The organism is Pseudomonas sp. ASL7 (genome assembly GCF_056680375.1).
Window position 1 is genome coordinate 2,517,746 of sequence record NZ_CM155279.1, and the last position, 115,343, is coordinate 2,633,088.

General features: G+C 59.1%; 100 protein-coding genes and 3 pseudogenes (2 of these 103 running past the window's edge). 68 read left to right on the plus strand and 35 right to left on the minus strand.

The genetic code is table 11. The features are described 5' to 3' along the window. Window positions 1–50, plus strand: partial view of a translation initiation factor IF-1 gene (gene infA / locus AC1MDT_RS11445; protein ID WP_002553999.1) — the 3' end only. The gene continues 169 nt to the left of window position 1, outside the view; only the last 50 of its 219 coding nucleotides appear in the window; its start codon lies off the left edge, out of view; it ends in the stop codon at window positions 48–50. A 384-nt stretch (window positions 51–434) separates the two neighbouring features. On the opposite strand, the gene clpA is transcribed toward infA, so the two are convergent. Together clpA and clpS are read right to left on the minus strand one after the other, a co-directional pair. After that, window positions 435–2,705, minus strand: a complete 2,271-nt coding sequence (clpA, locus tag AC1MDT_RS11450; protein WP_480422126.1) for an ATP-dependent Clp protease ATP-binding subunit ClpA — start codon at window positions 2,703–2,705, stop codon at window positions 435–437. A 30-nt stretch (window positions 2,706–2,735) separates the two neighbouring features. Next, window positions 2,736–3,098, minus strand: a complete 363-nt coding sequence (gene clpS / locus AC1MDT_RS11455; RefSeq protein ID WP_046032480.1) for an ATP-dependent Clp protease adapter ClpS — start codon at window positions 3,096–3,098, stop codon at window positions 2,736–2,738. A gap of 225 nt (window positions 3,099–3,323) precedes the next feature. Here clpS and cspD point away from each other — a divergent pair, with 225 nt between their 5' ends. Beyond that, window positions 3,324–3,590, plus strand: coding sequence for a cold shock domain-containing protein CspD (gene cspD, locus AC1MDT_RS11460; RefSeq protein WP_480422127.1), 267 nt, complete (start codon window positions 3,324–3,326; stop codon window positions 3,588–3,590). An 81-nt stretch (window positions 3,591–3,671) separates the two neighbouring features. On the opposite strand, the gene icd is transcribed toward cspD, so the two are convergent. After that, window positions 3,672–4,928 (minus strand): NADP-dependent isocitrate dehydrogenase, encoded by a 1,257-nt coding sequence (icd, locus tag AC1MDT_RS11465; protein ID WP_480422128.1) that lies wholly within the window; start codon window positions 4,926–4,928, stop codon window positions 3,672–3,674. 497 nt (window positions 4,929–5,425) lie between these two features. On the opposite strand from icd, the gene AC1MDT_RS11470 reads away from it, so the two are divergent. The 25 genes and pseudogenes from AC1MDT_RS11470 to AC1MDT_RS11590 all read left to right on the plus strand — a co-directional run bounded on the left by AC1MDT_RS11470 (window position 5,426) and on the right by AC1MDT_RS11590 (window position 33,561). After that, the gene (locus AC1MDT_RS11470; protein WP_480422129.1) at window positions 5,426–7,651 is read left to right on the plus strand and encodes an NADP-dependent isocitrate dehydrogenase; all 2,226 of its coding nucleotides are present in this window, start codon (window positions 5,426–5,428) and stop codon (window positions 7,649–7,651) included. 225 nt (window positions 7,652–7,876) lie between these two features. Beyond that, window positions 7,877–8,323 (plus strand): NUDIX hydrolase, encoded by a 447-nt coding sequence (locus tag AC1MDT_RS11475; protein ID WP_480422130.1) that lies wholly within the window; start codon window positions 7,877–7,879, stop codon window positions 8,321–8,323. A gap of 59 nt (window positions 8,324–8,382) precedes the next feature. Further along, the gene (mnmA, locus tag AC1MDT_RS11480; protein ID WP_480422131.1) at window positions 8,383–9,516 is read left to right on the plus strand and encodes a tRNA 2-thiouridine(34) synthase MnmA; all 1,134 of its coding nucleotides are present in this window, start codon (window positions 8,383–8,385) and stop codon (window positions 9,514–9,516) included. After that, window positions 9,513–10,136: a high frequency lysogenization protein HflD gene (hflD, locus tag AC1MDT_RS11485; protein WP_480422132.1), complete on the plus strand. Its 624-nt coding sequence runs from the start codon at window positions 9,513–9,515 to the stop codon at window positions 10,134–10,136. The genes mnmA and hflD overlap by 4 nt, the downstream gene beginning before the upstream one ends. 126 nt (window positions 10,137–10,262) lie before the next feature. Beyond that, on the plus strand, window positions 10,263–11,633 hold the full coding sequence (purB, locus tag AC1MDT_RS11490) for an adenylosuccinate lyase (protein WP_201111682.1): 1,371 nt from the start codon (window positions 10,263–10,265) through the stop codon (window positions 11,631–11,633). 86 nt (window positions 11,634–11,719) lie between these two features. Next, entirely contained in the window at window positions 11,720–12,889 is a 1,170-nt protein-coding gene (locus AC1MDT_RS11495) for a ribosomal protein uL16 3-hydroxylase (RefSeq protein ID WP_480422133.1), read from the plus strand. Next, entirely contained in the window at window positions 12,882–13,307 is a 426-nt protein-coding gene (locus AC1MDT_RS11500) for a GNAT family N-acetyltransferase (protein ID WP_480422134.1), read from the plus strand. Before AC1MDT_RS11495 ends, AC1MDT_RS11500 begins: the two co-directional genes overlap by 8 nt. A gap of 350 nt (window positions 13,308–13,657) precedes the next feature. Then, window positions 13,658–14,419: a secretin N-terminal domain-containing protein gene (locus AC1MDT_RS11505; RefSeq protein ID WP_480422135.1), complete on the plus strand. Its 762-nt coding sequence runs from the start codon at window positions 13,658–13,660 to the stop codon at window positions 14,417–14,419. A gap of 498 nt (window positions 14,420–14,917) precedes the next feature. Beyond that, window positions 14,918–16,243, plus strand: coding sequence for an isocitrate lyase (gene aceA, locus AC1MDT_RS11510; protein ID WP_008032724.1), 1,326 nt, complete (start codon window positions 14,918–14,920; stop codon window positions 16,241–16,243). Window positions 16,244–16,888: 645 nt separating this feature from the next. After that, a complete protein-coding gene (locus tag AC1MDT_RS11515; protein ID WP_003223812.1) occupies window positions 16,889–17,302 on the plus strand; it encodes an NADH-quinone oxidoreductase subunit A in 414 nt (137 codons plus the stop codon). 10 nt (window positions 17,303–17,312) lie between these two features. Further along, window positions 17,313–17,987: a NuoB/complex I 20 kDa subunit family protein gene (locus AC1MDT_RS11520; RefSeq protein ID WP_007946424.1), complete on the plus strand. Its 675-nt coding sequence runs from the start codon at window positions 17,313–17,315 to the stop codon at window positions 17,985–17,987. 72 nt (window positions 17,988–18,059) lie between these two features. After that, on the plus strand, window positions 18,060–19,844 hold the full coding sequence (gene nuoC / locus AC1MDT_RS11525) for an NADH-quinone oxidoreductase subunit C/D (protein WP_201111671.1): 1,785 nt from the start codon (window positions 18,060–18,062) through the stop codon (window positions 19,842–19,844). A 2-nt stretch (window positions 19,845–19,846) separates the two neighbouring features. Next, window positions 19,847–20,344, plus strand: coding sequence for an NADH-quinone oxidoreductase subunit NuoE (gene nuoE, locus AC1MDT_RS11530; RefSeq protein ID WP_007970445.1), 498 nt, complete (start codon window positions 19,847–19,849; stop codon window positions 20,342–20,344). Then, window positions 20,341–21,696 (plus strand): NADH-quinone oxidoreductase subunit NuoF, encoded by a 1,356-nt coding sequence (gene nuoF / locus AC1MDT_RS11535; protein ID WP_201111669.1) that lies wholly within the window; start codon window positions 20,341–20,343, stop codon window positions 21,694–21,696. Before nuoE ends, nuoF begins: the two co-directional genes overlap by 4 nt. A gap of 138 nt (window positions 21,697–21,834) precedes the next feature. Then, a complete protein-coding gene (nuoG, locus tag AC1MDT_RS11540) occupies window positions 21,835–24,549 on the plus strand; it encodes an NADH-quinone oxidoreductase subunit NuoG (RefSeq protein ID WP_480422136.1) in 2,715 nt (904 codons plus the stop codon). Beyond that, on the plus strand, window positions 24,546–25,553 hold the full coding sequence (gene nuoH, locus AC1MDT_RS11545) for an NADH-quinone oxidoreductase subunit NuoH (protein WP_247256181.1): 1,008 nt from the start codon (window positions 24,546–24,548) through the stop codon (window positions 25,551–25,553). Before nuoG ends, nuoH begins: the two co-directional genes overlap by 4 nt. Window positions 25,554–25,565: 12 nt before the next feature. After that, a complete protein-coding gene (nuoI, locus tag AC1MDT_RS11550; protein WP_480422137.1) occupies window positions 25,566–26,111 on the plus strand; it encodes an NADH-quinone oxidoreductase subunit NuoI in 546 nt (181 codons plus the stop codon). Window positions 26,112–26,120: 9 nt separating this feature from the next. Beyond that, window positions 26,121–26,624, plus strand: a complete 504-nt coding sequence (nuoJ, locus tag AC1MDT_RS11555) for an NADH-quinone oxidoreductase subunit J (RefSeq protein WP_480422138.1) — start codon at window positions 26,121–26,123, stop codon at window positions 26,622–26,624. 2 nt (window positions 26,625–26,626) lie between these two features. Beyond that, window positions 26,627–26,935, plus strand: coding sequence for an NADH-quinone oxidoreductase subunit NuoK (gene nuoK / locus AC1MDT_RS11560; protein WP_007946416.1), 309 nt, complete (start codon window positions 26,627–26,629; stop codon window positions 26,933–26,935). After that, complete coding sequence (gene nuoL / locus AC1MDT_RS11565) at window positions 26,932–28,785, plus strand: NADH-quinone oxidoreductase subunit L (RefSeq protein ID WP_480422139.1); 1,854 nt, start codon at window positions 26,932–26,934, stop codon at window positions 28,783–28,785. Before nuoK ends, nuoL begins: the two co-directional genes overlap by 4 nt. 40 nt (window positions 28,786–28,825) lie before the next feature. Further along, entirely contained in the window at window positions 28,826–30,358 is a 1,533-nt protein-coding gene (nuoM, locus tag AC1MDT_RS11570; RefSeq protein ID WP_480422140.1) for an NADH-quinone oxidoreductase subunit M, read from the plus strand. A 7-nt stretch (window positions 30,359–30,365) separates the two neighbouring features. Further along, complete coding sequence (gene nuoN, locus AC1MDT_RS11575; RefSeq protein WP_480422141.1) at window positions 30,366–31,829, plus strand: NADH-quinone oxidoreductase subunit NuoN; 1,464 nt, start codon at window positions 30,366–30,368, stop codon at window positions 31,827–31,829. Between the two features lie 207 nt (window positions 31,830–32,036). Continuing rightward, window positions 32,037–32,267: a type II toxin-antitoxin system prevent-host-death family antitoxin gene (locus AC1MDT_RS11580; protein ID WP_480422142.1), complete on the plus strand. Its 231-nt coding sequence runs from the start codon at window positions 32,037–32,039 to the stop codon at window positions 32,265–32,267. Beyond that, window positions 32,264–32,386 (plus strand): annotated as a pseudogene (locus tag AC1MDT_RS11585) (PIN domain-containing protein); the annotation flags it as partial. The gene AC1MDT_RS11580 and the pseudogene AC1MDT_RS11585, both read left to right, overlap by 4 nt. Before the next feature lie 302 nt (window positions 32,387–32,688). Beyond that, on the plus strand, window positions 32,689–33,561 hold the full coding sequence (locus AC1MDT_RS11590) for an undecaprenyl-diphosphate phosphatase (protein WP_480422143.1): 873 nt from the start codon (window positions 32,689–32,691) through the stop codon (window positions 33,559–33,561). Between the two features lie 81 nt (window positions 33,562–33,642). Here the strand turns inward: AC1MDT_RS11590 and cysS are convergent, their stop codons facing one another. Both cysS and AC1MDT_RS11600 read right to left on the minus strand, forming a co-directional pair. Next, entirely contained in the window at window positions 33,643–35,025 is a 1,383-nt protein-coding gene (gene cysS, locus AC1MDT_RS11595) for a cysteine--tRNA ligase (RefSeq protein WP_480422144.1), read from the minus strand. 15 nt (window positions 35,026–35,040) lie between these two features. Beyond that, window positions 35,041–36,738 (minus strand): glutamine--tRNA ligase/YqeY domain fusion protein, encoded by a 1,698-nt coding sequence (locus AC1MDT_RS11600; RefSeq protein WP_480422145.1) that lies wholly within the window; start codon window positions 36,736–36,738, stop codon window positions 35,041–35,043. Between the two features lie 247 nt (window positions 36,739–36,985). On the opposite strand from AC1MDT_RS11600, the gene AC1MDT_RS11605 reads away from it, so the two are divergent. Together AC1MDT_RS11605 and lpxH are read left to right on the plus strand one after the other, a co-directional pair. After that, a complete protein-coding gene (locus tag AC1MDT_RS11605) occupies window positions 36,986–37,489 on the plus strand; it encodes a peptidylprolyl isomerase (protein WP_480422146.1) in 504 nt (167 codons plus the stop codon). Continuing rightward, window positions 37,486–38,238: a UDP-2,3-diacylglucosamine diphosphatase gene (gene lpxH / locus AC1MDT_RS11610; RefSeq protein WP_480422147.1), complete on the plus strand. Its 753-nt coding sequence runs from the start codon at window positions 37,486–37,488 to the stop codon at window positions 38,236–38,238. Before AC1MDT_RS11605 ends, lpxH begins: the two co-directional genes overlap by 4 nt. A gap of 116 nt (window positions 38,239–38,354) precedes the next feature. Here lpxH and AC1MDT_RS11615 read toward each other — a convergent pair whose 3' ends face one another. The 7 genes from AC1MDT_RS11615 to AC1MDT_RS11645 all read right to left on the minus strand — a co-directional run bounded on the left by AC1MDT_RS11615 (window position 38,355) and on the right by AC1MDT_RS11645 (window position 49,585). Continuing rightward, on the minus strand, window positions 38,355–39,884 hold the full coding sequence (locus AC1MDT_RS11615; RefSeq protein WP_480422148.1) for a DHA2 family efflux MFS transporter permease subunit: 1,530 nt from the start codon (window positions 39,882–39,884) through the stop codon (window positions 38,355–38,357). A gap of 164 nt (window positions 39,885–40,048) precedes the next feature. Further along, window positions 40,049–41,266 (minus strand): EmrA/EmrK family multidrug efflux transporter periplasmic adaptor subunit, encoded by a 1,218-nt coding sequence (locus AC1MDT_RS11620; protein ID WP_480422149.1) that lies wholly within the window; start codon window positions 41,264–41,266, stop codon window positions 40,049–40,051. Between the two features lie 15 nt (window positions 41,267–41,281). Then, entirely contained in the window at window positions 41,282–42,751 is a 1,470-nt protein-coding gene (locus tag AC1MDT_RS11625; RefSeq protein WP_480422150.1) for an efflux transporter outer membrane subunit, read from the minus strand. Then, a complete protein-coding gene (locus AC1MDT_RS11630) occupies window positions 42,748–43,221 on the minus strand; it encodes a MarR family winged helix-turn-helix transcriptional regulator (protein WP_480422151.1) in 474 nt (157 codons plus the stop codon). The genes AC1MDT_RS11625 and AC1MDT_RS11630 overlap by 4 nt, the downstream gene beginning before the upstream one ends. 249 nt (window positions 43,222–43,470) lie before the next feature. Next, the gene (locus AC1MDT_RS11635; RefSeq protein WP_480422152.1) at window positions 43,471–47,145 is read right to left on the minus strand and encodes a translocation/assembly module TamB domain-containing protein; all 3,675 of its coding nucleotides are present in this window, start codon (window positions 47,143–47,145) and stop codon (window positions 43,471–43,473) included. Further along, window positions 47,142–48,869, minus strand: a complete 1,728-nt coding sequence (locus tag AC1MDT_RS11640; RefSeq protein ID WP_480422153.1) for an autotransporter assembly complex protein TamA — start codon at window positions 48,867–48,869, stop codon at window positions 47,142–47,144. The genes AC1MDT_RS11635 and AC1MDT_RS11640 overlap by 4 nt, the downstream gene beginning before the upstream one ends. Window positions 48,870–48,934: 65 nt before the next feature. Further along, the gene (locus tag AC1MDT_RS11645; RefSeq protein ID WP_480422154.1) at window positions 48,935–49,585 is read right to left on the minus strand and encodes a GNAT family N-acetyltransferase; all 651 of its coding nucleotides are present in this window, start codon (window positions 49,583–49,585) and stop codon (window positions 48,935–48,937) included. 313 nt (window positions 49,586–49,898) lie between these two features. On the opposite strand from AC1MDT_RS11645, the gene xthA reads away from it, so the two are divergent. Together xthA and AC1MDT_RS11655 are read left to right on the plus strand one after the other, a co-directional pair. Continuing rightward, entirely contained in the window at window positions 49,899–50,711 is an 813-nt protein-coding gene (xthA, locus tag AC1MDT_RS11650) for an exodeoxyribonuclease III (RefSeq protein ID WP_480422155.1), read from the plus strand. Window positions 50,712–50,889: 178 nt separating this feature from the next. After that, the gene (locus AC1MDT_RS11655) at window positions 50,890–52,230 is read left to right on the plus strand and encodes a substrate-binding domain-containing protein (RefSeq protein WP_480422156.1); all 1,341 of its coding nucleotides are present in this window, start codon (window positions 50,890–50,892) and stop codon (window positions 52,228–52,230) included. A gap of 169 nt (window positions 52,231–52,399) precedes the next feature. Here the strand turns inward: AC1MDT_RS11655 and AC1MDT_RS11660 are convergent, their stop codons facing one another. After that, complete coding sequence (locus tag AC1MDT_RS11660; RefSeq protein ID WP_480422157.1) at window positions 52,400–52,918, minus strand: ankyrin repeat domain-containing protein; 519 nt, start codon at window positions 52,916–52,918, stop codon at window positions 52,400–52,402. 97 nt (window positions 52,919–53,015) lie between these two features. Continuing rightward, a complete protein-coding gene (locus AC1MDT_RS11665) occupies window positions 53,016–54,842 on the minus strand; it encodes a long-chain-acyl-CoA synthetase (RefSeq protein WP_480422158.1) in 1,827 nt (608 codons plus the stop codon). Between the two features lie 343 nt (window positions 54,843–55,185). Between AC1MDT_RS11665 and AC1MDT_RS11670 the strand changes: the two genes are divergently transcribed. Continuing rightward, window positions 55,186–55,464 carry a DUF3509 domain-containing protein gene (locus AC1MDT_RS11670; RefSeq protein ID WP_480422765.1) on the plus strand — a complete coding sequence of 93 codons (279 nt, stop codon included), beginning with the start codon at window positions 55,186–55,188 and terminating at the stop codon, window positions 55,462–55,464. A 107-nt stretch (window positions 55,465–55,571) separates the two neighbouring features. On the opposite strand, the gene mtnC is transcribed toward AC1MDT_RS11670, so the two are convergent. The 5 genes from mtnC to aroC form a co-directional block, all read right to left on the minus strand. Then, window positions 55,572–56,255 carry an acireductone synthase gene (gene mtnC, locus AC1MDT_RS11675; protein WP_480422159.1) on the minus strand — a complete coding sequence of 228 codons (684 nt, stop codon included), beginning with the start codon at window positions 56,253–56,255 and terminating at the stop codon, window positions 55,572–55,574. A 4-nt stretch (window positions 56,256–56,259) separates the two neighbouring features. Beyond that, the gene (locus AC1MDT_RS11680; RefSeq protein ID WP_480422160.1) at window positions 56,260–56,805 is read right to left on the minus strand and encodes a 1,2-dihydroxy-3-keto-5-methylthiopentene dioxygenase; all 546 of its coding nucleotides are present in this window, start codon (window positions 56,803–56,805) and stop codon (window positions 56,260–56,262) included. A gap of 20 nt (window positions 56,806–56,825) precedes the next feature. Continuing rightward, a complete protein-coding gene (locus tag AC1MDT_RS11685; protein ID WP_480422161.1) occupies window positions 56,826–57,452 on the minus strand; it encodes a methylthioribulose 1-phosphate dehydratase in 627 nt (208 codons plus the stop codon). Continuing rightward, entirely contained in the window at window positions 57,449–58,594 is a 1,146-nt protein-coding gene (locus tag AC1MDT_RS11690; protein WP_480422767.1) for an MFS transporter, read from the minus strand. The genes AC1MDT_RS11685 and AC1MDT_RS11690 overlap by 4 nt, the downstream gene beginning before the upstream one ends. Window positions 58,595–58,771: 177 nt before the next feature. Continuing rightward, window positions 58,772–59,863 (minus strand): chorismate synthase, encoded by a 1,092-nt coding sequence (aroC, locus tag AC1MDT_RS11695; RefSeq protein WP_131062445.1) that lies wholly within the window; start codon window positions 59,861–59,863, stop codon window positions 58,772–58,774. 83 nt (window positions 59,864–59,946) lie between these two features. On the opposite strand from aroC, the gene AC1MDT_RS11700 reads away from it, so the two are divergent. Next, window positions 59,947–60,945 (plus strand): alpha/beta hydrolase, encoded by a 999-nt coding sequence (locus tag AC1MDT_RS11700; protein ID WP_480422162.1) that lies wholly within the window; start codon window positions 59,947–59,949, stop codon window positions 60,943–60,945. Window positions 60,946–61,043: 98 nt separating this feature from the next. Next, a complete protein-coding gene (locus AC1MDT_RS11705; RefSeq protein WP_480422163.1) occupies window positions 61,044–61,835 on the plus strand; it encodes a hypothetical protein in 792 nt (263 codons plus the stop codon). A gap of 119 nt (window positions 61,836–61,954) precedes the next feature. Here AC1MDT_RS11705 and prmB read toward each other — a convergent pair whose 3' ends face one another. Next, window positions 61,955–62,863, minus strand: a complete 909-nt coding sequence (prmB, locus tag AC1MDT_RS11710; RefSeq protein WP_480422164.1) for a 50S ribosomal protein L3 N(5)-glutamine methyltransferase — start codon at window positions 62,861–62,863, stop codon at window positions 61,955–61,957. Between the two features lie 239 nt (window positions 62,864–63,102). On the opposite strand from prmB, the gene AC1MDT_RS11715 reads away from it, so the two are divergent. The 11 genes from AC1MDT_RS11715 to AC1MDT_RS11765 all read left to right on the plus strand — a co-directional run bounded on the left by AC1MDT_RS11715 (window position 63,103) and on the right by AC1MDT_RS11765 (window position 77,297). Beyond that, window positions 63,103–63,693 (plus strand): cysteine hydrolase family protein, encoded by a 591-nt coding sequence (locus AC1MDT_RS11715; protein WP_480422166.1) that lies wholly within the window; start codon window positions 63,103–63,105, stop codon window positions 63,691–63,693. Window positions 63,694–63,824: 131 nt separating this feature from the next. Next, on the plus strand, window positions 63,825–64,145 hold the full coding sequence (locus tag AC1MDT_RS11720) for a hypothetical protein (RefSeq protein ID WP_480422167.1): 321 nt from the start codon (window positions 63,825–63,827) through the stop codon (window positions 64,143–64,145). A gap of 86 nt (window positions 64,146–64,231) precedes the next feature. Then, entirely contained in the window at window positions 64,232–64,789 is a 558-nt protein-coding gene (locus AC1MDT_RS11725; protein ID WP_480422168.1) for a Smr/MutS family protein, read from the plus strand. Between the two features lie 886 nt (window positions 64,790–65,675). Then, on the plus strand, window positions 65,676–66,221 hold the full coding sequence (gene folE, locus AC1MDT_RS11730; RefSeq protein ID WP_480422769.1) for a GTP cyclohydrolase I FolE: 546 nt from the start codon (window positions 65,676–65,678) through the stop codon (window positions 66,219–66,221). Between the two features lie 99 nt (window positions 66,222–66,320). After that, complete coding sequence (locus AC1MDT_RS11735) at window positions 66,321–66,692, plus strand: glutathione S-transferase N-terminal domain-containing protein (protein ID WP_480422169.1); 372 nt, start codon at window positions 66,321–66,323, stop codon at window positions 66,690–66,692. Between the two features lie 370 nt (window positions 66,693–67,062). Beyond that, window positions 67,063–68,412, plus strand: coding sequence for an NCS2 family permease (locus AC1MDT_RS11740; protein WP_480422170.1), 1,350 nt, complete (start codon window positions 67,063–67,065; stop codon window positions 68,410–68,412). Between the two features lie 64 nt (window positions 68,413–68,476). Beyond that, a complete protein-coding gene (locus AC1MDT_RS11745) occupies window positions 68,477–69,106 on the plus strand; it encodes a LysE family translocator (RefSeq protein ID WP_480422171.1) in 630 nt (209 codons plus the stop codon). 63 nt (window positions 69,107–69,169) lie between these two features. Continuing rightward, complete coding sequence (locus AC1MDT_RS11750) at window positions 69,170–70,162, plus strand: AraC family transcriptional regulator (RefSeq protein WP_480422172.1); 993 nt, start codon at window positions 69,170–69,172, stop codon at window positions 70,160–70,162. Between the two features lie 290 nt (window positions 70,163–70,452). Further along, the gene (locus tag AC1MDT_RS11755) at window positions 70,453–71,484 is read left to right on the plus strand and encodes a histone deacetylase family protein (RefSeq protein WP_480422173.1); all 1,032 of its coding nucleotides are present in this window, start codon (window positions 70,453–70,455) and stop codon (window positions 71,482–71,484) included. 12 nt (window positions 71,485–71,496) lie between these two features. Continuing rightward, window positions 71,497–72,597: a polyamine ABC transporter substrate-binding protein gene (locus tag AC1MDT_RS11760; RefSeq protein ID WP_480422174.1), complete on the plus strand. Its 1,101-nt coding sequence runs from the start codon at window positions 71,497–71,499 to the stop codon at window positions 72,595–72,597. A gap of 146 nt (window positions 72,598–72,743) precedes the next feature. Next, window positions 72,744–77,297, plus strand: coding sequence for a hypothetical protein (locus AC1MDT_RS11765; RefSeq protein WP_480422175.1), 4,554 nt, complete (start codon window positions 72,744–72,746; stop codon window positions 77,295–77,297). Between the two features lie 22 nt (window positions 77,298–77,319). Here the strand turns inward: AC1MDT_RS11765 and pdxR are convergent, their stop codons facing one another. After that, window positions 77,320–78,846 (minus strand): MocR-like pyridoxine biosynthesis transcription factor PdxR, encoded by a 1,527-nt coding sequence (gene pdxR, locus AC1MDT_RS11770; RefSeq protein ID WP_480422176.1) that lies wholly within the window; start codon window positions 78,844–78,846, stop codon window positions 77,320–77,322. A gap of 90 nt (window positions 78,847–78,936) precedes the next feature. Between pdxR and AC1MDT_RS11775 the strand changes: the two genes are divergently transcribed. Genes AC1MDT_RS11775 through AC1MDT_RS11785 form a run of 3 tightly spaced genes read left to right on the plus strand, consistent with a single transcriptional unit; the run spans window position 78,937 to window position 80,705 of the window. Next, entirely contained in the window at window positions 78,937–79,560 is a 624-nt protein-coding gene (locus AC1MDT_RS11775) for an FMN-binding negative transcriptional regulator (RefSeq protein ID WP_480422177.1), read from the plus strand. A 9-nt stretch (window positions 79,561–79,569) separates the two neighbouring features. Next, the gene (locus tag AC1MDT_RS11780; RefSeq protein ID WP_480422178.1) at window positions 79,570–80,016 is read left to right on the plus strand and encodes an N-acetyltransferase family protein; all 447 of its coding nucleotides are present in this window, start codon (window positions 79,570–79,572) and stop codon (window positions 80,014–80,016) included. A 17-nt stretch (window positions 80,017–80,033) separates the two neighbouring features. Continuing rightward, window positions 80,034–80,705, plus strand: a complete 672-nt coding sequence (locus AC1MDT_RS11785) for a GNAT family N-acetyltransferase (protein WP_480422179.1) — start codon at window positions 80,034–80,036, stop codon at window positions 80,703–80,705. A 52-nt stretch (window positions 80,706–80,757) separates the two neighbouring features. Here the strand turns inward: AC1MDT_RS11785 and AC1MDT_RS11790 are convergent, their stop codons facing one another. From AC1MDT_RS11790 to AC1MDT_RS11805, 4 genes are all read right to left on the minus strand, one after another. After that, entirely contained in the window at window positions 80,758–81,036 is a 279-nt protein-coding gene (locus AC1MDT_RS11790) for a helix-turn-helix domain-containing protein (protein ID WP_480422180.1), read from the minus strand. Beyond that, window positions 81,033–82,385, minus strand: a complete 1,353-nt coding sequence (locus AC1MDT_RS11795) for a HipA domain-containing protein (RefSeq protein WP_480422181.1) — start codon at window positions 82,383–82,385, stop codon at window positions 81,033–81,035. The genes AC1MDT_RS11790 and AC1MDT_RS11795 overlap by 4 nt, the downstream gene beginning before the upstream one ends. A gap of 305 nt (window positions 82,386–82,690) precedes the next feature. Further along, on the minus strand, window positions 82,691–84,499 hold the full coding sequence (gene oadA, locus AC1MDT_RS11800) for a sodium-extruding oxaloacetate decarboxylase subunit alpha (protein ID WP_480422182.1): 1,809 nt from the start codon (window positions 84,497–84,499) through the stop codon (window positions 82,691–82,693). 11 nt (window positions 84,500–84,510) lie between these two features. After that, window positions 84,511–85,926 (minus strand): acetyl-CoA carboxylase biotin carboxylase subunit, encoded by a 1,416-nt coding sequence (locus tag AC1MDT_RS11805; protein ID WP_020294870.1) that lies wholly within the window; start codon window positions 85,924–85,926, stop codon window positions 84,511–84,513. Window positions 85,927–86,115: 189 nt separating this feature from the next. On the opposite strand from AC1MDT_RS11805, the gene AC1MDT_RS11810 reads away from it, so the two are divergent. Continuing rightward, window positions 86,116–87,078, plus strand: coding sequence for a LysR family transcriptional regulator (locus tag AC1MDT_RS11810; RefSeq protein ID WP_480422183.1), 963 nt, complete (start codon window positions 86,116–86,118; stop codon window positions 87,076–87,078). Here AC1MDT_RS11810 and AC1MDT_RS11815 read toward each other — a convergent pair. From AC1MDT_RS11815 to uraH, 3 genes are all read right to left on the minus strand, one after another. Beyond that, a complete protein-coding gene (locus AC1MDT_RS11815; RefSeq protein ID WP_480422184.1) occupies window positions 87,020–87,232 on the minus strand; it encodes a PA3496 family putative envelope integrity protein in 213 nt (70 codons plus the stop codon). The two genes, AC1MDT_RS11810 and AC1MDT_RS11815, sit on opposite strands and share 59 nt — an antisense overlap. Window positions 87,233–87,453: 221 nt before the next feature. After that, a complete protein-coding gene (hexR, locus tag AC1MDT_RS11820; RefSeq protein ID WP_008027445.1) occupies window positions 87,454–88,320 on the minus strand; it encodes a transcriptional regulator HexR in 867 nt (288 codons plus the stop codon). Between the two features lie 251 nt (window positions 88,321–88,571). Then, window positions 88,572–88,925 (minus strand): hydroxyisourate hydrolase, encoded by a 354-nt coding sequence (uraH, locus tag AC1MDT_RS11825; RefSeq protein WP_480422185.1) that lies wholly within the window; start codon window positions 88,923–88,925, stop codon window positions 88,572–88,574. Window positions 88,926–89,355: 430 nt separating this feature from the next. On the opposite strand from uraH, the gene puuE reads away from it, so the two are divergent. The 8 genes and pseudogenes from puuE (at window position 89,356) to AC1MDT_RS11865 (ending at window position 96,821) form a co-directional block, all read left to right on the plus strand. Further along, on the plus strand, window positions 89,356–90,282 hold the full coding sequence (gene puuE, locus AC1MDT_RS11830; RefSeq protein ID WP_480422186.1) for an allantoinase PuuE: 927 nt from the start codon (window positions 89,356–89,358) through the stop codon (window positions 90,280–90,282). Continuing rightward, window positions 90,279–90,794 carry a 2-oxo-4-hydroxy-4-carboxy-5-ureidoimidazoline decarboxylase gene (gene uraD / locus AC1MDT_RS11835; RefSeq protein ID WP_480422187.1) on the plus strand — a complete coding sequence of 172 codons (516 nt, stop codon included), beginning with the start codon at window positions 90,279–90,281 and terminating at the stop codon, window positions 90,792–90,794. Before puuE ends, uraD begins: the two co-directional genes overlap by 4 nt. A gap of 88 nt (window positions 90,795–90,882) precedes the next feature. Then, window positions 90,883–91,878 carry an allantoicase gene (alc, locus tag AC1MDT_RS11840; RefSeq protein ID WP_201112765.1) on the plus strand — a complete coding sequence of 332 codons (996 nt, stop codon included), beginning with the start codon at window positions 90,883–90,885 and terminating at the stop codon, window positions 91,876–91,878. 120 nt (window positions 91,879–91,998) lie between these two features. Continuing rightward, window positions 91,999–92,502, plus strand: a complete 504-nt coding sequence (locus tag AC1MDT_RS11845; RefSeq protein WP_007898831.1) for an ureidoglycolate lyase — start codon at window positions 91,999–92,001, stop codon at window positions 92,500–92,502. Between the two features lie 50 nt (window positions 92,503–92,552). Beyond that, the gene (locus tag AC1MDT_RS11850; protein ID WP_480422188.1) at window positions 92,553–93,854 is read left to right on the plus strand and encodes a urate hydroxylase PuuD; all 1,302 of its coding nucleotides are present in this window, start codon (window positions 92,553–92,555) and stop codon (window positions 93,852–93,854) included. 139 nt (window positions 93,855–93,993) lie between these two features. Beyond that, on the plus strand, window positions 93,994–95,352 hold the full coding sequence (locus tag AC1MDT_RS11855; protein ID WP_480422189.1) for a nucleobase:cation symporter-2 family protein: 1,359 nt from the start codon (window positions 93,994–93,996) through the stop codon (window positions 95,350–95,352). Between the two features lie 172 nt (window positions 95,353–95,524). Then, window positions 95,525–95,626: pseudogene (locus AC1MDT_RS11860) on the plus strand (outer membrane protein OmpK); the annotation flags it as partial. Window positions 95,627–96,035: 409 nt separating this feature from the next. Further along, window positions 96,036–96,821 (plus strand): outer membrane protein OmpK, encoded by a 786-nt coding sequence (locus AC1MDT_RS11865; protein ID WP_480422190.1) that lies wholly within the window; start codon window positions 96,036–96,038, stop codon window positions 96,819–96,821. Between the two features lie 125 nt (window positions 96,822–96,946). Here AC1MDT_RS11865 and AC1MDT_RS11870 read toward each other — a convergent pair whose 3' ends face one another. Both AC1MDT_RS11870 and AC1MDT_RS11875 read right to left on the minus strand, forming a co-directional pair. After that, window positions 96,947–98,119, minus strand: coding sequence for a patatin-like phospholipase family protein (locus AC1MDT_RS11870; protein WP_480422191.1), 1,173 nt, complete (start codon window positions 98,117–98,119; stop codon window positions 96,947–96,949). A gap of 35 nt (window positions 98,120–98,154) precedes the next feature. Beyond that, window positions 98,155–99,087 carry a lipid A biosynthesis lauroyl acyltransferase gene (locus AC1MDT_RS11875; RefSeq protein WP_480422192.1) on the minus strand — a complete coding sequence of 311 codons (933 nt, stop codon included), beginning with the start codon at window positions 99,085–99,087 and terminating at the stop codon, window positions 98,155–98,157. 118 nt (window positions 99,088–99,205) lie between these two features. On the opposite strand from AC1MDT_RS11875, the gene minC reads away from it, so the two are divergent. From minC to AC1MDT_RS11910, 7 genes are all read left to right on the plus strand, one after another. Then, window positions 99,206–99,943, plus strand: coding sequence for a septum site-determining protein MinC (gene minC / locus AC1MDT_RS11880; RefSeq protein ID WP_480422193.1), 738 nt, complete (start codon window positions 99,206–99,208; stop codon window positions 99,941–99,943). A gap of 201 nt (window positions 99,944–100,144) precedes the next feature. After that, window positions 100,145–100,957 (plus strand): septum site-determining protein MinD, encoded by an 813-nt coding sequence (gene minD, locus AC1MDT_RS11885; RefSeq protein ID WP_150631077.1) that lies wholly within the window; start codon window positions 100,145–100,147, stop codon window positions 100,955–100,957. Then, window positions 100,957–101,211 (plus strand): cell division topological specificity factor MinE, encoded by a 255-nt coding sequence (gene minE / locus AC1MDT_RS11890; RefSeq protein ID WP_007944431.1) that lies wholly within the window; start codon window positions 100,957–100,959, stop codon window positions 101,209–101,211. The genes minD and minE overlap by 1 nt, the downstream gene beginning before the upstream one ends. 180 nt (window positions 101,212–101,391) lie before the next feature. Further along, entirely contained in the window at window positions 101,392–102,027 is a 636-nt protein-coding gene (locus AC1MDT_RS11895; RefSeq protein ID WP_008146175.1) for an RluA family pseudouridine synthase, read from the plus strand. Window positions 102,028–102,229: 202 nt separating this feature from the next. After that, window positions 102,230–103,519: a M18 family aminopeptidase gene (locus AC1MDT_RS11900; RefSeq protein WP_480422194.1), complete on the plus strand. Its 1,290-nt coding sequence runs from the start codon at window positions 102,230–102,232 to the stop codon at window positions 103,517–103,519. 172 nt (window positions 103,520–103,691) lie between these two features. Then, a complete protein-coding gene (locus tag AC1MDT_RS11905) occupies window positions 103,692–103,868 on the plus strand; it encodes a hypothetical protein (protein ID WP_414905889.1) in 177 nt (58 codons plus the stop codon). 77 nt (window positions 103,869–103,945) lie between these two features. Then, window positions 103,946–106,102 carry a mechanosensitive ion channel domain-containing protein gene (locus tag AC1MDT_RS11910; protein WP_480422195.1) on the plus strand — a complete coding sequence of 719 codons (2,157 nt, stop codon included), beginning with the start codon at window positions 103,946–103,948 and terminating at the stop codon, window positions 106,100–106,102. A gap of 240 nt (window positions 106,103–106,342) precedes the next feature. Here the strand turns inward: AC1MDT_RS11910 and AC1MDT_RS11915 are convergent. Together AC1MDT_RS11915 and AC1MDT_RS11920 are read right to left on the minus strand one after the other, a co-directional pair. Then, window positions 106,343–106,453: pseudogene (locus AC1MDT_RS11915) on the minus strand (DbpA RNA binding domain-containing protein); the annotation flags it as partial. Between the two features lie 288 nt (window positions 106,454–106,741). Continuing rightward, window positions 106,742–108,415: a DEAD/DEAH box helicase gene (locus AC1MDT_RS11920; RefSeq protein ID WP_480422196.1), complete on the minus strand. Its 1,674-nt coding sequence runs from the start codon at window positions 108,413–108,415 to the stop codon at window positions 106,742–106,744. Between the two features lie 432 nt (window positions 108,416–108,847). Between AC1MDT_RS11920 and AC1MDT_RS11925 the strand changes: the two genes are divergently transcribed. Further along, complete coding sequence (locus tag AC1MDT_RS11925) at window positions 108,848–109,639, plus strand: crotonase/enoyl-CoA hydratase family protein (protein WP_480422197.1); 792 nt, start codon at window positions 108,848–108,850, stop codon at window positions 109,637–109,639. Window positions 109,640–109,740: 101 nt separating this feature from the next. Here AC1MDT_RS11925 and AC1MDT_RS11930 read toward each other — a convergent pair whose 3' ends face one another. Next, window positions 109,741–110,496, minus strand: coding sequence for a spermidine synthase (locus AC1MDT_RS11930; protein ID WP_201112791.1), 756 nt, complete (start codon window positions 110,494–110,496; stop codon window positions 109,741–109,743). Window positions 110,497–110,659: 163 nt separating this feature from the next. Here AC1MDT_RS11930 and AC1MDT_RS11935 point away from each other — a divergent pair, with 163 nt between their 5' ends. Next, on the plus strand, window positions 110,660–112,006 hold the full coding sequence (locus AC1MDT_RS11935) for a class II 3-deoxy-7-phosphoheptulonate synthase (RefSeq protein ID WP_480422198.1): 1,347 nt from the start codon (window positions 110,660–110,662) through the stop codon (window positions 112,004–112,006). Between the two features lie 22 nt (window positions 112,007–112,028). Here the strand turns inward: AC1MDT_RS11935 and AC1MDT_RS11940 are convergent, their stop codons facing one another. After that, on the minus strand, window positions 112,029–112,619 hold the full coding sequence (locus tag AC1MDT_RS11940; RefSeq protein ID WP_480422199.1) for an antibiotic biosynthesis monooxygenase: 591 nt from the start codon (window positions 112,617–112,619) through the stop codon (window positions 112,029–112,031). A gap of 257 nt (window positions 112,620–112,876) precedes the next feature. On the opposite strand from AC1MDT_RS11940, the gene AC1MDT_RS11945 reads away from it, so the two are divergent. Both AC1MDT_RS11945 and AC1MDT_RS11950 read left to right on the plus strand, forming a co-directional pair. Beyond that, a complete protein-coding gene (locus tag AC1MDT_RS11945; RefSeq protein WP_480422200.1) occupies window positions 112,877–113,875 on the plus strand; it encodes an NAD(P)H-quinone oxidoreductase in 999 nt (332 codons plus the stop codon). Between the two features lie 201 nt (window positions 113,876–114,076). Then, window positions 114,077–115,030 (plus strand): alpha/beta hydrolase, encoded by a 954-nt coding sequence (locus AC1MDT_RS11950; RefSeq protein ID WP_480422201.1) that lies wholly within the window; start codon window positions 114,077–114,079, stop codon window positions 115,028–115,030. Here the strand turns inward: AC1MDT_RS11950 and AC1MDT_RS11955 are convergent. Further along, window positions 115,002–115,343 carry the end of an ABC transporter ATP-binding protein gene (locus AC1MDT_RS11955; RefSeq protein ID WP_480422202.1) on the minus strand. 1,473 nt of this gene lie beyond the right edge of the window, so 342 of the gene's 1,815 nt are visible here — the last part of the coding sequence; its start codon lies beyond the right edge, outside the window; it ends in the stop codon at window positions 115,002–115,004. The two genes, AC1MDT_RS11950 and AC1MDT_RS11955, sit on opposite strands and share 29 nt — an antisense overlap.

A 115,343-nucleotide genomic window follows, 5' to 3' on the forward strand; every position in this document is an offset into this window, starting at 1 on the left:
TGACGCCCTATGACTTGAGCAAAGGGCGCATTACTTACCGCGCTCGCTAAGGTAGGAGCGAGCTTGCTCGCGAAAAACCTGAGGGCACCGCGTCAAGTCAGACTCTCCGCATCAACGTTGACGACCATCGCGAGCAAGCTTGCTCCTACAGACATAGGGCCTGCTCGCTGATCAAGTCAATACAAAACGCCCGGCTTTTTGCCGGGCGTTTTTGTGTGTGCGATTCAGCTCCAAACCACTGTAGGAGCGAGCTTGCTCGCGAAAAATTCGGGGACGCCGCGTCAAGTCAGACTCCCTCGCATCATCGTTAACGACCATCGTCGGAGCGCCGCCCGGAGCAAGCTCGCTCCTACAGGTTTATACGCAAGGCAATCAAAATTCGGTAGACAGCAAAAAGGCGCCTTTCGGCGCCTTTCGCTTTACAGCAACAACCCTCAGGCCATTTCAGCCGTGGTCTCGAACTCAAAGGTCAACTCACCATCCTTGAGATCGATATGCACCACACCACCATGGTCAGCCAGTTCGCCAAAGAGAATCTCCTCCGCCAGCGGACGCTTGATCTTGTCCTGAATCAAACGCGCCATCGGCCGAGCCCCCATTGCCGTGTCATAGCCAGTCGCGGCCAGCCAGCTGCGCGCAGCGTCTGTCACTTCCAGCTGCACGCGCTTGTCTTCCAGCTGCGCCTGAAGCTCGGTAAGGAACTTGTCCACCACGCTTTTGATGACCTCATGACTGAGGCGACCAAACTGGATAATGGTGTCCAGACGGTTGCGGAACTCCGGCGTGAAGCTCTTCTTGATCACTTCCATCGCATCGGACGAGTGGTCCTGATGGGTGAAACCGATCGAAGCACGCGCGGCCGTTTCGGCACCGGCGTTGGTCGTCATGATGACGATCACGTTTCGGAAATCCGCCTTGCGCCCGTTGTTATCGGTCAGCGTACCGTGGTCCATGACCTGCAGCAGCAGGTTGAAGACTTCCGGATGCGCCTTCTCGATCTCATCGAGCAGCAGCACGCAATGAGGCTGCTTGGTGATGGCTTCCGTCAGCAGACCGCCCTGATCGAACCCGACATAGCCTGGAGGCGCACCAATCAGACGCGATACGGTGTGGCGCTCCATGTACTCGGACATGTCGAAGCGAACCAGCTCGATCCCCAACGCCTTGGCCAACTGACGCGCCGCTTCGGTTTTACCGACACCGGTCGGCCCTGCGAACAGGAACGAACCGACAGGCTTGTCAGGGGACTTGAGGCCGGCACGGGACAGTTTGATCGCGGTCGACAACGAGTCGATCGCCGCATCCTGACCGAATACCGTCAGCTTCAGGTCACGCTCAAGGTTACGCAGCAGTTCTTTGTCGGAACTGGTGACGTGCTTTGGCGGAATCCGCGCGATTTTCGCAACGATGTCCTCGACCTGAGGCACTTCGATGCGTTTCACACGCTTCTCGATCGGTTGCAGGCGCTGGTAGGCACCGGCCTCGTCAATCACGTCGATAGCTTTGTCCGGCATATGCCGGTCATTGATATAACGCGAGGCCAGTTCGGCAGCGGCACGCAACGCTTCATCGCTGTATTCGATGTTGTGGTGCGCTTCGAAACGACCCTTCAGGCCGCGCAGGATGCCGATCGTGTCTTCCACCGACGGCTCCGACACATCGACCTTCTGGAAGCGCCGAGCCAAAGCACGGTCTTTCTCGAAGATCCCGCGGAATTCCTGGAACGTGGTGGAACCGATGCACCGGATATCACCCGACGACAGCAGCGGTTTCAGCAGGTTCGAGGCATCCATGACGCCACCCGACGCAGCACCCGCACCGATAATGGTGTGGATTTCGTCGATGAACAGGATGGCCTGCGGACGTTTTTTCAGTTCATTGAGTAACGCCTTGAAGCGTTTCTCGAAATCGCCACGGTATTTGGTCCCAGCCAGCAAGGCGCCCAGATCGAGGGAATACACCACGCTGTTGGCCAGCAGGTCTGGCACCTGGTTGTCGACAATTCGTTTGGCCAGGCCTTCGGCAATTGCGGTTTTACCCACGCCTGCCTCGCCCACTAGCAGCGGATTGTTTTTGCGACGACGTGCGAGGATCTGCGCGACACGTTCAACTTCGAGTTCACGGCCTACTAACGGATCGATTCGACCCTGGCGCGCGAGTTCGTTAAGGTTGCTGGCATAAGCATCCAGTGGATTGCCTGAGGAAGAAGACTCACCGCCCTCGTCGTCCTGCATGTCTTGCTCACCTTCAGAGTGATCGCCATGCCCCGGCACTTTGGAAATACCGTGAGCGATGTAGTTGACGACATCGATGCGCGCAACGCTCTGCTGTTTCAGCAGGAACACCGCCTGACTCTCTTGCTCACTGAAGATCGCAACCAGCACGTTGGCGCCAGTCACTTCGCGTTTACCCGAGCTCTGTACGTGAAAGACAGCACGCTGCAGAACACGCTGGAAGCCCAGGGTTGGTTGGGTCTCGCGATCCTCATCATGGATGGGGATCAACGGCGTGGTGGAGTCGATGAACTCCTGCAGATCATGCTTGAGTTTGTCGAGGTTTGCGCCGCAGGCACGCAATACGGTGGCGGCAGCCTCATTGTCCAATAGGGCCAGCAAAAGGTGTTCGACGGTCATGAACTCATGACGCTTCGAACGAGCCTCCTTGAAGGCAAGATTGAGGGTGACTTCGAGCTCGCGGTTTAACATAGCTTCACCTCATACCCAAGTGGTCGGCGATTAACCGTCCTTCTCGATTTCACAGAGTAGCGGATGCTGGCTTTCCCTGGCGTACTGGTTGACCTGCATGGCCTTGGTCTCGGCGATGTCGCGGGTAAACACTCCACATACTGCCCGTCCTTCTGTGTGGACGGCCAGCATGACCTTGGTCGCCAGCTCGCGATTCAGGTTAAAAAACACCTCGAGCACTTCGACGACGAAATCCATCGGTGTGTAGTCATCATTGAACAAAACCACCTTGTACATCGGCGGCGCCTGTAACGCAGGCTTAGCCTCTTGAACAGCAATGCCTGCGGAATCGTCGTCGTGTGAATCAGGGCGATCCTGATTGAATGTTAGTCGAATCTGGCTGATTGCATGCATGGAAAGAAAGGTTCGTCAGTTGTGCGAATACAGTAGTGGGGACGTCTATGAACGATTTCAACTCCGACTGCCTGGTCACCTTGACTATCGGCAAAACGGTGTTACAACCAATAGAGCCCACAGTGGGTAAAAAAGGTCCGCGGAGTCAACCTTATTTATGATAAGTGACTGCGGATAAACTGGATGATACTCCAGTGATGGAGTCTGTTGCAGAGGGATATGGGTATGTCAGGTGTCAAGGTGAGCGGCAAGGTCAAATGGTTTAACAACGCCAAGGGTTATGGATTCATCAACGAGGATGGCAAGAGCGAAGACTTGTTCGCCCACTACTCGGCCATCCAGATGGACGGTTATAAAACCCTGAAGGCCGGGCAGGCCGTCGTCTTTGAGATCATTCAAGGACCAAAAGGCTTGCACGCCGTCAACATCGACTCACCTCAGGACACTCCAAAGGCGCCCGTACCCGCCGGGCAACAAACCGTTACAGCTTAAGCTCGCTGCAATCTCCCGGTCATAAAAAAACCGCCTGACTCATTGATGAGCCAGGCGGTTTTTTTTACGACTGCATTGCGCTTACATGTGCGAAATCAGCGCATCACCAAACGCCGAAGACGACAGCAGTTTCGCCCCATCCATCAGACGTTCGAAGTCATAGGTCACGGTTTTGGCCGAAATCGCGCCGTTGGTGCCCTTGATGATCAGATCGGCCGCTTCGGTCCAGCCCATGTGACGCAGCATCATCTCTGCGGACAGGATCAGCGAGCCCGGGTTGACCTGGTCCTTGCCGGCATATTTCGGCGCGGTACCGTGGGTCGCCTCGAACATGGCAATGGTGTCGGACAGGTTGGCACCCGGCGCGATACCGATACCGCCCACTTCGGCCGCAAGGGCGTCGGAGAGGTAGTCGCCATTCAGGTTCAGGGTCGCAATGACATCGTATTCGGCCGGACGCAGCAGGATCTGCTGCAGCATGGCGTCGGCGATAGCGTCCTTGACGATGACGTTCTTGCCGGTTTTCGGATTCTTGAACTGCATCCACGGACCGCCATCGAGCAGGGTCGCGCCGAATTCCTCAGCGGCCACTTCGTAGGCCCATTCCTTGAAGGCACCTTCGGTGAACTTCATGATGTTGCCTTTGTGCACGATGGTCAGCGAGTCGCGGTCGTTGTCGACCACATACTGCAGTGCCTTGCGTGCCAGACGCTTGGTGCCTTGCAGCGAAACCGGCTTGATGCCGATACCGCAATTTTCGTCGAAACGGATCTTGGTGACGCCCATTTCATCTTTAAGGAACTTGATGACCTTGGTCGCTTCCGGCGAACCGGCCTTCCATTCGATACCGGCATAAATGTCTTCCGAGTTTTCGCGGAAGATCGTCATGTCGACGTCGCCTGGCTTCTTGACCGGGCTTGGCACGCCTTCGAACCAGCGCACCGGGCGCAGGCAGACATAAAGGTCGAGTTGCTGACGCAGGGCCACGTTGAGGGAACGGATGCCGCCACCGACCGGCGTGGTCAGAGGGCCCTTGATGGAAACCACGTAATCCTTGACTGCGTCCAGGGTTTCCTGAGGTAGCCAGGTGTCCTGATCGTAAACCTGAGTCGCTTTCTCCCCGGCGTAGACTTCCATCCAGGAAATTTTGCGCTCGCCGCCGTAAGCCTTCTTAACAGCAGCATCGACAACCTTGATCATGACCGGGCTGATATCAACGCCAATACCATCGCCTTCGATGAAGGGAATGATCGGGTTGTTAGGAACATTGAGAGAATGGTCCGCGTTGACGGTGATTTTTTCGCCGACGGCTGGAACCTGAATCTTCTTGTATCCCATGCTGAACTCCATTGTTTGGATTGAACATCTGGCTTCGTTCGAGCGTACCCCAGTTAAATCGACACGCAAACCCTCTGTTCCATCCATCTGCCGCGAAGCTGCGCAGTTCGCGACGTACAAGCCTGAAAGCAAAGGGAAAAGCGCCAAACTCAAGCACGGTGCAAGACTCTACGCCCCACGCTCTCCTGCGACCTTTAGACCAATGGACGATATTCGTTGCGTATGAACCATCGGCAGATTGCCAGCTACCTATGTATAATGCGGCCCGCTGACCGCAGAGTCACGACGGCCGCCTTCTCTATGACGAGATTCCTAGCCCGAAAAAGCAGGACTGTTACCGCAGTCCACCCGCTTGACGCTCGACTGATGCACCCAACATCACCGCGCACAAATCTCGACATTCGGCTCATGGATGACTTTGAACGAACGCGCGCTTACCCGGCGCCCCCTCGAGTTTCTGCGCACTCTTTAGCAAAGAAGAGAGAGTTAATCCGAATATGCCCACCCGCTCGAAGATCATCTATACCTTCACCGACGAAGCCCCAGCCCTCGCCACCTATTCACTGTTGCCTATCGTAGAGGCATTCACCGCCTCGGCTGATATCGCCGTGGAAACCCGCGATATCTCCCTTGCAGGGCGCATCCTGGCCAGCTTCCCCGAGCAATTGGGCGACAAAGCCGTAGCCGACCACCTCGCCGAACTGGGCGCCCTGGCCGTTACGCCTGAAGCCAACATCATCAAGCTGCCGAACATCAGCGCCTCGGTTCCACAACTGCAGGCCGCGATCAAAGAACTGCAGGCCCAGGGTTTCGCCATTCCGGACTACCCGGAAACCGTTACCAGCGATGCCGACAAGCTCGCCAAGTCGCGTTACGACAAAATCAAGGGCAGCGCCGTAAACCCGGTTCTGCGCGAAGGCAACTCTGATCGTCGCGCACCGCTGTCGGTCAAGAACTACGCGCGCAAGCACCCGCACAAAATGGGCGCCTGGGCTGCGGACTCCAAGTCCCACGTCGCGCACATGAGCACCGGCGATTTCTACGGCAGCGAGAAAGCCGCCCTGATCGACGCCGCTGACGCGGTCAAAATCGAGCTGATCGCTCAAGACGGCACCACCACCGTCCTGAAAGAAAAAACCACCGTGCAAGCTGGTGAGATCCTCGATTGCGCGGTCATGAGCAAAAACGCTCTGCGCAGCTTCATCGCAGCCGAGATCGAAGACGCCAAAGCCAAAGGCGTGCTGCTGTCGGTTCACCTGAAAGCCACCATGATGAAGGTCTCCGACCCGATCATGTTCGGCCAGATCGTCGCCGAGTTCTATAAAGACGCACTGACCAAACACGCTGACGTGCTGGCACAGATCGGCTTCAACCTGAACAACGGCATCGGCGACCTGTACGCTCGCATCAAAGCCCTGCCGGCTGAGCAGCAAGCGCAGATCGAAGCGGACATCCAGGCGGTCTACGCCGTTCGTCCGTCGTTGGCCATGGTCAACTCCGACAAAGGCATCACCAACCTGCACGTGCCGAGCGACGTCATCGTCGACGCCTCGATGCCCGCCATGATCCGTGACTCCGGCAAGATGTGGGGCACCGACGGCCAGCTGCACGACACCAAGGCGGTGATCCCGGATCGCTGCTACGCGACCATCTACCAGGCGGTGATTGAAGACTGCAAGCTGCACGGTGCTTTCAATCCGACCACCATGGGCAGCGTGCCAAACGTTGGCCTGATGGCGAAAAAAGCCGAAGAGTACGGCTCGCACGACAAGACCTTCCAGATCAAGGCCAATGGCGTCGTTCGGGTTTCCGACAGCGCTGGTCGTACCTTGCTGGAGCAATCGGTTGAAGCCGGCGACATCTTCCGCATGTGCCAGACCAAAGACGCGCCGATCCAGGATTGGGTCAAACTGGCCGTCAACCGTGCTCGCGCCAGCAGCACGCCAGCGATTTTCTGGCTGGACCCAATGCGCGCCCACGACGGCGTCGTGATCGAGAAAGTTCAGGCTTACCTGAAGGATCACGACACGTCGGGCCTGGACATCCGCATCATGTCGCCCGTCGACGCGATGGCTTTCACCCTGGGCCGTACCCGCTCCGGCCTCGACACCATTTCGGTGACCGGCAACGTACTGCGCGACTACCTGACCGACCTGTTCCCGATCATGGAACTGGGCACCAGCGCCAAGATGCTGTCGATTGTTCCGCTGATGAATGGCGGTGGCCTGTTCGAAACCGGTGCTGGCGGTTCGGCTCCGAAGCACGTTCAGCAGCTGCTGGAAGAGAACTTCCTGCGCTGGGATTCCCTGGGTGAGTTCCTGGCCCTGGCCGCTTCCCTTGAGCACTTGGGTGTGACTTACAACAACCCCAAGGCGCTGGTGCTGGCCAAGACCCTGGATCAGGCCACCGGCCAGTTCCTGGACAACAACAAGTCGCCATCGCGCAAAGTCGGCAACATCGACAACCGCGGCAGCCACTTCTACCTGGCGCTGTACTGGGCTCAAGCCCTGGCCGCCCAGACTGAAGACGCTGCACTGCAGGCGCAGTTCGGCCAGCTGGCCAAAACCCTGACCGAGAACGAAGCGACCATCGTTGCCGAGCTCAATGCCGTTCAGGGCAAGCCGGTGGACATCGGCGGTTACTACCACGCCAATGCCGATCTGATCAGCAAGGCCATGCGCCCAAGCAACACTTTCAACGCCGCGATCGCTGCGCTGGTTTAAGGTTGTAAGGATGCAAAGAAGCCCCGGCCCAGTGCCGGGGTTTCTGTTTCTGGCACACATTTCAATGTCAACACCGGACGAATGTGGGAGCGAGCTCGCTCGCGATATCGGTTTATCATCCAACATTGATATTGGCTGACCCACCGCTATCGCGAGCAAGCTCGCTCCCACAGGGGTCGGCGCCCCACTTTAGATTTTCCGCAAACCTGAAACCGAGGAAGCTTCATGGATTGGCTACCCCACATCACCGTCGCCACTATCGTCGAAGACAATGGCCGTTTCCTGATGGTCGAAGAACTCAAGGGCGGACGAGCGGTACTCAACCAGCCGGCCGGCCACCTCGACCCGAACGAAACCCTGATTGACGCCGCCGTGCGCGAAACCCTTGAAGAAACCGGCTGGGACGTCGAGCCGACAGGTGTCGTGGGCATTTACCTTTACACCGCCCCGAGCAACGGCGTGACTTACCAACGCGTCTGCTTTATCGCAAAACCGTTGAAACACCACCCCGACTATCAGCTGGACGACGGCATCGTCGGCGCAAAATGGCTGACGCGTGACGAACTGCTGGCACAGCGCGCAAACTGGCGCAGTGAGCTGATCATCCGCTGTATCGATGATTATCTGGACGGCCAACACTTCGGTCTCGAACTGATCCGCCCTTCTCTTTAGCCTTGCGGGCTTCGGCCTGTTAGAATCGCGTCCTTTTTCAAGACACTCATTGAATCCCTATGCGTGATCCAGCCCCTTCTGACACACAAAAGAAGCGCGTCATTGTCGGTATGTCCGGCGGCGTGGACTCTTCCGTTTCCGCTCTCCTGCTGATCGAGCAGGGTTATGAGGTGGAAGGCCTGTTCATGAAGAACTGGGAAGAAGACGATGGAACGGAATACTGCACCGCCATGGATGACCTGGCGGATGCCCAGGCCGTGTGCGACAAGATTGGCATCAAGCTGCACACCGCCAACTTCGCTGCCGAGTACTGGGATAACGTGTTCGAGCATTTCCTGGCCGAATACAAGGCCGGTCGCACACCGAACCCGGACATCCTCTGCAACCGCGAGATCAAGTTCAAGGCGTTCCTCGACTACGCCATGATGCTCGGTGCCGACCTGATCGCTACCGGCCACTACGTGCGCCGCCGCGACATCGACGGGCGCACCGAACTGCTCAAGGGCCTGGACCCGAACAAGGACCAGAGCTACTTCCTTCACGCCGTCGGCGGCGAACAGATCGCCAAGACCCTGTTCCCGGTTGGCGAACTGGAAAAGCCCGAAGTGCGCGCGATTGCCGAGAAGCACGACCTGGCCACCGCGAAGAAAAAGGATTCCACCGGGATCTGCTTTATTGGCGAACGCCGTTTCAGCGATTTCCTCAAACAGTACCTGCCGGCTCAACCCGGCGAGATCAAGACCACCGAAGGTGACGTCATTGGCCGCCACCACGGCTTGATGTACCACACCATCGGCCAGCGCCAGGGCCTGGGTATCGGCGGCCTCAAAGACGCCAGCGACGAGCCGTGGTACGTGCTGATCAAAGACCTGGAACACAACGAGCTGATCGTTGGCCAGGGCAACGACCATCCTTATTTGTTCTCCCGTGCCCTGCTCGCCTCGGACATCTATTGGGTTAACCCGATCGACCTTGCCGAGCCACGCAAGCTGACGGCCAAAGTCCGCTACCGCCAAAGCGACCAACCTTGCACGCTGGAAAAAACCGCCACCGGTTACCGCGCGACCTTCGATGACCCGCAACGCGCGGTGACCCCAGGCCAATCCGTGGTGTTCTACGACGGTGAAATCTGCCTTGGCGGCGGCGTCATCGAAATTGCCGAACCGTGGACCAGTAAAGGCCAGCCACAATGAGCCCGACCCAGGAGCAATTGACGGCGCTGGGCGGCGTTTTTCTCGCCGCCGTACTCGTCGACAAGATTGCCAAGACCGGCCAGATCGCCGAAGCCGGTTTGAGCTGCATGCTCGGCAGCCTGCTGATTCGCGACCCCAAGGACACGCTGGAAGTGTACGGCGGCGACGATATCAATCTGCGTGAAGGCTACCGCGCATTGATTGGTGCCCTGGAACGCGACCCCAGCACCCTGCAACGCGAACCGTTGCGTTACGCCCTGGCGATGCTCGGCCTTGAACGACAACTGGCCAAACGCAACGACATGCTCGACGTGATCGGCAAGCGATTGCCGCAAATCCAGTCTCAGGTCGAGCACTTCGGCCCGGTGCACGAGAACGTGATCGCCGCCTGCGGTGCGCTGTATCAGGACACCTTGAGCACCTTGCGCCAACGGATTCAGGTCCACGGCGACATGCGCAACCTGCAGCAACCGAGCAACGCCTCGAAAATCCGCGCGCTGTTACTGGCCGGGATTCGTTCGGCACGCTTGTGGCGGCAGTTGGGCGGCCATCGCTGGCAGTTGGTGGTCAGTCGTCGCAAATTGCTGAAAGAGCTTTACCCGCTGATGCGCAGCAGCTGAACCGCGCCCGCAACATCGTTTTTAATCTGTAACGCGTAGTACGCCGGTCAGTTGGCAACGGACCGGCGGATTTTTTCATGTATGATACGCGCCCCATTTCGTTGCCCGACTGTCCGAGAACACCCCATGCAGCTTTCTTCGCTCACTGCGGTTTCCCCTGTTGACGGCCGCTACGCCGGCAAAACCCAGGCCCTGCGCCCAATTTTCAGCGAATACGGCTTGATCCGTGCTCGCGTTCTGGTTGAAGTGCGCTGGCTCCAGCGCCTGGCCGCTCACCCAGGCATCAGCGAAGTGCCGGCGTTCTCCGCCGAAGCCAACGCTGTGCTCAACACCCTGGCGGAAAACTTCGCTCTGGAGCACGCCGAGCGTGTAAAAGAGATCGAGCGCACCACCAACCACGACGTCAAGGCCATTGAATACTTGCTCAAAGAGCAAGCAGCCAAGCTGCCGGAACTGGCCAAGGTCAGCGAATTCATCCACTTTGCCTGCACCAGCGAGGACATCAACAACCTGTCCCACGCCCTGATGCTGCGTGAAGGCCGTGATGACGTCATGCTGCCGCTGATGCGCCAGACTGCCGACGCCATCCGCGAACTGGCCATCCGGTTCGCCGACGTCCCGATGCTGTCGCGCACCCACGGTCAACCGGCCTCGCCGACCACCCTGGGCAAAGAACTGGCGAACGTGGTTTACCGTCTGGAGCGTCAAATCGCTCAAGTCGCGGCCGTCCCACTGCTGGGCAAAATCAACGGCGCGGTCGGCAACTACAACGCCCACCTGTCGGCCTACCCTGAGATCGACTGGGAAGAAAACGCCCGCGCCTTCATCGAAGACGAACTGGGCCTGGGCTTCAACCCGTACACCACGCAGATCGAACCGCACGACTACATCGCGGAGCTGTTCGACGCGATCGCACGCTTCAACACCATCCTGATCGATTTCGACCGTGATATCTGGGGCTACATCTCCCTGGGTTATTTCAAACAGCGCACCATCGCTGGTGAAATCGGTTCGTCGACCATGCCGCACAAGGTCAACCCGATCGACTTCGAAAACTCGGAAGGCAACCTGGGTATCGCCAACGCACTGTTCCAGCATTTGGCGAGCAAGCTGCCAATCTCCCGCTGGCAGCGCGACCTGACCGACTCCACCGTCCTGCGCAACCTCGGTGTCGGCTTTGCCCACAGCGTGATCGCGTACGAAGCCAGCCTCAAAGGCATCAGCAAGCTTGAGCTGAATGCCCAGAAGATCGCTGCCGACCTGGACGCGTGCTGGGAAGTTCTGGCCGAACCGATCCAGACCGTGATGCGTCGCTACAACATCGAAAACCCGTACGAAAAACTGAAAGAATTGACGCGCGGCAAAGGCATCAGCCCTGAAGCGCTGCAAACTTTCATCGACGGCCTGGACATGCCAGCCGCCGCCAAGGCCGAGCTGAAATTGCTCACCCCGGCGAACTACATCGGCAATGCTGTAGAGCAAGCCAAGCGCATCTGATCGACCGTTTTACCCGTTTGAGACGCCCGGCAGCGCCGGGCGTTTTTATTCCCGTCTGAAAAGTGCTTTTTTTCAATAGGTTACACATGAATCCTGACATTCCTCTTCAACTTCTGGGCGGCATCACGGCGCGCGAATTCCTGCGCGACTACTGGCAGAAAAAACCTCTGCTGATCCGTCAGGCGATTCCTGATTTCGAAAGCCCGATCGACGCCGACGAATTGGCGGGCCTGGCGCTGGAAGAAGAAGTTGAATCGCGTCTGGTGATCGAGCACGGCGAGCGTCCTTGGGAATTGCGCCGTGGCCCGTTCGCTGAAGACGAATTCAGCAAATTGCCGGAGCGCGAGTGGACCCTGCTGGTCCAGGCGGTTGACCAATTCGTGCCGGAAGTCAGCGAGTTGCTGGAGCATTTCCGCTTCCTGCCGAGCTGGCGCGTCGATGACGTGATGATCAGCTTCGCCGCCCCAGGCGGAAGCGTTGGCCCGCACTTCGACAACTACGATGTATTCCTGCTGCAAGGTCACGGCAAGCGCAACTGGAAAATAGGCCAGATGTGCGATTCCGAAAGCCCGCTGCTGCAACATGCAGACTTGCGCATCCTGGCTGAGTTCGAAGCCACCGATGAGTGGGTCCTGGAACCGGGCGACATGCTCTACCTGCCGCCGCGACTGGCCCACTGCGGCGTGGCCGTCGATGATTGCATGACCTACTCCGTGGGTTTCCGTGCACCGAGCGCTGCGGAAGTGCTGACCCACTTCACCGACTTCCTCAGCCAGTTCCTGCCGGACGAAGAGCGCTACACCGACGCCGACGCCCAGCCTGCGGTCGATCCTCATCAGATCCAGCATGACGCCCTCGACCGCTTGAAAAGCCTGCTGGCCGAGCACATGAGCGACGAACGCCTGCTGCTGACCTGGTTCGGCCAGTTCATGACCGAACCGCGCTACCCGGAACTGGTGGTGGGCCCGGAAGAAATCGAAGAAGACGACCTGCTCGCCAGCCTCGAGCAAGGCGCTGTATTGATTCGTAACCCGAGCGCACGCCTGGCCTGGTCCGAAGTCGATGACGACCTGCTGTTGTTCGCCAGCGGCCAGAGCCGTTACCTGCCGGGCAAGCTGCGCGATCTGCTGAAAATGATCTGCGCCGCCGACGCGCTGCACGTCGACAATCTGGGCGACTGGCTGAGCGACGAAGACAGTCGCGGCCTGCTGTGCGAGCTGATCAAGCAAGGAAGCCTGGGGTTTGCTGATGAATAAAATTCACGTACGTGCCGCAGACTGGCAAAAGGACAACGCCGAGATCCGGCGCATTCGTGAGACGGTGTTCATCGCCGGGCAATCCGTTCCGCCCGAGCTGGAATGGGATGCTGATGACGCATCGGCGGTGCATTTTCTAGCCTTCGAAGGCGACTTCCCGATTGGTACCGCCCGCCTGCTGCCCGACGGGCAAGTCGGCCGGGTATCGGTACTGAAAGACTGGCGCGGATTGAAGGTCGGCGACGCGCTGATGCAAGCGGTGATCTTCGAAGCCGAGAAGCGCGGGTTGAAGCAACAGATGCTAAGCGCGCAAGTGCAGGCCACAGCGTTCTATGAGCGTTTGGGCTTCAGCCTGGTCAGTGAGGAGTTCCTGGAAGCAGGCATCCCGCATGTGGACATGGTGCGCCACTCGGCTTGAGACCGAGGTGCTGCCATCGCGAGCAGGCTCGCTCCCACAGGGTTTTAGGTGTTGCCACAGATTGCAGCAACACCATTGATCCACTGTAGGAGCGAGCCTGCTCGCGAAGAGGCCCTGAAGAACACCACAAAACGCCCCGCCATTTTCGGATGCCGGGGCGTTTTGCTGTCTACGATTCAACTTGCCCCACGCCGGGCCGACAAACTGGCAATATCAAGACCTGTAGGAGCGAGCTTGCTCGCGATGGACGTCAACGATAATGCTGTAAGCCTGACACTCCGCGGCGCTCGCACATCCATCGCGAGCAAGCTCGCTCCTACAGACACACCACACAGTCGGAGATAACGGACATGTCCCTACGCACCCTGCTCACCACGCTGCTGTTGACCTGTAGTTTTTCGGTCATGGCCGCCACCGAGATCGTGCCACTGAACTACCGCACCAGCGCTGACATGCTGCCGACGGCACAGGGTTTCATCGGCAAGGACGGCGAGGTCAGCGCCTACGAAAATCAACTGATCGTTACTGCCGATCAGCGCAAGATCGACGAACTTAAAGCACTTATCGCGCAACTCGACACGCGACCCAAGCGCCTGCTGATTACCGTCGACACCAATGAAAACAACTTCCAGGGCGACCAGGGTTACTCGGTGAATGGCGCCAAACCGAGCCAGACCCGGATCATCATTCGCAGCACCGACAGTCGTGATGGCGGCATCCAGCAGGTTCAAACCAGCGAAGGTGCACCCGCGCTGATCCAGGTCGGCCAGAGTGTTCCGCTGACCAGCACTCAGGCCGACTCCTCCGGCGATCTGCGCAGCCAGACCGAATACCGCAACGTCACCCAGGGTTTCTACGTCACAGCCAGTATTACGGGCGAGATCGTTCACCTGTCGATCAGCACCAACCGTGACCGCATGAGCCAGGAACGTCCCGATGTAGTGAACGTGCAAAGTACCGACACAACTGTCACGGGCCATCTCGGCGAATGGATCACTCTGGCTGGCGTTAACAGCCAGACTCAGGCCGACAAACAGGGCCAGACCCGCAACTATGCGACTCAGGGCCGGAATGACATGACGCTGCGGGTGAAAGTCGATACTTTGGACTAAACCACCGAAAACTGACTGATTAGTCGTATTAGACCAAAGATGTAGTGCCGTAAAAAAAGCACTACAAAACGTTTGACGATCGAAAAAAGCAAAGGCATGATGGCCTCGCTCCCGCTAATCAGGGGCCCTGGCAAGGGCCTTCGAAGCGATGCTCGCACCCACCCCGCGAGCCGCTTCGTGTCTGTACCGCCTACAAGGTGTGTTTGACGAGGTTGCCGACTGGAACGAAGTTGTCCCGAGGGACGGAAGCGTATTTAGGTAAACCCGGCATCACACTGAAGTTCGTATAAAGGCCCACGACGCCCAAATGCGCTCGCCAGTTCGCCCTTACCTGCTCACTTCCCCTCGAGCCATCGTTCATCCCGTCGCCACCCCGCCGAATCCGACTTGACCGCCTAAGCTTCTGGTCAGCGAGCAGCCATCTACGCCACTTTCAGAATGCGTATCTGGCAGGAGCAGGAATTTTCCACCAAGACCTATGCGACGAGGTTTATCTCCATGGCACTGACACGCGAACAGCAAATTGCAGCCCTCGAAAAAGATTGGGCTGAAAACCCACGCTGGAAAGGCGTGACACGCGCTTACTCCGCTGCTGACGTCGTCCGCCTGCGTGGCTCGGTTCAACCTGAGCACACCTTTGCAAAACTGGGCGCCGAGAAGCTGTGGAACCTGGTAACCCAGGGCGCCAAGCCGTCCTTCCGCCCTGAGAAAGATTTCGTCAACTGCATGGGCGCCCTGACCGGCGGCCAGGCTGTACAACAAGTTAAAGCCGGCATCCAGGCGATCTACCTGTCGGGCTGGCAAGTAGCGGCGGACAACAACTCCGCAGAATCGATGTACCCGGACCAGTCGCTGTACCCGGTGGATTCGGTTCCAACCGTGGTCAAGCGCATCAACAACTCGTTCCGTCGTGCTGACCAGATCCAGTGGAAAGCCGGCAAAGGCCCGGGCGACGAAGGCTACATCGACTACTTCGCACCGATCGTGGCTGACGCTGAAGCCGGTTTCGGCGGTGTGCTGAACGCTTACGAGCTGATGAAAAGCATGATCGAAGCAGGCGCTGCCGGCGTTCACTTCGAAGACCAACTGGCTTCCGTGAAAAAATGCGGCCACATGGGCGGCAAGGTACTGGTTCCTACCCAGGAAGCGGTACAGAAGCTGACCGCTGCTCGTCTGGCGGCTGACGTTGCCGGCACTCCGACCATCATCCTGGCGCGTACCGACGCTAACGCGGCTGACCTGCTGACTTCCGATTGCGACCCGTACGACCAGCCGTTCGTAACTGGCGAACGTACCCAGGAAGGCTTCTACAAAGTGCGCGCCGGTCTGGACCAGGCCATCGCTCGCGGCCTGGCTTACGCTCCGTACGCCGACCTGATCTGGTGCGAAACCGCCAAGCCGGATCTGGACGAGGCTCGTCGCTTCGCTGAAGCGATCAAAAAGGAATACCCGGACCAACTGCTGTCGTACAACTGCTCGCCTTCCTTCAACTGGAAGAAAAACCTGGACGACGCGACCATCGCCAAGTTCCAGCGCGAACTGTCCGCCATGGGTTACAAGCACCAGTTCATCACCCTGGCCGGCATTCACAACATGTGGCACAGCATGTTCAACCTGGCGCACGACTACGCCCGCAACGACATGACTGCCTACGTGAAACTGCAAGAGCAAGAGTTCGCTGACGCTGCCAAGGGTTACACCTTCGTGGCTCACCAGCAGGAAGTGGGCACCGGCTACTTCGACGACATGACCACCGTGATTCAAGGTGGCTCGTCTTCGGTGACCGCGCTGACCGGTTCGACTGAAGAAGAACAGTTCCACTGATCGCCTTCGCCTGAGCAAACGGCCGTTGCGGACCGGATAGAAAGCTAACCGCAACGTCGCACATCTGACACCCCGACTGGTTCGGGGTGTTTTTTTGCCCGCGTTTTCACCAACACCACAAAATCCTGTAGGAGCGAGCTTGCTCCGGGCGGCGTTCCGACGATGGACGTGAACGATGACGCGTACCGCCTGGAAAAATGCGCCGCCTTCGAATTCATCGCGAGCAAGCTCGCTCCTACAGAAAAACATTGACCCTGGGCCGTACCCACGGCAAAAAATCAGCTAAAACAGACGCCGTCGCTACTTGCAGTAAGACGCATATAAGACAACTTCATGAACACTTGCCCGTTAAACAGATCAAAAACCAAGCCAAACAATATTGATTATCATTTAGCGCCAAGTATGTTCGTTACATTCCCTACAAAACATAATTGACGAAATGCCGCCTAATGCCCGCATCGCAAGGGCTACGGCGCTTTTGCCGTTCGCTATGTCCTTATTCCTATAAATAAATTCGCTATCTGAATTTTACTTGCACGGTGTTTAGCCATAAAATCAGCGGGATTGATTGCTGCGACATATCGTCACTGCGTTGTTTCTTTTTTCAAGCTCAGAGACCTTTGCTCTCTGTTAAGGATTACCAGCATGCCCGAAGCGACAGGACTCATGGCCCACAACTGGGGCTTTGCCATTTTCCTTCTGGGCGTTGTCGGCCTCTGCGCCTTCATGCTTGGCGTTTCCAGCCTCCTTGGGTCAAAAGCCTGGGGCCGCAGCAAAAACGAACCGTTCGAGTCCGGCATGCTACCTACAGGTGGCGCCCGCTTGCGGCTCTCAGCCAAATTCTATCTGGTCGCGATGCTCTTCGTGATCTTCGATATCGAAGCCCTCTTTCTCTTTGCCTGGTCTGTGTCCGTCCGCGAAAGCGGCTGGACCGGATTTGTCGAAGCTCTCGTTTTCATAGCAATTCTGTTGGCAGGTCTTGTCTACCTGTTCCGAGTGGGCGCCCTTGACTGGGCTCCGGAAGCTCGTCGCAAGCGGCAGGCGAAGCTGAAACAATGAGGCTTTGGCAATGCAATACAATCTCACCAGGATCGACCCCGATGCTCCTAACGAGCAGTATCCGATTGGCGAACGGGAAACCGTTTCCGATCCGTTAGAAGATCAAGTCCACAAAAACATCTTCATGGGCAAGCTCGAAGACGTGCTTAACGGCACGATCAACTGGGGGCGCAAGAACTCCCTGTGGCCGTATAACTTCGGTCTTTCGTGCTGCTACGTGGAAATGACCACCGCCTTCACGGCGCCCCACGACATCGCGCGCTTTGGCGCCGAGGTTATCCGGGCATCGCCGCGTCAGGCGGATTTCATGGTTATCGCCGGTACCTGCTTCATCAAGATGGCGCCGATCATTCAGCGTCTCTACGAGCAAATGCTCGAACCTAAATGGGTCATTTCCATGGGTTCGTGCGCCAACTCCGGTGGCATGTACGACATCTACTCTGTCGTTCAAGGGGTGGACAAGTTCCTGCCCGTGGACGTCTACGTGCCTGGCTGCCCGCCCCGCCCTGAAGCTTTTCTGCAAGGTTTGATGCTGTTGCAGGAGTCGATTGGACAGGAGCGTCGCCCACTTTCCTGGGTCGTTGGTGATCAAGGCGTCTATCGCGCCGAGATGCCTTCCGAAAAGGAAAAGCGCCGCGAACAGCGAATCGCAGTCACCAACCTGCGCAGCCCCGACGAAGTCTGATCCAGCCCTGCTTCTTTAATAGAACAAGAAACTGGCTTCATTCTTTACGTTGACCGAAAGCGATAAATAACCATGACTACAGGCAGTGCTCTGTACATCCCGCCTTATAAGGCAGACGACCAGGATGTGGTCGTCGAACTGAATAACCGTTTTGGCCCCGAGGCGTTTACCGCCCAGCCTACCCGCACCGGCATGCCGGTGCTTTGGGTTGCCCGTGCCAAACTCGTCGAAGTGATGACCTTCCTGCGCAACCTGCCCAAGCCGTACGTCATGCTCTATGACCTGCACGGCGTGGACGAGCGTCTGCGCACCAAGCGTCAAGGGTTGCCAAGCGGCGCCGATTTCACTGTGTTCTATCACTTGATGTCGATCGAACGTAATAGTGACGTGATGATCAAGGTTGCCTTGTCCGAGAGCGACCTCAGCGTGCCAACCGTTACCGGCATCTGGCCGAACGCCAACTGGTACGAGCGTGAAGTGTGGGACATGTACGGCATCAACTTTGCCGGTCACCCGCACCTGACCCGCATCATGATGCCGCCGACCTGGGAAGGTCACCCGTTGCGCAAGGACTTCCCGGCCCGTGCCACCGAATTCGACCCGTTCACCCTGAACCTGGCCAAGCAACAGCTTGAGGAAGAAGCCGCGCGCTTCAAGCCTGAAGACTGGGGCATGAAGCGTTCCGGTGCGAACGAGGACTACATGTTCCTCAACCTCGGCCCGAACCACCCTTCCGCGCACGGTGCGTTCCGCATCATCCTGCAGCTGGACGGTGAAGAGATCGTCGATTGCGTGCCTGACGTCGGTTACCACCACCGTGGTGCCGAGAAGATGGCCGAGCGTCAGTCCTGGCACAGCTTCATTCCGTACACCGACCGGATCGACTACCTCGGCGGCGTGATGAACAACCTGCCGTACGTGCTCTCGGTCGAGAAGCTGGCCGGCATCAAGGTGCCCGAGAAGGTCGATGTCATCCGCATCATGATGGCCGAGTTCTTCCGGATCACCAGCCACCTGCTGTTCCTGGGGACGTACATCCAGGACGTCGGCGCCATGACTCCGGTGTTCTTCACCTTCACCGACCGCCAGAAGGCGTACACGGTGATCGAAGCCATCACCGGTTTCCGTCTGCACCCGGCCTGGTACCGCATTGGTGGCGTCGCCCACGACCTGCCGCGCGGCTGGGAAAAGCTGGTAAAAGACTTCGTCGAATGGATGCCAAAGCGTCTGGACGAATACCAGAAAGCCGCCCTGGACAACAGCATCCTCAAAGGCCGGACCATCGGCGTCGCCGCCTACAACACCAAAGAAGCCCTGGAATGGGGCGTCACCGGTGCAGGCCTGCGTTCGACCGGTTGCGACTTCGACTTGCGCAAGGCTCGCCCGTACTCCGGCTACGAGAACTTCGAGTTTGAAGTGCCGCTGGCAGCCAATGGCGATGCCTACGACCGTTGCATCGTGCGCGTCGAAGAAATGCGCCAGAGCCTGAAAATCATCGAGCAGTGCATGCGCAACATGCCGGAAGGCCCGTACAAGGCGGATCACCCGTTGACCACGCCGCCGCCGAAAGAACGCACGCTGCAGCACATCGAGACCTTGATCACGCACTTCCTGCAAGTTTCGTGGGGCCCGGTCATGCCGGCCAACGAATCCTTCCAGATGATCGAAGCGACCAAGGGCATCAACAGTTATTACCTGACGAGCGATGGCGGCACCATGAGCTACCGCACCCGGATTCGTACTCCAAGCTTCCCGCACTTGCAGCAGATCCCTTCGGTGATCAAAGGCAGCATGGTCGCGGACTTGATCGCGTACCTGGGTAGTATCGATTTCGTTATGGCCGACGTGGACCGCTAAGCATGAACAGCACGCTTATCCAGACAGACCGTTTCGCCTTGAGCGAAACCGAGCGCTCGGCCATCGAGCACGAGCTGCATCACTACGAAGACCCGCGCGCGGCGTCGATCGAAGCCTTGAAGATCGTCCAGAAGGAACGTGGCTGGGTGCCTGACGGCGCGCTCTACGCCATCGGCGAGATCCTCGGCATTCCGGCGAGCGACGTTGAAGGGGTGGCGACGTTCTACAGCCAGATCTTCCGTCAGCCAGTCGGCCGCCACATCATTCGCGTCTGCGACAGCATGGTCTGCTACATCGGTGGCCACGAGTCCGTGGTCAGCGAAATCCAGAGCAAGCTCGGCATCGGCCTGGGTCAGACCACCGCCGACGGTCGTTTCACCCTGCTGCCGGTCTGCTGCCTCGGCAACTGCGACAAGGCGCCAGCGTTGATGATCGACGACGACACTTTCGGTGATGTGCAGCCTGCCGGCGTTGCCAAACTGCTCGAGGGCTACGTATGACCCTGACTTCCTTCGGCCCTGCCAACCGCATCAAGCGTTCGGCCGAGACTCACCCGCTGACCTGGCGTCTACGTGACGACGGCGAAGCCGTGTGGCTCGACGAGTACCAGGCCAAGAACGGTTACGCCGCTGCGCGCAAAGCCTTTGCCGACATGGCCCAGGACGACATCGTCCAGACCGTGAAAGACTCCGGCCTTAAGGGCCGCGGCGGTGCAGGCTTCCCCACGGGCGTGAAGTGGGGGCTGATGCCCAAGGACGAATCCATCAACATCCGCTACCTGCTGTGCAACGCGGATGAAATGGAGCCGAACACCTGGAAAGACCGCATGCTGATGGAGCAACTGCCCCATCTGCTGATCGAAGGCATGCTGATCAGTGCTCGCGCGCTGAAAACCTACCGTGGCTACATCTTCCTGCGTGGCGAGTACACCACCGCCGCCAAGCACCTGAACCGTGCCGTGGAAGAAGCCAAGGCCGCCGGCCTGCTGGGCAAGAACATCCTGGGCAGCGGCTTCGATTTCGAGCTGTTCGTCCACACCGGTGCCGGGCGTTACATCTGCGGTGAAGAAACCGCACTGATCAACTCCCTCGAAGGCCGCCGCGCCAACCCGCGCTCCAAGCCGCCCTTCCCTGCCGCCGTTGGCGTGTGGGGCAAGCCGACCTGCGTGAACAACGTTGAAACCCTGTGCAACGTGCCGGCAATCATTGCCGACGGCGTGGACTGGTACAAATCGTTGGCCCGTGAAGGCAGCGAAGACATGGGCACCAAGCTCATGGGCTTCTCCGGCAAGGTCAAGAACCCGGGCCTGTGGGAACTGCCATTCGGCGTCACCGGCCGCGAGCTGTTCGAAGACTACGCCGGTGGCATGCGCGACGGCTTCAAGCTCAAGTGCTGGCAGCCAGGCGGCGCCGGTACCGGCTTCTTGTTGCCGGAACACCTGGACGCACAAATGTACGCCGGCGGCATCGCCAAAGTGGGCACCCGGATGGGTACCGGCCTGGCCATGGCGGTGGACGACAGCGTGAACATGGTGTCCTTGTTGCGCAACATGGAAGAGTTCTTCTCCCGCGAATCCTGCGGTTTCTGCACCCCGTGCCGTGACGGTCTGCCGTGGAGCGTCAAGCTTCTGCGCGCGATCGAGAACGGTGAAGGGCAAGCCGGCGATATCGAGACCCTGCTGGGTCTGGTCGGTTTCCTCGGCCCAGGCAAGACCTTCTGTGCTCACGCACCGGGCGCCGTGGAGCCATTGGGCAGCGCAATCAAATACTTCCGTCCAGAGTTCGAAGCCGGCATCGCGCCTACCAGCGCCGCCGTCCCGCCTCTGGCAAGGCCGATCGTAGTCGGCGCGTAAACGCTTAAAAAAGGCGAAGGGTCCGTGCCCTTCGCCTTCTCGTGTGATGACGCCTTGAACGGCTGTGTTGATTCACGCGAATAACAAGATTCCATTAGCCACGCCCGCTGACACCGGGCCAACGAAGAACTTTGAACCATGGCCACTATCCACGTAGACGGCAAAGAGCTCGAAGTCGATGGGGCAGACAACCTGTTACAGGCATGTCTGTCGCTAGGCCTCGATATCCCTTATTTCTGCTGGCACCCCGCCCTTGGCAGCGTTGGCGCTTGCCGCCAGTGCGCGGTCAAGCAGTACACCGACGAAAACGACAAGCGTGGTCGGATCGTCATGTCCTGCATGACCCCCGCCACCGACGGCAGCTGGATCTCCATCGACGACGAAGAAGCGAAAGTATTTCGCGCCAGCGTCGTTGAATGGCTGATGACCAACCACCCTCACGACTGCCCGGTCTGTGAAGAAGGCGGTCACTGCCACCTGCAAGACATGACTGTGATGACCGGCCACAACGAGCGCCGTTATCGCTTCACCAAGCGTACCCACCAGAACCAGCAACTGGGCCCGTTCATTTCCCACGAAATGAACCGCTGCATCGCCTGCTATCGCTGCGTGCGCTTCTATAAGGACTACGCCGGCGGCACTGACCTCGGTGTGTTCGGCGCCCACGACAACGTGTACTTCGGGCGCGTAGAAGACGGCGTACTGGAAAGCGAGTTCTCCGGCAACCTCACCGAGGTCTGCCCGACCGGTGTGTTCACCGACAAGACGCACTCCGAGCGCTACAACCGCAAGTGGGACATGCAGTTCTCGCCGAGCATCTGCCATGGCTGCTCCAGCGGTTGCAACATTTCCCCGGGCGAGCGCTACGGCGAACTGCGTCGTATCGAAAACCGTTTCAACGGTTCGGTAAACCAGTACTTCCTGTGCGACCGTGGCCGTTTCGGCTATGGCTACGTCAACCGCGAAGACCGCCCGCGTCAGCCACTGCTGGCCAACGGCGCCAAGCTGAGCCTCGACGAAGCGCTGGATAAAGCGGCTGACCTGCTGCGCGGTCGCAACATCGTCGGTATCGGCTCGCCCCGTGCCAGCCTTGAAAGCAACTACGCGTTGCGCGAACTGGTCGGCGCCGAGCACTTCTACTCCGGTATCGAAGCCGCTGAGCTGGAACGCATTCGCCTGGTCATGCAGGTGCTGAAAGACAGCCCGCTGCCGATCCCGAACATGCGCGACGTCGAAGACCACGACGCCATTTTCGTCCTCGGTGAAGACCTGACCCAGACCGCCGCCCGTATGGCGCTGTCCCTGCGTCAATCGGTCAAAGGCAAAGCCGAAGACATGGCCGATGCCATGCGCGTTCAGCCTTGGCTCGACGCGGCGGTGAAGAACATCGGTCAGCACGCGCTGAACCCGCTGTTCATCGCCAGCCTGGCTGAAACCAAGCTCGACGACATCGCTGAAGAATGCGTTCACGCCGCGCCAGACGACCTGGCCCGCATCGGTTTCGCCGTGGCTCACGCCCTCGACGCCAGCGCCCCGGCAGTTGAAGGCCTCGATGCTGAAGCCCTCGCACTGGCCAAGCGGATTGCCGACGCCCTGCTCGCGGCCAAGCGTCCACTGATCATTGCCGGCACCTCGTTGGGTTCCAAGGCGCTGATCGAAGCGGCGGCGAACATTGCCAAAGCGTTGAAGCTGCGCGAGAAGAACGGTTCCATCAGCCTGATCGTGCCAGAGGCCAACAGCCTCGGCCTGGCCATGCTCGGTGGCGAATCGGTCGACGCCGCGCTGCAAGCCGTGATCGATGGCAAGGCCGACGCCATCGTCGTGCTGGAAAACGATTTGTACACCCGTACCGACAAAGCCCGTGTCGATGCTGCCCTGAACGCCGCGAAAGTGGTCATCGTTGCAGACCATCAGAAGACCGCCACCAGCGATCGCGCGCACCTGGTTCTGCCAGCCGCCAGCTTCGCTGAAGGCGACGGTACGCTGGTCAGCCAGGAAGGCCGCGCCCAGCGCTTCTTCCAGGTGTTCGATCCGAAATACATGGACGCCAGCATCCTGGTTCACGAAGGCTGGCGCTGGCTGCATGCCCTGCGCGCCACCCTGCTGAACCAGCCGATCGACTGGACGCAACTGGACCACGTCACCGCTGCCGTCGCTTCGAGCACGCCGCAACTGGCGCGTATCGTTGATGCCGCACCGTCCGCCGCGTTCCGCATCAAGGGCATGAAACTGGCCCGCGAACCGCTTCGTTACTCCGGTCGTACCGCCATGCGCGCCGACATCAGCGTGCACGAACCGCGTACTCCGCAAGACAACGACACCGCGTTCAACTTCTCGATGGAAGGTTACTCGGGCTCGGTCGAACCACGTCAGCAAGTGCCATTCGCCTGGTCTCCGGGCTGGAACTCGCCGCAAGCCTGGAACAAATTCCAGGACGAAGTCGGTGGTCACATCCGCGCTGGCGACCCAGGCACCCGCCTGATCGAAAGCACCGGTGACTCGCTGAACTGGTTCGCCGCTGTTCCGCGTGCGTTCAACCCGGCTCCGGGTACCTGGCAGGTTGTGCCGTTCTTCCACCTGTTCGGCAGCGAAGAGACCTCTTCCAAAGCCGCACCGGTTCAGGAACGCATCCCGGCCGCCTACGTGTCGCTGGCCAAGTCCGAAGCTGACCGTCTGGGTGTCAACGACGGTGCCCTGCTCAGCTTGAACGTGGCCGGTCAGACCCTGCGTCTGCCGCTCCGTATCAACGAAGAGCTGGGTGCCGGCCTGGTCGCATTGCCGGCCGGTATCGCCGGCATTCCGCCAGCGATCTTTGGCAAAACCGTTGACGGTCTGCAGGAGGCAGCTCAATGACCTTGTTCACTCCTGAAGTGATCGACATCATCATCGCGGTCCTCAAGGCCGTGGTGATTCTGCTCGCCGTGGTGGTCTGCGGTGCACTGCTGAGCTGGGTCGAGCGTCGTTTGCTCGCCCTCTGGCAAGACCGTTACGGTCCGAACCGCGTCGGCCCGTTCGGCGCGTTCCAGATCGCCGCCGACATGATCAAGATGTTCTTCAAGGAAGACTGGACCCCACCGTTCGCCGACAAGATGATCTTCACGCTGGCACCGGTCGTGGCCATGAGCGCCTTGCTGATTGCCTTCGCGATCATCCCGATCACCCCGACCTGGGGCGTGGCGGATCTGAACATCGGCATCCTGTTCTTCTTCGCCATGGCCGGTCTGTCGGTCTACGCGGTGTTGTTCGCCGGTTGGTCGAGTAACAACAAGTTCGCCCTGTTGGGCAGCTTGCGGGCCTCGGCACAAACCGTATCGTACGAAGTGTTCATGGGCCTGTCGTTGATGGGCATCGTGATCCAGGTCGGCTCGTTCAACATGCGTGACATCGTCGATTACCAGGCCCAGCACCTGTGGTTCATCATTCCGCAGATCTTCGGTTTCCTGACCTTCTTCATCGCCGGCGTCGCCGTGACTCACCGTCACCCGTTCGACCAGCCGGAAGCGGAGCAGGAACTGGCCGACGGTTATCACATTGAATACGCCGGCATGAAATGGGGCATGTTCTTCGTCGGCGAGTACATCGGCATCGTGTTGATTTCGGCGCTGCTGGTGACCTTGTTCTTCGGTGGCTGGCACGGTCCGTTCGATATTCTGCCGCAGATCCCGTTCATCTGGTTCGCGCTGAAAACCGCGTTCTTCATCATGATCTTCATCCTGCTGCGCGCCTCGATTCCGCGCCCACGGTATGACCAAGTGATGGATTTCAGCTGGAAGTTCTGCCTGCCGCTGACCCTCGTCAACATGCTGGTGACCGCTGCGATCGTGTTGCTCAACACGCCCGCCGTCGCGGCTCAGTGAGGATAGAGAATCATGAAGTACATTTTTGACATCGTGCATGGCTTCTTCACCCAGCTTCGCAGCCTGGTGATGATTTTCGGCCACGCCTTCCGCAAGCGCGACACGCTGCAGTACCCGGAAGAAGCCGTGTACCTGCCGCCGCGCTACCGTGGCCGTATCGTCCTGACCCGCGACCCAGATGGCGAAGAGCGTTGTGTAGCTTGCAACCTGTGCGCCGTGGCATGTCCAGTCGGTTGCATCTCGCTGCAGAAAGCTGAAACCGAAGACGGTCGCTGGTACCCGGAGTTCTTCCGCATCAACTTCTCGCGCTGCATTTTCTGCGGCCTCTGCGAGGAAGCCTGCCCGACCACCGCGATCCAGCTGACACCGGATTTCGAGATGGCCGAGTTCAAACGTCAGGACCTGGTGTACGAGAAAGAAGATCTGCTGATCTCCGGCCCCGGCAAAAACCCTGATTACAACTTCTATCGTGTTGCAGGTATGGCGATTGCCGGTAAGCCTAAAGGCTCCGCGCAAAATGAAGCCGAACCGATCAACGTGAAGAGCTTGCTGCCTTAAGGAAGAAAGATGGAATTCGCTTTCTATTTCGCATCGGGTATTGCTGTTGTGTCCACGCTTCGCGTGATCACCAACACCAACCCTGTGCATGCCCTGCTCTACCTGATCATTTCGTTGATCTCCGTGGCGATGACGTTCTTCGCCCTCGGCGCACCGTTTGCCGGTGTGCTGGAAGTGATCGCCTACGCTGGCGCCATCATGGTGCTGTTCGTGTTCGTGGTGATGATGCTGAACCTGGGCCCGGCCTCGGTTCAGCAAGAGCGCGTCTGGCTCAAGCCCGGCATCTGGCTCGGCCCGGTCATTCTGGGTGCCCTGCTGCTGGCTGAGCTGCTGTACGTGCTGTTCAGCCACTCCAGCGGTCAGGCCGTCGGCCACACCACCGTAGACGCCAAGGCCGTGGGCATCAGCCTGTTCGGTCCTTATCTGCTGGTGGTCGAACTCGCCTCGATGCTGCTGCTCGCCGCAGCCGTCACGGCGTTCCACTTGGGCCGCAACGAAGCCAAGGAGCAATGACGATGCCTGCTATCCCTATGGAGCATGGTCTGGCGGTCGCCGGCATCCTGTTCTGCCTCGGTCTGGTCGGCCTGATGGTCCGCCGCAACATTCTCTTCGTGCTGATGAGCCTGGAGGTCATGATGAATGCCTCCGCTTTGGCGTTCATCGTTGCCGGTAGCCGCTGGGCGCAGCCGGATGGACAGATCATGTTCATCCTGGTGATCAGCCTGGCAGCGGCCGAGGCCAGTATTGGCCTGGCGATTCTGTTGCAGCTGTATCGCCGCTTCCACACTCTCGATATCGACGCTGCCAGCGAGATGCGCGGATGAATCTTCTCTATCTGACTTTCGTATTCCCTCTCATAGGTTTCCTGCTGCTGTCGTTCTCTCGCGGCCGCCTCTCGGAAAACCTGTCGGCGCTGATTGGCGTCGGTTCCATCGGCCTGTCTGCCATCGTCGCGGCTTACGTGATCTGGCAATTCAACGTCGCGCCACCGCAAGGTGGCCACTACACCCAGGTGTTGTGGCAGTGGATGGCGGTGGAAGGCTTTACGCCAAACTTCGCGCTGTACCTGGATGGTCTGTCCGTGACCATGCTCGGCGTGGTTGTCGGCGTCGGCTTCCTGATCCACCTGTTCGCATCCTGGTACATGCGCGGTGAAGCCGGTTACTCGCGCTTCTTCGCCTACACCAACCTGTTTATCGCCAGCATGCTGTTCCTGGTCCTGGGCGATAACCTGTTGTTCCTGTACTTCGGTTGGGAAGGCGTGGGCCTGTGCTCGTACCTGTTGATCGGTTTCTACTACAGCAACCGCAACAACGGTAACGCGGCGCTCAAAGCCTTTATCGTCACCCGCATCGGCGACGTGTTCATGGCCATCGGCCTGTTCATCCTGTTTGCGCAATTGGGCACACTGAACATCCAGGACCTGCTGGTCAAGGCGCCTGAACACTTCAAGGTCGGCGACTTCTGGATCGTTCTGGCGACCCTGATGCTGCTGGGCGGCGCTGTCGGTAAATCCGCACAACTGCCGTTGCAAACCTGGCTGGCGGATGCGATGGCCGGTCCTACTCCGGTTTCGGCACTGATCCACGCCGCGACCATGGTGACCGCCGGTGTTTACCTGATCGCCCGTACTCACGGCCTGTTCGCCCTGGCACCGGATATCCTGCACCTGGTCGGCGTCGTGGGTGGCGTGACCCTGGTGCTGGCAGGTTTTGCCGCACTGGTGCAGACCGACATCAAACGTATCCTCGCCTACTCGACCATGAGCCAGATCGGCTACATGTTCCTGGCGCTGGGCGTCGGTGCCTGGGATGGCGCGATCTTCCACCTGATGACCCACGCCTTCTTCAAGGCGCTGCTGTTCCTTGCTTCCGGTTCGGTGATCGTTGCCTGCCACCACGAGCAGAACATCTTCAAGATGGGCGGCCTGTGGAAGAAACTGCCACTGGCCTACGCCAGCTTCATCGTTGGCGGCGCGGCCCTTTCGGCCCTGCCACTGGTGACCGCAGGCTTCTACTCCAAGGACGAAATCCTCTGGGAAGCCTTCGCCAGCGGCAACCACGGTCTGCTGTATGCAGGTCTGGTCGGTGCGTTCATGACGTCGCTGTACACCTTCCGCCTGATCTTCATCGCGTTCCACGGTGAAGTGAAGACCGAAGCGCATGCCGGTCACGGCATCGCTCACTGGCTGCCATTGTCGGTGCTGATCGTGCTGTCGACCTTCGTCGGCGCCATGATCGTTCCGCCACTGCACGGTGTGCTGCCGGAAAGCGTCGGCCATGCCGGTGGCGAAGCCAAGCACAGTCTGGAAATCGCCTCGGGCGCCATCGCCCTGTCCGGTATCCTGCTGGCCGCGCTGCTGTTCCTCGGCAAGCGTCGTTTCGTCACTGCAATCGCCAACAGCGGCATCGGCCGTTTCCTTTCGGCCTGGTGGTTCGCTGCCTGGGGCTTCGACTGGATCTACGACAAACTGTTCGTCAAGCCATACCTTGCGATCAGCCACGTACTACGCAGAGACCCGCTCGACCAGACCATCGGTCTGATCCCGCGTATGGCCAAAGGCAGTCACACCGCCCTGAGCCGTACCGAAACCGGTCAACTGCGTTGGTACGCGGCATCGATGGCTGCCGGCTCCGTGCTGGTCATCGGCGCCATCGTGCTGGTAGCGGTCTGAATATGAACCTTGCGAACTTGCGAAAGGAATTGAGCCCGTCATGATTCTGCCTTGGCTAATCCTGATCCCCTTCATCGGCGGCCTGCTGTGCTGGATGGGTGAGCGCTTCGGCGCTACCCTCCCCCGCTGGATTGCGCTGTTGACCATGACCCTGGAACTCGCGCTCGGCCTCTGGCTGTGGGCCCACGGTAATTATTCATTTGCACCGGCGCCTGGCGCCGATCCGACCTGGGCGCTTGAGTTCAAGCACATCTGGATCGAGCGCTTCGGCATCAGCGTGCACCTGGCCCTCGACGGCCTGTCGCTGTTGATGATCCTGCTGACCGGTCTGCTGGGTATCCTCTCGGTACTCTGCTCGTGGAAAGAGATCCAGCGTCACGTTGGCTTCTTCCACCTGAACCTGATGTGGATCCTGGGCGGCGTTGTTGGCGTGTTCCTCGCCCTCGACCTGTTCATGTTCTTCTTCTTCTGGGAAATGATGCTGGTGCCGATGTACTTCCTCATCGCGCTCTGGGGTCACAGTTCTTCGGACGGCAAGAAAACCCGGATCTACGCGGCGACCAAGTTCTTCATCTTCACTCAGGCGTCCGGCCTGATCATGTTGGTGGCGATCCTGGGCCTGGTACTGGTCAACTTCAACAGCACCGGCGTGATTACCTTCAACTACGCCGACCTGTTGAAAACCAAGATGTCGCTCACTACCGAGTACATCCTGATGCTCGGCTTCTTCATCGCTTTCGCGGTGAAGCTGCCAGTGGTGCCGTTCCACTCCTGGTTGCCTGACGCTCACGCCCAGGCACCGACCGCGGGTTCCGTCGACCTGGCCGGCATCTTGTTGAAGACAGCGGCTTACGGTCTGCTGCGATTCGCCCTGCCGCTGTTCCCGAATGCTTCGGCCGAGTTCGCGCCGTTTGCCATGACCCTCGGTCTGATCGGGATCTTCTACGGTGCATTCCTGGCTTTCGCACAAACCGACATCAAGCGTTTGATCGCCTACTCCTCCGTTTCCCACATGGGCTTCGTGTTGATCGGCATCTACTCCGGCAGCCAACTGGCGCTGCAGGGCGCGGTGATGCAGATGCTGGCTCACGGTCTGTCGGCCGCGGCACTCTTTATCTTGAGTGGCCAACTGTACGAACGTACCCACACCCGCGACATGCGTGAGATGGGTGGCTTGTGGTCGAAGATCGCTTACCTGCCGGCCATCAGCCTGTTCTTTGCGGCCGCGTCCCTGGGCTTGCCGGTCACCGGCAACTTCGTCGGCGAGTTCCTGATCCTGATCGGCACGTTCGCCGCTGCACCGTGGGTCACCGTGATCGCGACGGCGGGCCTGGTGTTCGGTTCGGTCTACTCGCTGATCATGATCCACCGTGCCTACTTCGGCCCGTCCAAATCGGACGCGGTGCTGCATGGCATGGATGGTCGCGAACTGATCATGGTGGTCGGGCTGGCGGCGCTGCTGATTTACATCGGCGTGTACCCGCAACCGTTCCTCGATACCTCTGCCGCGACGATGCATGGCGTGCAGCAGTGGTTCGGCTCCGCCTTCACTCAACTCGCTTCGGCCCGGTAAGAGCGCTATGGAATTCACGACTCAACACTTTATCGCGCTTGCGCCGTTGTTGATCACCAGCGCCACGATCATCGTGGTGATGCTGGCGATCGCCTGGCGCCGCAACCACTCGCAGACCTTCCTGATTTCCGTGGCAGGTCTGAACCTGGCGTTGCTGTCGATCCTGCCAGCGCTGAAAGTCGCGCCATTGGCGGTGACCCCACTGCTGCAAATCGATAGCTTCGCGTGTCTGTACATGGCGCTGATCCTGGTTGCCACCCTCGCTTGTGTGACCCTCGCCCACGCCTACCTCGGCGATGGCGGTTCGGGTTACCCCGGCAACCGTGAAGAACTTTACCTGCTGATCCTGATGGCCGCTGCGGGTGGCCTGGTACTGGTCAGCGCGCAGCACCTGGCCGGGTTGTTCGTCGGTCTGGAACTGCTCTCGGTACCGGTTTACGGTCTGGTGGCTTACGCCTTCTTCAACAAGCGTTCGCTGGAAGCCGGCATCAAGTACATGGTGCTGTCGGCCGCCGGTTCCGCGTTCCTGTTGTTCGGTATGGCCCTGCTCTACGCCGACGCAGGCTCCCTGAGCTTTGTCGGTATCGGCAAGGCCCTGGCGGCCACCGGGCTGCCAAGCTCGCTGGCTCAGATGGGCCTGGGCATGATGCTGATCGGTCTGGCGTTCAAGCTGTCGCTGGTGCCATTCCACCTCTGGACCCCGGACGTTTACGAAGGTGCTCCGGCACCGGTGGCCGCGTTCCTGGCGACCGCGTCGAAAGTCGCTGTGTTCGCGGTAATGGTGCGCCTGTTCCAGATTTCGCCAGCGGCGAGCAGCGGTGTATTGAGCGACGTACTGACCATCATCGCCATCGCGTCGATCCTGTTCGGTAACTTGCTGGCACTGACCCAAAGCAACCTCAAGCGTCTGCTGGGTTACTCGTCCATCGCTCACTTCGGTTACCTGCTGATCGCCCTGGTGGCGAGCAAAGGCCTGGCCGTGGAAGCCATCGGCGTGTACCTGGTCACCTACGTCATCACCAGTCTCGGTGCGTTCGGCGTGATCACACTGATGTCCTCGCCGTACAACGGCCGTGACGCCGATGCCCTGTACGAATACCGCGGCCTGTTCTGGCGCCGTCCGTACCTGACCGCCGTACTGACCGTGATGATGCTGTCCCTCGCCGGTATCCCGCTGACCGCGGGCTTCATCGGCAAGTTCTACATCATTGCGACCGGCGTCGAGTCGCACCAATGGTGGCTGGTCGGTTCCCTGGTACTGGGCAGCGCCATCGGCGTCTTCTACTACCTGCGCGTCATGGTCACCCTGTACCTGATCGAGCCGAACCTGCGTCGCCACGATGCGCAACTGCACTGGGAACAACGTGCTGGCGGCGTGATGCTGCTGGCCATCGCCGTCCTTGCGTTCTTCCTCGGTCTGTATCCGCAGCCGTTGCTGGTTTTGGTTAAGCAGGCCGTACTGGCGGGTTGATCGCTTAAGCAGTAGTGGCTAGAAAACAGAAACGGCACCTTCGGGTGCCGTTTTTGCTTTTGTAAGAATTGTTACCGCTGCACTCGCCTCCTCCCACAATCCTGGAAAGCCCTCGCCGGTTTGTCCGTTTCGTCCTACAGCCAGCATTGGGGATTTAGCTCTATCCTGGATGACGACTGGATGGAGCAATCGAGACGAGAGCCAATAATGAAACGTGACCTGTTTTTTGAGTTAGTAGACACCTTGGCCGCCCGGCGCCAAGGCAATGTCACGCGGCTACCCGACAAAGCGACCCTCACCCACCGGCCACTGGAGCCAATAGGGAAACCCTGCGGCAAGCGAATCGGAACGATGAAAGGCAAACTGGTCATTCCTGAAGACTTTGACACGCCACTTCCGCACGACATACTCGATGCTTTCGAAGGCACTCAAGAATGAGGCTTCTGCTCGACACGCACATCCTGCTTTGGATACTCAGTGATGATTCCAGATTATCGGGCAATGCCAGAAAGCTCATTGAGAGCGCCGCAGACATTTACATCAGTGCTGTAAGGTATTTGCTCGGCTGAATAAGTTTGGTGTCCGGTCTGACCTTTTCGCGAGCAGGCTCGCTCCCACAGGGGTCTCCTGTAAGCACAGTCCAAATGTGAGAGCGAGCCTGCTCGCGAAGATCTCAGCCCAGACACCCGTTTCTGACAATCCTGATTCATCCAGTGTTCATCAACTGTCATCCAGTCTCCGTCTACTGAATGAAGCCATTGACCGCGCCGGCTAAACGTGACGAAATGTTTCAGATTTTAGACCTGCTTGTCTTGAACCAAACACCTCCCTTCCCTCTTATTCTCACAGGATAAGTGCTTTGACAAATATCTGTTCCAGCGGCCTTGATATAGGGTTTGCATCTCTGGATTACCTGCAAATAGGCATTCTGGGCATCATTCAAGGCATCACCGAATTGTTGCCCGTTTCTTCCACTGCTCATATGCGAATCGTACCCGCCCTTCTTGGCTGGCCCGATCCTGGTTCGGCGTTTTCCGCCGCCATGCAACTGGCCGCGCTGGCGGCTGTGGTCAGCTATTTCTGGCGCGATGTGAGACAAGTTGTCACCGGCAGTGTGGACGCGGTGCGGCAAGGTGACTACAACAACCAGTGGTTCAAGCTGGCCGTTGCCATCCTGCTGGCGACCATCCCGATCGGCATTGCAGGGCTGGCCTTATCCTCAACACTCAACGCCTGTAACTCGCCATTGAGAGGCCTGATGGTGATCGGGATTTCATGCGTGGTGATGGCCGTTTTGCTGGCAGCCGCCGAGCTCAGTTGCCGCCACCGCCGCACCGTTGGCGAAATGCGTCTGCGTGATGCCCTGATTGTCGGTATTGCCCAGATCGGCGCGCTGATTCCCGGGGTTTCCCGTTCCGGTTCAACCCTTACGGCCGCGCTCTTCCTTAATTTCAAACGCGAAGAGGCGGCGCGCTTTTCTTTCCTGCTGGGTCTGCCCGCTATCGCCTTGGCTGGCCTGAAAGAACTGTGGGTTCTGTACCATGCCCAACTCTCCACGCAAGCTTGGGCACACCTGGTGTTCGGCTTGGTTGTCGCCAGTGTCTCGGCGTTTTTCGCAATCTGGGGCTTGATGAAGTTCCTGGAAAAATTTTCCACCTGGCCTTTTGTCATTTACCGCGCGGTACTGGGCATTTTTCTGATCGTCGCCGTCAGCACCGGCCTCTTGAGCTGACTCAGCTCAAAGGTCCCTAGGGCCAAGCCCAAAAACAAAAACCCGCACAAGGCGGGTTTTTGTTTTTAATCAAAGTAGCGATCAGTCAGCCAGACGCCAGGTCGTGCCGCCCTTGCCGTCTTCCAGCACCACGCCCATGGCGGTGAGCTGGTCGCGGATGCGGTCCGATTCGGCCCAGTCTTTGCCAGCACGAGCCGCCAGGCGCGCAGCAATCAGCGCATCCACTTCAGCGGCATCAACCCGGCCTTCAGCGCCCGCCTGCAGGAAGTCATCGGCTTCCAGCTGCAACACGCCCAACACACTGGCCAGCTCTTTCAAGCGTGCCGCCAAACCGGCCGCCGCATCGAGATCGCTCTCGCGCAGGCGGTTGATCTCGCGGACCATTTCGAACAGCACCGCACACGCTTCCGGCGTGCCGAAGTCGTCGTTCATCACCTGGGTGAAACGCTCGACAAAGGCTTCGCCACCGGCCGGTGCCACGTTCGGCAAGCCTTTGAGTGCGTGGTAGAAACGCTCAAGTGCGCCCTTGGCGTCCTTGAGGTTGTCTTCCGAATAGTTGATCGCGCTGCGGTAGTGGCTCGACACCAGCAAGTAACGCACGACTTCCGGGTGGTACTTTTCCAGCACATCGCGAATGGTGAAGAAGTTGTTCAAGGACTTGGACATCTTCTCGCCATTGATGCGAATCATGCCGCAATGCATCCACGCGTTGGCGTAAGTCTTGCCAGTGGCCGCTTCGCTCTGGGCGATTTCGTTTTCGTGGTGCGGGAACTCGAGGTCACTGCCGCCGCCATGAATGTCAAAGGTCTCGCCGAGGCAGCAGGTGGACATCACCGAGCACTCGATGTGCCAGCCCGGGCGACCGTCGCCCCAAGGCGAAGGCCAGCTCGGTTCGCCCGGCTTGGCGCCTTTCCACAGCACGAAGTCCAGCGGGTCCTGCTTGGACTCGTCGACTTCGATCCGCGCGCCGATGCGCAGGTCTTCGATTTTCTTGCGCGACAGTTTGCCGTAGCCCATGAACTTGGCGACGCGGTAGTACACGTCGCCATTGCCCGGGGCGTAGGCGAAACCCTTGTCGATCAAGGTCTGGATCATGGTCTGCATGCCAGCGATATGATCGGTGGCCCGCGGTTCCATGTCCGGTTTCTTGATGTTCAGGCGCGCTTCATCTTCGTGCATCGCCGCGATCATGCGCTCGGTCAACGCCTCGAACGACTCGCCGTTTTCGTTGGCCCGATTGATGATCTTGTCGTCAATGTCGGTGATGTTGCGCACGTAGGTCAGGTCGTAACCGCTGAAGCGCAACCAGCGGGTGACCAGGTCGAACGCAACCATGCTGCGGCCGTGGCCGAGGTGGCAGTAGTCGTACACGGTCATCCCGCAGACGTACATGCGCACCTTATTGCCATCCAGCGGCTTGAAGACTTCTTTGCTCTTGGTGAGCGTGTTGTAGATCGTAAGCACGTTAAATCCCTTGAATCACTGGCCCCACGAATCACGCAGGGTCACGGTACGGTTGAATACCGGAGCGCCCGGTTTCGAGTCCTTGATATCCGCGCAGAAGTAACCTTCGCGCTCGAACTGGAAACGGTCTTCCGGCTGTGCGTTGCCCAGCGAAGGCTCGGCACGACAACCGGTAAGCACCTGCAGCGAGTCAGGGTTGATGTTGTCCAGGAAACCGGCGCTGTCTTCAGCCTTCTCCGGGTTCGGCGAACGGAACAGACGATCGTACAGACGCACTTCACACTCGACGCTGGCCGCTGCGGGTACCCAGTGCACCACGCCTTTGACCTTGCGGCCTTCAGGGTTCTTGCCCAGGGTTTGCGGGTCATACGAGCAACGCAGCTCGACGATGTTGCCATCGGCGTCCTTGATCGCTTCGTCGGCACGGATCACGTAGCTGCCGCGCAGACGGACTTCGCCGTTTGGCTCCAGGCGCTTGTAGCCTTTTGGCGGCTCTTCCATGAAGTCTTCACGGTCGATGTAGATTTCACGGGCGAACGGCAGAACGCGCACGCCCATGTCTTCTTTCGGGTGGCACGCCAATTCGAGGTTCTCGACCTGGCCTTCCGGGTAGTTGGTGATCACGACTTTCAGCGGACGCAGCACGCACATGGCACGCGGGGCGCTGTGGTCGAGGTCGTCACGGATGCTGAATTCCAGCATGCCGAAGTCGACCACGCCGTCGGAACGGTTGGTGCCGACCATTTCGCAGAAGTTACGGATCGATTTCGGCGTGTAGCCACGGCGGCGGAAGCCCGACAACGTGGACATGCGCGGATCGTCCCAGCCATTGACGTGTTTCTCGTCTACCAGCTGCTTGAGCTTGCGCTTGCTGGTGATGGTGTAGTTCAGGTTCAGACGGCTGAACTCATACTGACGCGGTTGCGCCGGCACGGGCAGGTTTTCGAGGAACCACTCGTACAGCGGACGGTGGCTTTCGAACTCCAGGGTGCAGATCGAGTGGGTAATGCCTTCGATGGCGTCCGACTGACCGTGGGTGAAGTCATAGTTCGGGTAGATGCACCACTTGTCACCGGTCTGGTGGTGGTGAGCATGACGGATCCGATACATGATCGGGTCGCGCAGGTTCATGTTCGGCGAAGCCATGTCGATCTTGGCCCGCAGCACGCGTGCGCCATCAGGGAACTCGCCGGCGCGCATGCGGGCGAACCAATCCAGGTTCTCTTCGACGCTGCGGTCGCGGAACGGGCTGTTTTTGCCCGGCTCGGTCAGGCTGCCACGGTATTCCTTGGCCTGTTCAGGGCTCAGGTCGTCGACATAGGCCTTGCCGGCCTTGATCAATTCAACGGCCCAGTCGTGCAACTGGTCGAAATACTGCGAGGCATAGCGCACTTCACCGGACCACTCGAAGCCCAGCCATTTGACGTCGCTTTCGATCGCGTCGATGTATTCCTGGTCTTCCTTGGCCGGGTTGGTGTCGTCGAAACGCAGGTGCGTCACGCCGCCAAACTCCTGGGCCAGGCCGAAGTTCACACAGATCGACTTGGCGTGACCGATGTGCAGGTAGCCGTTGGGCTCAGGCGGGAAACGAGTGACGATCTGCGTGTGCTTACCCGAGTCCAGGTCCGCCTGGATGATCGGGCGCAGGAAGTTGACCGGCACAGCAGGTCCGGTCTTGGAATTCGAGGTAGGGTCGACAGTGGGCTTGCTCATAGGATCCTTGAACAGACAAAGTGCGTGGCCTGATAGCCAGATAAATCAAAGCCGCTATCATAGCCGATGCCGTTAACCCCCTGACAGAGCAAGACCTAAAACTGCTGCTTTTAATACCAGGCGGTAAAAATTCCGGCGCAAAACCCGGAAATCTCACGCTAAACTGCACGCCTTGGCCATTACTTAGCCTAGAGGCTCGGGTCTTGACTGCCCCGAGACACACGAATTCCTTGAAAGAGTACCGATCATGACCCAAGTCAAACTGACGACCAACCATGGCGACATCGTCCTGGAACTGAACGCTGAGAAAGCCCCGATCACCGTGGCCAACTTCATCGAGTACGTCAAAGCCGGTCACTACGAAAACACTGTTTTCCACCGCGTCATCGGTAACTTCATGATCCAGGGCGGCGGTTTCGAGCCTGGCATGAAAGAAAAGAAAGACAAGCGCCCAAGCATCCAGAACGAAGCCGACAACGGCCTGCCGAACGTGAAGTACAGCGTGGCCATGGCGCGCACCATGGAGCCGCATTCGGCTTCCGCCCAGTTCTTCATCAACGTGGCTGATAACAGCTTCCTGAACCACAGCGCCAAGACCACTCAGGGTTGGGGCTACGCGGTATTCGCTAAAGTGGTTGAAGGCACTGACGTGGTCGACAAGATCAAAGGTGTTTCCACCACCATGAAATCCGGCCACCAGGACGTACCAGCAGACGACGTGATCATCGAGAAAGCCGAGATCATTGAGTGATATTGCTGATTTCAGACTTGCATCTGGAAGAGGAGCGCCCGGACATTACCCGGGCGTTTCTGGATTTGCTCGCCGGACGCGCCCGCTCGGCGAGTGCGTTGTACATTTTGGGCGACTTTTTCGAGGTGTGGATTGGCGACGATGCCATGACGCCCTTTCAGCGCTCCATCTGCCAGGCCCTGCGCGAACTCAGCGACAGCGGCACGGCCATTTTTCTGATGCACGGTAATCGCGACTTCATGCTCGGCCAGGCCTTTTGCAAACAGGCCGGCTGCACGCTGCTGAAGGACCCGAGTGTCGTGCAGTTTTACGGTGAGCCGGTGCTATTGATGCACGGTGATAGCCTCTGCACCCGCGACGAGGCTTATATGAAGCTGCGTCGTTACCTGCGTAACCCTATCTCCCTGTTCATCCTGCGCCACCTGCCTTTGCGCACTCGCCATAAACTGGCGCGCAAGCTACGCAGCGAAAGCCGTGCGCAGACGCGGATGAAGGCCAATGACATTGTTGATGTCACGCCGGACGAAGTGCCGCGGATCATGCAGGCCTATGGCGTGAAAACGTTGATTCATGGGCACACCCATCGCCCGGCCATTCACAAGTTGCAGATCGGCGAGCAAGCGGCCAAGCGCATTGTGTTGGGGGATTGGGATCGTCAGGGGTGGGCGTTGCAGGTGGATGAGCAAGGGTTTGCATTGGCACCTTTTGATTTCGCCCCGCCACCGCAGTTGGCAGCACCCGCTAACTGACTACCCAACACCAAACCCTGTAGGAGCGAGCTTGCTCGCGAAGGTGTGTCAGCTACATTGATGTCGACTGACACACCTTCGCGAGCAGGCTCGCTCCCACATTGACCGTGTTGTGTTTAGTGACCGGCCGCTTCCGGTCCCGCCTTCGCCGCAAACGGCGGTTTCGCCAGCCATACAATCAGTATCAGCCCCATGAACCCCCACCCCAGCAACGTGAAGTAATCCACGGTGGAGAGCATGTACGCCTGGCTGGTCAGCACATGATCCAGCTGCGCATACGCCGGGCTACCGGCCCCGCCCAGATTGTGCAAGGCATCCCGGGTCGCCGGGTCATAGGTGGTGATGCTTTCACTCAAATACGCATGATGCTGATCCGCCCGACGAATCCAGATCCACGTCGTCAGCGACGCCGCAAAACTACCGCCCAACGTCCGCAGGAACGTTGCCAGGCCTGCGCCGTCGGCGATCTGGCTCGGTGGCAAATCCGACATCAAAATGCTCAGGGTCGGCATGAAGAACAGCGCCACGCCAATCCCCATAAACAGCTGCACCAGCGCGATGTGCTGGAAATCGACTTCGTTGGTAAACCCGGCACGCATGAAGCAACTCAAGCCAATCGCCAAAAACGCGCCGCCCGCCAGTAATCGCAGGTCGAACTTGTGCGCGTATCGGCCGACAAACGGCGACAGGATCACCGGCAGAATGCCAATCGGCGCCACTGCCAACCCCGCCCAGGTCGCGGTGTAGCCCATCTGGGTTTGCAGCCATTGCGGCAGGATCAGGTTGATCCCGAAGAATCCGGCATACCCCAACACCAACACCAGGGTGCCGATGCGGAAGTTGCGGTAAGCGAACAACCGCAGGTTCACCACCGGGTGCTTGTCGGTCATTTCCCAGATCACAAACACCGCCAGCGCAATCACCGAAATGGCCGCGCCAACGACGATGAAGCTCGACTCGAACCAGTCGAGGTCGTTGCCCTTGTCGAGGATCACCTGCAACGCGCCAACGCCAATGATCAGCGTGATCAACCCCACATAATCCATCGGTTGGTAACTGGTCTCCACCGGCCGTGTCTTGAGCTGCGAACGCACCACCATCACCGCGAAAATCCCGATGGGGACGTTGATAAAGAAGATCCACGGCCAGCTATAACTGTCGGTAATCCAGCCGCCCAGGATCGGGCCGGCAATCGGCGCCACCACCGTAACCATCGCCAGCAACGCCAGGGCCATGCCGCGCCTGGCGGGCGGATAGACCGCGATCAGCAGCGTCTGGGTCATCGGGTACAACGGGCCTGCCACCAAGCCTTGCAAGACACGGAAGCCAATCAGCTCCGGCATCGACGTGGAGATCCCGCAAAGAAACGAGGCCAGCACAAACAGAATCGTCGCCCAGAGGAATAGCTTGACCTCACCAAAGCGCCGACTGAGCCAACCAGTCAGCGGCAGTGCGATGGCGTTACTCACGGCAAACGAAGTAATCACCCAGGTGCCCTGCTCCGAACTCACGCCCAGGTTGCCGGAAATCGTCGGCAGCGCCACGTTGGCGATGGTGGTGTCGAGCACTTGCATGAAAGTTGCCAGCGACAGGCCAATGGTGCTGAGCACCAGGCTGGGCGGCGTGAAAGACGCGTTATTGCTCATCGCGAATCCTTTGGAACCTGATGGGTGCTGCGCCTGTTACAGACGCAGCTAACCCTGTGGGAGCGAGCCTGCTCGCGAAGGCGGATTAACATTCAACATCTTTGTTGATTGATCCACCGCTATCGCGAGCAGGCTCGCTCCCACAGGGTCGGTGTGATGGCGAATCAGCGTTGAGCAGTTTTACTGACCGCGGCGCTGTTGTCGTGGATCAACTGAGCGATCATGGCGTCAGCCTCGGCCAACTGACGGTCGTAGACGTTGGTGCTGAACGAGGCCTTTTGCGGCGGCTGTTGCGCCAGCACCGGACCGCTCTGGTCGCGCAGATTCACATCGACCTGAGTCGACAGGCCGACCCGCAATGGGTGCTTGGCCAGTTCTTCGGCGTTGATGTGAATCCGCACGGGCACACGCTGGACGATCTTGATCCAGTTGCCGGTGGCGTTCTGCGCCGGCAACAGGGCAAACGCGCTGCCGGTACCGGCACCGAGGCTGTCGATGGTGCCGCTGAATTTCACGTCGCTGCCATAGAGGTCGGCCTGGATATCCACCGGCTGACCGATGCGCATGTCACGCAGCTGGGTTTCCTTGAAGTTGGCGTCGATCCACAGCTGATCCAGCGGGATCACCGCCATCAACGCGATTCCCGGCTGGACGCGTTGACCGAGCTGCACAGAGCGTTTGGCCACGTAACCGGTGACCGGCGCGATCAAGGTGCTGCGGGAATTGTTCAGGTACGCCTGACGCAATTGCGCGGCGGCGGACATTACGTCCGGGTGCGACGAAACCACCGTGTCATCCACCAGGGCACTGGTGGTTTTCAGTTGCTGCTTGGCGTTGGCCAGGGCGTTTTGCGCCGAGGTCAAGTCGTCGCGAGCGTGGGACAGTTCTTCCTGGGAAATCGCCCCGCCAGCGGCCAGGTTTTTCCGACGATTGAAATTGTCCTGCGCCTTCTGCACTGCTGCCTGTTGAGCGTTGACCTGCGCTTTCATGCCGTCGACGTTGCTGTACAAGCCGCGAACCTGGCGAACGGTACGAGCCAGGTTGGCCTGGGCACTTTGCAGGCCGACTTCGGCGTCGTTCGGGTCGAAATTGATCAGCACCTGACCTTCATGGACCAGGTCGCCATCGTCGGCGCCGATGCTGACCACGGTGCCGGTGACCAACGGGGTGATTTCCACCACGTTGCCGTTCACGTAGGCGTCATCGGTGCTTTCGTTCCAGCGACCATAGAATTGGTGATAACCCCAGACGCCGACACCGGCGAGCATCACCACGATGGCCAGTACCACCAGCATGACTTTGCGTTTTCGCGGGTTGCTGGTGTCTTGAGCGCTATCAGACGCTTTATCAGTTGGAGCGGGAGTTGTTTCGGCAATGGCCATGACAAATACCTTGAATTAGTGGGTCAGCGTGGCTGGGGTTGTTTTGGTTGCAGCCAGGGTCTCGCCCTGGAAGCCGCCACCCAACGCCTGCATCAGTTGGATCGACAGGTCGATCTGCTCGGCATTCAGGTTGGCCAGCTGACGCTGGGCCTGGAGCAATTGCTGTTCGATGCTGAGCACGTCCAGGTAGTTGCCGATGCCGGAACCGTACCGCTGGACCCCGGTGTTGTAAGAATCCTGAGCGATGTCGGTGGCGTGCTGCTGAGCGCCGATCTGCCGGCCGATATCGCGCAACTGGTTGATGGTGTCGCTGACATCACCCAGGGCTTTCACCAGATTTTTGTTGTACTGCGCCACCGCGAGGTCGTAATCGGCGTCGCGGGAATCGAGGTTGGCACGCAGGCGGCCGCCGTCGAAAATCGGCACCGAGATCGTCGGCGCGATATTGAAGAAACGACTGGCCGAACCGAACATCGCGTCGCCCAGCAAAGATTCGGTACCCGCTGCCGCACTGAGGTTCAGGTTGGGATAGAACTGTGTTTTGCCGGCGGCGATGTTCTTGTTCGCAGCCTCAACCCGCCAGCGTGCTGCCACCAGGTCTGGACGACGACCGAGCAATTCCGCCGGCAGTACCGAGGGCAACGCCACGGCGCTGGCCTGTAGGGTTTTCGGTCGGGCAATTTCATTGCCACGATCCGGGCCTTTGCCGAGCAGCACGGCCAGGGCGATTTTGGCGCTTTGCAGGCGTTTCTCGGCGTCGATCAGGCTGGCTTCGGACGTGGCTTCCAGGCTTTCGGTTTGCTGGAACTGGTACTGGCTGTCGATCCCGGAACTCAGGCGACGCTGGCCCAGGTCGAGCATCTGCCGGGTCCGTTTGAGGTCGTCGCTCGCCAGGTCATACACGATATGCGCCTGACCCAAATTGTTGTAAGCGCGAGCGACATCGGCAGACAGGGTCAACTGCGCGGCCTGTTGATCGACTTCCGCTGCTCGGGCCTGGCCCAACGCGGCTTCCCAGGTGTCACGCTGACCGCCCCAGAGATCAAAGTTGTAATTGAAACTGGCACCGATACTGCGCACGGTGGCGTAAGTATCACCTTGCCCGGTTGGGTCTTGATACTTGGCCAGGCGCGAACGGCTGACACCGGCGCTGGCATCGAGCGTCGGCATCCGCGCGGCATCGGCTGCATCAGCGGCTGCGCTGGCCTGGTGAACGCGGGCATCGGCAATTTGCATGTCGGGGCTGTCGTGCAGGGCTTCGCGAATCAGACCGTCGAGCTGTGGGTCACCGAGGCTTTTCCACCAGTCGCTTTTCGGCCAAGCGGCGGATGACAGGGTCACGCCGTTGAGGGATTGGCCGGCCTTGAGGTTTTTCGCATCGAGGCTGACACCTTCGGTGGTCAGGCCGCTATAGCTGGCGCAACCGGCCAGGGTCATGGCCGCCAGCACCAGGCTCAGGCCGGCACGCAAGGTTGTACTGCTCATTTGTCACCTACCCGCAGCAGGGTGATCGAGTCACCGGCTGCCACCAAAATTTTTTTCAGGATCTGTTCCAGGGTGTCCAACTCTTGCGGCGTAATCGCACCTGCCAGTTCATTCATGGCGTCGGCGCCGATGTGCGGCAGGAGGTCGGCGAGCTTCAGGCCCTCTTCAGTCAGCACCAACTGAACCTGACGGCGGTCCGCCTCGGAGCGTTGGCGGGCGAGGAAGCCTTTCTGTTCCAGACGATCGAGCATTCGGGTCATCGAGCCGCTGTCCAGCGACAGGTGCCGGCACAGCTCGGCCGGCGTATCGACGCCGAACTGGGCCATGATGATCAGCACTTTGAACTGCGCGGAGGTGATGCCGTGGGGTTCCATGTGCGTGTCGATGAGCCGGTCCTTGAGCAACGCAGCACGCCCGAGCAGGAGACCGAGGTGGCAATTTTTGAATTCGTCTGGGGTGAAATGTTTCATCTGACCACCAATTAGCTGCCTAGGCAGAGAATGTATGTCGAGATATTACTGCTTAGGCAGCTAATGTCAACGAAATAGTTAGCCAGCTTTGTATTTAGGTAGTTAGTAGTGGGAGGAAGTTGCGTCTGATCGACGACCGCAGCGCACCCGTTCGCGAGCAGGCTCGCTCCCACAGAGGGATCACACCAAACCTGTGGGAGCGAGCCTGCTCGCGAAAAGGGGCGACTCGGTGTTGGAAGAAGACGGGACCTAGAAATCCCGCTTGTAGAAGATATCGAGCGAACTCGCCACGCCGCCAGCCGCTTCGAGGTAGACCTTCTTGCTCAGCTTGTAACGCAAGGCAATCGTGTTGGCCGGCTCAAACACCCCGACGCCATAACGCAAGCTCAGCTTCTCGGAGAGATTGCCGCTGGCCACCACGCTGGTCGTATTGCCACTGCCCTGGGTGTCGAGCTGGAAGTCCTGAATACCCAGCTCCTTGGCCAACCCGCTGGTCACCCCGGAGCTGCCCATCAAGCCCAACCCGAGCGCTGCCTGGGCAAGCATGTTGTTGTCTTCACCGTTACTGGCCAGCGGACGCCCCAGCACCAGATAGGACAACGCCTGTTCCTGGCTCATGGCCGGCTCGGAGAAGATCTGCGTGGTCGGCTGATCGGCACTGCCGCTCAGGCGAATACCGGCGATCACGTCGTCGGTCTGGCGAATCGCTTCAATGTCCAGATACGGCTGGTCGATGGGACCGGCAAACAACAGCCGCGCCTTGCGCACGGTCAGCCGTTGGCCGTAGGCCCGATAGCGCCCGTCGTTGAGCCAGAGTTCGCCGCGGGTGTCCATGTTGTCGCCGATGTGCACATGGCCTTGCAGGTTGGCGGTCAGGCCAAACCCGGCAAAGCTCAGTTTGTCGTCGCCGACCACCACCTCGACGTCCATCTTCATCGCCATCGGCGGTTTGCCCTCTTCGGTCTGTTGGCCGACGATCACCGTGTCACCGGAGACCTTGACCGTCGATGGCGGCAACTCGCGCACTGTAATTTCTCCCTTGGGCACCAGGACTTTGCCAGCGATGGCCAGTTCGTCGCCCTTCATCGAAATCTTCAGGTCCGGCGCCACTTCGAGCTTGGCGTACGGCTCGACGGTGACAGGTAATTGCGAGCCTTTGAGTGTCAGGTCCACCGCCAACGCCTGCCCCCAGGCGATGTTGCCGATCAAACTCCCCTGCCCGGCCTTGCCGCTTTTCCAGCCGCCGTTCAATTGCACGGTTTCGCCCGCGATCACGGCTTGAAGCTGCAAGGCTTGGAGCTCGATTGGCAGTTCTGGCCCGGACACCTCACCGTCGCTGAGCAGCAGATTGCCGTTGACCTGAGGTGCCATCAGCCCGCCAGAGATCGTGCCGCTGCCATTCAAACGGCCCGTGAGTTTCTCGACCATCGGCACAAACGGCCGCGCCACCGACACATCCAGCCCACTGAGACGGAACGAGCCGGTCAGCGGTTTGTTCTTCGGCAGCGGATTGATCTGCGCCTGCACACTCAATTCTCCGAGCTTGCCGCCGACGAAGTCGAGGTCCGTGTCGATGCGTTTGGGCGTGAGTTTGCTGGTGAGCTTCAGCGTCTGGTACGGGAAGTCCAGCCACTGATCCTTTTCCTTCATGCGCAAGGTGCCGCCGCTGGCATCGATGCTGATCTGGCCGTTCGGACCGCTGGCGGGCAGGTCCAGTTGCACGTCGGCATTGAGATTGCCCTTCCAGGCGAAATCCTTCGGCAACCACTGGGCCAGGCTATCGATCGGGAATTGCTTGAGGTGATAACGCAGCTTCGGCTCTGGCATCAAACGCTGGTCTTCACCGCACAGGCTGGCCGGGCCGGACGTCCAGCAATGCGCGCCGAAGTTGATCTTGCCGTCGGCCAACCGCTCCAGTTTCGCCGGCCCTTGCAGCTTCCAGTCCTGACCACCGGCCTGGATATCGCCGCTGGCCAAGCGCCCACGCCAATTGCCTTTATCCAGACTGCCATCGAGGCCGAGCGCCAGTGTCAGTTTCGGCCCTTGCAGGTCGAGGTTGAGTTTCTGGCTTTTGATATCGCCCTGGCCGCTGGCCGTCAGTGCGCCCACCGAGGTGTCGCCAGCCTGAATGCCGCTGCCCTTGAGGTCTATTTTCGCCCGTTGCGCGCTGTCGAGGGTCGCGTCAAGGTTCAAGCTTTGCAGGCGATTGTCTTCGAACGCCAGTTGCGTGCCTTGCAAATCGAGCCTGCCTTGCGGCGCCTTGAGCGTGCCAGCGACATCAACGCGACCATTGAGTTGACCGCGCAGTTGCGGCCAAAGCTGAGCCAGGCGCGGCAGCTTGATATCGATCTGGCCGGCGAGTTTCTGTTGCAGGCTGCCCTTGCCGGTGATGCTGTTGTCACCCAGTCGAATCTGCAGCGCGTTGAGGTTCCATTGCTCGCCACCACCCTCGGCCTTCGCCTGAATCACCGCCGGTTGGCCACGCAGTTTGCCTTTCAAATCGAGATCGGCAGTCAGGCTGAGCTTTTCATTTTTCATCTCGCCATGGCTGCGCACCGGTCCGGCGAGCGTGCCCGGCAACTCGGCGACCCAATACGCCGGGTTGATCGCGGACACATCGAGCGCGGTGTCCCAGGCGATGCCATCAGCGAATTGCAGGTTCAGATGCCCTTCGGCCTTGCCCTGCCCGGCTCCGAGCTGGATTTGTTGCAGGTAGATTTTCGTCAGGTCGCCGCTGAACGGGCTGCTCAGGCTGAACGCCCCGGCCGGGCCATCGAGTGCAGCGTTGAAGCTACCGAGGTATTTTCCGTCGGTGTAGGAGATGTCGCCATTTAAGCTGCGCAGCGCTACTTCCGGTTCGTTGATCAGCGGATAGAGGCGGTGCCACGGGAAGTCCAGCCAGTCGATTTTTACGTCGGCGCTCAGGCCTTTGCTCCAGTCGATTTGGCCGCTGAGCTTGAGGCTTTGTTTGTCGCTGGCGGTCAGGTCGAGGCCGGCGATCTGTGCGCCCTTGGCGTCGACCTTGCCTTGCAGTATCAGGGCGATAGGGCCTTGTTCCGCGGGCAATGTGGCGTTACCGAGGAGCTGGTAACCGTTTTTCAGGTCGCCGTCACCGGTGAGCTCAAGCTGATTGAGTTGCAGGGTGTCCGGTAAATCGGCGCTGGGCTTGAAGCCGTCGGCAGTGATCCGCACCTTGGCGGGCAGGTTGTCCACCAGCGGTTGCAGCTCGCCAGTCAGTTGGCCGTTCAAGTAACCGCTGCTGTCGGCTTTCAGGTGCAGGGTTTTCAGCAAGTCGCCGTCTACCTTCAGGGCCAACGCCCAAGGCTCAGCGCCCGGGGCCGGCAGGGTCAGTGTGCCTTGGACGTTGAGCGGCCAGTTGCCGTTGGGTTGCAGCAGGCCGGAGAGGTTCAGATTCAGCTCGTCACGTTGCAACTGCACGGCGTCGATCTGCACACCGTGTTCGGTCCAGTGCGCCGCCAGTTGCAAGCCTTTGAGTTCTTCGCTGCCGTTGAACAGCAAGCGGCCCACCTTGACCTCACCCAGCTCAATCGCCAAGGGCAATTTCAGGTTCGGAAGCGTCATCGGCGCAGTGCTTTTTTCTTCCGTGCCCGGCGCAAATTGCAGGCTGACCTGATCCGCCTGCAATTGCTCGATGCACAGGGTCCTGCGCGTCAGGCACAGCGGCGACCAGGCGAAAATCACGGTGCTCAGTTCAACCCGGCTACCGTCCTGCTGCCACAACAGATGGTCGGCGCTCCACTGCCCGCCTAACCGGCCCTGGAAATTCTCCACGGTCAAACCCGGCACGAAGCCCAGCGCCCAACGACTGCCCGCCGCTGTCCCCAAGACCGTGGACACGGCCAGGACGACCAGCATCAGCAGCGCCGGAATCGCCAGCAGCGCTATTTTCAAACCACGATTCAAAGCTCAGGCCCCATGGAAAAGTGCAGTCGGATGCCGCCGTCATCGTCCAACGCATGGGCCAGGTCGAGGCGTAGTGGCCCCACCGGGGACACCCAGCGCACGCCAATGCCGACGCCGGTCTTGAGGTTCGGCATTTCGAGTTTATTGAACGCGTTGCCCTGGTCGATGAAGGTCGCGACCCGCCATTTTTCGGCAATGGAATACTGGTACTCGACACTGCCGGTGACCATGTAGCGGCCCCCGATGCGATCGCCCTCAGAGTTTTCCGGGGACAGGCTCTGATAGTCATAACCGCGCACGCTCTGATCGCCACCGGCGAAAAAGCGCAGCGACGGCGGCACCGATGTGTAGCCGTTGGTGGCGCTGCCGCCAACCTGCACCCGAGCGAGGAAACGGTGTTTATCGAAGACCGTGGTCAAGCCTTTGACCAATGCAGTGCCGTACACCAGGTTGTTGTCCGAGCCCAGCCCTTCCTTGGCCACTTTGGTCGCAAATTCGAGGCGATAACCGTTATGGGGGTCGATGCGGTTGTCGCTTTTCAGGTAGGAATAGCTGACGCCAGGCATCAGCAAATTACTCAGGCCAGAATCATCGCCAAGGCGATATTCCTCGCGCTGCCATTTAAGCGACACCACCCGTTGCCAGCCGCTGGGCAACTTGCTGTGCCACTCGGGACCGAGGGTCAGCAGCTTGCTCAGGCTGTCCTTGTCGGCGATTTCCTCGTACTGATAGCCACCGGCGTAACGCAGCTTGTCGGTCAGGGGCGGATCCAGGGGAATGTCGTAGAAAACGCCGATGTTTTGCCGTGGCGCCGAGACTTCAGTCTCCAAGCCATAGCTATCACCTTGAGGGTTGACCCAGTGCCGGGTCCAGTTGGCCTTGATCCGGGGACCGACGTCAGTCGAATACCCCAGGCCGAGCCCCATGGTCCGCGGCTTGCGGGTTTCGAGCTTGACGTCCACCGGGATCACATCGTCCTTCGACGCGGTGGGTGCAGCGTCCACTCGCACGCCCTCGAAATAGCCGCTCGATTGCAGCGCCTGATTGAGCTCAGCGATCAATTCGGAGTCATAAGGCGCGCCCGCCTTGAACGGCACCATGCGCTGCAGCAAGTCTTCGTCGAAGGGCGTATCGCCTTCAAACTTGACCTTGCCGAGAGAATAACGCGGACCACTGTCGTAGATCAGCTCGATATCGGCGACGCCGGCTCGCGGGTCGACCGACAACTTTTGACTGGTAAAACGCCCACTGAAAAAGCCATAGCGCGACGCCTGATTCTGGATCAGCCGCTTGGCGTCTTCGTACTGGCCATGGTTAAGCACCGCACCGGTTTTCAGTGCATCGCTGTGGGGCACACGAAAGGATTTGAGGGAAGCGGCCGGCCCGTCGATGCGCACGGTGACGTTGCGCAAATGGATCGGTTCACCTGGGTCGATGGTGAGCACCAGGCGCGGCGTCTTGCCGCCCTTCACGTCTGTCTCGATCTGCGGCTGGTAATAACCCAAGGCCTGGGCGGCCTTGCGTGCCTGTTCTTCGGCGCCACGACTGAAGCGCAACAAGGCTTTTTCGTCACGATCGCCGAGGCTGCCGATATAGCCCTCTATATTGGCTTTCAGTTCATCGTTGGACGGTTTGACCCGCACATCCAATTCACTTTGGGCCAGCGCTGCGCAGCTGAAAATCAGCATCAGCACGCCGCTGGTATTTCTTCCTGGAAACTTCATAGGCGCGGATGCTATCACGAGCTTGGGAGCGTGATAGAGCCTGGCGTGCGCGGAAAGTTCGACCTCTACGCCGTTGCGGTTTGCAGCACCTGAGGATTGGCATGGAAAAACACATGCTCGCGTATCGGTCCTATGGCGACCTCACCGATTTCCTCATAGCCCTGACGCTTATAGAACTCCAGATAACGCGGATTCCCGGTGTCGAGGATCACGCCCTGAGAGTGTTCATCCACCGCACACCAGTTATGGACCGCTTGCAGCAGTTGCTCGCCGAAGTGCTTGCCCTGGAATTGCGGATGAATCCCCAGCAATGGCAGCACATGCACCGCATCGGACGGCACGCAGGCCGCCACAGCATCGTGATACTCGAGGTAGCGTCGGGTGCAGCGAAAACCGGTACTCAGTACCATGCGCAGACGCCAGGCCCAACTTTCGGTGATGCCCAACCGACGTTGCGGCGGTGCGATCAGCGCGATACCGATCAACCGATCGTTGACCAGCAGTCCGATGGCCGGCAGGTCCTGAAGAAAGTGTTGTTTGACCAGCTCACGCACGGTAGCGCGAACCCGCTGTTCATAACCGGGGCGTTCGGCTTCGAACAAGTAACCGAACGTCGGTTCGTGCCGGTAGGCCTGATACAGCAGGGACCGAGCTTCGCGGGAATAGCCGCTGTCGAGCATGTGAATATCGGCGATGACGGTCGAGGTTTCAGGCATTACGGAAGATCTCCCCTGGACGAGGCTCAAAAAGGCCCCGTTCTTATTGGTACGAGCCTATAAGCGACGACACAGTTCCTTACTGATCGAAATCAGTGGCGGTAGTGATGCCGCCATCGCGAGCAGGCTCGCTCCCACAAAGGTATAGACCAGACTGATCCCCTGTGGGAGCGAGCCTGCTCCGGGCGGCGATCCGACGAAGAGGCCCGGCCTGACGATAAAACGCTTACTGACAAACACGAATCCCCTCTCCCCGCACTGGCCCCGATCCTACAGGTCAGCTAGCATCGCCCTTTTGCCAGGACTGCCGACCATGAAGATCGTATCCTTCAACATCAACGGGCTGCGCGCTCGCCCCCATCAGCTGGCGGCGCTGATCGAAAAGCATCAACCCGACGTGATCGGCCTGCAGGAAACCAAGGTCCACGACGACCAATTTCCATTGGCCGAGGTTCAGGCACTGGGCTATCACGTGTATTTCCATGGGCAAAAAGGTCATTACGGCGTCGCACTGCTCTCGCGCCAGGAGCCGATTGACCTGCACAAAGGTTTTGTCACAGATGAAGAAGACGCCCAGCGGCGCTTTATCTGGGGCACTTTCGCTGACGCCAATGGTGTGCCGGTGACCATCATGAACGGCTATTTCCCACAAGGTGAAAGCCGCGACCACCCCACCAAATTCCCGGCCAAGGAACGTTTCTACAACGATCTGCAGCACTTGCTGGAAAGCCAGTTCAGCAACGATCAGCCGTTGGTGGTGATGGGGGATGTGAATATTTCCCCGGAAGACTGTGACATCGGCATCGGCCCGGACAACATGAAGCGCTGGCTGAAAACCGGCAAATGCAGCTTCCTGCCGGAGGAACGCGAGTGGATGGCTCGTTTGAAGAATTGGGGCCTGGTGGACAGCTTCCGTCACTTGAACCCGGAGGTGGCCGACCGTTTCAGCTGGTTCGATTACCGTAGCCGTGGGTTTGAGGATGAACCCAAGCGTGGGCTGCGAATCGACGTGATCATGGCGTCCCATGGCCTGCTGCCGCGGGTGAAGGATGCGGGCGTGGATTACGAACTGCGCGGGATGGAGAAACCCTCGGATCATGCGCCGATCTGGCTTGAGCTGAGCTGATTCCTGTAGGAGCGAGCTCGCTCGCGAAGGTGTGTCAGCTACCTGGGTGTCGACTGACACACCATCGTCGGAACGCCGCCCGGAGCAAGCTCGCTCCTACAGTGTTGGTAACTGTCATCTTTCGGAAACCTTACTGACTTATTCTCCCGGCACTTCCTTTGGCTTATAAGGTGCCGGCATGACGCTGCGTGTGTTATTCCTGTTGATGCTGGGCGCCTGGCTGCCAATGACCGCTACTGCCGGCGTTTTACCGACGCCCGACCAGGGCCCGGTGCTGCGAATCCAGGGTTCCAACACCATCGGCGCGGCGTTGGGTCCGGCACTGGTCGAGGGCTTATTGCGTGAACAGGGCCTGCTCAAGGTTCACAGCGAAACGCCGGAGACCGCCAACGAACTGCGCGTCGTCGGTGAAACGGTTCAGGGGCGGCGCGTCGTGGTGGACATTGCGGCTCACGGTTCCAGCACCGGATTCACGGCACTGAAAACCGGCACGGCCGATCTTGCCGCGTCGTCGCGTCCGATCAAGGACCGCGAACGGGTGGACCTCAAGCCCTTGGGCGATCTGAAGAGTTCCGCTGCCGAGCAGGTCATCGCCATTGATGGGCTGGCGATCATCCTTCATCCACAAAACCCACTCAATCAACTCACTACTGAGCAACTGGCGCAAATATTCAGTGGCGAGGCCAAGACCTGGGAAGCACTCGGCGGCACCGGTGGGCCAATTCACCTGTATGCGCGGGATGACCAATCCGGTACCTACGACACGTTTAAAGAATTGGTCCTCAACGGTCATGGGAAAACCCTGAGTGGCGCCGCGAAACGCTTCGAATCCAGCGAGCAATTGTCCGACGCGGTCAGTCTCGACCCACACGGTATCGGCTTCATCGGCCTGCCTTACGTGCGGGAGGCCAAAGCCGTCGCGATTGTCGATGGTCAATCCCAGGCCATGTTGCCGCTCAACAGCCTGATCGCCACGGAGGACTATCCGTTGTCGCGCCGGCTATTCTTTTACCTGCCGCCTAACGGGAAAAATCCCTGGGCCCAAGCGCTGGTGGCATTTGCCCAGAGCAGCAAGGGTCAGGCCATCGTCGCCGCCAATGGTTTTATCGCACAGACCGTCCAGGCCATGACCGTCACGCCGAATGCGTTGATGCCCGAAGGCTATCAGGCGCTCGGTCGCCATGCCCAACGGCTGTCGGTGAATTTCCGGTTCGAGGAAGGCAGCGCGACCCTGGACAACAAGGCCCGGCAGGACCTGTCACGGGTACTGGACTATATAAAGCAGCGCGACAAAACCAATCGGCAGGTGACGCTGGTGGGGTTTGGCGATGCCAAGAGTGACCCGGCACGCGCTGATCTGTTGTCAAAATTGCGGGCGATGGCGGTACGGCGGGAACTGGTGAAAAGCGGTGTGGTGTTTCGCGAAATTCGCGGCTTTGGCGCCGAGATGCCGGTGGCCGCCAACAGCGCGGATGAGGGGCGGATCAAGAATCGGCGGGTTGAGGTATGGGTTTACTGACGGCTTGACGGCTTGTAGCAGCTGTCGAGCTTGCGAGGCTGCGTTCGGCGGCGAAGCCGTCGTAAACCCTACACACGCGATTTACCTGAAAGACCACATCGCCCGATTTCACGACGGCTTCGCCGCCGAACGCAGCCTCGCAAGCTCGACAGCTGCTACTCGGGACGAATCAGCCGAGCAGTTTTTCCAGTTGCGCCGTGGTGTCCACCGCGCCCATGGTCTTGGCGGCATCCAGTGCCGAGATGCCATTGGCATCCTTGGCTTTCGGATCGGCGCCCTTGCTGATCAGGTAGTCGACGATTTCGACGCGGTTGAACATCGCCGCCATCATCAGCGCAGTGCGGCCGTCAAAGGACGAACCTTCCACTTGCGCACCACCTTCAACCAATGCGGTGACGACTGCCAGGTCGCCCTTGAACGCCGCGCCGGCAATCGGGCTCTGACCGTTGTCGTTGCGGATTTCCGGGTCAGCCTTGTGCTCCAGCAGGACTTTCACGGTGTCCACATGACCGTGGTAGGCGGCCAGCATCAGCAGCGTGTCGCCCTTGTGGTTGCGCAGGTTAGGCGGCAAGCCCTTGGTCAGCAGCGCAGCCATCATGGCCGCATCGCCCTCGCGCGCCTTGTTGAATACCTGTTCGGCAAATTCAGCGGCTTCTTCGGGGGTCATCTGGCGGCTTTGGTCTGACATTGAAGCACTCCACGTTCAGTTATTCGCAAAGCCGACAGTTTCCCGAGCAGCCCCGAGACTGTCACTTCTTTTTTCTCATGCACGACCATAGCCACATTCAATAGCGGTACTGGCCGCCCTGAATCTGTGCCAGCAGCTGTTCGGTGACTCGCACGTAAGTGTCGGTGCCCGGCAGCCAGGCGTAGATCGGATCATCACCGGTTTTGCCGGGATCGAAGGCTTCATTCTTGAGCCGGGTTTTCTGGTATTTAAACGTCCCGGTGGTCTCCATTTTCACTTTCACCCGCAGGAACAGTGGCACCGCATAGGCAGGCAATTGCTGGCGGGCAAAAGCCAGCAGCTCGCTGAAATCCAGGGTCGCCAAGGATTCGGCCGGCGTGATCGCCGCCATCCCGGCACGCCCGTTGGTGTTCTGAATCTCGACGCCGTAGGCCACGGCTTCGGAAATAGTCGGGTATTTAAGGAGGGTGTTCTCGACCTCGGTGGTCGAGACGTTTTCGCCCTTCCAGCGGTAGGTGTCACCCAAACGATCGACGAACCGGGCATGACCAAAACCGATGTTGCGCAGCAAATCACCGGTATTGAAGTACCGATCGCCCTTCACGAAGACGTCGTGGAGCACCACGGCTTCAGTCTTCTGCGGATCGGTGTAACCGTCGAGTGGCGCCTTGTCGTCGATTTTCGCCAGCAACAGCCCCCGCTCACCCTTGGCAACTTTGCGCATGAAACCTGTTGCGTCACGCGTCGGCGCACCGCTGTCGTGGTCGTACGCCGCCAGCTCCCAGGACATCAGCGAAAAACCGACGGTGTTGTCGAAGTTGAGAATGTTGCTGAAGCCAATATTGCCGTCGCTGGCGGCGTACAGCTCGCAGATGTGATTCACGCCAAAACGTCTCTTGAACTCGCCCCACGCGCCCGGGCGCAAGCCGTTGCCGATCATCTTCTTCACGCCGTGTTGCCTGTCGTTGGTGCCGGACGGTTGATCCACCAGGTAGCGGCACAATTCGCCGACGTAGCCAATGGTGGTCGCGCGGTAATGGCGCACGTCGCTCCAGAATTGACTGGCGCTGAACTTGCGGCGAATGGCAAACCCGCAGGCGCCGCTGATGGCCGACCCCCAGCACACGCATAGTCCGGTGGCGTGATAGAGCGGCAACGTGCAATAGATGACATCCGTCGGGCGCATATCCAGCGCGATCATCCCGAAACTCACGTAACTGCGCATCCAGCGACCGTGTTTGAACACACCGGCCTTGGGCAAACCGGTGGTACCCGAGGTGTAGAGATAGAAACAAGGGTCGTCGAAGAACACCTGCCGGCTGCTGGCGGGGTTATCATCGCAACCGTCGGCGCAGGCGGTCATCAGGTTGATGAAACCGTCGGGCGCAATGCCCGGATGGTTGTAGGTATTTTGATCGGCAACAAACCAGGTGCGCGTCGCCTCGATTGCCACCCGCTCGCGGATGGCTGAATACGCCGGGACCAGCTCTTCGCCCACAACAATCGCCGCTGGCACCACCAGGTTCAGGCTATGTGCCAGGGTATCGCGCGCCTGCGCAGTGTTGAGCAAGGCGCTGATTGCACCGACCTTGGCCACCGCCAGAATCGTTACCAACAGTTCCGGGCGGTTCTCGATGAAGACCGCCACCACGTCGCCCTTGCCAATGCCTTGGGCAATCAGGTGATGGGCCATGCGATTGGCCCACTGGTTAACCTGTGAATACGTGAGCACCACCTCCCCCTGCATCAAGGCCGGGCCATCGGGATTGCGCAAGGTCGCCTGCTCGAAGCTCCAGCCGAGACCACACGTTTGGATCGGGTCCTTGACGTTGGCGACTTTCATGCCCTTCACCAATCGGGGTATGGCGTTGGCAATGGAAGGCAGCTTGCGGAGCATCATGCCCCAGGTAATCGTGTCGCTCATTGATGTTCCCGTTGAATATTCTTATTGTCGGGCGGCGTTGATTGACCCCGAAAATACGTCAGCGGTTCTTGAGCTGTACACGCGGTTTTTGAAATGTTTTGTATCCGCGACCGATGCGCTGGACAGGGGGAGCATTGGCCGGGCAATTGGTTCAATCCAATTGCCGCCGACCTCGCAAAATGCAGGATGCACGATGGCCATTCATGCAGATTGCACGAAGGCGAAAAACGACATAAATATTAACTTATTGATTTATAACGACTTTATTATTTTTAAATGCTGGCACAAAGGCTGCAATTACCTCTCCATGCTTGCCATTCAAGCGCTAACGGAGCTGATAGACATGAGCCTGATCCAGGAAAAATTTTCTTCTTTGTTCTCTAACTTCGACGTGACCATCCAGGCACGACCTGACGGTGGCATCTTGCTGACCTTGAGTAACGCCGATGGCAAAGTGTTCAAACGCTCGATTTCCTACCAGCAATTACATGCCGGTGACCAGCTGTCGTGGGTGATCAGCGCCATTCGTCGCGACATTGCCGAACATGCCAGTGAGCTGCCACAGATCTGCATGCTGCAAAGTCAGCAACGGTTTGCCCTGCCGTCGTATCACTCGGCGTAAAACACTTGTGGGAGCGAGCCTGCTCGCGATGGTGTGTCAGCTACGTATCCATCGACTGACACTCCATCGCGAGCAGGCTCGCTCCCACAGGGTTTGTGCTTCGACGGTTAAAATGTGGTGGGACTGATCCGGGCAAAACTGTCCACGGTGACATGCCCCGCCAGTTCACCGCCCTCCCGGGCCAGCCCGCACGTCGCCATCCCGGCCACGCGCGCCGCGTCCAGCTCCTCGACGATGTCAGACAGAAATAGAATCTGCGATGCCTCAAGGCCAATGGCCTGAGTGATGCGCGTGTAAGACTGCGCTTCACGCTTGGGCCCGGACGTGGTGTCGAAATAGCCGCTGAACAGAGGCGACAAGTCACCGGCCTCCGAGCAGCCGAAAATCAGCCGTTGGGCCTGAATCGAACCCGAGGAATAAACAAACAGCGTGTAGCCTTCCTGGTGCCAGCGCTTCAGCGCTTCAACGGCATCCGGATAAACATGACCTTTCAACTGGCCGGCCTGATAACCCTGCTCCCAGACCATGCCCTGCAACGCCTTGAGCGGCGTGGCTTTACGGTCTTCGGCAATCCAGCTCAACAAGACTTCGATGACACGTTCAACGTCGGCGTCCGGTTCGTTATTGTCCCGGCGTACGGCGGCCAGTTGCTCGGCCACATCAGCGCGCGCGGCGTGCTGTCGAACGAACGCTGGAAGATGCTTGGCGGCGTAGGGAAACAGCACGTCGAACACAAAACTCACCGCGCTGGTGGTGCCTTCAATGTCGGTGAGAATCGCTTTGATCGGCATCGGCTCAGTCCTCAAGACGCGGGAATTGGCTAGCGATGTCTTCGCCGGTGAAATTGGCCACCCAGCCTTCCGCGTTGTTGAACAGGCGAATCGCGACGAAATGCGGATGCTCGCCCATGTCGAACCAGTGTTTGGTGCCGGCCGGGACCGAGATCAGGTCGTTCTTTTCACAGAGCACGGCGTAGACGTAATCGTCGATGTGCAGGGTGAACAAGCCACGACCCGCAACGAAAAACCGTACTTCGTCTTCGCCATGGCGATGTTCATCGAGGAACTTGGCGCGCAGCTCGGCTTTTTGCGGGTGATCGCTGTTCAGGCTGATGACATCCACGGTGATGTAACCGCGCTCGGTCATCAGTTGGTCGATCTGCTCCTGGTAGGCGCTGATCACTTCTTCCTGGCTGGCGCCCGGCTGAATCTTCGCGGCGGCTTGCCAGCGGTCGAAGCGCACACCCTGCTCGGCCAGGGTCGAGGCGATATCCTCGAAATGGGTCAGCACCTTGTTCGGAATGTCAGGGCTTGAGACATGGTAAACGGACAGGCTGCTCATCAGGGCAACTCCTTAGCGGTTCATGCTTTACAGTTCAAGAGCGAGCGCGTCTTCAACTCGCACTCGAACAAAAATTCAAAGGCCTCGATCTGCCGCAAGGCATCGCTCATGCGCGCGCCCCAGGTATAGAGGCCGTGGCCACGAATCAGGTAGCCAACGCAATCGTGGTGGATGTCCAGCCAAGGCTGCACCTTGGCGGCGAGGCGCGCAATGTTCTGGTCGTTGTCGAAAATCGGCACGCGCACCCGGGATTCGTGGGTCGAGATGCCGCTGAAGGCTTTTTGCAGTTCATAGTCTTCGAAATCGATGAAGTCTTGTGGCGTCAGGCGCGACAACACCGTGGCGTTCACCGAATGGGTATGCAGCACCGCGCCGATCTCCGGCCGCCAGCGGTAGAGCTGGGTGTGCAGCAGGGTTTCGGCTGACGGCTTTTTGCCTGGTTCCAGGCTGTTACCCGACAGGTCGGTGGCCAGCACATCGTCGATGCGCAACTCGCCTTTATGCTTGCCGGAAACCGTCAGCAAGGCTTTGCTCGGCGACAGGCGCGCTGAATAGTTGCTACTGGTGGCCGGCGACCAGCCGCGGCCATACAGAAAACGCCCGGCATCGATGATTTCCTGGGCGAGGTGTTCACGGGTAAGGCTCATGGCCTGTCCTCTTGCAGTCGTGTTGCAATGATAACGGCAGCCGCCAGGGCTGCGAGGCTGGCAATACTAAAGGTCAACGTGGGCCCGAGGGCGTTCCAGCTGTAGCCTGAATATAACGCGCCGAGTGCGCCGCCAGCGCCGGCGAGTGCAGCGTATAACGCCTGGCCTTGCCCTTGCTGGCGTGCGCCGAAGCTACGTTGCACGAACTGGATGGCAGCGGCGTGAAAACTGCCGAAGGTAGCTGCGTGCAGCACCTGGGCGAACAGCAGCACCCACAAGAATTCGGCGAACGAACCGAGCAACAGCCAACGCAGCGCTGCCAGCAGGAAACTCGCCAGCAGCACCCGGCGCACGGAGACGCGCGGGAGGATCCTGCTCATCGCCAGAAACATCAGGACTTCGGCCACCACACCGACCGCCCAGAGCATGCCGATCAACCCACGGCTATAACCCAATCGCTCAAGGTGCAGCGTCAGAAAGGTGTAATACGGTCCGTGACTCATCTGCATCAGCGCCACGCAACCATAGAACGCCAGGACGCCGGGGCTGCGCAATTGCTTGAAAAACCCCTCCCCCATTATGCGATTGCCTTGGGCCGGCTGAGCATTGGGCACCCACAGGCTGCTGACCACAATACCGGCCATGATCAGCACCAGCGCCACCGGGTAGACATCAAGGCTGAGCCATTCGAATAACCGACCCAGCGCGACCACGGTGATGATGAAACCGATGGAGCCCCACAAGCGAATCTGACTGTAGCGCTGCGTCTGGCCGTTCAAATGCGCCAACGTGATGACTTCGAACTGCGGCAACACGGCGTGCCAGAAAAAAGCGTGCAAGGCCATGACCATCGCCAGCCAGGCGTAGGTTTTGCTGACGAAAATCAGCGAGAACGTCAGCAAGGTGCACACGGCGCCGAACCGTACGATGGCCAGCCGCCGGCCGGTGTAGTCGCCGAGCCAGCCCCAGATGTTCGGCGCGACGCAGCGCATCAGCATCGGGATCGCCACCAGCTCGCCGATCCGCGCACTGGAAAAGCCCAGGTGATCGAAGTACAGCGCCAGAAACGGCGCTGTCGAACCGAGCAAGGCGAAATAGAACAGATAGAAACTGGAGAGCCGCCAGTACGGGAGCGCCGCCATCGTCGTCAGACCGCAGCGGCTGTGAGGCTCTGTACGAAAACTGCCTGCGCGACGATCATGCTGCGTTAAAAACAGGCTCGCAAGGCTCATGTAGATTCCTACACTCCGCTTGCTCGCCTGTTTTTGCCTTGCCTGATCGCCGCTCGGCGAGTTTTCGTACACACCCTACATCAGCCATTAAAGCTGACCCAGCACCGGGGTGCTGACCCGCACATCGGCGTTCTGCCCGCGATGACGCAGCAAGTGATCCATCAACACGATGGCCATCATCGCTTCGGCAATCGGCGTGGCGCGGATGCCGACGCACGGGTCATGACGCCCCTTGGTAACGACCTCCACCGGGTTGCCATGGATGTCGATGGAACGGCCCGGCGTGGTAATGCTCGATGTCGGCTTCAGCGCCAGATGCGCAACAATCGGTTGGCCGGAGGAAATTCCGCCCAAAATGCCACCAGCGTTGTTGCTGAGGAAACCTTCCGGGGTCATTTCATCACGGTGTTCGGTGCCGCGCTGGGCAACGCTGGCGAAACCGGCGCCGATTTCTACGCCCTTGACCGCGTTGATGCTCATCAGCGCATGGGCCAGCTCAGCGTCGAGACGGTCGAAGATCGGCTCGCCAAGGCCAGGCATCACGCCTTCAGCCACTACGGTGATTTTCGCACCGACCGAATCCTGGTCGCGGCGCAGCTGGTCCATATAGGCTTCCAGCTCTGGCACCTTGTCCGGATCAGGGCTGAAGAACGCGTTCTCTTCCACCGAATCCCAGGTTTTGAACGGGATTTCGATCGGGCCGAGCTGGCTCATGTAGCCACGGATGACAATGCCCTGGGTGGCCAGGTATTTCTTCGCAATCGCCCCGGCCGCCACGCGCATGGCGGTTTCCCGGGCCGAACTGCGACCGCCACCGCGGTAATCGCGTTCGCCGTACTTGTGGTGGTAGGTGTAATCGGCGTGGGCCGGGCGGAACAGATCCTTGATCGCCGAGTAGTCCTTGGACTTCTGGTCAGTGTTGCGGATCAGCAGGCCAATGGAGCAACCGGTGGTGCGACCTTCAAACACGCCGGAGAGGATTTCGACTTCGTCGGCCTCCTGACGCTGGGTGGTGTGGCGACTGGTGCCGGGCTTGCGCCGATCCAGGTCGCGCTGCAGATCTTCCAGAGAGATCTCCAGGCCCGGCGGGCAGCCATCGACAATGGCGACCAACGCCGGACCATGGCTTTCGCCCGCGGTGGTGACAGTGAACAGCTTGCCGTAGGTATTGCCGGACATGCAGGACGCTCCGTGAAATGAACCTTAATACGTAATGCGCGCCAGTATACGCAGGCTACCCGACTAGTTCATCCTCGAACCTTATGGGTGCCCGCGAGTCCAACCGGCATCTTGTTCATGATGGCGTGATGATGCTGCGAATTCTAGCCTTGAGCCTTACCCTGTTTACCGGCTTTGTTCAGGCCACCGTCCTGCAACGGCCTATCACTTTAGACACCGGCACCGGCGAGCTTTTTGGCTCGTTGTTGCTGCCCAAGTCCGACAAGCCTGTGCCGGTTGTCCTGATTATTTCTGGCTCCGGTCCTACGGATCGCGACGGAAACAACCCGGATGGCGGACGCAACGACAGCCTCAAACGGCTGGCCTGGGTGCTGGCCAACCACAACATCGCCAGCGTGCGCTACGACAAACGCGGCGTGGCGGCGAGCCTTGCCGCCACACCGGATGAACGCAACCTGACCGTGGAGGCTTACGTCGCCGACGCCGAGGCGTGGGGCCAGAAACTCAAATCCGATCCGCGCTTTGGCAAGCTGATTCTGCTGGGGCACAGCGAAGGCGCCTTGATTGCCACCCTCGCGGCGCCAAGCCTCGATGCCGCGGCGGTGATTTCGATGTCCGGCAGCGCCCGGCCGGTCGATCAAGTGCTGCGCCAGCAATTGAGCAATCGCCTGCCGCCGCCACTGATGCTGCGCAGCAACGAGTTGCTCGATAGCCTCAAGGCCGGCCACACCGATGACAACGTCCCGCCGCAATTGCAGGGGATTTTCCGCCCCACTGTGCAACCGTACCTGATTTCGCTGTTCCGCCAGGACCCGGCGGCGGCGTTCGCCAAATTGAAAATGCCAGCGCTGATCATTCAGGGGAGCAATGACATTCAGGTCGGCGTCGGTGATGCGAAGATGCTCAAGGATGCCAAACCGGACGCCGAACTGGCACTGATCCAAGGCATGAACCATGTCATGCGCATCGTGCCCAACGACTTTAAACAGCAGTTGGCCTCCTATAAAGATCCGCAATTGCCGCTGGCGGCGGAGCTGGGCACGCGAATCCTCGGGTTTATTGACGCTCTTCGCGCCAGTTAAGCGCTGTTTGCCCTCCAGTCCTGAAAAAAACGGCCGATAAGCCTTTATCACCAGCGCTATGGCTGGCGGCAACAGAGCTTGGACAGGATCTCGCCGTTATGACCGATACCCAGACTTCACCCGACACCACCGCTGAAAAAGACGCACCGCCAGCGGCCGAGCTGCCATGGGCGGACGTCCACGTCGAGCACCACAAGATGCTCCGTTTGGCGCCATTGCAGACCGACCGTAACACCGGTGGGCGCCCCTTGCGCTTTGTCGAGTTCGGTTACGCCGAACGCAACAGCAAGGAACGCAGCCTGATGCGCATGAGCATTTCGCTGCCCGGCCAGCGCGTGCGCAAAGAACAGAACCATCTGGACGTGTGGGTCGATCACGCCACCAAACGCGTGCATTTCGGGCCTGACAGCGGTCTGCAGATCGAACCATTGAACCGAGGCATCGGCCGTTTCATGGCCGCGCACGGCATTAGCTGGGCGAAGAAGCGATGGTCCGGTTATGCCGTCGATGGCTCCGACCTCAATAACAAAGATGCGCTGAATGAAGACACCCGCCTACGCCGCGACCACTTTCTAAAGGCGCATGGTTTTGAGGTGATATATGCCGATGTCCAGCATTTGAAGGGCAGCGTCAAAGAAGCGCAGGTCGGCGACCTGCTGGCTGAATGGAACACCGAAAAATTGCAGGTGGTGGAGATTCTGGAGGCGGCGCAGATGCTCCAGCAAGCCGAGCAGAATCTGGCCGAACAGGAAGTGAACCTGAAGAAACACGAAGAGAAAGTCAGCAAGTACAAGCGTGAAGACGCCGGCCTGCGCTTTACCATCACCTGCCTGGTGTCGTTTGCAGTGTTCCAGGCGGGGTTGTTGATCTGGATTGCTACGCACCGTTAACGGTTTTTTTGTAGGAGCGAGCTTGCTCGCGATGGACGTTAACGATAACGCGTGTTTTCTGGATAAACACGTCGCCTTCAGGTCTATCGCGAGCAAGCTCGCTCCTACAAGGGATAGGGTCAGACGTGAGAAGCGAACAGCGCCTGATGATCGCGGCACTGTTGCGCCGTCAACATGAATACGCCGTGCCCGCCGCGCTCGAAATCGAGCCACGCGAAGTCGACCTCCGGGTACAACGACTCGACGTGTACCTGGCTGTTGCCCACTTCAACGATCAGCAAGCCCTTCTCGGTCAAGTGATCTGCCGCTTCGGCCAGCATGCGTCGTACCAGGTTCAAACCATCCTCGCCACAGGCCAGGCCCAGCTCCGGCTCGTGCTGGTATTCGTCCGGCATGTCGGCGAAATCTTCTGCGTCGACGTAAGGCGGGTTCGACACGATCAGGTCGAAACGCTGACCCGGCAACCCATCGAAACCATCGCCCTGCACCGTGTACACCCGCTCATCGACGCCATGGCGCTCGATGTTCTGATTGGCCACTTCCAGCGCTTCGAATGAGAGGTCGGCCAGCACCACTTCAGCGTTCTGGAACTCGTAGGCACAGGCGATCCCAATGCAACCGGAACCCGTGCACAGGTCGAGAATCCGCGCAGGCTCGGCGCCCAGCCACGGTTCGAAGCGCTTTTCAATCAGCTCGCCAATCGGGGAACGGGGGATCAATACGCGTTCGTCGACGATGAACGACATGCCACAGAACCACGCTTCACCCAACAAGTACGCGGTGGGAATGCGTTCTTCGATGCGTCGTTTGAGCAGGCGTTGCAGTTTCACCAGCTCGTCTTCTTCCAGACTGCAGTCGAGGTAACTGTCGGCAATTTCCCACGGCAGGTGCAAGGCACCCAACACCAGTTGACGGGCTTCGTCCCAGGCATTGTCGGCCCCATGGCCGAAAAACAGATCCTCCCCATGGAAGCGGCTGACGGCCCAACGGATATGGTCACGCAGGGTACGAAGTCGGGAAGTGATCACAGCGGCAAACTCCAGAAAAAACGACTGGCGATTCTACCAGCCAATCGGCGCCACGACGACGCGTGAAAAACACCGACCCGGATGTAGGACTAATCTATTTATTTGGCTGGCTATTGAACAAAACGTGCATCTTGACAAGGCTGCAAGCCAGTAACGACGGCGTCTACGATGGTAGCGATTCACAGAAGCGCTCAGCCAGAGGACAATGTCGCAAAAGCCCCACCCGAAGGAGCCCCAGAATGTCCGTTCCAAAAACGATGTTTCAACTCAGCGGCCGCGGTTACGCTGCAGCCAATCTGAGCCATGCGACCCTTGTGATGATCGATGCCCAGAAAGAATACCTCAGTGGCCCTCTGGCCCTGAGCGGCATGGATGCTGCCGTCGCGAACATCAAGCACCTGTTGGCCGCCGCCCGTGCCGCCGGTCGGCCGATCGTCCATGTGCGCCACCTCGGCACCGTCGGTGGGCTGTTCGATCCACAGGGCGAACGGGGTGAGTTCATCCCGGGCCTGGAGCCACAAGACAACGAAACAATCATTGGCAAATTGCTGCCGAGTGCTTTTCACGGCACCCAGCTTGAAAAACGCCTGCAGGACCTCGGCGCCCTTGACCTGATCATCTGCGGTTTCATGAGCCATTCCAGCGTCAGCACCACGGTGCGTGCCGCGAAGAACCTGGGCTTTCGTTGCACTCTGGTGGAAGATGCCTGCGCCACCCGCGACCTGCCTTACAAGGGCGGCGTCCTGAGCGCCGAGCATGTTCAACAGACCGAAATGGCGATCATGGCGGACAACTTCGCCACCCTCGCCCTGACCCGAGATCTGATTTAATCGACATTTGATGAGCGGTCCATGCCGCCGCTCATCCGCAAAAGTCTATCATTTACTGTAATTGTCTTAGCCTCAGGAACATCCCGGTCAACTCCCGGTCGAAGGGCCGATACCTATTGAGGAAGGTCGGAATGAAGTTATCCGATGGTTTTGACGCTCGCCGCTTACGGCCCAAAGGCCAACGCAACTGGCGTTTTCGTTTCGGCGCGGCGTTCGCTGCCTTGCTGGCAATGTGCGGTGTGTTGCTCGCACTGGCCGGTGCTGCCAGCCTGCTCGGTCACCCACCCGCCCTGAGCGAGTTGAACGCCAGCCCGGTCGGCTCGGCCGTGATTCTGGCGATTGGCCTGTTCGTGCTGTACATCGGCGTGTGGTTGTGGCGGCGTTGCCGTCGCCGCTCGCGTCAGTCGCGGGAGCTGAACATGTCCCCGCACCTGATGAAAAAACACGATTGAATTGAAGGCCCGCCTATTTGGCGGGCCCAATTGTTATGGATGACGCCTCGACTTGGGTAAACTGGCCGCCCTTCGCGGAGGCTGACATGCAAGACGACGATTTTTCCCTGTTCAAAAGTGCGATCCAAGGCGTCAAGCCGATCAAGCACGATCGCGCCGAAACCGGCAAACCCAAAGCTGACCGCGCGCACATCGCCAAGCTGCGCCAGGCTGCTACCGTGCGTAACGATGCCACGACTGTTGACGGGCTGTCCGATCAGTTCGTCATCGACGTCGGTCCGGAAGACGAACTGATGTGGGCGCGTGACGGTGTGCAGGAAAGCCAGATGCGCAAGCTCAAGATCGGGCAGATTCCGTTCGAAGGCAGCCTCGACCTGCATGGCATGAGCGTGGAAAAGGCCCGGGAAACCCTTTGGGCGTTCCTGGCCGAAGCGACCAAATTCGAAATCCGCTGCGTACGCGTCACCCATGGCAAAGCCGTGCGTCTGGACGGCAAGCGCCCGATGATCAAAAGCCACGTCAACACCTGGCTGCGTCAGCACTCACAGGTATTGGGCTTCACCTCGTGCCAAGCGAAACACGGCGGCGCCGGAGCGGTTTATGTGATGCTCAAACGGACCATGATGGAAGGCCGCGACGAGTAACGTAGCCGTGACTGGCGGCAGCGATACTGCTCGACCTGCCTGGATCAAGCGACATCGACTTCACCCTGCCCGTCCGTGATTAAGCCCGGTAGTCCACTGCGGTTCTCCTAAACACTAAGACCGGTGGTATTCCTGACCGTTACCACCATAGTAGTGACCATTCCCATTTCCGTGACCACCATCATGGTCATGCCAATACGGCCAACAGCCACCGAGCAACAAGGTGGCAGACACCAACAAAATTAATACAGTTGTGCGTTTCATTTGATCATCTCCGGGCAGGCAAAGCCTGACGTTGTAATCGTTTGATTACCCCTGAATTTAGAAGGTTCAAGCCGACTGACTGCGTGGGTTCTTTTCAGGCCCGAATCAAATTTATTGACCACTTTTTCATACTGGTAACCGGATCAGACTCTGTTGCTGTCCGCCAGAACCGTCAGGCAATGAATCGCCGAACAGGGCCTGACCACGGGAATGGTCAGCCTTGAATATGCCGACGAGGCAACGGCCGATCGTTAATTAGAATCTGGTGACCCGGATTGCAGCTACGGGGAGCCGGAAAAGCCAGAAGGTGATGACTTTCAGCAGGTCAGGGTGACCGACAAACACTTCCAGGTCGCGCGTACTGATTTGGGTATTCGCGCCCGCCGGCAATACAACTGCCGTCACACATACGCTACCATGTGCCTCATGTCGGGGATGAACCCTGCGTTTATTGCCATTCAGCTCGGTCATAGCGTTCAGATGTTGCTATCGACCTGCACCCGAGGGATCAGCGCCAGCACCGATTGGAGCGAACCCGGGAAGTTTGAAAAGAGCTTGATTGGTACACAATTGGTACAGACAGAAACAGTACCCCTCTGAAACCCTTATGGAATCAGCCCCTGTGACACTGGAACAGAATTACACCGCGATTCTCGGCCAACTGGGCGAGGACGTCTCCCGCGAGGGCCTGCTCGACACGCCAAAGCGTGCCGCCAAGGCCATGCAGTACCTCTGCCGCGGCTATGAACAAACACTGGAAGAAGTCACCAATGGTGCCTTGTTCAGCTCCGACAACAGTGAAATGGTGCTGGTCAAGGACATCGAGTTGTACTCCTTGTGCGAACACCATTTGCTGCCGTTCATTGGCAGGGCTCATGTCGCCTATATCCCGAGCGGCAAAGTGCTGGGGCTGTCGAAGGTCGCGCGAATCGTCGATATGTACGCCCGCCGTCTGCAGATCCAGGAAAACCTCAGCCGCCAGATCGCCGACGCGGTCCAGCAAGTCACCGGCGCCCTGGGCGTTGCAGTGGTGATCGAGGCCAAGCACATGTGCATGATGATGCGCGGTGTGGAGAAACAGAATTCGTCGATGATCACCTCTGTGATGCTCGGCGAGTTCCGCGAAAACGCGGCGACCCGCAGCGAGTTTCTCAGCCTGATCAAGTAATTGGCAGCACGAAGAGAACCGGCATTCATCGCCGGTTTTTTTTCGTCCGCGAAAATCAGGTAAGCTGCGCGCCTTCTTTCGCCCCGTGAGGCTTATACCGTGTTCGTTAAAGCGCTTCGTATCGGCCTTGGCCAACTGATCATCTTCATCGACTTCATCACCCGCCCGGGCAAGAAAAAGCGCCCTGCCGCCGCTCAGGCGCAGGTCGAAACGGCCGCCAAGGGCCTGACCCTGTATCAATTTCACGCCTGCCCGTTCTGCGTGAAAACCCGCCGCACCCTGCGCCGCCTGAATGTGCCGGTGGCATTGCGCGATGCGAAAAACAACGAACAGGGTCGCCAGACCCTGCTGGAGCAAGGCGGCAAGATCAAAGTGCCGTGCCTGCGCATCGAAGAAAACGGCCAGACCACCTGGATGTATGAGTCCAAGGTGATCATTGATTATCTGGACAAGCGTTTCGCTGCAGCCTGATGGTTTTGTGGTGCTCTGAGCGACGCCTTCGCGAGCAGGCTCGCTCCCACATGTGGGAGTGAGCCTGCTCGCGAAGAGGCCAGACCAGACACCACAAATTTCAGACAAAAATAAACCGGCCCATGCGCCGGTTTATTTGTTTTTACCCTCCCCCCAGGCTGCTTCTGCCCTGCGATATATCCCTATTGCCAAACTTTTCGTCCACAAAACAAAAAACATTATTTGCATTATTTGTATACAAAAGCATAATCCACTTCGTGCGAGTTTCTGACCAACCGGTCAACAAATTCGCAAGTGCCTCAAAGGGTCGCTGCCACCCTCATGGGTCCGGCCCTGGAAATAACAATAAAACTCTTGAGGAGTACTCGCTGTGGAAAGCCGCAAATCCGAAGCCCCGACGCTGGAACTCTCGCCGCCATTACGCAATGGCTGGCTGGAGCGCATCTTCAAACTGAGCTTTCATGGCACCACGGTGAAGACCGAGCTGATTGCCGGTCTGACAACTTTCATCACCATGGCCTACATCATCTTCGTCAACCCGAACATCATGGCCGACGCCGGCATCAATCACGGTGCCGCGTTCGTCGCCACCTGCATCGCCGCTGCACTGGGTTGCCTGTTGATGGGCCTGTACGCCAACTGGCCGGTCGGCCTGGCGCCAGGCATGGGCTTGAATGCCTTCTTCACTTACACCGTCGTCGGCACCATGGGCTACAACTGGGAAACCGCCCTCGGCGCGGTATTTGTCTCCGGTGTGCTGTTCATGATTCTGACCTTCTCCCGGATCCGTGAATGGCTGCTCAACAGCATTCCCGTCGGCTTGCGCCACGCCATGGGCGCCGGTGTCGGACTGTTTCTGGGGATCATCGGCCTGAAAACCGCCGGCATCATCGTCGCCAGCCCGGCGACGCTGATCAAGCTCGGCTCCCTGCGCGAACCTGCCCCGCTGCTGGCCGCCATCTGCTTCCTGATGATCGCTGTGCTCAGCTACCACAAAGTTTTCGGCGCGATCCTCATCAGCATCATCACCGTGACGCTGGCCGGTTGGGGCCTGGGCCTGGTGCACTACGAGGGCATCATGTCCGCCCCGCCAAGCCTGGCACCGACCTGGATGGCGATGAACGTCGCCGGCGTATTCAACGTCAGTATGATCAGTGTGGTGCTGGCCTTCCTCTTCGTGCACATGTTCGACACCGCCGGCACCCTGATGGGTGTCGCCCAGCGCGCCAACCTGGTAAACGCTGACGGCCGGATCGAGAACCTTTCCCGCGCCATGAAAGCCGACAGTGCTTCCAGCGTATTCGGGGCCATGGTCGGTGTTCCGCCGGTCACCAGTTACGTGGAAAGTGCCGCGGGGGTTGCAGCGGGTGGTCGGACTGGTCTTACCGCCGTGACCGTTGGTGTGCTATTTATTGCCGCCATGTTCTTCGCCCCACTCGCCGGCATGATCCCCGCGTATGCCACCGCCGGTGCGCTGATTTATGTGGCGATGCTGATGATGAGCGGTATGGCTCACATCAAATGGGATGAAGCGACCGACAGCATTCCGGCGATCGTCACCGCGATCATGATGCCGTTGACCTTCTCGGTTGCCGACGGCATCGCGCTGGGCTTTATCACTTACGTGGTGCTGAAGGCCGGTACTGGCAAGTACAAGGAAATTTCCGCCAGCCTGTGGGTGCTCTGCGTGATTTTCATCGCCAAGTTCATTTTCTTGTAAGCGGTCATAGCTTCAACCAGCCTCACCCTGTCGGGTGGGGCTTTTGCACATTTGGAGGAAAGTGATGAGTCTGGAAACCTGGCTGCTGTTCAGCGGCGCTGCGCTGGTAGTGATCCTGATCCCTGGGCCACTGTCTTTGTTGATGATCAGCAACAGTCTGAATTACGGTTTACGCCGTTCCTACCCGGCGTTTCTGGGCGGCGTGACGGCCTCAATCTGCTTGTTGAGTGCTTCGGCGCTGGGTCTGGGCGCCCTGCTGCTCGCGTCGGAACAGCTGTTCAGCGCGCTGAAAATCGTGGGCGCGCTGTACCTGTTCTACCTCGCCTGGCAGAGCTGGCAACAATCGTGTCAGCCATCCCGGGGCGCTGAAGTACCTCAGGCTGCGCCGGTCCCGCGTTTTCGTGCACTGTTCGGCCGCGCCTTCGTACTGGGCGCCAGCAACCCGAAAGACATCTTGTTCTTCGCCGCCTTCCTGCCGCAGTTTTTGAGCGCCCAGCAACCCTTCTTGCCGCAATTGCTGGTGATGATTGCAACCTGGACCCTGCTGGACCTGTTGTGCAAGTTGGCCTATGGCCTCGGTGCCCATGGCGCGGCGCGGTATCTGCGCAGTGGCAAAGGCCAAAGCTGGTTTAACCGGATCAGCGCAGGTTTGTTCAGTGGCGCCGGAGCGGCCTCGTTATTGAGTGGTCATTAACGCGTCGCCCACAGATCGGCATACAAGTTGCTCGGTTCCCACATCCCCACGCTGGAACCGAGCATGCTCCACTCCCACCTCACCACCCTCAACGCCGTCTCGTTGGTGCTCGATGCCTTCAAGGCCGAAGGTTTGTCCAGCAAAGAGTTGTTAGCCGGCAGCGGTATCAGCGCGGCGGATTTAAGCCGGGCGGACACGCACATCACCACCAATCAAGAGATGCAGGTCTGCGCCAATGCGGTCGCCCTCAAGCGCGATATAGGCCTGGAACTGGGCCGTCGGATGCACGTTTCGTCCTACGGCATGCTCGGCTATGCGTTGCTCACAAGTGCCACCTTCGGTGACGCTTTACGGCTGGCGATGCGCTATCCGGCGCTGTTGGGAACACTTTTCGAGTTGAGCCTTGAAGACGACGGGGAGCGCATCTGGTTCGTCGCCGCCGACTATCGGGAGAGCCCGGCACTGGCGGCGTTCAACGCCGAGTTTTGTCTGGTGTCGTTGAAAGTCATCTGCGACGACCTGCTGGGCCATCCATTACCCCTGCTGGCCGCTCGCTTCGAACATGCCGCGCCCGACTACCAATCGACCTACGCTGAACACTTCAACTGCCCACTGCGCTTCGAGGCGCGGGACAACGCATTCGCCTTCGACCGATGCTGGCTCGATCAGCTGCTGCCGCTCGCCGACGTCATCACCCACCAGGCCATGGCCGAACGCTGCCGCAAACAGAACACCGAATTCACCGGACGCCAGGCGTGGCTGGGGCGGATTCGCCAATTGCTCAGGGCTCAATTGAACGCGGCTCCCGGGCTCGAAGGTCTTGCGCAACAGATGAAGTGTTCGGCGCGGACCCTGCGCCGACACCTCAAGGACCTGGGGTGCAGCTATCAGGAGTTGCTCGACGAATTGCGCTTCGAGCAGGCCAAGCAAATGCTCTGCGAGGATCACCTGCCGATCTACCGGATCGCCGAGGCACTGGGCTTCAGCGAGACTGCGAGTTTTCGCCATGCATTTGTCAGATGGAGCGGCGTGGCGCCGAGTCAGTTCAGACCTTGAGTGATGTGGTGCCTGAGATACCGCTTTCGCGAGCAGGCTCGCTCCCACAAGGGTTTTACGTCGTACACAAATACGAGAATTACTGAAGATCCACTGTGGGAGCAAGCCTGCTCGCGATGGCGCCCGGCAGAGCAGCGCGCCCACGTGAGGGCATCCCCTCGCCACTAGGGGGCGATTTTCGGTCAAACCTTTTGGCCATATAAATCCCCTTTTGGCCTTTCCTGCCGTTCTCCGAAACGCCGCCCGCCGTAAGACTGTGTCCAACCGAATCAGCCTGCGGAGAACAAGAAATGCTGACGATCTACTCGGACGATCACCACCTGCACCACGGCCGTTGTGAATTGATGGACGGGCAACTGATGCCCTGCTTCGAAATGCCCTCGCGGGCCGACCACGTTCTGCAACGCGTGCAACAGCGCAACCTCGGGCTGGTCGAAGCGCCACAGGATTTTGGCCTCGACCCGATCGCACGCATTCATAGCCGCGACTACCTCGATTTCTTCAAAGGTGCCTGGGACCGCTGGACCGAGTTCGGCACCGACGGCGATTTGCTGCCCTACACCTGGCCGGCCCGCACCTTGCGTCGAATCATGCCCACCAGCCTGCATGGCCAGCTCGGCTATTACAGCTTCGACGGCGGTGCGCCGATCACGGCCGGAACCTGGCAAGCGGCGTACAGCGCAGCCCAAGTCGCACTGACCGCCCAAGCCGCTATCCAACACGGCGCCCGCAGTGCCTTCGCCCTGTGCCGTCCACCGGGACATCACGCCGCCAGCGACTTGATGGGAGGCTATTGCTACCTCAACAACGCCGCCATCGCCGCTCAGGCGTTCCTCGATCAGGGCCACAAAAAGGTCGCGATCCTTGACGTCGATTACCACCACGGCAACGGCACGCAATCGATTTTCTACGCGCGCAGCGACGTGCTTTTCACCTCGATCCACGGCCATCCGGAAGCCGAGTTCCCGTTCTTCCTTGGCTATGCAGATGAGCCGGGTGAAGGCGCAGGCGAAGGCTTCAACTTCAACTACCCGTTGCCCGCCGGCAGCGCTTGGGACAGCTGGAGCGCGGCGCTGGAACTGGCGTGCAAAGAGATCGAAACATACGGCGCGGACATCGTCGTCGTGTCCTTGGGCGTCGATACGTTCAAAGACGATCCCATCTCCCAATTCAAGCTCGACAGCCCGGATTACCTGGCGATGGGCGCGCGCATCGCCGGCCTCGGAAAACCGACGCTGTTCGTGATGGAAGGCGGTTACGCGGTGGAAGAAATCGGCATCAACGCCGTGAACGTTCTCGAAGGTTTTGAAAGCGCCCAATGAGGAATTAGAACAATGAAAAGACTCAAGCGTTTGATCGCGCCAGCGCTGTGCGCCACGGTGCTCAGCGGCGCCGTTCATGCTGAAGAGCGAACGTTGCGTGTTTACAACTGGTTCGACTACATCACCCCCAAGGCGCTGGACGACTTCAAGGCGCAGAACAGCCAGACCAAATTGGTCTATGACATTTTCGACACCAACGAAGCGCTGGAGGCCAAGTTGCTGACCGGTAACTCCGGGTACGACGTCGTGGTGCCGTCCAACGTGTTCCTTGCCAAGCAGATCGAGGCCGGGGTTTTCCAACCGCTGGATCGTAGCAAACTGCCGAACTGGAACCACCTCGATCCGAAGCTGATGAAGCTGATCGAAGCCAACGACCCGGGCAACAAATTTGCCGTGCCGTACATGTATGGCACCATCCTGATCGGCTTCAATCCGGACAAAGTCAAAGCGGCGCTGGGCGACAATGCACCGGTGGACAGCTGGGACCTGATCTTCAAGGAAGAGAACATCAGCAAGCTCAAGCAATGCGGCGTAGCCCTGCTCGACTCGCCGTCTGAGATCCTGCCGCTGGCCCTGCAACACCTCGGTCTGGACCCGAACAGCAAAAAGCCGGCGGACTACGACAAAGCTGAAGCGCTGCTGATGAAGATCCGTCCCTACATCACCTACTTCCACTCGTCCAAGTACATGGCCGACATCGCCAACGGTGACATCTGCGTCGCCGTCGGTTACTCCGGCAGCTTCTCCCAGGCGGCCAACCGCGCCAAGGAAGCCAAGAACGGTGTGATCGTCGACATGCGCCTGCCGAAAGAAGGCGCGCCCATCTGGTTCGACATGCTCGCGATCCCTAAAGGCGCGAAAAACCCGGAAGACGGCTACACCTTCATCAACTACTTGCTGCAACCACAGGTCATCGCGCCAGTCAGCGACTTCGTCGGCTACCCGAACCCTAACAAGGACGCCACCGAAATGGTCGACCCGGCGATCCGCACCAACCCTAACCTGTACCCGACCGAAACGGCCATGAGCACGCTCTATACCCTGCAACCGCTACCGCGCGATGCCGAACGCGCGCGCACCCGGGCCTGGACCAAGATCAAATCCGGGACCTGAAACATTGTTGATAGAGAAGACCCGCCAACGAGCGGGTCTTTTTTTGCCCGCGATAACTATCTACCACCGCTCGCCCTCAACGGCCCTTTACCTTGACCTCGATACAACGCGGCCCAGCGGCCAGCGTCCTCATCAGCACAAAGGAAATGGTCATGCCCGACACCTCCTCTACCCGCTCCGAAGATGTATTGACCCAACTGGTCACTGGCCCCTCGCTCAGGGAGGTGGCGTCGAACGCACTGCGCACGGCGCTCGATGCCGCATACCCAAGCCTTCATATCGATCCGACCCAGGCCATGGTCGTGACACCCACCTGGACCGTCACCGGGAGCCAGGTCACGCCCGGCATCCGCCGATCCGAGTCGCTGACCGACGTGTTGGTGCGGCTCACGCTGTCGGCGCAGACCGCGACCTACATTGATGGAGAACACTTCCTGACCCTGCAATCGGAGGTAGGTCCGGCGATCCACTTGCCTGTCAAGATCGATGCCATTTCCCGGCTGATCAATCAACTGATCCCTCTACTGTTTGTGTCTTATCAAGAGCAGCAACTGGATTACTGGAACCAGCAGGCAGAAGACGACACACCACGCTGGCATCAACTCTCGGGCTCACTGCGCAACCTCTGGGACATCGAGCCAGATTCAGGCTTGGACGAGGACCAAAAGGCAATGGCACAGGCCTTGTTCAACAGCCCGGATCAAACTGCCCGACACCGCGACGACGTCTACAAATCCAGAGCCTGCCTGATCGACATCGATGAGCCGGACCAGCATCTGTGGGTGCTCGACTTGGCGGTGCTGGTGGGTACGCTGGGCAAGCGCACCTTGGTAATCAGCCACTCGATCACAGAGGGCTTCAAGCATTACGACTCGCTGGAATCATTCGGTGAAACGCTGCCTGCGCGCATGGCGTCGAGTCCGCGCATCGTGCAGTGGCGTTTGTATGAACCCACTGGCCATTTTTTCGACCATCAAGCCTGTGCGCTGATCGCGCTCGAAATCGCTGCCATTGGCCAACTTCAAGACACTATTACGACAGGTGGTCTCGCGCGTCGAGCCAGCACCGCCGCCAGAAACCGCAAGGACTTCGACGAAGAGCGCTTCAACCGGATCGAGCGCTTGCTGCCCGACTGGGTGCTCCGCGCTCAACCGGCGGACCTGACCCGCTACAGCCGACACTTGATGGATCTGGCCCTGCTTCGGGAGCAACACGCGGGTAAATCTTTTCTGGATGACATTCCATCGCTACCGGAATTTACCCTGCAAACATTGCAAGACCAGGTGTTAAAAGATCACCCGGAGGCGACGGACGCCAAGCTCGAAAATATCGAGTTCAGTATCACCAGTCCTGTGATCCTCGGTGCTATCGCTGTGCCGGGCAAAACCGAAACCGTCACGATGTCGCTGATCGATCTGGCCCTGCAGAATCTGATTGCCGTACCTTTGGGCAACAAGACCGTTCGTCGTACCGACGGCAGTACCGTTGAATCGTGGATGACCCCGACCTATCTGGAAAAACTGGTCACCGAGGTCAACATCGGTGAAACCTATCCCACGCTGATCAAGCAAAAACTGCTCGGCGACACCAAGGAAACACAACGCCGGCAAGACCTGTTCGCCAGCCACCTGCGTATTCAGCTGCCGCTTCAGACGCTGCAGCACAAAATTCGTGGCGAGGCAGGCATCGACGATCAGGGATACCGGTATGTGGTCGCGGCGATGCAGGAAAAGCCCGACGACCGTTTTGTGGACGGCCTGGAAATCATCATTCGTCCTCTCGCGTTTATTCCCGGGGGCCGCACAGACAACAAGGCCGACGAGGTGGCCAACATGTTCGTCATCAGCCCAAGTCTCGTCGACAAGGGGCCCTGCCTGCTCTTTCGCCCACTGCTTGATCCCCCGCTTTTGCAATATCCCCGCGAAACCAACCTGCTGTATGCGATCAAACATAACCAGACGCTTCGCCAGTCAGTGCTGGCCTGGTTGCCGGACGACATGCGCTTCAACTACTCACAGTACGTATTTCCCGGCCAGCTGCCTTCCGTCTGGACAATGTCGCAATGGTTGGTCGATCCAACGTCGGCACTCGGCATGATGGGGGCTGTCACGCTAGCGGCAGCGCCACTTGCGCAACCTTCACTGTCGACACTGTTCACCGCCAATGCCAACGCGATGATTACCCTGGCAGACCGGCAGTCGGTCTCCAACGCTCAAAGTCGTTGGGAGACCCTCAAGCATGGGGCCTGGATGCTATTCAACATTGCCCTGCCATTTCTGGGTAAAACGGCTGCCAGCGCAGCCTGGATATGGCAAATCATGAGCGACCTGGATGAAGCGAATGAAGCCAGTGAGAAAGGTGACAGTGACACTACATGGACCGCATTGACCGACCTGTTCCTGTCACTGGGCATGGTCCTGGCCCATTACGCGGCGACTCGTCACACAGCAAGCCGTGTCGTTGAAAAGGAGGTTTTTTTCACGCCTGGGCAACAACCCACGCCAACGCCGACAATCACCGTGACCCGCTTACCCGATATCACCGCTCAACCGCTGCCAACGAATCACAGGACCCACTTGTACACCCATGGCGCCCTCGCGCGAACGAGCCTGGGGACGTTGCTGGAAGGGCTGGCCATTGCAAAACCTGACGGCTTGGCAAGCCCCTCGACCCAAGTCGGACCTCATCGTTTTTTGAGCCAGTTCAACAACAAATGGTATGCCCAGGTTGGCCAACGCTGGTTCGAAGTCATGGTTAACGACAATGAGTTCGTGCAAATCATCGATAGCCGTCAGTCCCCGGCAAAGACCGGCCCCCTGCTGACCCATACCGCAACGGGAGAATGGATCGTCGATACACGCCTGAGGTTGCGCGGCGGAGGCCGCAGCCGAAAAGAGCTGGCGCAGGAAAATACGAGGCGCATAGACGAACTGCGAAAGCAACTGGAGACCTTCGATGCGAACAAAGAGGTGCTGAAGACAGCGCTCGAAACCGCAGAGAAAGCGGCTGTCCCCTCCGCACCGGGCGCTGATGATCCCAATGGTCGCAGACTGATCGAAACGCTGGATAAACAGGTGGCCGTTTATAGCGTCTACATCGAACAGCTCAAAGCATTCAACGAGCGGGGTTCGATTACCAACTTCCGCGCCGTTCTGGTCAGTTGCCTGGATCAACAGCTCTTGCTGACGGAGAAGTGGTTCAACCGGCAAAATCCTGTGTTTGGCACCTACATGCGTCGCTCATTAGCCCTACTGGATGGAGAGCCGAATAAACTCACCCAAACACCACGCCAGACTCATCAACAGACCAGCGATCTGACCCAAGGGTTTATCGAAAGAATCGAGTTTGCCCAGGCCCGGATCGACGAGTTGAAACGCCTGGGCAGGGAGGCCGCCGAATCTGCCAGGGAATACACGGCAACGCTGCCGACTTTTGACCTGCAGGACCTGAAGCTGTTTCAGATCAGCCTCGCGCAGGAGCTCTGCCTTAGTGACTCTGGAACAGTCGCCACCGAGGCTGCCCGACAGGCGCTAGTAACCCTTGTCGAAGATGTGGGTCTGATCATCCAGTCGTCACTGGACCTCGCCAAGGATGATCGCCTCCTGGCGCTACCCGAACGGATTGAAGGGTTCAGCGATCTGGTAGAGCAATTTGCAACCATCGACCAACGTATTCTCGACTTGCCCGACGAGTACCCCGGGGAGCTGGTGCAACCGTCACTGGACCTGATGCGTCAGCGTATCGAAGCGTTCAATCAGCGCGCAGTGAATCAACTGACGGGATTGCTGGATGAACGCAAGATCCTCGAACCGGTTTCGGGGCCATCGCGACCAGCAATTGCCCCGCATCGCCTCATCAAAACGCGATTCAAGGGCGCCGTCGTCGGCAAGTCCCGAACACGGGCGAGCACCACCGACACCGATCTGGTCGACGTGACCTCCCCACTCACCGGGAAGGTGATCGCTACGTTCCATGAGAAAACACCCGGTGTCTGGGTTGAACATGTGCCTGTCAAAACGGCTGTACCCGCTGTCAGTCCTCCAACACTGACGGTCAGCCTGCAAAACGGTGAAACGTTACTGGAACAGCTGGAGCCATTCATCCGACGTACCGAGGTGCACTCAAAAGCCGATCGACGTATTCCGTTGGAAATCGAGGAGATGTTTCATCAGCAGGCCCGCCGAATGGAAGCGGCGGCGGAGGCTATCGAGGAAACCCTGACCTATAACAATGCCACCGAAGGCGGTCCGGGGTCGGCTGCCACCGTCACCAAAAAACTAAACGATGGGGCAACCGCGCTTTACAAAAAGGGCACTGATATTCGTATCAGCATGACCAAACGACAGCTGCCCACCGCAGGCCGGGTTGAGTGGCTGCATTCCAAGGGGCTGGTGACAATCCACCGGATGGGTAAACCACTACCGGAGCATCGGCGTTTGAAGGGCCCGCGCAAGGACTATATGGATGAGTACGAGATTCGCGATCACGAAACTCGCAGAGTACTTTGGTATGCGCACTTTCATTACCCGGCGTCTGACAGCCCGAGAGCAGCCTTCTCTGCAGCGCACTTGAAGACCGTCGAACAACGCGGCTCAGGGGGAGCCTACGAAAAGCACGCCCGCTTGAACGCACTTCAGTCCATTGCCATTTATCGTGCTGAAATCAACCTCCGCCTGGCCAGTTCGTTGTTCTTTACGTAAAACCCAGGAGGCAAGGCGCCGCTTATGCACGCCAGATCTTTTCCAAACGCCCGAGTGCAGCACTGATCGCCGCCTCGGGCACCGCCGCAAAACCCAGGACCAGCCCTGCACGCTGGTCCACCGGTGTTTGCGAGTCCGCCAGCCAGTAAGTGCTTAAGGCATTGATTTCGACATCGACGCTGGCCGCTTTTTCCACCAGCTCACGCTCGCGGGCCTGTGACTCGACTGCCACCGTCAGATGCAGCCCGGCCGCGACACTCGGCAGGCTACCAATACCGGGAATGTTCTGCGGCCAACCGGCTAACAACGTATTACGTCGACTGAGTGCCGCACGGCGCATGCGGCGAATGTGGCGCTGGAAATGCCCGGCGGCCATGAACTCGGCCATGACCGCTTGAGTGCTCACCTCGGAATGCCGGACATCCACCGCCCGACGCTGAGAGAATGCCGCGACCAGCGCCGGCGGCAAAACCAGATACCCCAGACGCAGCGCCGGGAACGCGACTTTGCCAAAGGTCCCGACGTACAAAACCCGTCCCTGACGATCCAGTGCGGCCAAGGGCGCCAGCGGCGCTCCGCTGTAACGGTATTCGCCATCGTAGTCGTCCTCGACGATCCAGCCTTGGGCGCGCTCGGCCCAGGCCAGCAATTCCAGGCGCCGCGCCAGACTCATGACCACCCCCGTCGGGTACTGATGCGACGGTGTGACGTACGCCAGACGACAATCGCCCAAACCCGTCAACTCGGTACAGTCAATGCCCTCACTGTCCACCGCCACCCCCTGCAATCGCGCTCCCGCCACCGCGAACGCGTGACCGGCCGCCCGATACCCGGGATTCTCGATACCCACCACATCACCCGGTTCCACCAGCAATTGCGCACACAGGCTAATCCCCTGTTGCGCGCCACTGGTGATCACAATTTGCTCCGCCGTGCACTGCATGCCGCGCGAACTGCGCAAATACGCCGCAATCATTGCACGCAAGCGCGCATCCCCTTCCGGCGGGCCATAACACAGTTGCTGTAAATCGGGTTTGCGCCAGAACGCCGCGTTCAGCTTGGCCCACACCTCGAACGGGAAAAGATCGAATGCCGGAACGCCCACTCGAAAAGCCCGGGGCGGGCCACTCGGGGGCGTCGCCAAATGGTTCTTTTCAACCCGCTCCAAGGCACCGCTGTAAACAACGGTGCTGGTGGGGGCCACTGGTAAATCCGCCCCCTGTGTGGATGAGGCCGTGGCTAGCCTTTTGGCGATTTTTTTCACCGGCAATGACGCCTGAGGCAATTGCGCCACATACGTCCCGTCGCCTACCCGTCCCTCGATAAACCCTTCGGCGTAGAGCTGATCGTAGGCTCGGACCACGCTGTTGCGTGAAATCGCCAAGGCCGCTGCCAGATCCCGACTGGCCGGCAAACGCGTGCCACTGGCCAGCCGCCCGTCGAGCACGCGCACACGCAAGGCCTGATAGAGCTGACGACTCAGCCCCTGGCGACGGTCGAGCTCGATTCCCGCGGGGTTGAATGATAAGGACAGTGGTTCGCTGGACATGGCATTGGACCTATGAAATTGGTCGGTAATGGCTCTTACAACAGACCAATAGCCTGCCTACGATGCAAGCATTCGCCAAGGGAAATTTACATGTACACGCCAAGCGCTTTTGCCATCGACGATTTAAATGAACTGCACCAGCAGATACTCGGCACTCGCCTTGCCATGGTGGTCACTCATGGAGAACAAGGCCTGCAAGCCAGTCATCTGCCCCTGCTGTTCAGCCCCGACCAAGGCCCGAATGGCACCCTCTACGGCCACTTCGCCCGGGCCAATCCACAGTGGAAGGAATTGCAAAACGGTGCTGAAGCGTTGGTGATATTTGCCGGCGCCGATGCGTATGTGAGCCCGGGGTTTTACCCGAGCAAAGCCGAGCACGGCAAAGTCGTACCGACCTGGAACTACGTCGCCGTGCACGCTTACGGCACGGCGCAGGTGTTCACCGAGGCTGATCGACTGCGCAATCTGGTCAGCGCGTTAACCGATCGCCATGAAGCCGGTCGTGCCCAACCATGGAAAGTCGCCGATGCCCCCGTCGACTATATTGACGGCATGCTCAAAGCCATCGTCGGTTTTGCCTTGCCTATCCAGCGCCTGGAAGGCAAACGCAAGCTCAGCCAGAACCGCAGCACTGCAGACATCGCCGGTGTGCGCGAGGGGCTCGCCGCCAGCCCCGACGTGCACGACCAAGCCCTCGCCCACTTGATGCGTTAAGGAACGAACATGAGTCAGATCGACATTCGCCAGGTCACCGCCGACGATCACGCCGCGTGGCTGCCGCTATGGCAAGCCTACCTGCGCTTCTACAACACCGAACTGCCCGAAGCGGTCACGCAAAGCACCTGGCAGCGCATGCTCGATCCGAACGAACCGACTCATTCGGCGTTGGCGTGGGTCGATGGCAACGCGGTGGGCATGGTGAACTTCATCTACCATCGTTCGAACTGGAGCATCGAAAACGCCTGCTACCTGCAAGACTTGCTGGTAACGCCCGAAACCCGTGGCACCGGCGTTGGCCGGCAACTGATCGAATTCGTTTACGCCACCGCCAAAGCCGATGGTTGCAGCAAGGTCCACTGGCTGACCCACGAAACCAACGCCACCGCGATCCAGCTCTACGAGCGCATTGCCGAACGCCCCGGTTTCATCCAGTTTCGCAAAGCCATTTAAGGTTCAAGGAGAACAGCATGTCGATTTCACTCGCGGACTGGAAAGGCGTCCCGGCGCCGACGGTTCAAACCATCGAAGGACGGTTCATCCGCCTGGAAAAACTCGACCCGGCGCGCCACGCCGACGGCTTGTGGAGCGCCCTGCAAGGCCCGGGGTCCGATCCAATACTCTGGGACTATCTGCCTTACGGTCCCTTCCCGGAGCGCAGCGCGTTCAACGATTGGCTGAACAATAATGCCGCCGCCAGTGATCCGTATTTCTTCAGCGTGATCGATCGTGCCAGCGGTGACGTGCAAGGCATCCTCAGCTTGATGTCGATCGTCCCGGCACAAGGCCGCATCGAAATCGGCCACGTGACGTTTGGCGCACCGATGCAACGCTCGCCGAAAAGCACCGAAGCGATTTACCTGCTGGCGAAGGCGTCGTTTGCCCTGGGTTATCGGCGTCTCGAGTGGAAGTGCAACAACGGCAACGCCCGCTCCAAGTACGCGGCTGAACGGCTGGGGTTCAGTTTTGAAGGGGTGTTCCGCCAGCACATGGTGGTGAAAGGACAGAACCGCGACACGGCTTGGTATTCGATTCTGGACTCGGAATGGCCAGCAATTGGCGCGGGGTTTGAGCGCTGGTTGAGCGATGAAAACCAGACAGATTCCGGGCAGTTGAAAACCCTGGTCGAGTGCCGCACCTGATGATTGTTCCCACGCTCCGGCGTGGGAATGCTTCCCGCGACATGAAGTGTGCTCAGCCAAGATTGCGACGGATGCGCACCACGCCCATCTTCAGCCCAAACGGGCGGAACACTGCATTCAGCGATTTCAGAGTCTGATTCCCTTCGCCATGCTCGATATGCACCAGTGTGCGTACTGAGATTTTGCACATCTTTGCAAACTGGGTCTGGTGCAAACCGGTGACTTCCACTCGCAAGCGGCGAACTGCTTCACCGATTTCAAGAGTGCCTTGCACCAGCGCTTCTTGAATACTTTCTATAAGCACAGTGCGTTCGGCAACGGTCATGCTCATATCAAGTCCCACTCCTTCAAACGCTTCTCCAGATTTTTCAATGCAATTTGCGGGTGATTCATGGTCGCGTCAGGCAAGCCGCTGACCGCCAGAATATCGGGGAGCGCCATCAGTCGCCTCGCATCCTCTCGCAGTCGCTCAAAGGAATCCTGCGAATCACTCAACGCTGCCAGCGGATCATACGGATCGGCAATGTCGGCCAAGGCACGGCACACACCACGCCAATCAACATCACCCGCACGTTCCAGGTCTTTTGGCCACTTGGTGGTGCGTGTCACACCTTCTTCGTCCATTACCATCGGCGCCAGGTCATAGATCGGTGCCAGGCGAAACGAGGAAGCTTCGCGAATGATTGCGGTGTTGCGTCCATGGTTATCCGAATTACCAAGAATTTTGTTGAGCAAATCCCGACGCAAGTAGTCGGCAACCAGCCCCGGAATCTGCATCGCTTGGCCGGCGTCTCGCCAGAGTCCGGCAAGTAGCCGGATAACTTCCATATGGTTCATCCGACTACCTGGCGTAGTTACATCCGCCAGCGAGTAGATTGACTCAACGGCAAAACGCTCGACGCCATGAGGGGTCACCTCACGGTCAAAACGCTGCACCCATAAGCTGGGTTTGGTCGCTTCTTCCAAAGCCAAACCTTGTGCGGCGACCGTCTCGATCCCCAGAGTTTGTAACGCCTTGTAGTAGTGGTATTCGCTTCTGAGGATGTCTTGATCAGTCGCACTCCCTTTATTGCGAGCGAATTTCACAAACCAATGCTGGGTGACGTCTGCATCGTCCAATACGGCATCAGGGTATAAAAGTCCGTCCTTAGCCTGAGCCAACAAGAGTTTTGGCGCCTCGCCGCCTGCGCCTGTAGCGCCACCAATCGCAGCGCCTTGTTCATAGGCGTACTCGAGAAATCTATTGTCGCGAGTGATGACATCATGCCGCTTAAACCCCATCGGCTGACGTTGGTCCACTGCCTCTGCAGACTCCTTTATCCGCATGTTGCCAATAGGTGCCGGAGTGCTTCTGGACAGCAAGTAAAGGTCGGCACTCATGTCATCGGGCTTGTCACGACCTATGTGTGCCAAAAGAAATTTTCTGGCAGCACCGGCAGGGGCAATGTCATGTAGAAATGCTGGTGCCTTGGATCGCTTACCTTCCCAGTCCAAAGGAAACCTGGCACTCACTGCCTTGGCAAAGGGTGCTCCAATACCCTCAATATTTTCGACGAGATAGGGGGTTTCGTAGCCGAAGTTGCATCGACTTTCAAAGCCTTTTTCAGGGCCGTCGAAGCTTAAGGTCATGGCGTCGTGCCACTCCCCTGTCGTGAAGATCTGTAAAGTCAGGTTGTACATTCCATCGTCGCCTGCATTTAAATGCATTTTCTTGAAAGCTTAGTGAGCCATGAACGCAATATAGTGCATTTTTGTTCTGCAGAACTCTCTTGAAACGCAATTAAATGCATATCGAAGATTATTAGTCGTCAAAAAACGCAAAATATTGCATTGCTGGCATCACGGGAGAGATGGCCACCGACAGCCGAACTCATGGCGTGACGGTCCAGTGGCGAATGAGCTTCTAGCCCCCACAAATCCAGGGCGAAAAAAAGGGGGGCACATGCCCCCCCGAGGTTTAAAGCGGTGTTATCTCGGCTGTTAACTCAGCCTTCGATCTCGATCAGGATTTCGCCCGGGTTTACCCGGTCGCCCTTGGCCACGTGAATGGCGGTGACTTTGCCGGCGATGGCCGATTGAACTTCGGTTTCCATTTTCATCGCTTCGGTGATCAGCACGGCTTGGCCGGCCTTGACGGTGTCGCCTTCCTTGACCAGTACGTCGACGATGTTGCCCGGCATGGTGGTGCTGACGTGACCCGGTGCAGTGGCTTGCTTGCGTTTGCTGCTGCCGCCGCTGACGAATTCGTTGAGCGGTTCGAACACCACTTCTTCCGGCATGCCGTCGATGGACAGGTAGAAGTGACGCTTGCCTTCGGCCTTGACGCCGACACCGGTGATGTCGACGCGGTAGGTTTCACCGTGGACGTCGATAACGAATTCGGTCGGCACGCCTTCACCACCGGCCGAGGTCACGCCGCCCGCTTCCGGAATCGGCAACAGCACTTCAGGCGTCAGGGTGCCGGCAGCGCGTTCCTCGAGGAACTTGCGGCCGATGTCCGGGAACATGGCGAAGGTCAGCACGTCTTCTTCGGACTTGGCCAGGTTGCCGATATCGGCACGCAGCTTGGTCATTTCCGGCTTGAGCAAATCGGCTGGACGGACGTCGATCACTTCTTCGCTGCCGATGGCCTGACGACGCAACTGCTCGTTCACGGTGCCCGGCGCCTTGCCGTAGCCGCCTTGCAGATAGAGCTTCACTTCGTTGGTGATGGTCTTGTAGCGCTCGCCGGCCAGCACGTTGAAGAACGCCTGGGTGCCGACGATCTGCGAGGTTGGTGTCACCAGCGGCGGGAAACCGAGGTCTTCACGAACGCGCGGGATTTCGGCCAGCACTTCGCTCATGCGGTTCAGTGCGCCCTGCTCTTTCAACTGGTTGGCCAGGTTGGAAATCATCCCGCCCGGAACCTGGTTGACTTGCACACGGGTGTCGACGGCGGTGAATTCGCTTTCGAACTGGTGGTACTTTTTGCGCACGGCGTAGAAGTACAGGCCGATCTCTTGCAACAGTTCCAGGTTCAGGCCGGTGTCGAATTCGCTGCCTTTAAGGGCGGCAACCATCGACTCGGTACCTGGGTGGCTGGTGCCCCAGGCGAAACTGGAGATCGCGGTGTCGATGTGGTCGGCACCATTTTCGATGGCCTTGAGTTGGCACATGGCAGCCAGGCCAGCGGTGTCGTGCGAGTGAATGAACACGGGCAGCGACTGTTCGGATTTCAACGCCTTGACCAGTTCGCCGGTGGCGTACGGGGTCAACAGGCCGGCCATGTCCTTGATCGCTACAGAATCGCAACCCATGGCTTCCATTTGCTTGGCTTGCGCCACGAAGGCCTCGATGGTGTGCACCGGGCTGGTGGTGTAAGCGATGGTGCCTTGGGCGTGTTTGCCCGCTGCTTTTACCGCTTCGATGGCCACCCGCAGGTTACGCACGTCGTTCATCGCGTCGAAGATGCGGAACACGTCGATGCCGTTGACCGCGGCCTTGGCGACGAAAGCTCTGACCACGTCGTCGCTGTAGTGGCGGTAGCCCAGCAGGTTCTGGCCACGCAGGAGCATTTGCAGGCGCGTGTTAGGCAGCGCCGCGCGCAGTTGACGCAGACGCTCCCACGGGTCTTCCTTCAGGAAACGAACGCAGGCGTCAAATGTTGCACCGCCCCAGACTTCCAGCGACCAGTAGCCGACTTTGTCGAGCTTGTCGCAGATCGGCAGCATGTCTTCGGTGCGCATGCGCGTGGCGAGCAGCGATTGGTGGGCGTCGCGCAGGATGGTGTCGGTTACGTGAATCTTCTTGGACATTGTTTTATTCCTCACAGGCCTGCGTGGGCGGCGATGGCGGCGGCGATGGCCAGGGCCAGCTCTTCGGGTTTGCGCTTGATCGAGTAGTTGGTCAGTTCAGGGTGGCTTTCTACAAAGCTGGTGTTGAACTGGCCGCTACGGAATTCCGGGTTGCGCAGGATTTCCTGGTAGTACGCGGCGGTGGTCTTGACCCCTTGCAGACGCATATCGTCGAGGGCACGCAAGCCACGGTCCATCGCCTCTTCCCAGGTCAACGCCCACACCACCAGTTTCAGGCACATCGAGTCGTAAAACGGCGGAATGGTGTAACCGGTATAGATCGCCGTATCGGTACGTACACCGGGGCCGCCGGGTGCGTAGTAACGGGTGATCTTGCCGAAGCTCGGCAGGAAATTGTTTTTCGGGTCTTCAGCATTGATCCGGAACTGCAGCGCGAAACCGCGGTGCTGGATGTCTTCCTGTTTCACCGAGAGCGGCAGGCCCGAGGCAATGCGGATCTGCTCACGGACAATGTCGATGCCGGTGATTTCTTCGGTGATGGTGTGTTCCACCTGCACCCGGGTGTTCATCTCCATGAAGTACACCTCGCCCTCGGCGAGCAGGAACTCCACGGTGCCGGCATTCTCATAACCCACGGCCTTGGCTGCACGCACCGACAGGTCGCCAATGTAGGCGCGCTGTTCCGGGGTCAGTTGCGGGCTCGGGGCGATCTCGATGAGCTTCTGGTTGCGGCGCTGGATCGAGCAGTCACGCTCGAACAGGTGCACCACGTTGCCAAAGCTGTCGCCAAGGATCTGCGCTTCGATGTGCTTCGGATTAACGATGCATTTTTCCAGGAACACTTCCGCCGAACCGAAAGCCTTGGTGGCTTCGGAAATCACCCGGGGGAACGCCTGTTCGAGCTCTTCGCGGCTGTTGCAGCGACGGATACCGCGGCCGCCACCACCGGAGGTGGCCTTGAGCATGACCGGGTAACCGATGCGGTCGCCTTCAGTCAGGGCTTCGGCGATGTCCGCGACGTTGCCTTCGGTGCCGGGGGTGACGGGCACGCCCGCCTTGATCATGCTGCGGCGCGCTTCGGTCTTGTCGCCCATGCGACGAATCACTTCAGCCGATGGACCAATGAACTTGATGCCGCGTTCTGCGCAGATATCGGCCAGTTCAGCGTTTTCCGAGAGGAAACCGTAGCCGGGATGCAATGCGTCGCAACCGGTTTCCACCGCCAGATTCACCAGCTTGCGCGGGTTCAGGTAACCGGCCAGCGGCTCGGCACCAATGCTGTGGGCCTCGTCCGCACGCTTCACATGCAAGGCATGACGGTCGGCGTCGGAATAGATCGCGACCGAGCGAATGCCCATCTCGGCGCAGGCACGCACGATTCGTACGGCAATCTCACCACGGTTGGCGATCAGGATCTTTTTTATCACTTGGAGGTTCCCTTGAGCCGGTGGTACCCACGACCTGCTAGACCAGGTCGACGCGTGACCAAATGTTTCAATTCAGTCGCGACACCACACTAGCGCCCACAAGGGATTAACAAAAATGAATAATTATTGGGTTAGGCATAAGTAAAGACTTATAGTTGATGCATCAGCCTGCGGACAGAGTTACTAAAAATGCGTAAGTCCTTGATGCGTATGACATTACGTCAATTACAAATCTTCAACGAAGTCTGTGATTTGAGGTCCTACAGCCGGGCGGCTGACGAAATGTCGCTCACACAACCTGCCGTGAGCCTACAGATTCGTCAACTTGAGGAGCTGATCGGTCAGCCATTATTCGATTATGTGGGCAAAAAGCTCTATATGACCGAGGCCGCCGAAGCCCTTCAACGGGCGAGTCGAGACATTTTCGGCCGCCTGGAAAACCTCGACATGCAGCTCTCGGACATGCAGGGATCACTGCAGGGCCAGCTGAAACTGGCAGTGGAATCCAGTGCCAAGTATTTTGTGCCGCATCTGTTTGCTGCGTTCAAGCGTCAGCATCCGGAAGTGAATCTGCACCTGACGGTGGTGAATCGCGGCCAGGTCATTCGGCGCCTGTCGGACAACCGCGATGACTTGGTCATCATGTCGATGGTGCCACAGGACATGGGACTGGAGTTTCTGCCCTTTCTCAACAACCCGATCGTTGCCGTGGCGCCGCCCGACCATCCGCTGAGCCACATGGGCCCTCTGCGCTTGCAAGACCTCGAGCCTTACACGCTACTGCTGCGCGAGCCCGGTTCCGGTACGCGGCTGGCGTGCGAGGAGTATTTCAAAGAGAAGCGCGTGCACTTCACGCAGACCCAGGAGGTCGCTTCGGCTGAAGCCCAGCGTGAATGCGTATTGGCGGGTCTGGGCCTGGCGTTGTTGACACGCCACGCCCTGAACCTTGAGTTGGCGACCGGCGCCCTGATCGAACTGCCGGTCGAAGAATTGCCGCTGTATCGCAGCTGGTGCCTGGTGCAAGCCAAGGCTAAACGGCTGTCACCGGTAGCTCACGCATTCCTTGCGTTTATCCGCAGCGAGCGAGTACAGATCAGCGCGCTGGTTGAGCGTTTCGACGGGAAGCTACCGGTGCTGCCTGCCAGTAATTAAGTTCCAGTCCGTCAGGAAAATCGCCGATCTCGGCCAGAAGCTGGCGGCGTTCGCAGCGATCTTCGATGGCGCGGCGAAATACCATGCGGCGCCGATCTTCCTGCTGGCGACGGGTTTTGACAGCACTGTTGCGTTCTTCGTAGGGTTGGGCCATTTCTAGTCTCCCAAGGCGAGTACGGGAGTTTCAAGATAGGCGCGGCGGATGACGGTTTGGCGGCGGGCGGGTTACAGGGATGTGAATATTCGGCGCCTTTGAGGACGCCATCGCGAGCGGGCTCGCTCCCACAGTTGAACTGTGGCGTGCACAAATCCCATGTGGGAGCGAGCCTGCTCGCGATAAGGTCGGAACGACCTTCCAGCCATTTCAGATCAGCATCAATCGTCGAGCGCTTTCACCGACTTGGGCGACAACCGCAAGCTGCGCAGGCTGCGCTTGACGCTCTTGAGGTGATTGACCAGGCTCGGCCCGCGCGCCATGGCCACGCCCATTGCCAAGACGTCGATCACCACCAGGTGAGCGATACGCGAGGTCAACGGCGTATAGATTTCGGTGTCTTCGTGCACATCGATCGCCAGATTGACGGTCGACAGCTCTGCCAGCGGCGTCTGGCTCGGGCACAACGTGATCAGCGATGCACCGCTCTCACGCACCAGGTTGGCCGTGATCAACAGGTCTTTGGAGCGCCCGGACTGGGAAATGCAGATAGCCACATCGGTCGGCTTCAGGGTGACCGCCGACATCGCCTGCATGTGCGGGTCGGAATACGCCGCCGCGGTCAGCAGCAAACGGAAGAACTTGTGCTGGGCATCCGCCGCCACCGCGCCCGACGCACCAAATCCATAGAATTCGACGCGTTGCGCCTGCGACATGAGAGACACAGCTCGCTGCAACTCCACCGGATCGAGCTTCTCGCGAACCTCCATCAGGGTGTGCAAGGTGGTATCGAAAATTTTCAGGCTGTAGTCAGCGACCGAATCGTCTTCATGGATCGCAAACTGCCCGAAACTCGCGCCAGCCGCCAGGCTTTGCGCCAGTTTCAGCTTTAGATCCTGAAACCCGGAACACCCGATGGCCCGGCAAAAACGCACGATGGTCGGCTCGCTGATCCCCACGCTGTGGGCCAGGTCAGCCATGGAACTGTGCATCACGGCTGCGGGGTCAAGCAGTACATGGTCGGCAACCTTGAGCTCCGACTTGCGTAACAGGTGGCGCGACTGGGCGATGTGTTGCAGCAGATTCAAGGGGCTGGACTCTTTGTTATTGGCAGGCGCCGGGGATGTAGCACGCTTGTAGTTATACTACATGAATTGGCTTTTTGCCCGCTCAATACGTAACTGAATTGTCTTGTTGCCCCCTATTTTGGCGGGGTGAGCCCTATGTAGCAGCGGAAGCAGCCAGCGTCCGCAGGGATTTTTTAGCAAAAAAAAGCCCGCAGTGTGAGCGGGCGAAAGACCAAAGAAGCTTTATGCGCAGGATTTTTGGGGGGAAAGTCCTAGCTTCCTCTGTAGGTCGAATAGCTATATGGCGAAATCAGTAATGGCACGTGGTAGTGATCCTGTTCGGCAGAGATACCAAAACGCAGCACTACCACATCCAGGAATGCCGGTTCCGGCAGCTGAACGCCACGGGCGCGGTAGTAATCGCCCGCATGAAACTGAACCTGATAGACCCCGGAACGGTAGTCATCACCTTGCAGCAGTGGTGCATCGACACGGCCATCGCTATTGGTCATCGCGCTAGCGACCAATTCCAGCTGCGAACCTTCAACGCGGTACAGCTCGACCTTGATCGAGCTGCCCGGGCAACCGTGTGCAGCGTCCAAAACATGAGTAGTCAAACGTCCCATTGATTCTGCGCGCCCGCCTGCATCAAGCAGTCAGACCTCGCGCCTCCCGAAGTCAGTTGAAAGGAGGCCGCACCGTTTCGAGGCACGAAACGCTACGGCGAGCGATTGATTAAGACACTTTTCAAAAAAATTGTACACAATAAAAACGACATTTTTACGGCAAACACCGGCATCCGCTATTTGCGCACGAATCTGTAGCCAAAGCATACGACCAGCGGCCCAATGATCTGTTAGCTGACCACCCAGGCAGATTTCTTGCGCGGGCCACTCCTGGAGCAGCCAATGATGACAGTTCATCAAAAATGCAAAAATTCAGGCTTACAAAGTGAATATAAAGTTGTATACAATTAGCCCATCGCTGTGACGCCAGCCTGTCATCTCACCGCCAGGCCGCCACACAACCTGTCAACGAATAAGAAGGAAGACTGCAGTGAGCGCTGACTACCCACGCGACCTGATCGGTTACGGCAGTAACCCTCCTCACCCACACTGGCCGGGCAACGCCCGCATTGCCTTGTCCTTCGTACTCAATTACGAAGAAGGCGGCGAGCGCAACATCCTGCACGGCGACAAAGAGTCTGAAGCCTTCCTTTCGGAAATGGTCTCGGCACAGCCGCTGCAAGGCGCGCGTAATATGAGCATGGAATCCCTTTACGAGTATGGCAGCCGTGCCGGCGTCTGGCGGATTCTGAAGCTGTTCAAGGAATTCGACATTCCATTGACCATCTTCGCCGTGGCCATGGCCGCCCAGCGCCACCCGGATGTGATCCGCGCGATGGTCGATGCCGGCCACGAGATTTGCAGCCACGGCTACCGCTGGATCGATTACCAGTACATGGACGAAGCACAGGAACGCGAGCACATGCTCGAAGCGATCCGCGTGCTCACTGAAATCACCGGCGAACGTCCGCTGGGCTGGTACACCGGCCGCACCGGCCCGAACACCCGTCGACTGGTGATGGAAGAAGGTGGTTTCCTCTACGACTGCGACACCTACGACGACGACCTGCCCTACTGGGAACCGAACAACCCGACCGGCAAGCCGCACCTGGTGATCCCGTACACACTGGACACCAACGACATGCGCTTCACCCAGGTCCAGGGTTTCAACAAGGGCGACGACTTCTTTGAATACCTCAAAGATGCATTCGACGTGCTGTATGCCGAAGGTGCCGAAGCACCGAAGATGTTGTCCATCGGCTTGCACTGCCGCTTGATCGGCCGTCCGGCGCGTCTGGCCTCGCTCAAACGCTTTATCGAATACGCTAAAGGTCATGAACAGGTGTGGTTCAGCCGTCGCGTCGACATCGCTCGCCACTGGCACGAAACCCACCCGTACCAAGGGGCTGCCAAATGAGCACCTTTCAAACATTGAAGCCATCAACCCTGAGCCGCGACGCATTTGTCGCCGCCTTCGCCGATATCTATGAACATTCGCCATGGGTGGCCGAAAAAGCCTTCGACCTGGGCCAGGACGCGTCGATCGACCAGATCGAAACCCTGCACCAACGCATGAGCGACATCCTGTTGAGCGCCGATCACGCCAGCCAGCTGGCCCTGATCAACGCTCACCCGGACCTGGCCGGCAAAGCCGCCGTCCAGGGCCAGCTTACCGCAGCCAGCACTCAAGAACAGTCTGGCGCGGGTATTCACCAATGCACGGCCGAAGAGTTTTCTCGCTTCACCGAGCTGAACGATGCCTACAAAGCCAAGTTCAAGTTTCCCTTCATCATGGCGGTAAAAGGCAGCAACCGGCATCAGATCCTCGCAGCGTTCGAAACGCGCATTCACAACTCGGTCGACACCGAATTCAAATGTGCGCTGGCGCAGATCAACCAAATTGCCCTGTTCCGTTTACTGACCCTATAGCAAGCATGGCCCGAGTGTTCTTGAACGCGGAAAGCACCCAGGGCCTCGCGAGTATCCCAAGCCAACTTATTAAAGGCAGACAAGAAGAATGAAAGCTTACGCCGTACCTTTCGAGAAGTTCGTCAACCTGGCCGACGCCCGCCTGGGCACCAAAATCATCTCGGTCACCGATGACTGGTTCGCAGACGCCAATCGTCTGTTCCAACCGACCCCGGCCGTATGGAAGGAGGGCGTGTTCGATGACAACGGCAAGTGGATGGACGGCTGGGAGTCGCGCCGCAAGCGCTTCGAAGGCTACGACAGTGCCGTGATCCGCCTGGGTGTACCGGGTTCGATCAAAGGCGTGGACATCGACACTTCATTCTTCACCGGCAACTTCCCGCCGTCGGCCTCCCTGGAAGCCTGCTTCCTGGCCTCGGGCGAGCCGGACGAAAACACCCAGTGGACTGAAGTGCTTTCAGCGGTCGAGCTGCAAGGCAACAGCCACCATTTCCACGAAATCAACAACGACCAGGCCTTCAGCCACCTGCGCTTCAACATCTACCCGGATGGTGGCGTGGCCCGTCTGCGCGTTTACGGCATTCCGTTCCGCGACTGGTCGGCTGTTGGCGACAACGAGCAAGTCGACCTGGCCGCAGCCCTGAACGGTGGCCGCGCCCTCGCCTGCTCCGACGAACACTTCGGGCGCATGAGCAACATCCTCAACCCGGGCCGTGGTATCAACATGGGCGACGGCTGGGAAACTGCACGTCGTCGCACCCCGGGCAATGACTGGGTCATCGTCGCGCTGGGTCATGCCGGCGAGATCGAAAAAGTCATCGTCGACACCCTGCACTTCAAGGGCAACTACCCGGACACTTGCTCGATCCAGGGCGCGTTCGTGAAGGGCGGTACCGACAGCCAGATCGAAACCCAATCGTTGTTCTGGCGCGAACTGCTGCCAGCGCAGAAACTGGAGATGCATGCCGAGCACACCTTCGCCGAGCAGATCAAGGCGCTGGGCCCGATCACCCACATCCGCCTGAACGTATTCCCGGATGGTGGTGTGAGCCGCCTGCGTGTATTGGGCAAGGTCGCTAAATAAGCGGTGAGGCCATTCGCGAGCAGGCTCGCTCCCACAGGGGTACGCGGTCGAATGTGGGAGCGAGCCTGCTCGCGAAGACAATAGAACAGACAACAACGAATTCAAGGTAAGAAGACCAGCATGCGCACACTGACGATTGAACCGCTGACCAAAGAAGCCTTCGCCCCTTTCGGTGACGTGATTGAAACCGACGGCAGCGATCACTTCATGATCAACAACGGTTCGACCATGCGCTTTCACAAACTGGCGACGGTTGAAACCGCCACGCCAGAGGACAAGGCAATCATCAGTATCTTCCGCGCCGACGCGCAGGACATGCCGCTGACTGTCTGCATGCTGGAGCGTCATCCGCTGGGCAGCCAGGCTTTCATTCCGCTGCTCGGCAACCCCTTTCTGATCGTGGTCGCGCCACTTGGCGATGAACCTGTATCAGGCTTGGTCCGCGCCTTCGTCACCAACGGCAGGCAGGGCATTAATTACCATCGCGGCGTCTGGCACCACCCGGTGCTGACGATCGAAAAGCGGGATGACTTCCTGGTGGTTGATCGCAGTGGCACAGGCAATAACTGCGATGAGCATTTTTTCAAAGAGGATGAGCGTTTGATCCTTGCCCCCCACCAATAAGAGAAGGTCTGATCACTCGACGACAGAGTGACAGGCGAGAGGTAAAGACTGTGGAAGCACATCTGTTGGAATGGCTGAACCTGAGCGTGCGCTGGGTTCACATGATTACTGGCGTGGCCTGGATCGGCGCGTCGTTCTATTTCGTCTGGCTGGAAAACAACCTCAATCGGGTCAACCCGAGAAGTGGTCTGGCGGGCGATTTGTGGGCGATCCATGGCGGCGGTATCTACCACCTGGAAAAATACAAACTGGCCCCACCGACCATGCCGGACAACCTGCACTGGTTCAAATGGGAAGCCTATTTCACCTGGATGTCGGGGATCGCGCTGCTGTGCGTGGTGTTCTACTCCAACCCGACGCTGTACTTGCTGGCACCTGGCAGCAGCCTGACCGGCCCTGAAGGCGTGATGTTGGGCATCGGCTCGCTGTTCGTCGGCTGGTTCGTCTACTCCTTCCTCTGCGACTCGGCCCTTGGCAAACGCCCTGCCCTGCTAGGCGCAATCCTGTTCGTGCTGATCATTGGCGCCGCGTATGGCTTCAGCAAAGTGTTCAGCGGTCGCGGTGCGTACCTGCACGTCGGCGCGATCATCGGCACCATCATGGTCGGCAACGTGTTCCGCATCATCATGCCCGCACAGCGTGCGCTGGTGGCAGCGATTGCCGAGAACCGCACACCGGACCCGGCCCTGCCGGCCAAAGGTTTGCTGCGTTCACGTCACAACAACTACTTCACCTTGCCCGTGCTGTTCATCATGATCAGCAACCACTTCCCGAGCACCTATGGCAGCCAATACAACTGGCTGATCCTGGCCGGGATCGCAGTGCTGGCGGTGTTGGTGCGTCACTACTTCAACACCCGTCACGACAGCCACAAGTTTGCCTGGACCCTGCCCGTGGCAGCCGTCGGCATGATCAGCCTGGCTTACGTGACTGGCCCGGCGCCGATGAACAGCGCGCCTGAAGTGGTCAAGGCGCCAGGCACCATTGAGTACCAGCCGCTGCCGGAAACGGCCCTCGGTGGTGGTGCCAAGCCTGAAGTGGCGAAACCTGCTGCACCAGCCGCTGCACCGGACCAGGCTTCAAATCAGGGCCCGGCGTTCAACAAGGTGCACAGTGTGATTCAGGAACGCTGCGCGGTGTGCCATTCGGCCAAACCGACCAGCCCGCTGTTCAGTGCTGCACCGGCCGGCGTGATGTTTGACACCCCTGAGCAGATCCGCCAGAACGCCCCGCGCATTCAGGCTCAGGCTGTCACCAGCCAGGTCATGCCACTGGGCAACATCACCCAGATGACCCAGCAGGAACGTGACCTGATCGGCGCGTGGATTGTTCAGGGTGCCCAGACCAATTAAGCAGTAACAGCATCGCGAGCAGGCTCGCTCCCACAGGATTTGTATGGCCTGTGTGGGAGCGAGCCTGCTCGCGAATGGCCGCGCCGCGGCCAACCTGATGCACAAAATCACAAGAATAAAAAAAGATCCGAGGTGTTGCATGTCCGAGCTATCCGCAGCGCGCATCCCCGACGCACCCGCCATTCAGCGTTTGCCCCTTTTGCAATTGATCCTGGTCGGTCTGCAACATGTTTTGCTGATGTACGGCGGTGCCATCGCGGTGCCGCTGATCATCGGACAGGCCGCTGGCCTGAGTCGTGAAGAAATTGCCTTTTTGATCAACGCCGACCTGCTGGTGGCCGGGATCGCGACCGTCGTGCAGTCGCTGGGCATCGGCCCGATGGGTATCCGCATGCCGGTGATGATGGGCGCCAGCTTCGCCGCCGTTGGCAGCATGGTTGCCATGGCCGGCATGCCGGGTATCGGTCTGCAAGGGATCTTCGGCGCCACCATCGCCGCTGGTTTTTTCGGCATGATCATTGCGCCGTTCATGTCCAAAGTCGTCCGCTTCTTCCCACCTCTGGTCACCGGCACCGTCATCACCTCGATCGGTTTGTCGCTGTTCCCCGTGGCCGTTAACTGGGCAGGCGGCGGTGCGGGTGCTGCTCAATTCGGCTCCCCGATTTACCTGGCCATCGCCGCGCTGGTGCTGGCCACCATTCTGTTGGTCCATCGCTTCATGCGCGGTTTCTGGGTCAACATTTCCGTGTTGATCGGCATGTGCCTCGGCTATGTGATCTGTGGTTTGATCGGCATGGTCGACCTCAGCGGCATGGCTCAGGCGCCTTGGGTACAAATCGTCACCCCGCTGCATTTCGGCCTGCCGAAGTTCGAACTCGCACCGATTCTGTCGATGTGCCTGGTGGTGGTGATCATCTTCGTCGAGTCCACCGGGATGTTCCTCGCGCTGGGCAAAATAACCGGTCAGGAAGTCTGCCCACGGATGCTGCGTCGCGGCTTGCTGTGTGATGCCGGCGCTTCGTTCTTCGCCGGTTTTTTCAACACGTTCACTCACTCCTCTTTCGCGCAGAACATCGGCCTGGTGCAGATGACCGGCGTGCGCTGCCGCTCGGTGACCATCGTCGCCGGCGGCTTGCTGGTGGTGCTGAGCCTGCTGCCGAAAGCAGCGTTCCTGGTCGCCTCGATACCGCCCGCCGTACTGGGCGGCGCGGCGATTGCGATGTTCGGCATGGTGGCGGCCACCGGCATCAAGATTCTTCAGGAAGCCGACATCGGTGACCGTCGCAACCAGTTGCTGGTAGCGGTCAGCATCGGCATGGGGCTGATTCCGGTGGTTCGTCCGGAGTTTTTCGCACACTTGCCACTGTGGATGAGCCCGATCACCCACAGCGGAATTGCGATGGCGACGTTGAGTGCGTTGTCGCTGAACCTGCTGTTTAACATCCTCGGCGGCGCCGAACGCGCGGCCATCAACGACTGCCACGCCCACCCGCATTGACACAGTAAAGGCCGACAACCCTGTAGGAGCGAGCTTGCTCGCGATGGACGCTAACGATAACGAGTGTTTCCTGGATAAACACGGCGCTCCATAGACCATCGCGAGCAAGCTCGCTCCTACAAAGGTCAGCGGCTGCCTGCGCCTCAAACAATAAAACGACGGGGAGCAACAGATGATTCGGACACAGCCAAACTTGTTGTTGGGCGGTGGCCTCTTGGCCGCCAGCCAGGCCATGGCCGGCGATTTATTGCTGTGGCAGACCAACAACCCGAGCGCCGCCACCCTGCTGGTGAAGGTGCACTTTTAAGATGGCCCGCAACCACGCCGCAAACCTGTCGTCGGTGCGCTATTGCGGAGCACTTGAGACCTGGCCAAGTAGTCAGTATTCTCCGCGGCCGCCTGAATCCGCTTTAAAAAAAAGTCCGGATTTATTTTCTGACCAAATAGCCAACTTATCCCGGCCCTGGACAGTATCAAGGCATTCCAACCCCCCTCTCAATCGACTGTTCTTGAGCAGCCGAGCGGGAGTTTTTTTGCTTTTTGAAAGCCTTGGCTCAGCGTTTGCCAACCGCACCGACGCTGACCGAATGGACGATTTATTACCGCTACAGATAACGGCGCCAAACCAGAGCGCCGACCTTAGAAAAATAACGTGGAACCACCTACTTTTTGGGAGCAACCGAATGAAACGTACGTGCACCAGCCTGATGCTCGCGGGATCTTTACTGGCCGGCGGCCAGGCGATGGCCGGCGACTTGCTGCAATGGCAGAACAACAGCCTGACCTATCTCTATGGCAAGGACTTCCAGGTCAATCCGAGCATTCAGCAGACGGTCACATTCGAACACGCCGACGCCTGGAAATATGGAGATAACTTCATGTTTGTCGACAAGATCTTCTACAACGGCAAGCCTGACAGCTACGTCGGTTCGAACACCTACTATGGCGAGATCAGCCCGCGCTTGTCGTTCGGCAAGATCTTCGACCAGAAACTCGAATTTGGCCCGATCAAAGACGTATTGCTGGCCATGACTTACGAGTTCGGCGAAGGCGATACCAAGTCCTACCTGATCGGTCCTGGTTTCGACCTGGCGATCCCGGGCTTCGACTACTTCCAGCTGAACTTCTACCAGCGTCACACCGAAGGCGGCCGTCCGGGTAGCAACACCTGGCAGATCACTCCGGTCTGGTCCTACACCATTCCGGTGGGTAATTCGAGCGTCCTGATCGATGGCTACATGGACTGGGTGGTCGACAATGATACGAACGCCAAAGGCACTTACCACGCCAACCTGCACTTCAATCCTCAGATCAAATACGACTTGGGCAAAGCGCTGAACATTGGCGAGAAACAGCTGTACGTCGGTGTGGAGTACGACTACTGGAAGGACAAGTACGGCATCGAAGACAGCCAGGCCTTCAAGACCGATCAGAGCGCCACGAGCTTGCTGGTGAAGTACCACTTCTGATCAGTTGATTTAGCGGGCGTCTGGAAGGACGCCATCGCGAGCAAGCTCGCTCCCACAATTGATCTTCGTCGCGCTGAAGATCCCTTGTGGGAGCGAGCTTGCTCGCGATGGCCACACCGCAAATATCAGGCAGGTATTACAGGCTCCACCAACCCAAGAAACCGACACAGCTCATCCTTCTTGGCCAGCGCATCCCGCCGCCCAAGGTCAATCAATTCGCTGCAATACCCCGACTCGAACAGCAGATAGCTCAGCACCCCCGCCCCGCTCGTCTTGGTCGCCCCCGGCCCGCGCAGAAACAGGCGCAGTGCCGCCGGCAATTCCTGCCGATGTCGCGCTGCAATTTCATCAATCGGCTGACTCGGTGAAATCACCAGCACGTCCACCGGCGCCACACCCAGCGCACGGGTCGGCGTGCCGTCGGGAAGCAGATGACTGAACTGATTCAGACGTTGCAGCAGCTCGATATCACTTTCCAGGCTGTCGATGAACGTACTGTTGAGCAGGTGCCCGCCGATCTGCGCCAAGGTTGGCTGTTGACCGGTATAGGCGCGTTGCAGCGGCTGTTGTGGGTCGACCCCGCGAGGGTTGCCGCTGACACCGACCACCAGCACTCGGCTGGCGCCCAGGTGCAGGGCCGGGCTGATGGGTGCCGACTGGCGCACCGCACCGTCGCCGAAATACTCTTCGCCGATTTTTACCGGCGCGAATAAAAGCGGAATGGCAGAACTGGCAAGTAAATGTTCGACGGACAATTGGGACGGAATGCCAATGCGCCGATGGCGCAACCAAGCTTCAATGGTGCCACCGCCCTGATAAAACGTGACGGCCTGGCCGGACTCGTAACCGAATGCCGTGACCGCTACCGCGTTTAACTGCTTTTGCGCGATGGCATCGGCGATGCCGCTCATGTGCAGCTTGTCATTAAGCAACTCGCGCAGCGGCGAGCTGTTGAGCAAGGCCACCGGAACCTGTGCGCCGATGCCGAGCAAGCTGTGCCCAACAAAGCGGCTGGCCTGATGAATGACCCCCGGCCAGTCACTGCGCAACACCAGATGACTGCGAAAGCCCTGCCAAAAAGCTGTCAGGCGCTCGATGGCGCCACGGAAGTCCATCGCTCCACTGGCGAGGCTGACGGCGTTGATCGCACCGGCAGAAGTGCCGACGATCACCGGAAACGGATTACTGGCACCGACCGGCAACAGCTCGGCAATCGCCGCCAGCACACCCACCTGATAAGCCGCCCGGGCCCCGCCGCCGGAAAGAATCAACCCTGTTACCGGTTCAGCAGGACTCATCGCAACACTCCATGGTGCTCAAGGGGATCAACGACTCAACCGCGTTTCTTGTACAGTTTCGGCTCGCCCGGCGGACGGCTCTTGAAGCGGCGATGCGCCCAGAGGTATTGCTCAGGACACTCACGCAAGACGCCCTCGACCCATTGATTGATCCGCAGGCAATCGGCCTCTTCGGTCTCGCCGGGGAAATGTTCGAGCGGTGCATGGATCACCAGACGATAACCGCTGCCATCGGCCAGGCGCTCCTGGGTAAACGGCACCACCAGCGCCTTGCCCAGTCGCGCAAACTTGCTGGTGGCGGTAACCGTTGCGGCCTGAATCCCGAACAACGGCACGAAAATACTCTGCTTGGCGCCGTAGTCCTGATCCGGTGCGTACCAGATCGCCCGGCCCGCCCGCAGCAGTTTGAGCATGCCGCGCACGTCGTCGCGCTCCACGGCCAACGAGTCGAGGTTATGCCGTTCGCGGCCACTTCGCTGAATGTAGTCGAACAGCGGATTCTTGTGCTCACGGTACATGCCGTCGATGGTGTGCTGCTGGCCGAGCAATGCCGCGCCGATTTCCAGCGTGGTGAAATGCACCGCCATCAGAATCACGCCTTTGCCGTCGCGCTGGGCTTTTTTCAAATGCTCCAACCCTTGGACATGGGCCAGCTTCGCCAGACGCTGACGCGACCACCACCAGCTCATGGCCATTTCAAAGAATGCAATGCCGGTGGACGCAAAGTTTTCCTTGAGCAGGCGTTTGCGCTCGTCCGCGGATTTTTCCGGGAAACACAGTTCCAGATTGCGCTTGGCAATGCACCGTCGGTCGCCTGCCACTCGATACATCAATGCACCGAGGCCGCGTCCGATAAACAGCAACGCCGGATATGGCAACTGGACAATCAGCCACAACAGCCCCAAGCCACACCACAGAGGCCAAAAACGCGGAGAAAGAAATGCTGTTCGAAAACGCGGGCGATCCATTAAAGCTTCCGTCAAGACAATGGCCGCGCATTCTACATCGTTCGACCCGGCTTGCGGCTCGCGGGCGTTCTCGTTATAAGTCTCGGCACTTTTAGTGACAAGTCGTTGTATGCCGACCATGAGCCAAACCGAACCGTTAGTCCAAGATCCCGTGTTCCAGTTGAAGGGCAGCATGCTCGCCATTACGGTGCTGGAGCTGACCCGCAACGACCTCGAGAGCCTCGATCGGCAGCTGGCCGCCAAAGTCGCCCAAGCGCCTAATTTCTTCAGTAATGCACCGCTGGTGCTGGCCCTGGACAAACTCCCGGCCAGTGAAGGCGCCATCGATCTGCCAGGCCTGATGCGCGTCTGTCGCCAGCATGGCTTGCGCACCCTGGCGATCCGCGCCAGCCGGATTGAAGACATCGCCGCCGCCATTGCAGTCGACCTGCCCGTACTGCCGCCGTCCGGTGCCCGGGAACGCCCGCTTGACCCGCTCGAAGGCCAAGTGAAGAAAAAGCCGGAAAAACCACCGGAGCCCACCGTCAAACCGACGAAAATCATCACGTCGCCCGTCCGTGGCGGCCAGCAGATTTATGCCCAGGGTTGCGATTTGGTCGTGATCTCGTCCGTCAGCCCGGGGGCGGAACTTCTCGCCGATGGCAACATCCATGTATACGGCCCTATGCGCGGACGCGTATTGGCCGGGGTCAAAGGCGATACGAAAGCCAGGATTTTCTGTCAGCAAATGAGTGCTGAACTGGTCTCCATTGCAGGCCACTACAAGGTTTCTGAAGATTTGCGTCGCGACCCTTTATGGGGCGCCGGCGTGCAAGTCAGTCTGTCGGGCGATGTGTTGAACATCATTCGGCTTTAACGGATACTGCCGCATTTTCCAAGCATCTCTAAAACGTAGCGAAAACGGCTCAAACGAAGTAGGAAAAAGGCCAAAAGCAGTGTTTACCGGAGGTAAGCACCGCCCAGGACCGGATTCCATCCAAGGCTGTCCGACTGCAGTAGTTTTTCAAGAGATGTTTTTCAGGGGCTAAAAGTCCTTTTTCCTTAGGGGTGAAACACCTTGGCCAAGATTCTCGTGGTTACATCCGGCAAGGGTGGTGTGGGTAAGACCACCACCAGCGCCGCTATCGGTACCGGCCTCGCACTGCGCGGTCACAAAACAGTTATCGTCGACTTCGACGTTGGTTTGCGTAACCTCGACCTGATCATGGGTTGCGAGCGTCGCGTGGTGTATGACTTCGTCAACGTTGTGAACGGCGAAGCCAACCTGCAGCAAGCCCTGATCAAAGACAAACGCCTGGAAAACCTCTACGTACTGGCCGCCAGTCAGACCCGCGATAAAGACGCGCTGACCGTCGAAGGCGTAGAAAAAGTGCTGATGGCACTGAAAGAAGATTTCGAATTCGTGGTCTGTGACTCACCAGCGGGCATCGAGAAAGGCGCCCACCTGGCCATGTACTTCGCGGACGAAGCGATTGTCGTGACCAACCCGGAAGTGTCCTCGGTTCGTGACTCGGACCGCATGCTGGGCCTGCTGGCCAGCAAGTCGCGTCGCGCTGAAAACGGCGAAGAACCGATCAAGGAACACCTGCTGCTGACCCGCTACAACCCGCAACGCGTCAGTGACGGTGAAATGCTCGGCGTCGAAGACGTCAAAGAAATTCTGGCCGTTACCCTGCTGGGTGTGATTCCGGAATCCCAAGCGGTACTCAAGGCTTCCAACTCCGGCGTGCCGGTGATTCTCGACGATCAGAGCGACGCCGGTCAGGCGTACAGCGATGCGGTCGATCGCCTGCTGGGCAAAACCGTGGAGCATCGGTTTCTCGATGTAACGAAGAAAGGATTCTTTGAGCGTCTGTTTGGAGGCCGGTAATGAACATTTTTGACTTCTTTCGTGCTAACAAGAAGCCAAGTACCGCATCGGTAGCGAAAGAGCGTCTACAGATTATCGTGGCGCATGAACGCGGCCAACGCAGTACCCCGGACTACCTGCCAGCCTTGCAGAAGGAACTGGTCGAGGTGATCCGCAAGTACGTCAATATCGGGTCCGATGACGTGCACGTCGCTCTGGAAAACCAGGGCAGCTGCTCGATTCTGGAACTCAATATCACCCTGCCTGATCGCTGAGTCGATCCGGCGGGAGCCACGGCGGTTCAGGCCTTCCAGGCGTCGTGTAGGAGCGAGCTTGCTCGCGATGGTATGTCAGACGCATTGATGTCTACTGACACACCATCGCGAGCAAGCTCGCGCCTACAAGGGGCAGCGAAAGCCTGAGCCGCCGTTGGCGTTTGTTACGAGGCTGTTTTAATGCCGCTGTCCAACATCCGCATCATCCATCAGGACGCCGCCGTGCTGGTGGTCAACAAACCCACCCTGTTGCTCTCTGTGCCCGGTCGGGCCGATGACAACAAGGACTGTCTGATTACCCGCCTGCAAGAAAATGGCTATCCGGAAGCGCGAATCGTCCATCGGCTGGATTGGGAAACCTCCGGCATCATTCTGTTGGCCCGTGACCCGGACACTCATCGCGAGCTGTCTCGGCAATTTCACGACCGCGAAACCGAAAAAGCCTACACCGCACTCTGCTGGGGCCAACCGGAACTGGACAGTGGCAGCATCGATCTGCCATTGCGCTACGACCCTCCGACCAAGCCGCGCCATGTGGTGGACCATGAGTTTGGCAAACATGCCCTCACGTTCTGGCGCGTGCTGGAACGTTGTGGCGACTGGTGCCGCGTTGAACTGACGCCGATCACCGGCCGCTCCCATCAGTTGCGCGTGCACATGCTTTCCATCGGCCACCCACTGCTGGGTGACGGGCTGTACGCCCATGAGCAAGCGCTGGCTGCCTGGCCAAGGCTGTGCCTGCACGCGAGCATGCTCAGCTTCACTCACCCCCAGAGCGGTGAGCGCCTGCGTTTCGAGTGCCCTGCACCGTTTTAAAGACCAATACAATCCAAAACTGTAGGAGCGAGCCTGCTCGCGAAGGTCGTCAACGATAACGCTGGAAACCTGACACCCCGCGGCGTTCTCAGATCTATCGCGAGCAAGCACGCTCCTACAGTACAGGGATCTTCCACAGCAGCCCGCCGCCAATTATGTGACCAATACGGTAAACTGGCGCCATTGCTGTCTGGAGCTACTTATGCGCGAAGAATTGAACCAAGGCCTGATCGACTTCCTCAAGGCCTCCCCTACCCCGTTCCACGCCACTGCCAGCCTTGTCCAGCGCCTGGAAGCGGCAGGCTATCAGCGTCTCGACGAGCGCGAGCCATGGACGACCGAAGCCAACGGTCGTTACTACGTCACCCGTAACGATTCGTCGATTGTCGCGTTCAAGATGGGCCGTCATTCACCGTTGCACGGCGGCATTCGCCTGGTCGGCGCCCACACCGACAGCCCGTGCCTGCGAGTCAAACCCCAGCCGGAACTGCAACGCCAGGGCTTTTGGCAGCTGGGCGTCGAAGTCTATGGCGGCGCACTCCTCGCGCCGTGGTTCGACCGCGACCTGTCCCTGGCTGGCCGCGTGACCTTCCGCCGAGATGGCAAGGTCGAGAGCCAGCTGATCGACTTCAAGGCACCGATTGCCACCATCCCGAACCTGGCCATTCACCTCAACCGTGAAGCCAACATGGGTTGGGCGATCAATGCCCAGACCGAGCTTCCGCCGATTCTTGCGCAATTTGCCGGTGACGAGCGCGTGGACTTCCGCGCCGTCCTCACCGACCAACTCGCCCGCGAACACGGCCTGAACGCTGACGTCGTGCTCGACTACGAGCTGAGCTTCTACGATACCCAAAGCGCGGCAGTCATCGGCCTGCATGGCGATTTCATTGCGGGCGCGCGCCTGGACAACCTGTTGTCGTGCTACGCCGGCCTGCAAGCCTTGCTGACCACCGAAACCGACGAAACCTGCGTGCTGGTCGCCAACGACCACGAAGAAGTCGGCTCCTGCTCCGCTTGCGGCGCCGATGGCCCGATGCTGGAGCAGACACTGCGTCGCCTGCTGCCCGAAGGTGATGAGTTCGTACGGACTATTCAGAAATCCCTGCTGGTCTCGGCCGACAACGCCCACGGCGTGCACCCGAACTACGCGGACAAACACGACGCCAACCACGGCCCGAAACTCAACGCAGGCCCGGTTATCAAGGTCAACAGCAACCAGCGCTACGCGACCAACAGCGAAACCGCCGGCTTCTTCCGCCATCTGTGCATGGCCGAAGAAGTGCCGGTTCAGAGCTTCGTGGTGCGCAGCGACATGGGCTGCGGCTCGACGATCGGCCCGATCACTGCCAGCCATCTGGGCGTGCGCACCGTGGACATCGGCCTGCCGACGTTCGCCATGCACTCGATCCGCGAGCTGTGCGGCAGCCATGACCTGGCGCACCTGGTCAAAGTGCTGAGCGCGTTTTACACCTGCCGCGAGCTACCGTAACCGCCCCTGTAGGAGCGAGCTTGCTCGCGATGAAATTGAAGACGACGCATTTTTCCAGGCAGCATGCGCCATCGTTCACGCCCATCGCGAGCAAGCTCGCTCCTACAGACAGCACCCCGGCGGGCCAAAAGCCACCTAGACTTTAACTATCCCTTTCGACAAGGTAGTCGCCATGATCTCGTTGTCCTCTTTTCACGCCATGCTGGTCCCGATTCTTGCCGGGATGATCATGCTGGCGGTCGGCTTCAATTTTCGCGACAAAAACGCGGGTGTGTTCGCGATGTGGATCGGCATGCTGACGATCCTCGCCACTGTGGTTTTCAAGATTCTCGCCAAACTCAACGAATAAATCCTCACCCCCGGCTCGCATTGATTTTGGCGGGCTCGTACACTCGGTCGATCTGCCCATTCAAGGTTGACCGCCTAGTGTTCGCTCGTCTTTTTACCCTGCCATGTTTTCTCCTTGCCTGCCTCATGACACTGCTGCCGATGGCGCCTGCCCAGGCTGTCAGTTTGCCGAGCCTGCTTAACAGCCCGGCGAAAGCCCAGCCAGAGGCACAAGCGCCCTTGGGGCAATCGCTGGACGAAGTGATCAAGTCGCTGGAGAACGACCAGCAACGAACCCAGCTGCTGACGGACCTGAAGAAGTTGCGCGACACCACTAAAAAAGCCCAGCCGACCACCGAAGAAGGTGTGCTGGGCTTGATCGGTGGCACCCTGGCCAGTTTCGAAAAGCAGTTTTCCGGGGCCGACAGCCCGCTCAATCGCTGGTCCGAAGAGCTCAATCTGGCCCAGGATGAACTGAAGGAACTGGCGCTGCCGGCCAATGAATGGCTGCCGATCATATTTGCCTTCGCCATGATTTTGATGGTCTGGAGTCTGCTGGCCGCTGCGCTGATCTGGCTCGGCCACCGGGTGCGCATGCGCTTCGGCCTGACCGAGGAACTGCCGCAGCACCCCAAGGCCCTCGACATGTTGCGCTTCGCCCTGCGCAAACTCGGGCCATGGCTGATTGCCTTGGTGATAACGGTCTATATGAGCTACGCCCTACCCTCATCATTGGGCAAAAGCCTGGCCATGGTGCTGGCCTACGCATTGGTGGTCGGCACCTGTTTTTCAGCGATCTGCGTGATTGCCTTTTCCTTGCTCGACGGTCCCCACCGCCACCGCGCCCTGTATATCCTGCGGCACCAGGCTTTTCGGCCGCTGTGGTTGATCGGCAGTTTCGCCGCCTTCGGTGAAGCCCTGAGCGATCCGAAAATGGTCGACAGCCTTGGCACTCACCTGGCGCACACCGCGTCGACGCTCGCCAACGTGCTGGCGGCGATCTCGACCGGGCTGTTCATCCTGCGGTTCCGCCGTCCCATTGCGCACCTGATCCGCAATCAGCCGCTGTCACGCCGCCTCACTCGCCGGGCGTTGAGCGACACTATCGACATTCTCGGAACCTTCTGGTTTTTGCCGGCGCTGGTACTGGTGGGCATTTCACTGTTCGCCACCTTCGTCTCCGCCGGCGACACCAGCACCGCACTGCGTCAGTCGCTGATCTGCACCGTGTTGCTGGTGTTATGCATGGTCATCAACGGACTGGTCCGCCGCCATGCCCTAAAACCGCACCGCGGCGCGAAGCGCCATGCATTGTATTCCGATCGCCTGAAAAGCTTCTTCTACACCCTCGCCCATCTGCTTGTCTGGCTGGCGTTCATCGAACTCGGCCTGCGGGTCTGGGGCCTGTCGCTGATTCGCTTTACCGAAGGCGACGGCCATGAAGTCAGCGTCAAACTGTTCAGCCTCGGCGGCACGCTGATATTTGCCTGGCTGATCTGGATTCTCAGCGACACCGCCGTGCACCACGCACTCACCCGCTCGCGCAAAGGCCTGGCCAATGCTCGTGCGCAGACGATGATGCCGCTGATTCGCAACGTGTTGTTCGTGGCCATTTTCATCATTGCGCTGATCGTCGCCCTGGCGAACATGGGCATGAACGTTACGCCACTGCTGGCGGGTGCCGGCGTGATCGGCCTGGCCATCGGCTTCGGCGCACAGTCACTGGTTGCCGACCTGATCACGGGGCTGTTCATCATCATCGAAGATTCGCTGGCCATCGACGATTACGTGGATGTCGGCGGTCACCTGGGCACTGTCGAAGGCCTGACCATTCGTACCGTGCGACTGCGGGACATCGATGGCATCGTCCACACCATCCCGTTCAGCGAAATCAAAAGCATCAAGAACTACTCCCGCGAATTCGGCTACGCCATCTTCCGGGTAGCAGTGCCCTCCAACATGGACATCGACAACGCGATCAAACTGATGCGCGACGTCGGGCAGAAGATGCGCACCGACCCGCTGCAACGTCGCAACATCTGGTCGCCGCTGGAAATTCAAGGCGTGGAAAGTTTCGAGTCGGGTAATGCGATTCTTCGCGCTCGCTTCAAGACCGCGCCGATCAAGCAATGGGAGGTTTCCCGGGCGTTTAACCTGTCGCTCAAACGGCATCTGGATGAAGCCGGACTCGACCTGGCGACACCGCGCATGAGCGTGCATGTGGTTACGGCGGGGGGCGGGCCGGTAACGGATTAACCCAAACATTGTGGGAGCGAGCCTGCTCGCGAAAAACGCACAGGCACCCCGCTTACTCAGACCGCACACGTAATCGTTCACGTCCATCGCGAGCAGGCTCGCTCCCACAGGTATCGCAGCCGAACACAGGATTTATAGGGACAACAAAACGCAGGCAAAAAAAACCCCGAACCAGTCGGGGATTTTTTATGTTCGATCAATCAGCCCAAGAGCGGATTAATCTTCGCGGTAGCGACGCAGCTACAACTGCTTACCGGCAACGCGAGTGTCCTTCAGCTTGGTCAGCAGACGCTCCAGACCATCTTCCGGCAGCTCGACGAGGCTGAAGCTGTCACGCACCCGGATGAAGCCGGGCTCGACCTGGCGACACCGCGCATGAGCGTGCATGTGGTTACGGCGGGGGGCGGGCCGGTAACGGATTAACCCAAACATTGTGGGAGCGAGCCTGCTCGCGAAAAACGCACAGGCACCCCGCTTACTCAGACCGCACACGTAATCGTTCACGTCCATCGCGAGCAGGCTCGCTCCCACAGGTATCGCAGCCGAACACAGGATTTATAGGGACAACAAAACGCAGGCAAAAAAAACCCCGAACCAGTCGGGGATTTTTTATGTTCGATCAATCAGCCCGAGAGCGGATTAATCTTCGCGGTAGCGACGCAGCTTCAACTGCTTACCGGCAACGCGAGTGTCCTTCAGCTTGGTCAGCAGACGCTCCAGACCATCTTCCGGCAGCTCGACGAGGCTGAAGCTGTCACGCACCTGGATGCGACCGATAGCTTCACGAGCCAAACCACCTTCGTTGAGGATGGCGCCCAGCAGGTTTTTGGCAGCGATACCATCACGCGCACCCAGCGCGGTACGGCAACGAGCACGACCTTCAGCCAATGGAACCGGAGCACGACGCTCACGATCACCACGGTCCGGACGATCACCGGTACGCTCTGGACGATCGCCACGCGGTGCGTTGTTCGGCACCAGTGGACGTTCTTTCTCGATCGCGGCCAGGGTCAGCGCCTGAGCATTGGTCGCCTTGCGCAGCAGCGCAGCGGCCAGTGCACGCGGAGTGCAACCGATGTCGGCGGTCAGGCGATCGAGCAGATCACCGTGAGTCGATTCGGCATCAGCCACCAATGGCGACAGGCTGTTGGTCAGTTTCTTGATGCGGGCATCGAGAACGGCCTGAGCGTCCGGCAGGCGAACTTCGGCCACTTTCTGACCGGTTACACGCTCGATCACTTGCAGCATGCGGCGCTCACGTGGAGTCACCAGCAACAGCGCACGACCTTCGCGACCCGCACGGCCGGTACGGCCGATACGGTGAACGTAGGACTCTGGGTCGTACGGCATGTCAACGTTGAAAACGTGAGTGATGCGCGGAACGTCCAGACCACGAGCAGCAACGTCGGTCGCCACAACGATGTCCAGACGGCCATCCTTGAGGGATTCGATGACGCGTTCGCGCTGGTTCTGAGCAATGTCACCGTTCAGCGCAGCGGCTTTGTAGCCTTTGGCTTCCAGGGCACTGGCCAGGTCCAGGGTCGCTTGCTTGGTGCGTACGAACATGATCAGGGCGTCGAAATCTTCGACTTCCAGCAGGCTCAGTACAGCCGAGGTCTTCTGGTCAGCGTGAACCAACAGGTGAGCCTGTTCGATCGCGGTAACGGTCTGAGTCTTGGTCTGGATCTTCACGTGCTGCGGATCACGCAGGTGACGCTCAGCGATTGCACGGATCGACTGCGGCAGGGTCGCCGAGAACAATACGGTCTGACGGGTTGGAGGCAAGGCCTTGAAGATAACTTCGAGGTCGTCCATGAAACCCAGCTTGAGCATTTCATCGGCTTCGTCGAGAACCAGATGGTTCACGGTAGCCAACACTTTTTCGTCACGGCGCAAGTGGTCGCACAGACGGCCCGGCGTGGCGACAACGATCTGTGCGCCATTACGGATTGCTTTCAGTTGTGGACCCATAGGGGCGCCGCCGTAAACGGCCACAACGGTAACGCCCGGCATTTGCTTGGCGTAGGTTTCGAAAGCGGTTGCTACTTGCAGCGCCAACTCACGGGTTGGCGCCAGGATCAGGGCTTGCGGCTCGCGCTTGGCAGGATCGATGCGATGCAGGATCGGCAGGGCGAACGCGGCGGTTTTACCCGTACCGGTTTGCGCCTGACCAATCATGTCGTGGCCGGCCATGATGATCGGGATCGATTGCTGCTGAATAGCCGAAGGCTCTTCGTAGCCAGTCGCAATGACGGCTGCAAGAATATTCGGATTAAGGTTAAAAGCGGCGAAGCCGCCGGTTTCCTGGGTCATGGGTCTGCCTCTAAGTGCATCCGCAAAGACCCATGCTCCAAAGCTGCGCATGCCGTGTAAGACTCAAGAGTCGCCCTGGCTGCTTTGTCGGCGGGGATTTGCGAAAACGAATGAATGAAAAAGATTCGTCAAGGGAGAGTCCGCTGTGCGGACGTGCAGCCGAAGCTGACTTCGGGGAATTGCGCTACCTAAACGCGGCCCGGTTAAAGGCCGGCGCGCACTATACCGGAAATTGCCCAAAAAGGGAGCATTATTTGTCGGAAAACTGACGGATACGCCGTTGTGTCACAAGCTTTGCGGATAATCGTGCAACGGTCTATTTTTCAAAGGCCCGGCCCTGCTGGCGATGGCGCTAAAACGGTTCACCCTTGCGACGCAGACTTGCGGTCTCACCTGCCCCTTCCCGCCTCTTCCCGCCCGAGGAATTGCACCATGAATCAGCCCTGCACCAGTCGAGTCAGCCGCAAACGGCACGGTCATGTCCTGTTGATCGGCCTGGACCGGGTGGCCAAACGCAACGCCTTCGATCTCGACCTGCTCAACGAACTCAGTCTGGCCTACGGCGAGTTCGAGGCGGACAGTGAGGCACGCGTCGCGGTGGTCTTTGGCCATGGCGAGCATTTCACCGCCGGGCTCGATCTGGTCAGCGCCGGCACAGCCCTGGCCGAAGGTTGGCAGGTACCGCCCGGCGGCTGTGATCCGTGGGGGGTATTTGCCGGCCCCAGGGTCAGCAAACCGGTAATTGTGGCCGCGCAAGGCTACTGCCTGACCATCGGGATCGAATTGATGCTGGCGGCGGATATCAACCTGTGTGCCAGCAACACGCGATTCGCCCAGAAGGAAGTGCAGCGCGGCATCTTCCCCTTTGGCGGCGCCACATTGCGCTTTCATCAAGTTGCCGGTTGGGGCAATGCCATGCGCTGGCTGCTGACCGGCGATGAGTTTGACGCCCATGATGCGTTGCACCTGGGGTTGGTGCAGGAAGTCATGGCCAGCGAGGATTTGCTGCCCCGGGCGATAGAATTGGCTGAGCGGATTGCCCGCCAGGCACCGCTGGGGGTTCAGGCGACGCTGATGTCAGCGCGGCAGGCCCGGTATGAAGGGGAAACAGCGGCGGCGCTTGGGTTGCCAGCGCTGGTGAAGAAGGTGTTGGCGAGTGACGATGCCAAGGAAGGTGTGCGGTCGATGGTGGAGAAGCGGCCGGGCGTCTTCAAAGGGGTTTGAGCGTTGTAGCGCCCTCTTCGCGAGCAGGCTCGCTCCCACAAGGGAATGCATTCCAATGTGGGAGCGAGCCTGCTCGCGAAGGGGCCCGCCCAGACACCACATCAGGTCGCCGGGCGAATCGCCTTGATCAACGACTGCAACGAATACCCCAATCGCGGTGCCAGCCCTTCGGCCCGGGCGATCAAGCCGTTCATGTCCAGCTCCTGATCCAGCTCCGACGGCACGATCAGAATCACGTTGCCCTCCTTCACCGGCAATTCCCAATAGTGCCGGTGATAAAGCCCGCGCAATAACGCCGCGCCCAAGGGTTTGCCATCATCTGTTGCCCACTGATTGATCACCAGCCAGCCACCAGGATTCAAGCGTTTCTGACAGTTTTCCAGAAAGTTCCAGGCCAAATGCCCGACGCCCGGTCCGACATCGGTATAGAGGTCGACGAAAATCAGGTCGGCCGGCTCGGCGGTATCAAGCAGCTCCAGCGCATCGCCCACACGGATATACAGCCGCGGATCGTCATCCAGCCCCAGGTATTCGATGGCCAGGCGCGGTACGTCGGGGCGCAATTCGATGGCCTCGACGTCCTCCAGCGGCAGGAACTTGAGGCACGCCTGGGTCAGCGTACCGGCACCGAGGCCAAGGAACAGAGCACTTTCCGGCTGCTCGTGGCACAACGCGCCGATCAGCATCGCCCGGGTGTAATCGTATTCGAGCCAGCTGGGGTCAGCGGTGAACACGCAGCTCTGTTCGATGGCGTCGCCAAACTCGAGAAACCGGTAATCGGCCACTTCCAGCACGCGAATCACGCCGAACTCATCCTGCACCTCGGCGAGCAGATGCTCGACGCGCTCCTCAGTCATTTCATCTCCTGATCGTTACCGGGCCTACAACGCAATAAACGGCAGCGCACTAAAACCACTGATGCCGCTGCAAAGGCGCGATTGTCGGCGAAGCGACGGGAGCAGGTCACGCACTAATTTGCTGATAACATGAGCGTCCGAGCGTAAAACAACCGAGACCGTGATGAGCCAACCCTGGAGTCCTGACAGCTGGCGCGCCCTGCCGATCCAGCAGCAACCCCACTACCCCGATGCGGCGCATTTGCTGCAGGTTGAACAAACCCTGGCCAGCTATCCGCCGCTGGTGTTTGCCGGTGAAGCACGGGAATTGCGTCGTCAGTTTGCCGAAGTGACCCAGGGCCGCGCTTTTCTGTTGCAGGGCGGCGACTGCGCCGAAAGCTTTGCCGAGTTCTCTGCCGCGAAAATCCGCGACACCTTTAAAGTCCTGCTGCAAATGGCGATCGTCATGACCTTCGCCGCCGGGTGCCCGGTGGTCAAGGTCGGGCGCATGGCCGGGCAGTTCGCCAAACCGCGTTCGGCCAATGACGAGACCATCGACGGCGTGACCCTGCCGGCCTACCGTGGTGATATCGTCAATGGCATCGGTTTCGACGAAAAAAGCCGCGTGCCGGACCCGGAGCGTCTACTCCAGTCTTATCACCAGTCCACCGCCACCCTGAACCTGTTGCGCGCTTTTGCCCAAGGCGGTTTTGCCGACCTGCATCAGGTGCACAAGTGGAACCTGGACTTCATCGCCAACTCGGCGCTGGCGGAAAAGTACAGCCACCTCGCCGACCGCATTGATGAAACCCTGGCCTTCATGCGCGCGTGCGGCATGGACACCTCGCCGCAATTGCGCGAGACCAGCTTCTTCACCGCCCACGAAGCGCTGCTATTGAATTATGAGGAAGCCTTTGTACGTCGCGACAGCCTGACCAACGATTACTATGACTGCTCAGCGCACATGCTGTGGATCGGCGACCGCACCCGTCAGCTCGATGGTGCTCATGTCGAATTCTTGCGCGGAGTGAACAACCCGATCGGCGTCAAGGTCGGCCCGAGCATGAACCCCGAGGATCTGATTCGTCTGATCGACGTGCTCAACCCGGACAACGATCCGGGCCGTCTGAACCTGATTGCGCGGATGGGCGCGAACAAGGTCGGCGATCATTTGCCGGCGCTGATCCGCGCGGTGCAGCGTGAAGGCAAGCAGGTGCTCTGGAGTTCCGATCCGATGCACGGCAACACCATCAAGGCCAGCAGCGGCTACAAGACCCGCGACTTCGCGCAGATCCTTGGCGAGGTGAAACAGTTCTTCCAGGTTCATCAAGCGGAAGGCAGCTACGCCGGCGGGATCCACATCGAAATGACCGGGCAGAATGTCACCGAGTGCATTGGTGGCGCGCGACCGATTACTGAAGACGGGTTGTCTGACCGCTATCACACCCATTGCGATCCGCGGATGAATGCCGACCAGTCGCTGGAATTGGCGTTTTTGATAGCTGAGACGTTGAAGCAGGTCAGGCGCTGATCGCATCGCTCCATTCCGTCCGTCATCGCGGTTCCTTGGCTGAAGTGGAACGGGACAGCCAAGGTGCGAACACCCGCGTCGCCATCGGCATGAACAGGTACACCACCGAGACGACGATGGTCAGCGTGATCAAGAACGTGGCGACCACGTAGCTGGACAAAAAGGCGTTGAGCCTCAGCAACGGGCCCCAAATCAGCGGCACCAGCAAGGTATGCGGCAGAATCACCAGGAGCGTCACCACGGCCTGCTTCCAGCGAGGTGGTGGCGTCGCAGCGTCGGCCTGTGGGGCGAACCAGAATTCCTTCACCGGGTTGACCTCAGTCTGGTCGCCATCCGCGAGCATCGGTACGGCTTCGTTGACCAGTTCCTGCCGCTGCGGTGAGTCGAGCCAGCGCTGCATCGCCTCGGCCGAGCAAAAACGCAGCACGCAGGTGTACATGTCGAGCCCCGCGTTTTTACCGCGCATCACGTCCACACCCAAGTGCCCTTCTTGTTGTCCCGCGATCCTGACAATGTTGCGCAACCAGGCTTCGTAGGGCACTTCAAAGCCCGCCCTGACCCGATGCTTGATGACCAGGGTCACGACTTCCTCGAAACGGTTGGATTCAGGCATAACGCAACGCTCCGGTATGGGGTTTGGGTATTCGGCGCCATTCAACGCTAGCATCTGGCAGTGTTGTTCATCATTGCGGCGGGTGCCATTGTGGTTGGGCTGTTGCTGGAATTCTTGAAATCAAAGGATCGCAGGCTGCGCCAGCTCCTACAGTTGTGCGCGTTCCCCTGTAGGAGCTGGCGCAGCCTGCGATCTTTTGATTTTCCCCACCAATACGCGGTCTCATTTACTGAACACTTTCACTACAGGTAGCCAATATGACCCTACCCCAAACCATGACCCTGATTGAAATCACCCAACCCGGCGGTCCAGAAGTTTTAAAGCCGTGCCAGGAGCCGGTGCCCACCGCCGGGGCTGGCGAAGTGCTGATCCGCGTGCATGCTGCCGGGGTCAATCGCCCCGATGTGATCCAACGCGCGGGCAAGTACCCGATGAAACCGGGCATGAGCCCTATTCCTGGACTGGAAGTGGCCGGTGAAGTAGTGGCCATCGGCGCAGGCGTCACTGAGTTCATCATTGGCGATCACGTCTGTGCGCTGACCAACGGCGGCGGTTACGCGCAATATTGCGTCGCCCCGGCCAGCCAGACACTGTCGATTCCGGAGGGAATGGACTGGGTTCATGCGGCGGCGATCCCGGAAACCTTTTTCACCGTCTGGGCCAATCTGTTCGACATGGGCGGCGCGAGCAAAGGCCAGCGTGCGCTGATTCACGGTGGCACCAGCGGCATCGGCACCACCGCATTGATGCTTTGCCGCGAATTCGGGGTCAAGGCATTTGCCACGGCGGGCAGTGAGGAAAAGTGTGCGGCGATCCGCAAATTGGGCGCCGAGGCGATCAATTATCGCGATCAGGACTTCGTTCAGGTCATCCAGGAAAAAACCGCCGGCAAGGGTGTCAATGTCATCCTCGACATCATGGGCGGCTCGTACCTGAATCAGAATATCGCGGCGTTAGGCATGGAAGGTCGACTGGTGATGCTGGGCTTTCTCGGCGGCGCTCACGCCAAAGACGTCGACCTGTTGGCAATCATGAGCAAACGCGCCGTTATTACCGGCTCGTTGTTGCGCCCACGCACCTCCGAAGAAAAAGCCTCGATCGCCGAACAGCTGCGCGAGTATGTCTGGCCTGTACTCGCTGCCGGGCGTTGCCGGCCGATGATCGACAAGGTCTATCCGTACACCGACGCGGCGCAGGCCCATACGCGGATGGAGGCGGGAGATCACATCGGCAAGATAGTGTTGCAGGTGGATTGATCAACGATATCGGGAACAACACAAAAACCCGGTAGGAGCGAGCTTGCTCGCGATGGTGTGTCAGTTGACAACAATGTAGCTGACGCACCATCGCGAGCTCGCTCCTACAGGGGGACAGGTGAACGACTGTCGAAATAATTCCTGCACCCTGCGCGCTTCTGTTAAAACCCGTTCTTTGTGTCTGTACCGGTGGACCACCCAATGCCCGCTTCCCTTCTCACTCGTCTGCGCCGACGCTGGCTGACGCTGCTGTGCATGACCGCGCTGATCGTCGGCCTGCCCGTGAGTTGTGGGGTGCTCAAGCAAACAGAGCGCGAGTTGCTGTTTCGCATCGAGCCGGGTACGGCTGGCTGGTATCAGGGCTTGCCACAAGACGTTGAGGAATTCGACATCAAGCCCGCCGGCTTCAAGGCCGGGCAAAACCTGCACGCCTGGTGGTGGCCGGCCGCGCGCCGTGATGCGCCGTCGATCCTTTACCTGCACGGTGTGCGCTGGAACCTGACCGGCCAGGCATTTCGCATCGAACAATTGCGCGCCATGGGTTACTCGGTGCTGGCCATCGACTATCGCGGGTTTGGCCAGAGCAAGGGAGATCTGCCTTCGGAAGCCAGTGTCTACGAAGACGCCCACGCCGCGTGGGACCGCTTCACAGTCATGCAACCGGACGCCAACAAGCGCCTGATTTACGGCCACTCCCTGGGCGGTGCAGTGGCCATCGACCTGGCGGCTGACCTGGCCGCACAGGCGAAAAAGGACCATGTCGCGGTGCCTGTGCGCGGTTTGGTGGTCGAGTCCACCTTCACGTCGCTGGGCGATGCCGTGGCCCAAGTGGCCGACAACAACCTGCCCGTAAAATGGCTGCCGGTGCGCTGGCTGCTGTCGCAAAAATTCGACTCTATCGACAAGATCGTCGGCATCGATATGCCGCTGCTGGTGGTCCATGGCCTGGCCGACCCGTTCATGCCCTCGCGGTTCAGCCAACAGTTGTTCAATGCCGCCAGCGAACCCAAACGCCTGTTACTGGTACCTGGCGGTACGCACAACAACACCATGAGCCTGGGCGCAAACCAGTATCGCCAGGCAATCGAAAGCTTGATGAAGGCAAAACCACCGCAGATAGCCGGGCCTAGCGGTAACCCCGGGCTTGCAGGTTGAACAACTGCGCATAGCGCCCGCCCGCGGCGACCAGACTGTCGTGGTCACCGCGCTCCAGAATCGCCCCCTGATCCAGCACGATGATGTGATCGGCATTACGCACGCTGGAAAACCGGTGGGAAATCAGTAACGTCATCCGGCCTTCAGTGTGCTGGCTGAAATGCTCGAACACCGCCGCTTCCGCCGCCGGGTCGAGCGCCGAGGTCGGCTCATCGAGAATCAGGATATCGGCGTTGCGGCGCATGTAGGCGCGAGACAAAGCGATTTTCTGCCATTGCCCGCCGGACAACTCCTGCCCCCCGGCGAACCAGCG

What these genes read in the sequence shown, in the direction of transcription:
- clpA (WP_480422126.1), bottom strand. Translation starts at nt 2,705, where the DNA reads ATGTTAAACCGCGAGCTCGAAGTCACCCTCAATCTTGCCTTCAAGGAG.
- clpS (WP_046032480.1), bottom strand. Translation starts at nt 3,098, where the DNA reads ATGCATGCAATCAGCCAGATTCGACTAACATTCAATCAGGATCGCCCT.
- cspD (WP_480422127.1), top strand. Translation starts at nt 3,324, where the DNA reads ATGTCAGGTGTCAAGGTGAGCGGCAAGGTCAAATGGTTTAACAACGCC.
- icd (WP_480422128.1), bottom strand. Translation starts at nt 4,928, where the DNA reads ATGGGATACAAGAAGATTCAGGTTCCAGCCGTCGGCGAAAAAATCACC.
- AC1MDT_RS11470 (WP_480422129.1), top strand. Translation starts at nt 5,426, where the DNA reads ATGCCCACCCGCTCGAAGATCATCTATACCTTCACCGACGAAGCCCCA.
- AC1MDT_RS11475 (WP_480422130.1), top strand. Translation starts at nt 7,877, where the DNA reads ATGGATTGGCTACCCCACATCACCGTCGCCACTATCGTCGAAGACAAT.
- mnmA (WP_480422131.1), top strand. Translation starts at nt 8,383, where the DNA reads ATGCGTGATCCAGCCCCTTCTGACACACAAAAGAAGCGCGTCATTGTC.
- hflD (WP_480422132.1), top strand. Translation starts at nt 9,513, where the DNA reads ATGAGCCCGACCCAGGAGCAATTGACGGCGCTGGGCGGCGTTTTTCTC.
- purB (WP_201111682.1), top strand. Translation starts at nt 10,263, where the DNA reads ATGCAGCTTTCTTCGCTCACTGCGGTTTCCCCTGTTGACGGCCGCTAC.
- AC1MDT_RS11495 (WP_480422133.1), top strand. Translation starts at nt 11,720, where the DNA reads ATGAATCCTGACATTCCTCTTCAACTTCTGGGCGGCATCACGGCGCGC.
- AC1MDT_RS11500 (WP_480422134.1), top strand. Translation starts at nt 12,882, where the DNA reads ATGAATAAAATTCACGTACGTGCCGCAGACTGGCAAAAGGACAACGCC.
- AC1MDT_RS11505 (WP_480422135.1), top strand. Translation starts at nt 13,658, where the DNA reads ATGTCCCTACGCACCCTGCTCACCACGCTGCTGTTGACCTGTAGTTTT.
- aceA (WP_008032724.1), top strand. Translation starts at nt 14,918, where the DNA reads ATGGCACTGACACGCGAACAGCAAATTGCAGCCCTCGAAAAAGATTGG.
- AC1MDT_RS11515 (WP_003223812.1), top strand. Translation starts at nt 16,889, where the DNA reads ATGCCCGAAGCGACAGGACTCATGGCCCACAACTGGGGCTTTGCCATT.
- AC1MDT_RS11520 (WP_007946424.1), top strand. Translation starts at nt 17,313, where the DNA reads ATGCAATACAATCTCACCAGGATCGACCCCGATGCTCCTAACGAGCAG.
- nuoC (WP_201111671.1), top strand. Translation starts at nt 18,060, where the DNA reads ATGACTACAGGCAGTGCTCTGTACATCCCGCCTTATAAGGCAGACGAC.
- nuoE (WP_007970445.1), top strand. Translation starts at nt 19,847, where the DNA reads ATGAACAGCACGCTTATCCAGACAGACCGTTTCGCCTTGAGCGAAACC.
- nuoF (WP_201111669.1), top strand. Translation starts at nt 20,341, where the DNA reads ATGACCCTGACTTCCTTCGGCCCTGCCAACCGCATCAAGCGTTCGGCC.
- nuoG (WP_480422136.1), top strand. Translation starts at nt 21,835, where the DNA reads ATGGCCACTATCCACGTAGACGGCAAAGAGCTCGAAGTCGATGGGGCA.
- nuoH (WP_247256181.1), top strand. Translation starts at nt 24,546, where the DNA reads ATGACCTTGTTCACTCCTGAAGTGATCGACATCATCATCGCGGTCCTC.
- nuoI (WP_480422137.1), top strand. Translation starts at nt 25,566, where the DNA reads ATGAAGTACATTTTTGACATCGTGCATGGCTTCTTCACCCAGCTTCGC.
- nuoJ (WP_480422138.1), top strand. Translation starts at nt 26,121, where the DNA reads ATGGAATTCGCTTTCTATTTCGCATCGGGTATTGCTGTTGTGTCCACG.
- nuoK (WP_007946416.1), top strand. Translation starts at nt 26,627, where the DNA reads ATGCCTGCTATCCCTATGGAGCATGGTCTGGCGGTCGCCGGCATCCTG.
- nuoL (WP_480422139.1), top strand. Translation starts at nt 26,932, where the DNA reads ATGAATCTTCTCTATCTGACTTTCGTATTCCCTCTCATAGGTTTCCTG.
- nuoM (WP_480422140.1), top strand. Translation starts at nt 28,826, where the DNA reads ATGATTCTGCCTTGGCTAATCCTGATCCCCTTCATCGGCGGCCTGCTG.
- nuoN (WP_480422141.1), top strand. Translation starts at nt 30,366, where the DNA reads ATGGAATTCACGACTCAACACTTTATCGCGCTTGCGCCGTTGTTGATC.
- AC1MDT_RS11580 (WP_480422142.1), top strand. Translation starts at nt 32,037, where the DNA reads ATGAAACGTGACCTGTTTTTTGAGTTAGTAGACACCTTGGCCGCCCGG.
- AC1MDT_RS11600 (WP_480422145.1), bottom strand. Translation starts at nt 36,738, where the DNA reads ATGAGCAAGCCCACTGTCGACCCTACCTCGAATTCCAAGACCGGACCT.
- AC1MDT_RS11605 (WP_480422146.1), top strand. Translation starts at nt 36,986, where the DNA reads ATGACCCAAGTCAAACTGACGACCAACCATGGCGACATCGTCCTGGAA.
- AC1MDT_RS11615 (WP_480422148.1), bottom strand. Translation starts at nt 39,884, where the DNA reads ATGAGCAATAACGCGTCTTTCACGCCGCCCAGCCTGGTGCTCAGCACC.
- AC1MDT_RS11620 (WP_480422149.1), bottom strand. Translation starts at nt 41,266, where the DNA reads ATGGCCATTGCCGAAACAACTCCCGCTCCAACTGATAAAGCGTCTGAT.
- AC1MDT_RS11625 (WP_480422150.1), bottom strand. Translation starts at nt 42,751, where the DNA reads ATGAGCAGTACAACCTTGCGTGCCGGCCTGAGCCTGGTGCTGGCGGCC.
- AC1MDT_RS11630 (WP_480422151.1), bottom strand. Translation starts at nt 43,221, where the DNA reads ATGAAACATTTCACCCCAGACGAATTCAAAAATTGCCACCTCGGTCTC.
- AC1MDT_RS11640 (WP_480422153.1), bottom strand. Translation starts at nt 48,869, where the DNA reads ATGAAGTTTCCAGGAAGAAATACCAGCGGCGTGCTGATGCTGATTTTC.
- AC1MDT_RS11645 (WP_480422154.1), bottom strand. Translation starts at nt 49,585, where the DNA reads ATGCCTGAAACCTCGACCGTCATCGCCGATATTCACATGCTCGACAGC.
- xthA (WP_480422155.1), top strand. Translation starts at nt 49,899, where the DNA reads ATGAAGATCGTATCCTTCAACATCAACGGGCTGCGCGCTCGCCCCCAT.
- AC1MDT_RS11655 (WP_480422156.1), top strand. Translation starts at nt 50,890, where the DNA reads ATGACGCTGCGTGTGTTATTCCTGTTGATGCTGGGCGCCTGGCTGCCA.
- AC1MDT_RS11660 (WP_480422157.1), bottom strand. Translation starts at nt 52,918, where the DNA reads ATGTCAGACCAAAGCCGCCAGATGACCCCCGAAGAAGCCGCTGAATTT.
- AC1MDT_RS11665 (WP_480422158.1), bottom strand. Translation starts at nt 54,842, where the DNA reads ATGAGCGACACGATTACCTGGGGCATGATGCTCCGCAAGCTGCCTTCC.
- AC1MDT_RS11670 (WP_480422765.1), top strand. Translation starts at nt 55,186, where the DNA reads ATGAGCCTGATCCAGGAAAAATTTTCTTCTTTGTTCTCTAACTTCGAC.
- mtnC (WP_480422159.1), bottom strand. Translation starts at nt 56,255, where the DNA reads ATGCCGATCAAAGCGATTCTCACCGACATTGAAGGCACCACCAGCGCG.
- AC1MDT_RS11680 (WP_480422160.1), bottom strand. Translation starts at nt 56,805, where the DNA reads ATGAGCAGCCTGTCCGTTTACCATGTCTCAAGCCCTGACATTCCGAAC.
- AC1MDT_RS11685 (WP_480422161.1), bottom strand. Translation starts at nt 57,452, where the DNA reads ATGAGCCTTACCCGTGAACACCTCGCCCAGGAAATCATCGATGCCGGG.
- AC1MDT_RS11690 (WP_480422767.1), bottom strand. Translation starts at nt 58,594, where the DNA reads ATGGCGGCGCTCCCGTACTGGCGGCTCTCCAGTTTCTATCTGTTCTAT.
- aroC (WP_131062445.1), bottom strand. Translation starts at nt 59,863, where the DNA reads ATGTCCGGCAATACCTACGGCAAGCTGTTCACTGTCACCACCGCGGGC.
- AC1MDT_RS11700 (WP_480422162.1), top strand. Translation starts at nt 59,947, where the DNA reads ATGGGTGCCCGCGAGTCCAACCGGCATCTTGTTCATGATGGCGTGATG.
- AC1MDT_RS11705 (WP_480422163.1), top strand. Translation starts at nt 61,044, where the DNA reads ATGACCGATACCCAGACTTCACCCGACACCACCGCTGAAAAAGACGCA.
- AC1MDT_RS11715 (WP_480422166.1), top strand. Translation starts at nt 63,103, where the DNA reads ATGTCCGTTCCAAAAACGATGTTTCAACTCAGCGGCCGCGGTTACGCT.
- AC1MDT_RS11720 (WP_480422167.1), top strand. Translation starts at nt 63,825, where the DNA reads ATGAAGTTATCCGATGGTTTTGACGCTCGCCGCTTACGGCCCAAAGGC.
- AC1MDT_RS11725 (WP_480422168.1), top strand. Translation starts at nt 64,232, where the DNA reads ATGCAAGACGACGATTTTTCCCTGTTCAAAAGTGCGATCCAAGGCGTC.
- AC1MDT_RS11745 (WP_480422171.1), top strand. Translation starts at nt 68,477, where the DNA reads ATGAGTCTGGAAACCTGGCTGCTGTTCAGCGGCGCTGCGCTGGTAGTG.
- AC1MDT_RS11750 (WP_480422172.1), top strand. Translation starts at nt 69,170, where the DNA reads ATGCTCCACTCCCACCTCACCACCCTCAACGCCGTCTCGTTGGTGCTC.
- AC1MDT_RS11755 (WP_480422173.1), top strand. Translation starts at nt 70,453, where the DNA reads ATGCTGACGATCTACTCGGACGATCACCACCTGCACCACGGCCGTTGT.
- AC1MDT_RS11760 (WP_480422174.1), top strand. Translation starts at nt 71,497, where the DNA reads ATGAAAAGACTCAAGCGTTTGATCGCGCCAGCGCTGTGCGCCACGGTG.
- AC1MDT_RS11765 (WP_480422175.1), top strand. Translation starts at nt 72,744, where the DNA reads ATGGTCATGCCCGACACCTCCTCTACCCGCTCCGAAGATGTATTGACC.
- pdxR (WP_480422176.1), bottom strand. Translation starts at nt 78,846, where the DNA reads ATGTCCAGCGAACCACTGTCCTTATCATTCAACCCCGCGGGAATCGAG.
- AC1MDT_RS11775 (WP_480422177.1), top strand. Translation starts at nt 78,937, where the DNA reads ATGTACACGCCAAGCGCTTTTGCCATCGACGATTTAAATGAACTGCAC.
- AC1MDT_RS11780 (WP_480422178.1), top strand. Translation starts at nt 79,570, where the DNA reads ATGAGTCAGATCGACATTCGCCAGGTCACCGCCGACGATCACGCCGCG.
- AC1MDT_RS11785 (WP_480422179.1), top strand. Translation starts at nt 80,034, where the DNA reads ATGTCGATTTCACTCGCGGACTGGAAAGGCGTCCCGGCGCCGACGGTT.
- AC1MDT_RS11790 (WP_480422180.1), bottom strand. Translation starts at nt 81,036, where the DNA reads ATGAGCATGACCGTTGCCGAACGCACTGTGCTTATAGAAAGTATTCAA.
- AC1MDT_RS11795 (WP_480422181.1), bottom strand. Translation starts at nt 82,385, where the DNA reads ATGTACAACCTGACTTTACAGATCTTCACGACAGGGGAGTGGCACGAC.
- oadA (WP_480422182.1), bottom strand. Translation starts at nt 84,499, where the DNA reads ATGTCCAAGAAGATTCACGTAACCGACACCATCCTGCGCGACGCCCAC.
- AC1MDT_RS11810 (WP_480422183.1), top strand. Translation starts at nt 86,116, where the DNA reads ATGCGTAAGTCCTTGATGCGTATGACATTACGTCAATTACAAATCTTC.
- AC1MDT_RS11815 (WP_480422184.1), bottom strand. Translation starts at nt 87,232, where the DNA reads ATGGCCCAACCCTACGAAGAACGCAACAGTGCTGTCAAAACCCGTCGC.
- uraH (WP_480422185.1), bottom strand. Translation starts at nt 88,925, where the DNA reads ATGGGACGTTTGACTACTCATGTTTTGGACGCTGCACACGGTTGCCCG.
- uraD (WP_480422187.1), top strand. Translation starts at nt 90,279, where the DNA reads ATGAGCACCTTTCAAACATTGAAGCCATCAACCCTGAGCCGCGACGCA.
- alc (WP_201112765.1), top strand. Translation starts at nt 90,883, where the DNA reads ATGAAAGCTTACGCCGTACCTTTCGAGAAGTTCGTCAACCTGGCCGAC.
- AC1MDT_RS11845 (WP_007898831.1), top strand. Translation starts at nt 91,999, where the DNA reads ATGCGCACACTGACGATTGAACCGCTGACCAAAGAAGCCTTCGCCCCT.
- AC1MDT_RS11855 (WP_480422189.1), top strand. Translation starts at nt 93,994, where the DNA reads ATGTCCGAGCTATCCGCAGCGCGCATCCCCGACGCACCCGCCATTCAG.
- AC1MDT_RS11865 (WP_480422190.1), top strand. Translation starts at nt 96,036, where the DNA reads ATGAAACGTACGTGCACCAGCCTGATGCTCGCGGGATCTTTACTGGCC.
- AC1MDT_RS11870 (WP_480422191.1), bottom strand. Translation starts at nt 98,119, where the DNA reads ATGAGTCCTGCTGAACCGGTAACAGGGTTGATTCTTTCCGGCGGCGGG.
- AC1MDT_RS11875 (WP_480422192.1), bottom strand. Translation starts at nt 99,087, where the DNA reads ATGGATCGCCCGCGTTTTCGAACAGCATTTCTTTCTCCGCGTTTTTGG.
- minC (WP_480422193.1), top strand. Translation starts at nt 99,206, where the DNA reads ATGAGCCAAACCGAACCGTTAGTCCAAGATCCCGTGTTCCAGTTGAAG.
- minE (WP_007944431.1), top strand. Translation starts at nt 100,957, where the DNA reads ATGAACATTTTTGACTTCTTTCGTGCTAACAAGAAGCCAAGTACCGCA.
- AC1MDT_RS11895 (WP_008146175.1), top strand. Translation starts at nt 101,392, where the DNA reads ATGCCGCTGTCCAACATCCGCATCATCCATCAGGACGCCGCCGTGCTG.
- AC1MDT_RS11900 (WP_480422194.1), top strand. Translation starts at nt 102,230, where the DNA reads ATGCGCGAAGAATTGAACCAAGGCCTGATCGACTTCCTCAAGGCCTCC.
- AC1MDT_RS11905 (WP_414905889.1), top strand. Translation starts at nt 103,692, where the DNA reads ATGATCTCGTTGTCCTCTTTTCACGCCATGCTGGTCCCGATTCTTGCC.
- AC1MDT_RS11920 (WP_480422196.1), bottom strand. Translation starts at nt 108,415, where the DNA reads ATGACCCAGGAAACCGGCGGCTTCGCCGCTTTTAACCTTAATCCGAAT.
- AC1MDT_RS11925 (WP_480422197.1), top strand. Translation starts at nt 108,848, where the DNA reads ATGAATCAGCCCTGCACCAGTCGAGTCAGCCGCAAACGGCACGGTCAT.
- AC1MDT_RS11930 (WP_201112791.1), bottom strand. Translation starts at nt 110,496, where the DNA reads ATGACTGAGGAGCGCGTCGAGCATCTGCTCGCCGAGGTGCAGGATGAG.
- AC1MDT_RS11935 (WP_480422198.1), top strand. Translation starts at nt 110,660, where the DNA reads ATGAGCCAACCCTGGAGTCCTGACAGCTGGCGCGCCCTGCCGATCCAG.
- AC1MDT_RS11940 (WP_480422199.1), bottom strand. Translation starts at nt 112,619, where the DNA reads ATGCCTGAATCCAACCGTTTCGAGGAAGTCGTGACCCTGGTCATCAAG.
- AC1MDT_RS11945 (WP_480422200.1), top strand. Translation starts at nt 112,877, where the DNA reads ATGACCCTACCCCAAACCATGACCCTGATTGAAATCACCCAACCCGGC.
- AC1MDT_RS11950 (WP_480422201.1), top strand. Translation starts at nt 114,077, where the DNA reads ATGCCCGCTTCCCTTCTCACTCGTCTGCGCCGACGCTGGCTGACGCTG.